General features: G+C 56.8%; 105 protein-coding genes, 1 pseudogene and 1 riboswitch (2 of these 107 running past the window's edge). Of the genes and pseudogenes, 41 read left to right on the top strand and 65 right to left on the bottom strand.

The window, feature by feature from the left end:
- Nucleotides 1–469, top strand: the final stretch of a protein-coding gene (rsmF, locus tag EC836_RS01330) for a 16S rRNA (cytosine(1407)-C(5))-methyltransferase RsmF (RefSeq protein ID WP_123329385.1). It extends 968 nt beyond the left edge of the window; the window shows 469 of its 1,437 coding nt (coding positions 969–1,437); its start codon lies off the left edge, out of view; the stop codon is at nt 467–469.
- A gap of 253 nt (nt 470–722) precedes the next feature.
- Here rsmF and EC836_RS01325 read toward each other — a convergent pair whose 3' ends face one another.
- Nucleotides 723–1,016 carry a hypothetical protein gene (locus EC836_RS01325; protein WP_123329383.1) on the bottom strand — a complete coding sequence of 98 codons (294 nt, stop codon included), beginning with the start codon at nt 1,014–1,016 and terminating at the stop codon, nt 723–725.
- A 236-nt stretch (nt 1,017–1,252) separates the two neighbouring features.
- Here EC836_RS01325 and EC836_RS01320 point away from each other — a divergent pair, with 236 nt between their 5' ends.
- A complete protein-coding gene (locus EC836_RS01320; protein WP_123329381.1) occupies nt 1,253–2,047 on the top strand; it encodes a spermidine synthase in 795 nt (264 codons plus the stop codon).
- Nucleotides 2,048–2,146: 99 nt separating this feature from the next.
- Complete coding sequence (locus EC836_RS01315) at nt 2,147–3,262, top strand: AI-2E family transporter (protein WP_123329379.1); 1,116 nt, start codon at nt 2,147–2,149, stop codon at nt 3,260–3,262.
- Nucleotides 3,263–3,491: 229 nt separating this feature from the next.
- Here the strand turns inward: EC836_RS01315 and EC836_RS01310 are convergent, their stop codons facing one another.
- The 3 genes from EC836_RS01310 to copD form a co-directional block, all read right to left on the bottom strand.
- Complete coding sequence (locus tag EC836_RS01310) at nt 3,492–3,875, bottom strand: bleomycin resistance protein (protein ID WP_123329377.1); 384 nt, start codon at nt 3,873–3,875, stop codon at nt 3,492–3,494.
- A gap of 718 nt (nt 3,876–4,593) precedes the next feature.
- Nucleotides 4,594–4,929, bottom strand: coding sequence for a YebY family protein (locus tag EC836_RS01300; protein WP_123329373.1), 336 nt, complete (start codon nt 4,927–4,929; stop codon nt 4,594–4,596).
- 67 nt (nt 4,930–4,996) lie between these two features.
- Nucleotides 4,997–5,875: a copper homeostasis membrane protein CopD gene (copD, locus tag EC836_RS01295; protein ID WP_123329371.1), complete on the bottom strand. Its 879-nt coding sequence runs from the start codon at nt 5,873–5,875 to the stop codon at nt 4,997–4,999.
- Nucleotides 5,876–6,065: 190 nt separating this feature from the next.
- On the opposite strand from copD, the gene EC836_RS01290 reads away from it, so the two are divergent.
- The 3 genes from EC836_RS01290 (at nt 6,066) to exoX (ending at nt 7,811) form a co-directional block, all read left to right on the top strand.
- Entirely contained in the window at nt 6,066–6,296 is a 231-nt protein-coding gene (locus EC836_RS01290; protein WP_123329369.1) for a DNA polymerase III subunit theta, read from the top strand.
- A 78-nt stretch (nt 6,297–6,374) separates the two neighbouring features.
- Nucleotides 6,375–7,133: a carbon-nitrogen hydrolase family protein gene (locus tag EC836_RS01285; RefSeq protein ID WP_123329367.1), complete on the top strand. Its 759-nt coding sequence runs from the start codon at nt 6,375–6,377 to the stop codon at nt 7,131–7,133.
- Nucleotides 7,134–7,145: 12 nt separating this feature from the next.
- Entirely contained in the window at nt 7,146–7,811 is a 666-nt protein-coding gene (exoX, locus tag EC836_RS01280; RefSeq protein WP_123329365.1) for an exodeoxyribonuclease X, read from the top strand.
- Here exoX and EC836_RS01275 read toward each other — a convergent pair.
- Entirely contained in the window at nt 7,808–9,871 is a 2,064-nt protein-coding gene (locus tag EC836_RS01275; protein WP_123329363.1) for a S9 family peptidase, read from the bottom strand. The genes exoX and EC836_RS01275 overlap by 4 nt on opposite strands.
- A 191-nt stretch (nt 9,872–10,062) precedes the next feature.
- Here EC836_RS01275 and EC836_RS01270 point away from each other — a divergent pair, with 191 nt between their 5' ends.
- Nucleotides 10,063–10,884 (top strand): sugar phosphate isomerase/epimerase, encoded by an 822-nt coding sequence (locus EC836_RS01270; protein WP_123329361.1) that lies wholly within the window; start codon nt 10,063–10,065, stop codon nt 10,882–10,884.
- A 122-nt stretch (nt 10,885–11,006) separates the two neighbouring features.
- On the opposite strand, the gene EC836_RS01265 is transcribed toward EC836_RS01270, so the two are convergent.
- Complete coding sequence (locus EC836_RS01265) at nt 11,007–11,303, bottom strand: YebG family protein (RefSeq protein ID WP_123329359.1); 297 nt, start codon at nt 11,301–11,303, stop codon at nt 11,007–11,009.
- Nucleotides 11,304–11,440: 137 nt separating this feature from the next.
- On the opposite strand from EC836_RS01265, the gene purT reads away from it, so the two are divergent.
- From purT to EC836_RS01250, 3 genes are all read left to right on the top strand, one after another.
- Nucleotides 11,441–12,619, top strand: coding sequence for a formate-dependent phosphoribosylglycinamide formyltransferase (purT, locus tag EC836_RS01260; RefSeq protein WP_123330708.1), 1,179 nt, complete (start codon nt 11,441–11,443; stop codon nt 12,617–12,619).
- 1,053 nt (nt 12,620–13,672) lie between these two features.
- Complete coding sequence (locus tag EC836_RS01255) at nt 13,673–14,656, top strand: DUF1852 domain-containing protein (protein ID WP_123329357.1); 984 nt, start codon at nt 13,673–13,675, stop codon at nt 14,654–14,656.
- Between the two features lie 27 nt (nt 14,657–14,683).
- Nucleotides 14,684–15,712 carry a methionine synthase gene (locus EC836_RS01250; RefSeq protein ID WP_123329355.1) on the top strand — a complete coding sequence of 343 codons (1,029 nt, stop codon included), beginning with the start codon at nt 14,684–14,686 and terminating at the stop codon, nt 15,710–15,712.
- A gap of 648 nt (nt 15,713–16,360) precedes the next feature.
- On the opposite strand, the gene EC836_RS01245 is transcribed toward EC836_RS01250, so the two are convergent.
- From EC836_RS01245 to EC836_RS01220, 6 genes are all read right to left on the bottom strand, one after another.
- Nucleotides 16,361–17,797: an ABC transporter ATP-binding protein gene (locus tag EC836_RS01245; RefSeq protein WP_123329354.1), complete on the bottom strand. Its 1,437-nt coding sequence runs from the start codon at nt 17,795–17,797 to the stop codon at nt 16,361–16,363.
- Nucleotides 17,794–18,594: an ABC transporter permease gene (locus EC836_RS01240; protein WP_123329352.1), complete on the bottom strand. Its 801-nt coding sequence runs from the start codon at nt 18,592–18,594 to the stop codon at nt 17,794–17,796. Before EC836_RS01240 ends, EC836_RS01245 begins: the two co-directional genes overlap by 4 nt.
- On the bottom strand, nt 18,591–19,526 hold the full coding sequence (locus EC836_RS01235; RefSeq protein ID WP_123329350.1) for an ABC transporter permease: 936 nt from the start codon (nt 19,524–19,526) through the stop codon (nt 18,591–18,593). The genes EC836_RS01240 and EC836_RS01235 overlap by 4 nt, the downstream gene beginning before the upstream one ends.
- Nucleotides 19,523–21,046: an ABC transporter substrate-binding protein gene (locus tag EC836_RS01230; RefSeq protein ID WP_123329348.1), complete on the bottom strand. Its 1,524-nt coding sequence runs from the start codon at nt 21,044–21,046 to the stop codon at nt 19,523–19,525. Before EC836_RS01230 ends, EC836_RS01235 begins: the two co-directional genes overlap by 4 nt.
- Nucleotides 21,047–21,168: 122 nt before the next feature.
- Nucleotides 21,169–22,644 carry a melibiose:sodium transporter MelB gene (melB, locus tag EC836_RS01225; protein ID WP_123330706.1) on the bottom strand — a complete coding sequence of 492 codons (1,476 nt, stop codon included), beginning with the start codon at nt 22,642–22,644 and terminating at the stop codon, nt 21,169–21,171.
- Between the two features lie 87 nt (nt 22,645–22,731).
- Complete coding sequence (locus tag EC836_RS01220) at nt 22,732–24,039, bottom strand: alpha-glucosidase/alpha-galactosidase (protein WP_123329346.1); 1,308 nt, start codon at nt 24,037–24,039, stop codon at nt 22,732–22,734.
- Between the two features lie 246 nt (nt 24,040–24,285).
- Between EC836_RS01220 and EC836_RS01215 the strand changes: the two genes are divergently transcribed.
- The 9 genes from EC836_RS01215 (at nt 24,286) to EC836_RS01170 (ending at nt 33,990) form a co-directional block, all read left to right on the top strand.
- Nucleotides 24,286–25,119 carry an AraC family transcriptional regulator gene (locus tag EC836_RS01215; RefSeq protein WP_123329344.1) on the top strand — a complete coding sequence of 278 codons (834 nt, stop codon included), beginning with the start codon at nt 24,286–24,288 and terminating at the stop codon, nt 25,117–25,119.
- A 74-nt stretch (nt 25,120–25,193) separates the two neighbouring features.
- Nucleotides 25,194–25,958, top strand: coding sequence for a hypothetical protein (locus tag EC836_RS01210; RefSeq protein ID WP_123329342.1), 765 nt, complete (start codon nt 25,194–25,196; stop codon nt 25,956–25,958).
- Between the two features lie 335 nt (nt 25,959–26,293).
- Entirely contained in the window at nt 26,294–27,568 is a 1,275-nt protein-coding gene (locus EC836_RS01205) for an SIR2 family protein (protein ID WP_123329341.1), read from the top strand.
- Nucleotides 27,565–29,553, top strand: coding sequence for an ATP-binding protein (locus EC836_RS01200; RefSeq protein WP_123329338.1), 1,989 nt, complete (start codon nt 27,565–27,567; stop codon nt 29,551–29,553). The genes EC836_RS01205 and EC836_RS01200 overlap by 4 nt, the downstream gene beginning before the upstream one ends.
- A gap of 718 nt (nt 29,554–30,271) precedes the next feature.
- On the top strand, nt 30,272–30,520 hold the full coding sequence (locus EC836_RS01190) for a type II toxin-antitoxin system Phd/YefM family antitoxin (protein WP_123329335.1): 249 nt from the start codon (nt 30,272–30,274) through the stop codon (nt 30,518–30,520).
- A complete protein-coding gene (locus EC836_RS01185) occupies nt 30,510–30,812 on the top strand; it encodes a type II toxin-antitoxin system RelE/ParE family toxin (protein ID WP_123329333.1) in 303 nt (100 codons plus the stop codon). Before EC836_RS01190 ends, EC836_RS01185 begins: the two co-directional genes overlap by 11 nt.
- Before the next feature lie 200 nt (nt 30,813–31,012).
- Nucleotides 31,013–31,654, top strand: a complete 642-nt coding sequence (locus EC836_RS01180) for a TetR family transcriptional regulator (RefSeq protein WP_123329331.1) — start codon at nt 31,013–31,015, stop codon at nt 31,652–31,654.
- 113 nt (nt 31,655–31,767) lie between these two features.
- A complete protein-coding gene (locus EC836_RS01175; RefSeq protein ID WP_123329329.1) occupies nt 31,768–33,150 on the top strand; it encodes a D-arabinono-1,4-lactone oxidase in 1,383 nt (460 codons plus the stop codon).
- Between the two features lie 12 nt (nt 33,151–33,162).
- Nucleotides 33,163–33,990: a glycosyltransferase family 8 protein gene (locus EC836_RS01170; protein WP_123329327.1), complete on the top strand. Its 828-nt coding sequence runs from the start codon at nt 33,163–33,165 to the stop codon at nt 33,988–33,990.
- Between the two features lie 253 nt (nt 33,991–34,243).
- Here the strand turns inward: EC836_RS01170 and phnE (EC836_RS01165) are convergent, their stop codons facing one another.
- The 6 genes from phnE (EC836_RS01165) to EC836_RS01140 form a co-directional block, all read right to left on the bottom strand.
- Complete coding sequence (gene phnE, locus EC836_RS01165; protein WP_123329325.1) at nt 34,244–35,128, bottom strand: phosphonate ABC transporter, permease protein PhnE; 885 nt, start codon at nt 35,126–35,128, stop codon at nt 34,244–34,246.
- The gene (phnE, locus tag EC836_RS01160) at nt 35,125–35,994 is read right to left on the bottom strand and encodes a phosphonate ABC transporter, permease protein PhnE (RefSeq protein ID WP_123329323.1); all 870 of its coding nucleotides are present in this window, start codon (nt 35,992–35,994) and stop codon (nt 35,125–35,127) included. The genes phnE (EC836_RS01165) and phnE (EC836_RS01160) overlap by 4 nt, the downstream gene beginning before the upstream one ends.
- Before the next feature lie 60 nt (nt 35,995–36,054).
- Nucleotides 36,055–36,981 carry a phosphonate ABC transporter substrate-binding protein gene (phnD, locus tag EC836_RS01155; protein WP_123329320.1) on the bottom strand — a complete coding sequence of 309 codons (927 nt, stop codon included), beginning with the start codon at nt 36,979–36,981 and terminating at the stop codon, nt 36,055–36,057.
- Nucleotides 36,982–37,006: 25 nt separating this feature from the next.
- Nucleotides 37,007–37,840 (bottom strand): phosphonate ABC transporter ATP-binding protein, encoded by an 834-nt coding sequence (phnC, locus tag EC836_RS01150; protein WP_123329317.1) that lies wholly within the window; start codon nt 37,838–37,840, stop codon nt 37,007–37,009.
- 121 nt (nt 37,841–37,961) lie between these two features.
- Nucleotides 37,962–38,651 (bottom strand): two-component response regulator DpiA, encoded by a 690-nt coding sequence (gene dpiA / locus EC836_RS01145; protein ID WP_123329315.1) that lies wholly within the window; start codon nt 38,649–38,651, stop codon nt 37,962–37,964.
- Nucleotides 38,620–39,900 (bottom strand): ATP-binding protein, encoded by a 1,281-nt coding sequence (locus EC836_RS01140; RefSeq protein WP_123329313.1) that lies wholly within the window; start codon nt 39,898–39,900, stop codon nt 38,620–38,622. The genes dpiA and EC836_RS01140 overlap by 32 nt, the downstream gene beginning before the upstream one ends.
- A 321-nt stretch (nt 39,901–40,221) precedes the next feature.
- On the opposite strand from EC836_RS01140, the gene citC reads away from it, so the two are divergent.
- The 6 genes from citC to EC836_RS01110 are packed head-to-tail and all read left to right on the top strand — an operon-like array spanning nt 40,222 to nt 46,045.
- Nucleotides 40,222–41,280, top strand: a complete 1,059-nt coding sequence (citC, locus tag EC836_RS01135; RefSeq protein ID WP_123329311.1) for a [citrate (pro-3S)-lyase] ligase — start codon at nt 40,222–40,224, stop codon at nt 41,278–41,280.
- Entirely contained in the window at nt 41,277–41,573 is a 297-nt protein-coding gene (gene citD, locus EC836_RS01130) for a citrate lyase acyl carrier protein (RefSeq protein ID WP_123329309.1), read from the top strand. The genes citC and citD overlap by 4 nt, the downstream gene beginning before the upstream one ends.
- Nucleotides 41,570–42,478, top strand: coding sequence for an aldolase/citrate lyase family protein (locus EC836_RS01125; RefSeq protein WP_123329307.1), 909 nt, complete (start codon nt 41,570–41,572; stop codon nt 42,476–42,478). Before citD ends, EC836_RS01125 begins: the two co-directional genes overlap by 4 nt.
- A 9-nt stretch (nt 42,479–42,487) precedes the next feature.
- The gene (gene citF / locus EC836_RS01120; RefSeq protein ID WP_123329304.1) at nt 42,488–44,005 is read left to right on the top strand and encodes a citrate lyase subunit alpha; all 1,518 of its coding nucleotides are present in this window, start codon (nt 42,488–42,490) and stop codon (nt 44,003–44,005) included.
- A 3-nt stretch (nt 44,006–44,008) separates the two neighbouring features.
- Nucleotides 44,009–44,560, top strand: a complete 552-nt coding sequence (gene citX, locus EC836_RS01115; RefSeq protein ID WP_123329302.1) for a citrate lyase holo-[acyl-carrier protein] synthase — start codon at nt 44,009–44,011, stop codon at nt 44,558–44,560.
- Between the two features lie 21 nt (nt 44,561–44,581).
- Nucleotides 44,582–46,045, top strand: a complete 1,464-nt coding sequence (locus EC836_RS01110) for an anion permease (RefSeq protein ID WP_123329300.1) — start codon at nt 44,582–44,584, stop codon at nt 46,043–46,045.
- 87 nt (nt 46,046–46,132) lie between these two features.
- On the opposite strand, the gene EC836_RS01105 is transcribed toward EC836_RS01110, so the two are convergent.
- Together EC836_RS01105 and EC836_RS01100 are read right to left on the bottom strand one after the other, a co-directional pair.
- The gene (locus EC836_RS01105; protein ID WP_123329298.1) at nt 46,133–46,792 is read right to left on the bottom strand and encodes a TenA family protein; all 660 of its coding nucleotides are present in this window, start codon (nt 46,790–46,792) and stop codon (nt 46,133–46,135) included.
- A gap of 76 nt (nt 46,793–46,868) precedes the next feature.
- Nucleotides 46,869–46,982, bottom strand: a riboswitch (TPP riboswitch).
- An 82-nt stretch (nt 46,983–47,064) separates the two neighbouring features.
- On the bottom strand, nt 47,065–47,526 hold the full coding sequence (locus EC836_RS01100; RefSeq protein WP_123329296.1) for an Rpn family recombination-promoting nuclease/putative transposase: 462 nt from the start codon (nt 47,524–47,526) through the stop codon (nt 47,065–47,067).
- Between the two features lie 226 nt (nt 47,527–47,752).
- Between EC836_RS01100 and EC836_RS01095 the strand changes: the two genes are divergently transcribed.
- Genes EC836_RS01095 through EC836_RS01085 form a run of 3 tightly spaced genes read left to right on the top strand, consistent with a single transcriptional unit; the run spans nt 47,753 to nt 51,046 of the window.
- On the top strand, nt 47,753–49,147 hold the full coding sequence (locus tag EC836_RS01095) for a cytochrome c (RefSeq protein ID WP_123329294.1): 1,395 nt from the start codon (nt 47,753–47,755) through the stop codon (nt 49,145–49,147).
- 19 nt (nt 49,148–49,166) lie between these two features.
- Entirely contained in the window at nt 49,167–49,523 is a 357-nt protein-coding gene (locus tag EC836_RS01090) for a cytochrome c (RefSeq protein ID WP_158612762.1), read from the top strand.
- A gap of 17 nt (nt 49,524–49,540) precedes the next feature.
- Nucleotides 49,541–51,046: an FAD-binding oxidoreductase gene (locus EC836_RS01085; RefSeq protein ID WP_123329290.1), complete on the top strand. Its 1,506-nt coding sequence runs from the start codon at nt 49,541–49,543 to the stop codon at nt 51,044–51,046.
- Between the two features lie 177 nt (nt 51,047–51,223).
- On the opposite strand, the gene phnN is transcribed toward EC836_RS01085, so the two are convergent.
- From phnN to phnF, 9 genes are read right to left on the bottom strand one after another with little or no spacing between them, the layout of a single operon-like run.
- On the bottom strand, nt 51,224–51,784 hold the full coding sequence (phnN, locus tag EC836_RS01080) for a ribose 1,5-bisphosphokinase (RefSeq protein ID WP_123329288.1): 561 nt from the start codon (nt 51,782–51,784) through the stop codon (nt 51,224–51,226).
- Complete coding sequence (gene phnM, locus EC836_RS01075) at nt 51,784–52,920, bottom strand: alpha-D-ribose 1-methylphosphonate 5-triphosphate diphosphatase (protein WP_123329286.1); 1,137 nt, start codon at nt 52,918–52,920, stop codon at nt 51,784–51,786. Before phnM ends, phnN begins: the two co-directional genes overlap by 1 nt.
- Nucleotides 52,917–53,621, bottom strand: coding sequence for a phosphonate C-P lyase system protein PhnL (gene phnL, locus EC836_RS01070; protein WP_123329284.1), 705 nt, complete (start codon nt 53,619–53,621; stop codon nt 52,917–52,919). The genes phnM and phnL overlap by 4 nt, the downstream gene beginning before the upstream one ends.
- 18 nt (nt 53,622–53,639) lie before the next feature.
- Nucleotides 53,640–54,398 carry a phosphonate C-P lyase system protein PhnK gene (gene phnK / locus EC836_RS01065; protein WP_123329282.1) on the bottom strand — a complete coding sequence of 253 codons (759 nt, stop codon included), beginning with the start codon at nt 54,396–54,398 and terminating at the stop codon, nt 53,640–53,642.
- Complete coding sequence (locus EC836_RS01060; RefSeq protein WP_123329280.1) at nt 54,395–55,237, bottom strand: alpha-D-ribose 1-methylphosphonate 5-phosphate C-P-lyase PhnJ; 843 nt, start codon at nt 55,235–55,237, stop codon at nt 54,395–54,397. Before EC836_RS01060 ends, phnK begins: the two co-directional genes overlap by 4 nt.
- Complete coding sequence (locus EC836_RS01055; RefSeq protein WP_123329278.1) at nt 55,230–56,306, bottom strand: carbon-phosphorus lyase complex subunit PhnI; 1,077 nt, start codon at nt 56,304–56,306, stop codon at nt 55,230–55,232. The genes EC836_RS01060 and EC836_RS01055 overlap by 8 nt, the downstream gene beginning before the upstream one ends.
- The gene (gene phnH / locus EC836_RS01050) at nt 56,306–56,881 is read right to left on the bottom strand and encodes a phosphonate C-P lyase system protein PhnH (protein ID WP_123329276.1); all 576 of its coding nucleotides are present in this window, start codon (nt 56,879–56,881) and stop codon (nt 56,306–56,308) included. Before phnH ends, EC836_RS01055 begins: the two co-directional genes overlap by 1 nt.
- Nucleotides 56,881–57,321, bottom strand: a complete 441-nt coding sequence (gene phnG / locus EC836_RS01045) for a phosphonate C-P lyase system protein PhnG (protein WP_123329274.1) — start codon at nt 57,319–57,321, stop codon at nt 56,881–56,883. Before phnG ends, phnH begins: the two co-directional genes overlap by 1 nt.
- On the bottom strand, nt 57,322–58,041 hold the full coding sequence (gene phnF, locus EC836_RS01040; RefSeq protein WP_123329272.1) for a phosphonate metabolism transcriptional regulator PhnF: 720 nt from the start codon (nt 58,039–58,041) through the stop codon (nt 57,322–57,324).
- 805 nt (nt 58,042–58,846) lie between these two features.
- Between phnF and EC836_RS01035 the strand changes: the two genes are divergently transcribed.
- Entirely contained in the window at nt 58,847–59,506 is a 660-nt protein-coding gene (locus tag EC836_RS01035; RefSeq protein WP_123329270.1) for an O-methyltransferase, read from the top strand.
- Between the two features lie 395 nt (nt 59,507–59,901).
- Here the strand turns inward: EC836_RS01035 and EC836_RS01030 are convergent, their stop codons facing one another.
- Nucleotides 59,902–61,104: an MFS transporter gene (locus EC836_RS01030; protein ID WP_123329268.1), complete on the bottom strand. Its 1,203-nt coding sequence runs from the start codon at nt 61,102–61,104 to the stop codon at nt 59,902–59,904.
- Between the two features lie 61 nt (nt 61,105–61,165).
- Between EC836_RS01030 and EC836_RS01025 the strand changes: the two genes are divergently transcribed.
- A complete protein-coding gene (locus EC836_RS01025; RefSeq protein ID WP_123329266.1) occupies nt 61,166–62,170 on the top strand; it encodes an AraC family transcriptional regulator in 1,005 nt (334 codons plus the stop codon).
- A gap of 110 nt (nt 62,171–62,280) precedes the next feature.
- Here EC836_RS01025 and EC836_RS01020 read toward each other — a convergent pair.
- Nucleotides 62,281–62,685, bottom strand: a pseudogene (locus EC836_RS01020) (hypothetical protein).
- Between the two features lie 199 nt (nt 62,686–62,884).
- Here EC836_RS01020 and EC836_RS01015 point away from each other — a divergent pair.
- Nucleotides 62,885–63,781, top strand: coding sequence for a LysR family transcriptional regulator (locus EC836_RS01015; RefSeq protein ID WP_123329264.1), 897 nt, complete (start codon nt 62,885–62,887; stop codon nt 63,779–63,781).
- Between the two features lie 16 nt (nt 63,782–63,797).
- Here the strand turns inward: EC836_RS01015 and EC836_RS01010 are convergent, their stop codons facing one another.
- The 7 genes from EC836_RS01010 to EC836_RS00980 all read right to left on the bottom strand — a co-directional run bounded on the left by EC836_RS01010 (nt 63,798) and on the right by EC836_RS00980 (nt 73,482).
- Nucleotides 63,798–64,994: an MFS transporter gene (locus tag EC836_RS01010; RefSeq protein WP_123329262.1), complete on the bottom strand. Its 1,197-nt coding sequence runs from the start codon at nt 64,992–64,994 to the stop codon at nt 63,798–63,800.
- Between the two features lie 115 nt (nt 64,995–65,109).
- Complete coding sequence (locus EC836_RS01005; protein ID WP_123329260.1) at nt 65,110–66,078, bottom strand: NAD(P)-dependent oxidoreductase; 969 nt, start codon at nt 66,076–66,078, stop codon at nt 65,110–65,112.
- Between the two features lie 526 nt (nt 66,079–66,604).
- A complete protein-coding gene (locus EC836_RS01000; RefSeq protein ID WP_123329257.1) occupies nt 66,605–68,584 on the bottom strand; it encodes a hydantoinase B/oxoprolinase family protein in 1,980 nt (659 codons plus the stop codon).
- Entirely contained in the window at nt 68,574–70,634 is a 2,061-nt protein-coding gene (locus EC836_RS00995; protein ID WP_123329255.1) for a hydantoinase/oxoprolinase family protein, read from the bottom strand. Before EC836_RS00995 ends, EC836_RS01000 begins: the two co-directional genes overlap by 11 nt.
- Nucleotides 70,631–71,101 (bottom strand): GNAT family N-acetyltransferase, encoded by a 471-nt coding sequence (locus EC836_RS00990; protein ID WP_123329253.1) that lies wholly within the window; start codon nt 71,099–71,101, stop codon nt 70,631–70,633. The genes EC836_RS00995 and EC836_RS00990 overlap by 4 nt, the downstream gene beginning before the upstream one ends.
- Before the next feature lie 631 nt (nt 71,102–71,732).
- The gene (locus EC836_RS00985; protein WP_123329252.1) at nt 71,733–72,128 is read right to left on the bottom strand and encodes a hypothetical protein; all 396 of its coding nucleotides are present in this window, start codon (nt 72,126–72,128) and stop codon (nt 71,733–71,735) included.
- A gap of 613 nt (nt 72,129–72,741) precedes the next feature.
- Complete coding sequence (locus EC836_RS00980) at nt 72,742–73,482, bottom strand: SDR family oxidoreductase (RefSeq protein WP_123329250.1); 741 nt, start codon at nt 73,480–73,482, stop codon at nt 72,742–72,744.
- A 294-nt stretch (nt 73,483–73,776) separates the two neighbouring features.
- Here EC836_RS00980 and yajD point away from each other — a divergent pair, with 294 nt between their 5' ends.
- Complete coding sequence (gene yajD / locus EC836_RS00975) at nt 73,777–74,124, top strand: HNH nuclease YajD (RefSeq protein WP_123329247.1); 348 nt, start codon at nt 73,777–73,779, stop codon at nt 74,122–74,124.
- 5 nt (nt 74,125–74,129) lie between these two features.
- Here yajD and EC836_RS00970 read toward each other — a convergent pair whose 3' ends face one another.
- The 17 genes from EC836_RS00970 to EC836_RS00890 all read right to left on the bottom strand — a co-directional run bounded on the left by EC836_RS00970 (nt 74,130) and on the right by EC836_RS00890 (nt 94,168).
- Nucleotides 74,130–74,483, bottom strand: a complete 354-nt coding sequence (locus EC836_RS00970; protein ID WP_199734984.1) for a type II toxin-antitoxin system YafO family toxin — start codon at nt 74,481–74,483, stop codon at nt 74,130–74,132.
- Nucleotides 74,484–74,552: 69 nt separating this feature from the next.
- Complete coding sequence (locus tag EC836_RS00965) at nt 74,553–75,149, bottom strand: hypothetical protein (RefSeq protein WP_199734983.1); 597 nt, start codon at nt 75,147–75,149, stop codon at nt 74,553–74,555.
- A 563-nt stretch (nt 75,150–75,712) separates the two neighbouring features.
- A complete protein-coding gene (locus tag EC836_RS00960; RefSeq protein WP_105594848.1) occupies nt 75,713–76,219 on the bottom strand; it encodes an Lrp/AsnC family transcriptional regulator in 507 nt (168 codons plus the stop codon).
- Between the two features lie 195 nt (nt 76,220–76,414).
- Nucleotides 76,415–77,731 carry a 4-aminobutyrate--2-oxoglutarate transaminase gene (gabT, locus tag EC836_RS00955; RefSeq protein WP_123329243.1) on the bottom strand — a complete coding sequence of 439 codons (1,317 nt, stop codon included), beginning with the start codon at nt 77,729–77,731 and terminating at the stop codon, nt 76,415–76,417.
- A 119-nt stretch (nt 77,732–77,850) separates the two neighbouring features.
- Nucleotides 77,851–78,984, bottom strand: coding sequence for a M20 aminoacylase family protein (locus EC836_RS00950; protein ID WP_123329241.1), 1,134 nt, complete (start codon nt 78,982–78,984; stop codon nt 77,851–77,853).
- Between the two features lies 1 nt (nt 78,985).
- The gene (locus tag EC836_RS00945) at nt 78,986–79,912 is read right to left on the bottom strand and encodes a glyoxylate/hydroxypyruvate reductase A (RefSeq protein ID WP_123329239.1); all 927 of its coding nucleotides are present in this window, start codon (nt 79,910–79,912) and stop codon (nt 78,986–78,988) included.
- Nucleotides 79,912–80,760 (bottom strand): GNAT family N-acetyltransferase, encoded by an 849-nt coding sequence (locus EC836_RS00940; RefSeq protein ID WP_123329237.1) that lies wholly within the window; start codon nt 80,758–80,760, stop codon nt 79,912–79,914. Before EC836_RS00940 ends, EC836_RS00945 begins: the two co-directional genes overlap by 1 nt.
- Before the next feature lie 9 nt (nt 80,761–80,769).
- Complete coding sequence (locus EC836_RS00935; RefSeq protein ID WP_123329235.1) at nt 80,770–82,101, bottom strand: FAD-binding oxidoreductase; 1,332 nt, start codon at nt 82,099–82,101, stop codon at nt 80,770–80,772.
- A gap of 135 nt (nt 82,102–82,236) precedes the next feature.
- A complete protein-coding gene (locus EC836_RS00930; protein WP_123329233.1) occupies nt 82,237–83,901 on the bottom strand; it encodes an ABC transporter ATP-binding protein in 1,665 nt (554 codons plus the stop codon).
- Nucleotides 83,898–84,749 carry an ABC transporter permease gene (locus EC836_RS00925; RefSeq protein WP_123329231.1) on the bottom strand — a complete coding sequence of 284 codons (852 nt, stop codon included), beginning with the start codon at nt 84,747–84,749 and terminating at the stop codon, nt 83,898–83,900. Before EC836_RS00925 ends, EC836_RS00930 begins: the two co-directional genes overlap by 4 nt.
- Nucleotides 84,749–85,702, bottom strand: a complete 954-nt coding sequence (locus tag EC836_RS00920) for an ABC transporter permease (protein ID WP_123329229.1) — start codon at nt 85,700–85,702, stop codon at nt 84,749–84,751. The genes EC836_RS00925 and EC836_RS00920 overlap by 1 nt, the downstream gene beginning before the upstream one ends.
- Before the next feature lie 14 nt (nt 85,703–85,716).
- Nucleotides 85,717–87,321, bottom strand: a complete 1,605-nt coding sequence (locus EC836_RS00915) for an ABC transporter substrate-binding protein (protein ID WP_123329227.1) — start codon at nt 87,319–87,321, stop codon at nt 85,717–85,719.
- Between the two features lie 83 nt (nt 87,322–87,404).
- A complete protein-coding gene (locus EC836_RS00910; RefSeq protein WP_123329225.1) occupies nt 87,405–88,682 on the bottom strand; it encodes an FAD-binding oxidoreductase in 1,278 nt (425 codons plus the stop codon).
- Nucleotides 88,683–88,701: 19 nt separating this feature from the next.
- A complete protein-coding gene (locus EC836_RS00905; RefSeq protein WP_123329223.1) occupies nt 88,702–89,370 on the bottom strand; it encodes a haloacid dehalogenase type II in 669 nt (222 codons plus the stop codon).
- A gap of 39 nt (nt 89,371–89,409) precedes the next feature.
- A complete protein-coding gene (locus EC836_RS00900; RefSeq protein WP_123329221.1) occupies nt 89,410–90,879 on the bottom strand; it encodes an aldehyde dehydrogenase in 1,470 nt (489 codons plus the stop codon).
- A 389-nt stretch (nt 90,880–91,268) separates the two neighbouring features.
- A complete protein-coding gene (locus EC836_RS00895) occupies nt 91,269–92,726 on the bottom strand; it encodes an NAD-dependent succinate-semialdehyde dehydrogenase (protein WP_123329219.1) in 1,458 nt (485 codons plus the stop codon).
- 122 nt (nt 92,727–92,848) lie between these two features.
- Nucleotides 92,849–94,168: an MFS transporter gene (locus tag EC836_RS00890; RefSeq protein WP_123329217.1), complete on the bottom strand. Its 1,320-nt coding sequence runs from the start codon at nt 94,166–94,168 to the stop codon at nt 92,849–92,851.
- 126 nt (nt 94,169–94,294) lie between these two features.
- Here EC836_RS00890 and EC836_RS00885 point away from each other — a divergent pair, with 126 nt between their 5' ends.
- The 3 genes from EC836_RS00885 (at nt 94,295) to EC836_RS00875 (ending at nt 98,140) form a co-directional block, all read left to right on the top strand.
- A complete protein-coding gene (locus tag EC836_RS00885) occupies nt 94,295–95,215 on the top strand; it encodes a LysR family transcriptional regulator (protein WP_123329215.1) in 921 nt (306 codons plus the stop codon).
- 207 nt (nt 95,216–95,422) lie between these two features.
- The gene (locus EC836_RS00880) at nt 95,423–96,100 is read left to right on the top strand and encodes an SDR family oxidoreductase (RefSeq protein WP_123329213.1); all 678 of its coding nucleotides are present in this window, start codon (nt 95,423–95,425) and stop codon (nt 96,098–96,100) included.
- A gap of 306 nt (nt 96,101–96,406) precedes the next feature.
- The gene (locus EC836_RS00875) at nt 96,407–98,140 is read left to right on the top strand and encodes an ABC-F family ATP-binding cassette domain-containing protein (protein ID WP_123329211.1); all 1,734 of its coding nucleotides are present in this window, start codon (nt 96,407–96,409) and stop codon (nt 98,138–98,140) included.
- A 145-nt stretch (nt 98,141–98,285) separates the two neighbouring features.
- On the opposite strand, the gene cbl is transcribed toward EC836_RS00875, so the two are convergent.
- The 4 genes from cbl to EC836_RS00855 all read right to left on the bottom strand — a co-directional run bounded on the left by cbl (nt 98,286) and on the right by EC836_RS00855 (nt 102,693).
- The gene (cbl, locus tag EC836_RS00870; RefSeq protein WP_123329208.1) at nt 98,286–99,245 is read right to left on the bottom strand and encodes an HTH-type transcriptional regulator Cbl; all 960 of its coding nucleotides are present in this window, start codon (nt 99,243–99,245) and stop codon (nt 98,286–98,288) included.
- Nucleotides 99,246–99,389: 144 nt separating this feature from the next.
- Nucleotides 99,390–100,307 carry a nitrogen assimilation transcriptional regulator NAC gene (gene nac, locus EC836_RS00865; protein ID WP_123329207.1) on the bottom strand — a complete coding sequence of 306 codons (918 nt, stop codon included), beginning with the start codon at nt 100,305–100,307 and terminating at the stop codon, nt 99,390–99,392.
- Nucleotides 100,308–100,705: 398 nt separating this feature from the next.
- Entirely contained in the window at nt 100,706–101,455 is a 750-nt protein-coding gene (locus EC836_RS00860) for an SDR family NAD(P)-dependent oxidoreductase (protein ID WP_123329205.1), read from the bottom strand.
- A 281-nt stretch (nt 101,456–101,736) separates the two neighbouring features.
- Nucleotides 101,737–102,693 carry a zinc-binding alcohol dehydrogenase family protein gene (locus EC836_RS00855; RefSeq protein WP_123329202.1) on the bottom strand — a complete coding sequence of 319 codons (957 nt, stop codon included), beginning with the start codon at nt 102,691–102,693 and terminating at the stop codon, nt 101,737–101,739.
- Nucleotides 102,694–102,766: 73 nt separating this feature from the next.
- Between EC836_RS00855 and EC836_RS00850 the strand changes: the two genes are divergently transcribed.
- Complete coding sequence (locus EC836_RS00850; RefSeq protein WP_123330702.1) at nt 102,767–103,246, top strand: MarR family winged helix-turn-helix transcriptional regulator; 480 nt, start codon at nt 102,767–102,769, stop codon at nt 103,244–103,246.
- 41 nt (nt 103,247–103,287) lie between these two features.
- Here the strand turns inward: EC836_RS00850 and EC836_RS00845 are convergent, their stop codons facing one another.
- From EC836_RS00845 to EC836_RS00835, 3 genes are all read right to left on the bottom strand, one after another.
- The gene (locus tag EC836_RS00845) at nt 103,288–104,529 is read right to left on the bottom strand and encodes a mechanosensitive ion channel family protein (protein ID WP_123329200.1); all 1,242 of its coding nucleotides are present in this window, start codon (nt 104,527–104,529) and stop codon (nt 103,288–103,290) included.
- Nucleotides 104,530–104,798: 269 nt separating this feature from the next.
- The gene (locus EC836_RS00840; protein WP_123329198.1) at nt 104,799–105,536 is read right to left on the bottom strand and encodes an alpha/beta fold hydrolase; all 738 of its coding nucleotides are present in this window, start codon (nt 105,534–105,536) and stop codon (nt 104,799–104,801) included.
- 104 nt (nt 105,537–105,640) lie between these two features.
- Nucleotides 105,641–107,068 (bottom strand): PLP-dependent aminotransferase family protein, encoded by a 1,428-nt coding sequence (locus EC836_RS00835; protein WP_123329196.1) that lies wholly within the window; start codon nt 107,066–107,068, stop codon nt 105,641–105,643.
- A gap of 96 nt (nt 107,069–107,164) precedes the next feature.
- Here EC836_RS00835 and EC836_RS00830 point away from each other — a divergent pair, with 96 nt between their 5' ends.
- Entirely contained in the window at nt 107,165–107,932 is a 768-nt protein-coding gene (locus EC836_RS00830; protein WP_123329194.1) for an arylamine N-acetyltransferase, read from the top strand.
- Nucleotides 107,933–108,075: 143 nt separating this feature from the next.
- Nucleotides 108,076–108,720: a Qnr family pentapeptide repeat protein gene (locus EC836_RS00825; RefSeq protein ID WP_123329192.1), complete on the top strand. Its 645-nt coding sequence runs from the start codon at nt 108,076–108,078 to the stop codon at nt 108,718–108,720.
- Between the two features lie 22 nt (nt 108,721–108,742).
- Here EC836_RS00825 and EC836_RS00820 read toward each other — a convergent pair whose 3' ends face one another.
- Complete coding sequence (locus EC836_RS00820; RefSeq protein ID WP_123329190.1) at nt 108,743–109,621, bottom strand: LysR family transcriptional regulator; 879 nt, start codon at nt 109,619–109,621, stop codon at nt 108,743–108,745.
- A 130-nt stretch (nt 109,622–109,751) separates the two neighbouring features.
- Between EC836_RS00820 and gstA the strand changes: the two genes are divergently transcribed.
- Complete coding sequence (gene gstA, locus EC836_RS00815; RefSeq protein WP_123329188.1) at nt 109,752–110,351, top strand: glutathione transferase GstA; 600 nt, start codon at nt 109,752–109,754, stop codon at nt 110,349–110,351.
- 275 nt (nt 110,352–110,626) lie between these two features.
- Here gstA and EC836_RS00810 read toward each other — a convergent pair whose 3' ends face one another.
- Together EC836_RS00810 and zwf are read right to left on the bottom strand one after the other, a co-directional pair.
- On the bottom strand, nt 110,627–111,265 hold the full coding sequence (locus EC836_RS00810) for a bifunctional 4-hydroxy-2-oxoglutarate aldolase/2-dehydro-3-deoxy-phosphogluconate aldolase (RefSeq protein ID WP_123329186.1): 639 nt from the start codon (nt 111,263–111,265) through the stop codon (nt 110,627–110,629).
- A gap of 272 nt (nt 111,266–111,537) precedes the next feature.
- Nucleotides 111,538–113,013, bottom strand: a complete 1,476-nt coding sequence (gene zwf, locus EC836_RS00805) for a glucose-6-phosphate dehydrogenase (protein ID WP_123329184.1) — start codon at nt 113,011–113,013, stop codon at nt 111,538–111,540.
- A 387-nt stretch (nt 113,014–113,400) separates the two neighbouring features.
- On the opposite strand from zwf, the gene EC836_RS00800 reads away from it, so the two are divergent.
- Both EC836_RS00800 and pyk read left to right on the top strand, forming a co-directional pair.
- The gene (locus EC836_RS00800; RefSeq protein WP_123329182.1) at nt 113,401–114,267 is read left to right on the top strand and encodes a MurR/RpiR family transcriptional regulator; all 867 of its coding nucleotides are present in this window, start codon (nt 113,401–113,403) and stop codon (nt 114,265–114,267) included.
- Between the two features lie 117 nt (nt 114,268–114,384).
- A protein-coding gene (pyk, locus tag EC836_RS00795; protein ID WP_123329180.1) for a pyruvate kinase crosses the window boundary here: on the top strand, nt 114,385–115,343 show its 5' portion. 484 nt of this gene lie beyond the right edge of the window; 959 of the gene's 1,443 nt are visible here — the first part of the coding sequence; the start codon lies at nt 114,385–114,387; the stop codon falls past the right edge of the window.

The raw sequence follows: 115,343 nt of genomic DNA, 5'->3' as shown, positions 1-115,343 counted from the left end.
CAAACTCGGCAAGCTGCCGTTCAGCCCGATGAGCCGTGCCCAGCAGCAGGACGTGATTGCTGCGGCGGCGAAGTGTGGACTGCGCTGGGATGAGCAGCACACGCTGTGGCAGCGCGACAAAGAAATCTGGCTGTTCCCGGTGGCGATTGAGCCACTGCTGGTACGGGTTCGCTTTTCGCGCATCGGCCTGAAGCTGGCGGAAACCTTCCCGAAAGGCTATCGCTGGCAGCATGAAGCGGCCGTTGCGCTGGCCGATCCACAGGCCGCCAATGCGGTTGAGCTGAGCAGTGCTGAAGCTGAAGAGTGGTATCGCGGGCGCGATATTTATCCGGAACGCGATCTGCCAGCCGGAGAGCTGATTATCTGCCACCAGCAGCAGCCGATCGGCTTCGCTAAAACCGTGGGGACGCGCATCAAGAATAACTACCCGCGCGATCTGGTGCGCGACGGTAAGCTGTTCAGCGTCTGAAATCATCTGGCCCGGTCGCGGGCCAGTTAACACACAAAATCATTAGTTTCGGCAAGTATTGAACTTCGGTTTAAGCGATCGGGTCTACATTGTTCCACAGACCTTATCGCTGCAGGGATTCAGCCTCCATGAATAACCGTTATCAGTTCTACTTTACGTTGGCCTTGATCACCATTGGCAGCCTGCTCATCATCGAAGTACTGGCGCGCCTGGTGCATCTGATCGTTGTTGGCTGATTATTTTAACGCCCGATCTACTTCATCGCCCGCGGATTTTTACGCAGGGAACCCGTCCAGCTAAAGTCTTTCACTTCGCTCTCTTTCGCTGCCGACGCTTTACGTGGTTTTTTCACTTTGACCAGTTTGGTGCTTTCGCGGATCACTCGCTCCTTCATTACCAGCCGCTTCGCCTCTTTCAGGATCTCTTTTTCTTCTTTCTTACTGGCGATATGACCGAGTTTCGTCGTCAGGGTTTTCACCCGTAGCTCAACCAGAACTTTCTCTTCTGCCGTAAACTGGTCGATCGAAATCTCTTTATCGTTTTTCATGTGTCGAGCTCCTTGCCGGCGGCACCGAACGGATATCCGCTGCGATGGGGCAGCTTTTATCGTAAAGTGCCGAGGGACGGCGCACAAGCAGCGATCGCGTAAATCGTTCGTCCACACCTCGCATGGCGGATTACGTGCCTGCGTTCATCCGCTGTGCTACCCTCGCGATGCCGCGTGCCGCTGAGCAAGCAGTCCCCGACGGGGCCATTTTCGTCAACCGTATAAAAGGAGTTCATATGACTGACGTGGAGCAGGCCAGCTCTGTTTCAATATTCCGTATTCGTGGCGATATTGTCGCCAGCGTGAGCGACGAGTACGGGCCGATTACGGTGATCGAGAATAAAATTTACCGCATCCTCACCTTCGACCGCATGTGCGAACAGAGCAAAATGCAGAAAAGCGATCCTGCACTGCCGGTACACAACTATATCCGCGCGATGCTGATAGCCGTCGCGCTGAAATCCCCGACCCGGGCGCTGGTTCTTGGGCTGGGCGGTGGCTGCCTGCCAAGGGCAATTGCGGCACGCGATGCCGATTGTGCAATGGATATCGTCGAACTGCGTCCTGCGGTTATCGACGTTGCCCGACAGCACTTTACCCTGCCGGAAGGCGAGCATATTCACTATCACGCCGTCGATGCCGACGACTTTATGGCCTCAGCAGCAAACGATCACTACGACCTGATTTTCTCCGATCTTTACGCCGCCGATAGCATGTCGCCGCTGCAGGAGATGGAAAACTTTCTGCAGCACGCTAACCGCACGCTGAGCGCGGAGGGCTGGCTGGTGCTCAACTATCCGCAGCGACCCGCCGCTAACGGCCCGCTGCTCCAGGCGCTACAGCGGCAGTTTTCCACCCTGCTGCGCTGCGTGGTGCCCAGCGGAAACGTGGTGATTTATGCCAGCAATATTCCATTTGACCTGCCGTTAAGTGAACTGCAGCACAGGGCAAAACGCGCGGGCAAAGCGTTCGGCAGTGATTTTTCCAGCCTTACGCCGAAGCTGGCGGTTTTAAGCGGCAGGCAGCCCTGAACCGGCCCGCTGTATATTTTTTGCAGTTTAGTTGCTGGTTTATCGATGCTGTGCCAGGTTTACCTCGCTAATCAGGACGTTAAACAAAGAGAACAAAGCATGATGATTAAAGGTATTGGTAAGGGATTCTTTATTTTGATCCTGGCGGTGACTACGCTGGGTTTCTTCCACATCCTGGGTCCGTATTTTTCCGCCATTCTGTGGGCCGCGATTCTGGCGGTTATTTTCCACCCGTTAAAAACGCGCATCAGGAAACAGCTTAACGATAAAAACGGCATTTCGGCGCTGATCACGCTGCTGATCATCTGCCTGATCGTCTTTATTCCGCTCGCCGTGGTCGCTTCCTCGCTGGCGGTGGAGTGCAACGCGCTTTACAACCGGCTGCAAAACAACCAGACCGAACTGGCAACGGTGGTCAGCGGCGTGGTCAATCACCTGCCGGAATGGGCGCGTCACTTCCTGGCCGAGAACGATCTGAATAATGCCGACCAGATCCAGCAGCAGCTGTCCGGTGCAGCCATGAAGGGCGGCCAGTTCTTCGCCGGCAGCATTATGCTGATCGGTAAGAGCACCTTCAGTTTTACCATCGGTTTCGGTGTGATGCTGTACCTGCTGTTCTTCCTGCTGAAGGATGGTGCCTACCTGGTTGGGCTTATTTTCGCCGCCGTGCCGCTGTCGGATCACGTTAAACACCATCTGTTTGTGAAATTTGCCGCGGTATCACGCGCTACGGTTAAAGGCACGGTGGTCGTTGCCGTCGTTCAGGGTGCGCTTGGCGGGATTGCCTTCTACTTCGCGGATATCCAGGGCAGTATTCTGTGGGGCTCGCTGATGGCATTCCTGTCGCTGATCCCGGCAGTCGGTTCCGCGATTATCTGGCTTCCGGTGGTGCTCTACTTCCTGTTCACCGGCGCATTAGTGAAAGGCCTGGTGCTGGCCTTCTTCTTCGTGGTGGTTATCGGGATGATTGATAACATCCTCCGCCCGCTGCTGGTGGGTAAAGACACTAAAATGCCGGACTACCTGATCCTGATCACCACGCTCGGCGGCATGGAAATCTACGGCATTAACGGCTTTGTCATCGGGCCACTGATTGCCGCACTGTTTATTGCCAGCTGGAACCTGTTCTCCGGTAAAGAACACCGGGGCAACACCGAAGAGATCGATCCGGAGTTTATTGAGGAAGGCCTGAATCACTCTGAAAAAAGTGAGTAATGGATGGCCAACCGATGGGTAAAACCACCAGTTGTTCGTTGCTGGATAAATCGTTCGGCATAAATTCCACGCGGATTATCGTTGGGCAAGTCGGTCGGTAAAATACCCTGTTAGCCATCATTGGGTAAGCCGAAAGGTAACAACGCTCTGCTATGAGTAGTTGGTTAAGTCGATCGATTAAGCACGCGGTTATTTATCGCCGGGTCATGTAAAAGTGGCCCGGCGTTTTTTATCCTTGGGGACTGCCCTTCTTCTCATTTTCAATCAGCCTGATCAGCGTGCCGTCGGGATCGACCAGCGCGCCCATCTTTAGTCCCCACGGCTGCATCTTCGGTGGATGGATACGCGGAAAATCGGTGCATTTCTCCGGGATCCCCGCCGCCTGCAGCAGGCGATAAAACGCATCGACATCATCCAGCCGCAGGCAGCAGCTGAACCAGCTGCCGTACGGATCGACCTCAGGATGGGGGAAAAACTCCAGCACCACGCTGCCGGAAACCATAATCATCCAGTGTTCATCCTGCCAGGTGGTGGTAAAACCTAACGCGCCGTAAAACTCCCGGGTGGCGCTGAAACTGCGGGAAGGCAGGTTCGGGGTGGCATAATCGGTCATGGTGGTTGATCCCAGTTCATCAGGGCACTTTCGCCCTGTATTATTTGCCTGATGGGTTAAGCTGCTGCCATTCACATGAGCTACGCGGCATTCTCAGAACGCTGGTATTTTCGATTGCAAACATACTGCACCGCCCCGCCCACCAGCAGCACAACAAACGCCAGGGAGACTTTACTCTCGTCCTCTGCACCCACGCCTCCCACTCCCAGGAAAAAGACAGCGGCCAGCAGAGATTTCGCGATCTTCCCTGACTGAGGAGTGTGTTTAATGCATATACTGCGCACGGACCATGCGCCAAGTATTAATCCTAACAGCGCCAACGCGGTTACCATCTACTGCCCCTTATCACATTACACATCAAGTAGAGATTATCTCATTCGGGGCTAGTAAGGCAGGAAACTCGCGCGCAACGGTAGGTTTTCGGAGATGGCGGGGCGTACAGCGTACAAAAAAAAGACCGAAGACGATTCCTGTCTTCGGTCCAGGGAAATGGCTCTTCTCAGAGCCGTGCGCTAAAAGTTGGCATTCATGCAGGCTTGTCGCCTGACTCTTAAAAGATAGACCAATCGCAGGGGATTGCCAGACGGTATGTTGCAAACTAGTTACGGATTGTTAGCATTGTGATCGGGGTGGCAGAAACGGCGACGTTCCGCAGAACGCGGGAGCTGTCGCGGGGGTGGATGGATGGGCCAGCGGTATCCGGCCCATCCATCAGATATCAGTTACAGAGCTTCTCGGCGCGGGCGATAATCGGTGCCAGGCTCTTTTTGTACCCAGGATTAGCCGGGTCGTCAGCCAGCATCTTATCGATAGGAAAACCCTTAATGCGTCCGGCTTTGACACTCTCTTCCGCCGCCGCGTTCAGCGGGTACTGCACCAGCGTGCCGTCATTAATCGCCAGCAGCACATTGCCTTTTTCGCAGCTGAGCATCATCTCTTCACGGGTGAACGGCCAGTTTTCTTTACCCATGTCAAAACGGCTGACGGTTTCAATAGCGGCCAGCGCGCTGGTGCTGACGCTCAGTACAGCAAACATTAATGCCAGTTTTTTCATTACGTTTTAACCCTTCAAACAGTGCTTTAAACAGTGCTTTATACAGTAAACCGGCGCAGGCCGTCGGTCAGCCTGGTTCCAGCGTGGCAAACAGACTCACGGAGAGCAGCGCCAGCGCCGCCAGCGCCACTTCCACCAGCGTAGCGATCGCGAAATAGTGCTGAGCGCCCTCTCCGCTGCGCTGAAACCGCGGCACCAGCCAGTAGCGGTTAAACAGCGCGATGGCGACCATCGCAGCGACCAGCAGCGTTTTCAGCAGCAGCAGCTGGCTGTAAAGCCGGAAGCTGACCAGCGGCCATCCCAGCAACAGCAGTGCGGCAACAACGCCGCTGATAATCGCCAGCGCCACGGCAAGATGGCCATAGCGCGAATAGCGCATCATGGTTTTAATCGCCTCGTATCGCCACGTGGCATCGCGAGCTTCCCGCATCAGCAACGCCACCGGCCACAGGCCCCCCGCCCAGAACGCTGCCGCCAGCAAATGGACGATCTGATTGCCGCGTTGCAGCACGCCCGGCCAGCCGTCGAGTATCGCCGCGTGGCCGACAAAGGCCAGGCCTGCCAACTGTAGCAGCGCGCAAAGCAAAACACTTTGTTGACGAAGTCTGCCCGGCAGCAACAGCATCAGGCAGCCGAGGAGCGCCAGCGCGCACTGCCACTGCCAGACGCGGCCAAATCCGGTTTGCAGCACGGCTGACCAGACGTCGGCGCTGAGCATATCCCGCCAGCCGTCGCCCATCAGCCCGGTTTGCGCACTCAGCAGCAATAGTGTGGTGAACAGCGTCAGCCAGCACGATATCTGCATGAGCGGGCGCAAGCGGTCGCCAAGACGCGCCCGGTAGCGTGCCGGGGCCAGCAGCGTGGTGAAAATCCCCGCCCCTGCCAGCGACATCAGCGCGCCAAAATGCAGCCAGCGACATAAAATATAAAAGCCGGTTAGCGACATATTACTTCAGGCTGTTGTTACGCATCGTGCTCAATCATCCTTGCGAATAGCGGTGCCGGGCGACCAGAGGCCGAAAGAATACCCCGCCTGAATAGGCGTGTCGAGGTGATAACGACTATCGATTAGCCAGTAAACTTGCTAATCCGTGCCTTCTGGATTATTTTTTGCGGCAAACTGTCTGGAGAACATGATGAGCAATAATCTGGCTACGCTGCCGCAGGAAGAAAAAGATAAAATTAATGTGGATCTGGCCGCTGCCGGCGTGGCGTTTAAAGAACGCTATAACATGCCGGTGATTGCAGAAATGGTTGAACGCGAACAGCCTGAATCTCTGCGCGACTGGTTTCGCCAGCGGCTGGCGCATTATCGCCAGCTCTCCCTTTCCCTTTCGCGCCTGCCGTACGAACCCAAGCAAAAATAATGGCTTGTCATTTCGCCGGGCATCGGGTGAGATAATCAGCAGAGCATCACTGCACCCAATATCAACCATGGAGTCACTATGTCCGGCTGGAATGTTGCTGCAGCACAGTCAGGGTCCCGCCCTGGCGATATCACCTGGAATATCCACCATCACCTTGAGTTTGTCCGCCTTGCCGCCTCCCGGCGTGTTGATTTACTGATGTTTCCCGAACTGTCTCTCACCGGTTACGAACTGCCGCTGATGGCCGACCTGGCCTTATCCCTCGACGACCCGCGTTTGCAGGTCTTCGCGGATGCGGCCGCTGAACACCGGATGGGGATCAGCATCGGGCTGCCGCTGATCGATGAAAACAATGTGCGGCTGTCGGCGGCAACATTCCTGCCCGACGGTACCCGCTTTGCCTACAGCAAACGCAATCTGTACGGTGAAGAAAAACAGATCTTCACTCAGGGCGCGGCCGTGCCGATGTTTGGCCATCAGCGCCACAACGTGGTGCTGGCAATCTGTGCCGATATCAGCGTGGCAAAATTTGCTCAGGATGCGGCGCGCCAGGGTGCCGATCTGTATGCGACCAGCGTGCTGGTGTCCGAACAGGGCTATCAGCAGGACTGTGATTACCTCGCGCGCTGGTCGCGGGAATGCAAAATGGCGGTGATGATGGCCAATCACGCCTGGCCGACCGGCGGGTATCAAAGCGCCGGCAAAAGCGCCTTCTGGGGTCCGGATGGCCGCCGGGTGGTGCAAGGCGGTAGCGGAGAGCAGCTGATTATCGCCCGCCGCAGCGGTAATCATTGGCAGGGCGAGGTTCATCCGTTACCCTGCACCTCGGTTTTGTAAACGGGAGAGATTATGTTACGTGTAATTGACACGGAAACCTGCGGCCTGCAGGGTGGTATTGTCGAAGTGGCATCGGTGGATGTGGTCGATGGACAGATTATCAACCCGATGAGTGACCTGATCTCCCCGGATCGCCCTATCAGCCGGCAGGCAATGGCCATCCACCGGATCACCGAAGACATGGTGCTGGGCAAGCCGACCATCGAACAGGCAGTGGGCCGTTATCAGGGCAGCGCATTCTACGTGGCGCACAATGCCAGTTTCGATCGCCGGATGCTGCCGGAAATGCACGGCGAATGGATTTGCACCATGACCCTGGCGCGCCGACTGTGGCCCGGCCTTAAATACGGCAATCAGGCGCTGCGCGATGCGCTGAATCTTGAAGTGATTACGCCTCCTGGCCTGCACGCGCACCGCGCGCTGTACGACTGCTACATTACTGCCGCCCTGCTGGTTCACATCATGAATTCCAGCGGTTGGGATGCGCCGGAGATGGTGCGCAGGATGCAGACTAAAGGGCTGGAAAGCACGTTTCCGTTCGGCAAGTATCGCGGGCAGGCGATTGACTCGGTCGCGAAGAAAGATCCGGGATATCTCCACTGGATGCTGAAAAACATCCCGGACCTCAAGCCCAATCTGCGTATTGCTATGCAGCGGGCGCTGGGGATTGATGATTAACGAGCAGCATTGCTGGTGAGCGTGCCGTTCGCCAGCCCAATCAGAAACGCATATTCCAGCGCCACCTCTTCCCACACTTTATAGCGACCTGATTTACCACCGTGACCAGCATCCATATCGGTATGCAGGACCAGCAGATTCGAGTCTGTTTTCAGCTCGCGCAGTTTAGCCACCCATTTTGCCGGTTCCCAGTATTGCACCTGTGAGTCGTGCAGGCCCGTCGTGACCAGCAGATGCGGGTAGTTCTGCGCGGTAACCTGGTCGTACGGGCTGTACTGTTTGATGTAGTGGTAATACTGCTCGTCGTTGGGATTGCCCCACTCGTCATATTCCCCGGTCGTCAGCGGAATACTCTCGTCCAGCATGGTGGTGACCACATCCACGAAAGGCACCTGCGCCACCACGCCGTGGAAGCGTTCCGGCACCTGATTGATCACCGCGCCCATCAGCAGGCCGCCGGCGCTGCCGCCCATGGCATAAAGCTTCGCCGGATCGCCATAGCCCTTTTCGACCAGCGCATCGGTAATATCGATAAAGTCGTTGAAGGTGTTCATCTTATTCAGCAGACGTCCATCGTCATACCACTGCTGACCCATTTCACCGCCGCCACGAATATGGGTCAACGCGAAGACAAAGCCGCGATCCAGCAGGCTGAGTCGGCTGGCGCTGAAATCGGGATCCATGCTGCTGCCGTAGGAGCCATAGCCGTAGACCAGCAGTGGGTTACTGCCGGGACGATAACTGTCCTTGCGATAAACCAGCGACACCGGCACCTCAACCCCGTCACGCACGGTGATCCAGTGACGTTCGCTGCGGTAATGAGCGGCATCAAAGCCCTTCACCGCCGTCTGTTTCAGCACCTGACGTTCACCGCTGTCCATATCCACTTCGTACAGCGTGTCCGGCGTGGTCATTGATGAATAGCCATAGCGCAGCTTGCTGGTTTCCGGCTCCGGGTTGTGGCCCAGCCAGGTGACGTAGGTCGGATCGTCAAAGGCAATGGCCCGTTCTTCCCCGCTCTGCCAGCTAATCTGACGCAGGCGGGTCAGGCCGCGCTGACGCTCTTCCACCACCAGCCAGTCGCGGAACAGCGAGTAGCCCTCCAGCACGATATCCGTACGCGGCGCGATAATCGCCTGCCAGTCGTTCTGCCCGATACTGTCGGTGCGATAGAGGCCGAAGTTCTTACCGTCGCGGTTAGATCGCAGGTAAAAATGATTCTGATAGTGGTCGACGCTGTACTCATGATCTTTGCGGCGCGGGCTGAACATCACCGGTTCGGCATCCGGTACGTTCGCATCCAGCAGCAGGATTTCACTGGTGGTGCTGCTGTTGAGTGAAATGGCAATAAACTGCTCGGAGGTGGTTTTATACAGGCCGACGTAAAAGGTATCGTCCAGTTCCTCGTAGACCAGCCGATCGCTTTCCTGCGCGGTACCCAGCGTATGCCGCCAGACCTGGTAAGGCAGTAGCGTCTTCGGATGCTTGCGCACGTAGTAGAGCGTCTGCGAGTCATTTGCCCAGGTCATCCCGGCCGTCACACCTTCCAGCACGTCGTCATAGCTGTTCTCATCCTGCAGGTGGCGGAAATGAATGCTGTAAATGCGGCGCGAAAGAAAATCTTCCGCCAGCGCCAGGATCCGGTTATCTCGGGTAATCGCCAGACTACCGAGCGCATAAAACTCGCTTTCCGCCGCTCGCTGGTTGGCATCGACCAGCGTTTCCCACTGCTCGGGTGTGGCGGTTTCCGCAGGCTGGCGGCTGTAGATGGCGTATTCATTGCCCTCTTCGTAGCGGCTCTGATAGCGATAACCATTTTTTACATAGGGAACCGACTGGTCACGCGGAGGGATGCGATCGACGATCTCCTGCAGCAGTTCCGCCTGCAGCGGTTTTTGCGGCGCCAGCAGGCTGTCGCCGTAAGCGTTTTCCGCCTTGAGCCAGGCGATAATTTCCGGGTCTTCCCGCTGGTCATCGCGCAGCCAGTAATAGTTGTCGCAGCGCGTGTCACCGTGCTGAGTCATCACATGAGGGACTTTCTTTGCTTTAGGTGGTGTCATGATATTTTCACGGTTGCTGTGCCTGACTGTAAGACTGGCAGCAAGATGCCGGATTGCCAATAGCAATGCGCGCGACAGGTTGAAAAACCGGCGGTTTAATATGCTATGCCAGTGTCTGAGATGGCTGCGGGTTGTGCCGATTGATTTTTGTTCCTACCCTTGACGGTATTGATCAATCATCAGGAGCAGTGATGGCGTTTGCAGAAAATCCATTATTTATTAATACGATCTTGCTGGGTGGAACGCCCCGTCAAAAACTTAAGGCGGCGCATGATGCCGGCTTCGATCAGATAGAACTCTGGCAGCAGGACGTAGCGGCAGCGGATTCAGACTGCGATGGTCTGCGTCGGCTGCTGACGGACCTTCCATTACAGTTAACCGACTATCAGGTTCTGCTGGACTTTGATGGTGCCCCGGATCCGCTGCGGCAGCAGAAATATGATGAAGCGCAGACGATGATTGAAACGGCCGTCAGGGTGGGTGCAACGACGCTGCTGGTTCCCGCTTCGACCGACAGCCGCTGCCAGTTCGAGCGTGTGGAGGAGGATCTCGGCTGGCTGGCTGAACGGGCGCGACATCATGGCCTGCGCATCGCCTATGAGGCCATGGCGTGGAGCAGCAAAATCAATACCACCCGCGATGCATGGCGCTTGATCAACGGCATCGGAGCACCCAATCTGGGTCTGGTTGTCGATGCGTTTCATATTTTTGTTCGTCAGCGCGATATTGCCGATTTGGGGGATATTCCGGCTGAAAAAATTTTCCTGGTCCAGCTTTCCGATCTGGCAAAACTTCCTGAGAATGGCAAGCTGGTAGAGACGGCACGTCACCACCGCCTGCTGCCCGGAGAAGGGAATTTCCCACTGACATCGTTACTCGATCATCTTCACGCGATTGATTACCGGGGACCGCTGGGACTTGAAGTCTTTAACGACAGCCTTCAACACGCCGAACCTGCGGATACGGCCAGAAAAGCAATGCGGGCGCTACGCCAGCAGCTCGCATCCATTTAACCGGGAAGGCTTTATCAGTACAGTCTGGCGAAATGACCGCCAGGACGGTACTTACAGTGACAACGGTAAACTCGGACCGATCTGAAATCAGATCGACCCGAGTTTACCGGCATAGCAGGAATTCAAACCGCGCGCAGTTTGCTGTCGCCTTCCGCTGATTCAGCCTCTTCGGCGTTAGGCTCTTCCGGCATTTTACCGGTGCGCAGAATGTGCTGCAGCGCATCTTTATTCTCGGCCAGATAAAGTCCCAATGCTTCGCCCTGTTGTTCATCAAGCGCCAGCGGGCTGGTGGTCAGCCATTCAGAAAACACTTCGGCCATATCGAGCATTTTGTCGTAGGCATCGGCTTCTTTTTTGCTGGCAAACGTCATCTTTTCCTCACCTTTTCTGACGACTACGTATTGTATTTCAACAGCCATGGTTCTCTCTCGCTATACTGTATTTATATACAGCATAACATTGAAGCTGATTTGACTCAAGTTCACCGTTCAGGATGAACACGCAAACGTTTTCGTTTATACTGCGCGCGTTTTTTCCATTCAATCAGGTAGAGATTATGACGACTCTTGGAACCGCGCTGCGCCCACAGGCGACCCGCGTAATGCTGTTAGGATCAGGTGAACTGGGCAAGGAAGTCGCGCTGGAATGTCAGCGTCTTGGCGTTGAAGTGATCGCCGTCGATCGCTATGCCGACGCCCCGGCCATGCACGTTGCCCACCGCAGCCATGTGATCAATATGCTTGACGGTGCCGCACTGGCTGCTTTGATCGCTCAGGAAAAGCCGGACTTCGTCGTCCCGGAAATTGAAGCCATCGCCACCGATATGCTGGTTGAACTGGAAAAACAGGGCCAGCACGTGGTTCCCACCGCGCGCGCGGCAAAACTGACCATGAACCGTGAAGGCATTCGTCGCCTCGCCGCTGAAGAACTTTCGCTGCCGACCTCCAGCTACCGCTTCGCCGACAGCCGCGAAGCGTTCTTCGTCGCCGCCGATGAAATTGGCTTCCCGTGCATCGTTAAGCCGGTGATGAGTTCTTCCGGTAAAGGCCAGAGCTTTATTCGCGAAGCCTCGCAGCTGGAAGCGGCCTGGGAGTATGCCCAACAGGGTGGCCGCGCCGGGGCGGGCCGGGTGATTGTTGAAGGCGTGGTGAAGTTCGATTTTGAGATTACGCTGCTGACGATTAGTGCCGTTGACGGCGTACATTTCTGTGCCCCGATCGGTCACCGTCAGGAAGATGGCGATTATCGTGAATCCTGGCAGCCGCAGCAGATGAGCGATCTGGCGTTGCAGCGTGCGCAGGATATCGCCCGTAATGTCGTGGAGGCCCTTGGCGGTCGCGGCCTGTTTGGCGTTGAGCTGTTTGTGTGCGGTGATGAGGTGGTATTCAGCGAGGTGTCCCCTCGCCCACACGATACCGGGATGGTGACGCTGATTTCGCAGGATGTGTCCGAGTTTGCCCTGCACGTGCGCGCGTTCCTCGGCCTGCCGGTGGGCGGTATTCGTCAGTACGGTCCTTCTGCGTCTGCCGTTATTCTGCCGCAGCTGGACAGTGATAACGTTCAGTTTGGTAATTTGCAGGCGGCGGTCGGTGCCGGTTTGCAGGTTCGTCTGTTCGGTAAGCCGGAGATTCGCGGGCAGCGTCGTCTGGGCGTGGCGTTGGCGACCGGGAGCGATATCGATGATGCGGTGCAGCGTGCAGTTGCTGCGGCGGCGAGCGTGAAGGTTAGCGGGTAATTACTTAGGTCATATTGCCTGAAGCGGAGGTGCTTTCACTGGCTGGGGCGGCAGTGCTTGCGCTGGCCAGGGAAACGGTGTCTCCGCTGGCTGAAGCAACGGTGCTTTCGCTGGCTGGTGGTTCCCCCGCTCGGGCGGGTCCTCGCGCCACGCTTTGCGTGGTACCATCACTTCGTTCCTCAGCCGGTCGGACCAGCACAGACGGGCGTCCTGCCCGGCTGTGCTTTTCGGTCGCGTCCGTGCGACCGAATCCTGGCTTCCTCTCTGCGTTCTGCGCTGCGGATTACCCGTTCGGGGGAACCACCAGCCCGCTTTTAGCTCTGGTGCCTTTAGCTGAAAAGAAAAATGCCTCAACGTAATTTGCAGAAATTTAATCACTTTTCGGCTTGAGAAACTCTCACTTTCCCAGGCCATTGCTTCCTTTCACCGCACAAAATTCGTTCGAATTAAATTGGCTCAGTTGGCTCAGTTGGCTCAGTTGGCGCAACGCTTAATTATCTTTAATCTCAGCCGCAGGCACTTTGCAGAAAGGGGCGCATCCTCTGCGCAAAACGGGCAATCCGCAGCGCTGAGGCGAAGGCAGCGTGACCGGGGACGCTAACAGGACGTTAGCGTCAGGGCTGGCGCGGGCAGGACGCCCGCTCCAGACCGGCCCGAAAGGCACGCTGCCGAAGCCGAAGGCATCACGCAAAGCGTGACGCGAGGACGCCAGACTTGCGCAGAGGATGCGCCCCGAACACCAAAGCTATAGCTACTGCGTTATAGTCGACGACATCTCACATCATTACGCCCCAAACGCAGAGACTGAAGCCACGAGGCCTGAACCGGCCAACCTGTCCAAAACCGCATCCGCCTCACCCGATCATGAGATTCCTTCATGTTCGGTGAAATTAAATCACTTTTCCTCACGCGAATAGTCTGGCATAAAATATGCATTAATTACTATAGACAAACATGAAGATTACTGAATAGAAAATCCAGAATAAAATTGCAGAACTGACAAGGCAATAAATCAATTCAGCTTCAATTCAGAAATCAAGACGGCAGGTTACCATGACTCAAGAATTCAATTTTTCGATTAAAAAAACGCGTTTCGATGAAGACTATAATCCATCTAAAAACACGCGCATCACCACCAACTTTGCTAACCTGGCCCGTGGTGAAACCCGCCAGCAGAACCTGCGCAACACCCTGGTGATGATGAACAACCGCCTTAACAATCTGGCGCACTGGGATAATCCCAAAAGCGATCGTTACGCCATTGAACTCGATATCATTTCGGTTGATTTGAATATTACTGACGAAAACCACAACAGTGCGTTCCCGGTAATTGAAATCTTAAAAACCAATATCATTGATAAAGAAACTAACGAACGTATTGAAGGTATTGTCGGCAATAACTTCTCCTCCTACGTCCGTGATTATGATTTCAGCGTACTGCTGTCAGAGCACAATAAAGATAAAGCCGGGTTCAGCACGCCGGATAATTTCGGCGATCTGCATGGCAACATCTTTAAATGCTTCGTGAAGTCAGAAACGTATAAAGCGCACTTCTCAAAGCAGCCGGTTATCTGCCTGAGCGTCTCCAGTAAAAACGTCTACAACCGCACGGGGAATGTCCATCCTGTGCTGGGTATCGAATATCAGCAGGACGAACCGTCCCTGACCGATCAATATTTCGCCAAGATGGGCCTGCGTGCGCGTTACTTCATGCCTGCCAACAGCGCTGCGCCGCTGGCCTTCTATTTCACCGGCGACCTGCTGAGCGATTACAGCAATATGGAGCTGGTTGCGACCATCAGCACCATGGAAACGTTCCAGAAGATTTACCGTCCTGAGATTTACAATGCGAACTCTGCGGCGGGTCAGTGCTATCAGCCAAGCCTGAATCATCAGGATCACTCATTAACTCTGATTGTTTACGATCGAGTAGAACGTAGCCAGCTGGCCGTTGAACAGGGCAAGTTCACCGAGCTGCACTTTATTAAACCTTATCAGGCCGTTCTTGAAGAATGGTCCGCTGATTACGCTATTTGATCCACCCAATACACAAGGTCATCTTTTATGAAAATTTTGTTACCGACGTCAACCGCTGGCAGCTTACCGAAACCAACATGGCTGGCACAGCCGGAGACGCTTTGGTCACCGTGGAAATTAGAAGGCGATGAGTTAATTGCGGGTAAACAGGATGCGTTACGCCTGACGCTGGATAATCAGGTTCGTGCCGGGATTGATATTGTCAGCGACGGTGAACAAACCCGTCAGCACTTCGTGACCACTTTTATTGAGCATCTGAGCGGCGTTGATTTTGAAAAGCGCGAAATCGTCCGTATCCGTAACCGTTACGATGCCAGCGTGCCGTCGGTGATTGGTGAAGTCGTACGTAAGAAGCCGGTTTTCGTGGAAGATGCGAAGTTCTTACGTAAGCTGACCGATAAACAAATCAAGTGGGCGCTGCCGGGTCCAATGACCATGATCGACACCCTGTATGATGGTCACTACAAAAGTCGTGAAAAGCTGGCGTGGGAATTCGCTAAGATCCTCAATCAGGAAGCGAAAGAGCTGGAAGCCGCCGGTGTGGATATCATTCAGTTCGATGAGCCAGCCTTCAACGTCTTCTTCGATGAAGTGAACGACTGGGGCATCGCTGCGCTGGAGCGCGCCGTTGAAGGGCTGAAATGCGAAACCGCCGTGCATATCTGCTACGGCTATGGCATCAAGGCGAACACCGACTGGAAAAAGACGCTGGGTACCGAGTGGCGCCAGTATGAAGAAGTGTTCCCGAAACTGCAGAAATCCAGCATCGATATCGTCTCACTGGAGTGCATGAACTCCCGCGTTCCGATGGATCTGATTGAGCTGATCCGCGGTAAAAAAGTGATGGTTGGCGCGATCGACGTGGCAACCAATGCCATTGAAACGCCGGAAGCCGTCGCCGATGTGCTGCGTAAAGCCCTGCAGTTCGTGGATGCCGATAAGCTGTACCCGTCAACCAACTGCGGTATGACGCCATTATCTCGTCAGGTTGCTACCGGTAAGCTGGAAGCCCTGAGTGCAGGCGCAGAGATCGTTCGTAAAGAGCTGTCTGCCTGATAACCGGATTGTTCAGGCACAGGGATGTGCCACGCTATTATCGCGGCAGGTTCTGTGGATAGGGCGACCGTTTCGGGCAGATCGCCGGGTCGCCGTGAATCCTCCCTGGAGGCTTGACTGCCGCATCCCTGCGGCAGACACCCGGCTAACCTGTCCCGTAACGTTCTCCCCTTTCAGACCATTGTATTGCTGCCAGAAGATGGGCATTAATCTGGTTCTTCTGAGTCTTTTCGCGGTGAAACCTGTGAATGGGTTGACCGTTTCGGGCAGATCGCCGGATCGCCGTGAATCCTCCCTGGAGGCTTGGCTGCCGCATCCGTGCGGCAGACACCCGGCTAACCGGCCCCGTAACGTTCTCCCCTTTCAGACCATCGCGTTGCTGCCGAAGAAGAAACGGTTGTTCAGGCAGCAACGCTGAAGCATGCAGGCAATCGGGGCTGTGCGGATAAGCGGACCGTCCGAGCACAGGGAAGTGCGAGGTCGAGCGGACAGGGACGTGACAGCGGGTCCGCGTTCCGACCAGCCCCGATACGCCAGACACAGGATCTTAAGCAACTCCCCGAGCACTGGAACGTGACAACAAACCCGCGTTCCGGCCAGCCCCGATAAGCCAGACGCGGAATCCGCAGCACCTTAATTTAACGACCGTCAAACGGGCTGCGCTACCGCCGACCGCACCATATCCTGAACCACTTCCTCACCGCCAAAACGAATCCGCCGATGGCTAATCCGATCGATTAACGCCTCATCGTGACTCACCACCAGCAGGGCACAGTTCTGCTCCGCCGCCACCTCGACCATCAGTTCCACCGTCTGCTGCTGCGTTAGCACATCCAGCCGCGAGGTCGGTTCATCGGCAAACAGGAACACCGGATCCAGCAGCAATACGCGCAGCAGGGCAAAGCGCTGCAGTTCACCGCCGGAAATCTCACCGGGTAAACGATCCAGCAGCGCAGGCTGCAGCTTCAGGCGCGCCATCAGCGGCGCAATACGCCCGAAATCCAGCTTATGCTGGCGTACCACGTCCGCCAGCGCCTGGCGCAGCGTCACCCGGGGCGCAAAGGCCGATGGCGGATCCTGGAAAATTTTCTGGTACTTCACCGCCGCCAGCTGGCGATCGCGCTGTACCTCACCGCTGTCGGCCGCCAGCAGCCCGAGCAGAATATCGCCGAAGCTGCTTTTACCGCAGCCGCTCGGGCCGGTAATGCCAATCACCTCCCCGGCATGCACTTTCAGCGACTGCCCGGAAAAAAGCTGCCGGCCGCCACGCGTCTTGCTGAGGTTTTTCGCTTCCAGCACCACCTGAACGCCGTGCGGCCGGTGTTCCCGCAGCGGCCAGCGGCTCGGATCGGCGGCCAGAAGCTGGCGGGTGTAGGGATGCTGTGGATCATTCAGCACCTGCTTAGCGCGACCGCGTTCGATAATCTTACCGTGCAGCATCACCGCCACTTCACCGCCAATTTGTCGCGCCAGTTCGATGTCGTGCGTGATGGTCAGCAGCCCACCGCCCGCACGGACCTCCTGCATCAGCAGCGCGATAACCTCATCGCGGCGCGCCACGTCCAGCCCCTTGGTCGGTTCGTCGGCAACGATAATCTGCGCCCCACCCGCCCGCGCGGCGGCGAACGCCACGCGCTGGGCCATGCCGCCGGACAGCGCCTGCGGCAGGCGTGAAGCGGCATGTCCCACGCCCAGTGCCTCAAGGTCGTCCCTTGCCGCCCTCAGCGCCAGGCTTTTTTCCATGCCGCGCACGTAGCGATACCCTTCCGCCACCTGCTGTTCGGCGCGCATGGTCGGGTCCAGCGCCAGCCACGGCTCCTGCGGCAAAATTCCCAGCCGGTGGCCCCACAGCGCCATCGCCGGGCGGCTGCCCAGATCGTATGCTTCCCCATCGATTTTCAGCGTGCCGCTGGCAGTCAGCCCCGCCGGTAGCGTGCCGATCACCGCCTGAGCCAGCAGGCTTTTCCCCGAGCCGGTTTCGCCCAGCAGGGTAAACGGTTCGCCGAGGTTCAGCACAAATGACAGCGGTTCAACCACCACGCCGTCACCGCTCACTGCGGCGTTTTCAATGTCCAGCAGGCTCATGCTTTCTCCTTCCCTGCCAGCAGCAGCAGGCTTAGTACCAGTAAAAATACCACCGCCACCGGCTGCAGCAGCGCGTACGGCGCTTCATCATAGTACGGCAGCATTTCGGTCATCATCAGGCCCAGTTCCGGGGTCGGCGGGCGCACGCCAACGCTGACAAAGCCCAGCGCGGCAATCGCCATAATCGCGCTGGCGGCACCGAAGGCACCGACGGTCAGCACCATCGGGGCCATTTCCGGCCACAGGTGGCGACGGAAGATCGTCCACGGACCGAAGCCCAGCAGGCGTGAAGCCTGCACCGCCGGTGAATTCAGTATCGGCCGGGCAATGGCGCGGCTCAGGCGGAAATACTCCACCCACAGCAGCAGCGAAATGCCGACATACAGCATCAGCGCCGAGTCCGGTACCAGCGCGGTGAGCAGCAGAACCAGCAGCAGCCCCGGCAGCGCAAGAAACGTATCCGACAGCAGACCGATGCCGCGATCGACTATTCCGCCCCGCCATGCCGCCAGCACGCCGAGCAGGATACCGGGGATCATCGCACTCAGCACGCTGACCAGCGCCAGGCCCAGCGACAGCCGAATGGCCGACGTCAGGCGGGCAAACAGCGAGCGGCCAAGATGATCGTAGCCAAACGGGGTCTGCCATTCCGGCCACTGTAGCGCCAGCATCAGTTGCTGACGCACCGGATCCTGCGGCCAGAATAATGGCAGTACAAAAGCAAAAATCAGCAGGAGTAACAGGATCGCCCCCCCTGCCAGCTGAGCGCGCGAGGCTTTGCGTAACAGCGTCATCATGCGGTTTTCCTCCGGGGATCCAGCAGGTAGCACAGGCCGTCGCTCAGTGCGTTAAGCAGCACAAACATCAGTCCCATAATCAGCGCGGTCCCCTGAATCATCGGCACGTCGCGGTGGAAAATGGCATGCACCAGCGCGTGGCCGATGCCCGGCCAGGCAAACAGGGTTTCCACCACGATCACCCCTTCCACCAGGTAGATAAACTGCACGCTCAGGTAGGTGACCACCGGCACGCTGACGTTGCGCAGGCCGTGACGCCAGAACAGCGTGCCCGGCTTCAGGCCTTTGGTGCGGCCAAACATATACCACGGTGATTCCGTCACCTGGCGCATGGCATTGCGCGCCACCCGGCTGGAAACCGCAGCCAGCCCCAGCGCCAGCGTCAGCGCGGGTAGCAGCACGTGTTCCGCATCGCCATAGCCGGCGGCGGGCAGCAGGCCAAGACCCAGCGCAAAGATCAGTACCAGGATCAGCCCCAGCACGAAGTGCGGCAGTGCCCGCAGCGTGGTGGAGATCGCCAGCAGCAGGCGGTCCAGCCTGCCGCCGGGGGAAAGCCCAGCAATAATGCCCAGCGGCGGCCCCAGCAGTAGCGACAGCAGCAGAGCGACCGCCGCCAGATGCATCGTCTGGCCCAGCTGATGGGTAATCTCGGCCATTACCGGCTCGCCGGAAACCAGCGAATTGCCGGGGTTAAAACGCAGCAGCTGCATAAACCAGTCGGCCAGCGCCTGCCAGGCCGGGCGATCCAGCCCCAGCTCCTGCTGCACGGCCTGAGCGGCAGCGGCATCAACGCGGTCATAACCGTAGCGCCCGGCGGCAATGCGGTAGGCAACATCACCCGGCAACATGCGCATCAGCACGAACGTCAGACCACCCACCAGCAGCGCCACCAGCCCGGCCTGCAGCAGACGGAAACTAAGCAGGCGGATCATTCACGCCACCCCATTTTCTCCAGCCCGAAGGTGCGCTCAAACGGATCGAGGGCGGCCCCGCTCACGCGCGACGACACCGCTGCCGTTTGCTGATACCAGGCCACCGGAATGATCGGCAGCTCGGTTTGCAGAATACGCGTCAGCTGCTGGCGTTCCGTCTCGCTGTCTGCCGGGCTGCTGCCGCGCACCAGCTGGGCGAGGGTCTGATTGAAGCCGGCATTGGACCAGTTCATTGCGCCCCAGTCGCCGCCCTGCGGCGGGTAGTCCTGCAGCAGCGTGCCGAGCGGATCCGGCGTCAGGGCAAAGTTACGCGCCACCAGTCCCAGCTCCATCGATCCATCGTGATGTTTTAAGGCAATTTCGCCGGAGTTGGTTGAGTTGATGGTCAACTGCACGCCGATTTCGCGCAGCTGCTGCTGGATCGCGGCGGCAATCAACGGCAGTTCGGGGCGATCGGGATAGGTGGTCAGCGTCAGCGAGAACGGTTTACCGTCGCGGGTCAGAATACCGTCAGCACCTGGCTGCCAGCCCAGCTGCGCCAGCAGTTCGCGCGCGCGGGCCGCGTCGGTGGTCAGCGGCGTCAGGCTGGCGTTATGCCACTGCGCTACCGAAGGCGGGAACAGCTGCCCGGCAGCGGCCGGGTAGCGCAGAATAGCGCGGGCAATCCCTTCGCGGTCAATAGCCAGGCTCAGCGCCTGACGCACTTGGACATCATTCAGTAGCGGATGTCCGGCGTTCACTTTTATCAGCACGGTGCGTGGAATGGACACCGCCAGCAGCGTCAGCTTAGGGTTTTTCTTCAGCCTGGCGCGGCTGGCGGGATCGAGGTTAAACACCATATCGGCATCGCCGCTTTCGGCCATCAGCGCGCGGGTTTCCGCGCGGCTCGCCGACATATAGCTGGCCTGTTCAATGGCCGGTTTATCACCCCAGTAGCCGTCATAGCGGCTGACCGTCAGCTTCTGTGGTGCCTGTAATGAGGTCAGTCGGTACGGACCGCTGCCGATCACCTGTACCACTTTATGTTCGGCGTTATAGGAGGCAGGCGCGAGGATCTGCGCGCGGTTCTCGGTCAGCAGACCCAGCAGTGGGGTAAACGGCTGGCTGAGGGCAATCACCACCTCTCCCGCCTCGGCGCGGATGGCGGTAATCGGTGCCTTATCCAGCAGGCCCGGCTGGCTGCGCGCCACTTCCAGCGCGTTGACCACGCTGTCGGCGGTCAGCGGGCTGCCGTCGTGAAAGGTCACGCCGGAACGTAGAGTGAAGCGCCACGTCAGACCGTCGTCGCTGACCTTCCAGCTGCTGGCCAGGCCCGGCAGCGGCTTTCCAGCGGCATCGGCGTTAATCAGCGTTTCGACGATCGACATTTTCAGAAAGATGTCGCCCGACAGGGTGGGATCGGTGCCTTTAATTTCAAACGGGGCGACCAGCTTCGCCACGCGCGGAGCATCCGCGTGGGCACCCGCCGCAACGGCGGTCAGCATCAGTGCCAGCAGCGGCGATAAAACAGTTTTGCGCATCAGAATATCAATCCTTAATCCAGAAAATGGAACAGCGCAGACAAACGCCTGCGCCGGGGATGATATCCGTTACTTTATAACATTACAATTGGAAATCAGCGGTTACATTTCGCCATGCGGGTTCAGCTGCGTGGTACCTCCACCGCCGTGACCGGAGGATACTTTTCGCTCGTCACTTCGGACAGCGTTGAAGCTACCGGATAATCGCCTGCTGACGCTTCAGGCGAGGTTGCGCCTGCGCCGCCGTCATATTTCAGCTGAAGCGCACGCTGCATGCGATGCAGCAGTTCGCCATCCAGCTTGTAGTGGCGCAGGTAGATCCACAGGGTAAGGATGAAGAACACTAGCGGCAGGCCGATCATAATGCCCTGCATGCCGAGCAGCGTGGTGGCCGACTGCTGCGCACCGGGCACGTAGCCCACCACGCCGAGCATCACGCCGATTAACAGCCCGGCAAATGCCGCTCCGGCTTTCACCACCATGGTCTGCACCGAGAAGGCGATACTCTCAATGCGTACGCCGAGCGCATAATCGCCGTAGTCGACGGTGTCGGCGACCATAATCACCAGCATCACCCAGAAGAACGCCCCGCCGACGTTGACCAGAATGCCGGACAGTGAAATCAGCGTGGCGCTGCCCGGTGCAAACATCCCTACCGCCAGTAGAAGCAGGCAGCTAAGCACCGGCAGGACCGAGGCGCTGATCCAGATAGCACGGCGCGAGAAGCGGGCGACCAGTTTCGGGAACAGCAGGATGGCAATCAGGTTGGCAATTCCGGCGTACATCATGTACCACGGGAACAGCTCGGCGCGGCCAACGACGTAGGTGAAGTAGTAGATGGCAAACGCGGTAATCACGTTATGCGCCAGGTTCCACGCCAGCGCCATCAGCAGCAGCGCAAATAGCGGACGGTTGCGGAAAATCATACTCAGCACGGCTTTAATCGTGGTGTGCTCGGCGGCATTCGGCGTGGCCGACGAGGAGTATTTTTCTTCGATATTGCACAGGGTAATAATCGCCGAGAGGATAAAGAACACCACCAGTATCAGCGAGAACAGCATAAAGCCCTGTCCCTTATCGCCGCCGCCGAGGTAGGCCACCAGCGGCAGACCTATCACCCCGGTGGTGTAGCCCGCCAGGCTGGCAAAGAAGCGCGGCCACGGGATCAGCGCTTCGCGTTCGCGCTTGTCGATGGTGATGCACGGCACCAGCGACCAGAACGGCACATCCATCAGCGTGTAGGTGAATCCCCACAGCAGATAGGTGGCCCAGATCCAGGCGATCAGCGCCGCGCCTTCAAAATAGTGCGCGCAGAACACCGACACCAGCACCACCGAGTTGGAGAGTGTGCCGACCAGGATCCACGGTTTAAATTTCCCCCAGCGGCTGCGGGTACGCTCCACGATCCAGCCCATCACCGGGTCGAAGAACGCATCCAGAATACGCGCCACCAGGAACAGTGAGGCCACCATGCTGACCGAAACGCCAACCACATCGGTGTAGTAGTACATCAGGTACATATAGATAATGCCAATAGCGAAATCTTTGCCAAAGGCACCCAGCCCGTAGCTGACCTTTGTTTTCAGCGAAACGCTCATCGTGATACCCCAGAGTTGGTATTCTCCGGCCGCGGCACCCTGCCCGGCCATATGGGCGAACCATCGCGGCTCGCCCGTCGATCGGAATTAATGCAGGGAGGGCAGCCAGTCGCCGTGCGCGGCGATCAGCTCATCGCACAGGCGAACGGTGTCATCAATCGACAGCTCGGCCGAGGTATGCGGGTCGAGCAGCGCGGCGTGATAAACGTGCTCTTTCTTGCCGGTGATAGCCGCCTCGATGGTCAGCAGCTGGGTGTTGATATTGGTCCGGTTCAGCGCGGCCAGCTGCGGCGGCAGGTCGCCCACGTAGCACGGCGTGATCCCCTGCCCGTCCACCAGGCACGGCACCTCAACGCAGGCTTCTTTCGGCAGATTGGTGATCAGGCCGTGGTTCAGCACGTTACCGCCAATCTTGTACGGCACGTTGGTTTCCATCGCCTCAATCATCCACGAGGCATATTCATGGCTGCGCGCATGGCTGAGATTTTCGTTCTGGGTCAGCTTTTCGCGCTGCTGGTGCCAGCGGTCAATCTGCTCGATGCAGCGGCGCGGATACTCATCCAGCGGGATATTAAAGCGCTCGATCAGCTCCGGGTAGTTGCGCTTGATCCAGTACGGCATGTACTCGGCGTTGTGCTCGGAGGATTCGGTCACGTAATAGCCAAACACCCGCATGATCTCGTGGCGCACCATGTCATCGTGCGTCGTCTGCTGCAGCGCGAGGGAGCGGCGTTTAATTTCCGGGTAGAGGTCTTCCCCGTCGCGGGTGATGTTCAGCAGCCAGGCCATATGGTTAATCCCGGCAATCTGCCATTTCACCCCGTCGGTAGACATATCCACGGACTTCAGCAGCGTCTCGGCGCAGACCTGCACGCTGTGGCACAGGCCAACGGTTTTGATGCCGGTGTGCTGCAGCATCGCGCCGGTCAGCGAGGCCATCGGGTTGGTGTAGTTCAGCAGCCACGCATCCGGGCAGACCGCTTCCATATCACGGGCGAAGTCCATCATCACCGGAATGGTGCGCAACGCGCGGAAGATGCCGCCGATGCCCAGCGTGTCGGCGATGGTCTGCCGCAGGCCGAATTTTTTGGCAACCTCAAAGTCTGTAATGGTGCAGGGATCGTAGCCGCCGACCTGGATGGCATTGATGACGTAGTTGGCACCGCGAAGGGCATTAAGACGCTGCTCCACGCCGGAATATTTCTCAATCCGCGCCTTTCCCTGACAAAGATTGGCGTTGAGGTTATTTAGCATTCTCCAGGAGTCGTCCAGCCGCTGCGCATCGATATCATAAAGGGCAATTTCCACCTGCTGCAGTGCCGGGGTGGCAAGAATATCCCCCAGCACATTTTTCGCAAATACCGTACTGCCCGCACCCAAAAAGGTAATTTTCATTGTCGATTCCTTGTTACGTCATGAGGAGAAGTCGACTCAACTCTAGGCAAGCCGGCGTCCGCTGCCTATGTCATTTTTTGACATTAATATGGTGAAAAATGACCGCCGCAGTGAAGTGTGATCCGGCTCGCTAATTGCGCAGTTTCCGGCTGAGGTTTATGTCGCCACGTCACATTTTTTTCAGATTTCCGGGAACAGCGTTCGGGATTGATGCTGTAATAAGCTGAATTAAAACGGGAAGACAGTATGCAGAAAGATATTAACCCCGATGACATCACGCAGTTTGGCCTGAACATTTATCAGTACGGCCATGAGGTTTGCGCCAAAAAACACAGCTATGGCCCTGCGGTACGGCAGCATTATCTTTTACATTATGTGATAACCGGCAGCGGCACGCTGTTTACGGAAAAGCAGCGCTGGCCGGTTAACAAAGGCGAAGCATTCCTGATCCACCCGCATGAAATCACCACCTACACGGCCGATAAACAGACGCCCTGGGAGTACATGTGGATCGAGCTTGACGGGCTGATTGCCGCCAGAAGTTTAGAAAAATGCGGATTACGGCGTGATATGCCGGTCTGGCGGCCAAAAGATCCACTTTCACCGGCTTTAGAGTCACAGCTGCTGCAACAGCTGATCGCCGAGGACCCACAGTATTCACTGCGCATTACCGGCCTGACCTGCCTGCTGCTTGATGCGCTGATCGCCAGGGCTGCCGCAGGCCGCCGCTTTGATGCGCAAAACGGCGGCAACCGCCATCTGGATGCAGCGGTAAACTATCTGGAGCGAAGCTATCACCGCGGCGTGACCATGAGCGAGGTGGCCGCCTTCTGTAACATCGACCGCAGCTACCTCAGTCGCCTGTTCCAGCAGCAGTTTGGCTACGGCCCTAAGCATTATCTGTTACAGCTGCGGATGAACGTTGCCACGTCGCTGCTTGAGGATCGTAACCTGCCAATAAAAATCATCGCTTATTCAATAGGCTACAGTAGCCAGATGCAGTTCGCCAAAGTGTTCCACCAGTACTATAACTGCACCCCCAGCGCCTGGCGTTTATCGAAGGCAGGTTCAGGCTGTTGAGCGGAGAATAATCTGCCATACTCTGTGGCACTATCCGGCCTGCGGGTCGCGGCTTCGTCTCTGCGAGGATTCTGATGAATACAGTTCTCAGCCTGTCTCCTGCTTACGATCGGCTTCATTCTTCCCTGCTGGTACAGCGCTCTCAGGTGCAGTCGGCGGAGGTGATTCAACTGGTGAACCGCGCCCTGCTGGCGGGTGAACGGGTCAGCGCGGCGTTTTACGATCTCAGCCAGCTCAGACTGTTGCAGCAGCGCAAAAGCCAGCCACTGCTGACGGCAAAGGCGGAAAAGGAGATCGCGAAGTTTCTGGATGAGTTGAGCGATATCACCCCGAAAACGGTGAGCGACAAGGCGCAGTTCAGCGCCTTGCAAAAGCAGGTTTCACGCCTAACCGATAAGTTTCACTGGAAGCACGCCAGCCCAATCCTGGTGCAGAATGCGCTGTTTAACCACACCTATCATCATTGGCAGCAGGCGCTGGAAACGCTGTTCAGCGAGGGTAACGGCGCTGACGTTTTCGGCGACCTGCAGCGTATTCTCAACGACTCCGCCAGAAAGATTCCGGTACTGGGCGACACGGTTAGCCTGTTTAAACTGCTGACGAAGCTGGCTGGCGAATGCCGTGAGAAATCGGCGCTGAACGGTCTGGAAGAGAACGTGATGGCGGGCTATATCGCCGCCGCCGATATTGCCACACGCGGCATTATTCTCTTCGGCTCCACCGCCGAAGCGGTGCTGCGCGGCAGCCCGCTCCCCGACGCCGAGCGGCAGGAGCGGCTGATTAAAGAGCACTATCAGCAGGTCGTTGAGCGCATGCATCCGTGGTTTACTGCGGTGTAATCTTTGATGGGGCGCGGCGGTTAAATACGCCGCGATTTTTGATGTGATGCTGGAAAAGAGGGTTTTACTGCGGGGCTGAGATGATTTGAAAGATTATGGCAGGTAAGCGCCAAGAGCGGACGGTTAGGAACGCTAATTCCACTGACAAACAAAGCGTAGTTTTTCTGGTGTAACATGCTGAGCAAAGTGTGGTGAATAAATGTTGCTCTTGTTTTTTTGTTAAACATGTTGCTTGATATATAATTGTTTGAAAAGCATCTATTTTAATATGGCGCATTCAGTTAGCGACTACATGACTAGCTAAGTGTGAGAATAAATTAAAAGGAGTTGATGCCATGAGTGAAGCTAAAAAATTAGCTAAAGAGCACTTCATATTCAAACAAGGTCAGGAAACCTTGTTTGGCGAGAATGATAGTATAGAAGATGGCATCGAGAAGATTAGGTCTAAGCTCTCTGACCTTACCAATATTAAAAACCTTCACTTTTTGTTGGGAGCTGGAGCGAGTTCTGACGCAATACCAGCAATGGCACCGCTTTTAGAAAAAGTAACTAAAGCCGTAGATAACGCAAAAAATTTTCCAGATTTTATTTCTCATCCTGAGAATCTTTCACACGAGGAGTTTAAAAAGCTTTATCAGTCAGTGAAACACAATGCTCCAAACAACCTTGAAAACATACTAGGTACACTGTACTCAAAACGTGAATACCAAAAAGGTGTAGGTGAAACAGATAGTCTCAATGATTGCCTAATTAAACTTATTGAGTCCGAAATCTATTCATCTATAAATATTGATTGTACTTCCGCGCCGGCCGAGCTTTCGCTCGACTTATATAAAAAGCTATATCAGAAATTGTCACTGAGAAACAAAGATTTAGCCAGGGTTAACGTATTTACTACCAACAACGATTTGCTGAGTGAGACAGCATTAGGATTTCTCAACATCAACTACAACAATGGATTTAGTAGCGGCCTCTCTCGAACATTTAACCCAGCAAGATTCTCTTATACCTTTTCCAGAAAGGTTGATCCCAGTGTTGAGAAGTATGAACCATTAGAAAACATGGTTTATCTATTCAAACTTCACGGTTCTATCAGTTGGGTAGAGTCTGACGAAAATTCATTTTTCAATATTAAAGAAATCGATGTTACGCCAAACGAACCACCACGCGACAAGAACGTGCTAATTTATCCAACGCCATTGAAACAAAACAAGAGCCTAGGATCACCCTATGCCGATTTAATCAGAGAGTTTCAGAACAAACTGCTGCTGCAACATAGTGTGTTAATCGTCATCGGATACAGCTTTAGCGATGAACATATTAACAATGCCATCTACTCAGCACTGGCATCTAATTCCAGTCTTAGCGTGATCATTTTTGGTAATTATTATCCTAAAGAAAACCTCACCAGACTAACCGACCGGCGAATCTATCAGATATCAGGAGAAGTAGAGGTCCCTACAGATAATGGGGTGACAAGAAAAAAGGAGAAAATCCACTATTTCAATTACATAGTGAACAATTTCATTCCTGATTTAGATCGCAGCAAGGATAGCGAAATACTTGAAGAATTTATCAAGTCCATGAAGTCGATAGGAGCTCAGAAATGAAGATTGGGAAAATCACTTCAGTTAACTTCAATCAGTTCAAAGTTAAGATTTCATCAGATATCAGAGGGAATTCCGTAAATCTTGCTGGTGTGGTCTATTATTTTGGCAACATTGGCAGCTACCTTAAAACTACAAACTCAGTGGGTGAGCAGTTAATCTGTGAAGTTGTGTCAATTTTTGATAGCGATATGCAATTAGACTCTGCGGCTTATGATATTGATAGTAAGAGAGAACTATTGCTGAAACCTGTTGGCACTATCACCAGAGGTGGAAAATTTAATCTTGGGGTCGGAATTTTTCCCGGAATTTACAGTGAAGTAACGGTTGTTACATTCGAAGATATGGAGCTTATTCTTCATACAAGCAAAGATAAAAAGTTGGAAAAATCAATTCATCAAAGCTTTTATTTAGGTGAGAGTAAAAATTTAATTAATTACCCCATTAATATATCAATCAATTCATTCTTCAACATCCATTCGGCTGTACTTGGTAATTCTGGGAGTGGTAAGTCAAATACAATCGCGCACATTATCCAAGACATTCACAAGAAGAATGATAACTCTGCCATTGGCTCGCGGATATTGATTTTCGATGTAAATGGAGAATACAAAAATTCTTTTACCAAGCACGAAACAGGTCAAAATTTAAAAATAAGATTTTTAAAACCCAACATTGATGCTCCTGAGGAAGGTTTTGAACCGTTTTATCTCCCCCACTTTCTTATGAATATTGATGAGTGGAGTGCATTCCTTATGGCGACGGATGCAACCCAACGCCCTTTCTGGGACAAAGTGCTTCAGGAAAGCTATAAATTTTATATGATCTCAACTCGTGATGGGAATCAGCGCCAAAAACTAATTAACTATCTTAGATTTAAGATATGCAACCTACTCCATACACTGCATGCTCAGGGTGATAGTGAAACAGCCATCATAACTGCTGCAAAAAGTATCATTTATGGAATTGTCAACCTCATCAGCCTTGATGCAAACCTAAATAGAGCCTGCACCGATGAAGGAATTCTGGCCGATTTAAAGAACCTTTATTCCAGTTGTACAATTAATTTTGGTGAAAATAAAGACAAGCTGAAGAACGCTTTGCAGGAAGTCAGAAATAAAGTTGACGACCCTACTCTTCGAGATATTATGGATTTTCGAGCGTCTGGTGAAGAATATTTTGATTATCGCTTTTTAAAGCAGGCGGCAAATTTAACATTGCTAGAGGAAGATGCCAGAGGCAATGGGCGCGTAAGGGAATACACATCTACGATGATGACAAGGTTAGATTTTTTCCTGGACAATCCAGATTGTGCTTTTATGCGACAAGCACCAGTTGAAACAACCAATATTAGTAGTTATCTCGAGTGGCTGTGGCAATCAAACCAAGCACTCCCCGACCAGACCAATATGGTTATTGTCGATACAAGTGAGCTTTCCAAAGATGCGCTGGAAACATTAACCGCGGTAACCTCAAGAATAAATTTTTCTTCAAGAAGAAAACTGAAAGGTAACGCAAGACGTGAGAAACCTATACATCTTGTGCTAGATGAGGCTCATCGTTACATCAAAAAAGATTCGAAATATCTTCTACGTGAGAATATTTTCGAGCAGATTGCCCGTGAAGGCAGGAAATACGCATTATATTTGCTGATATCTTCTCAGCGCCCCTCAGAACTATCTGAGACTGTTCTATCGCAATGCTCCAACTTCATTATCCACCGAATACAGAATGAAATAGACATGAAGTACGTCTATGCCATTCTCCCGTATTTTTCAGATGATTTCGCAAATAAGATCAAGCAATCGGTTCCAGGAGAGGCCTTGATATTTGGTAACTGTGTGTCCATGCCCCTTCACGTCCGAATAAAACAGGCTTTCCCTGAACCCAACAGTGAAAACTGTAAAGTTCATGAGGAATGGTTTAAACCGTCCCCACCACCACCTCCAGAACTTTCCGTTATTTCTGGAAGTGACCATGGCAATTAATACAGTAAATCCCATCAGGAACTCAATGCCAAAATACTAACTTTTTGTCTAAAGCCAACTTTAACAAGCTAACTCCTGAGAGGCAGCTATTTACTTATAGCTGCCTTAGGGTTTTCCTAAAAATAGATGATGTGCTCTGGATCATCAACGAAGCAGATACGGTTTCAGAGATTGTTGGGTTAGGTATTGCTGAACACTTTCCCTGGGATGCGATAAATCTGAAGAATATGCTAAACCAACTTCCTTTGCTGGGAAGTTAATTACCTAAGATTCAACTGGCGGATATATTAAAAATAACAAGTAAGAGATATGAATTTTTGCAAGACTAAGATGGCGATTAAACAAAATTTATTATTAATTTTATCTTGGTGAACCCGTTCGCTCCTCGCTCAAAGCAGACATGCCCCCTCCTCCGCAGATTTCCCATCCCCTAATCATGCACATCGCTAAATCAGCCCCAGCGCAATTCTGACTGGAACCGAGTAAAACAGGCACACTCAGAAACGCAGGGGATAACTTTCACTTCACTGCACACCAACGAAAAACGGTTCAACAATCTGATTATATTCAATTTATCTCCTCTCAACCCTGTTGCCGCTTCACGTTGCAAGTCATGCCACAAGGCTCAACATGGATACCTGTACGGTTACAGGAAAAGCACTTTTAAAGGCACCTTTAAATGAACTATAATTGACTCTCAACTTGAGGAGATAACATCATGGCATTTCAGGTTCTGACCACCACGGCCGCCAGTATTACCGAGCTTAAACGCGATCCTATGGGTACTTTCCGCGCTGGGGATGGCGCTCCGATAGCCATTCTGAATCGTAATGAGCCTGCATTCTACTGCGTGCCGCCTGCACTCTATGCCCGGTTGATGGAACTTTTAGAAGATGAGGAACTAGGCCGAATTGCCGATGAGCGAATCGGTGAAAAGGTTATCGAGGTCGATATTGATGACCTATAAACTTGCCTTTAATGAATCCGCTTTGAAGGAGTGGAAGAAATTAGGGCACACTATTCAGGAACAGTTCAAAAAGAAGCTCAGGGAGCGTCTGCAAAACCCCAGGGTTCCTGCATCACAGTTACACGGGCGTAAGGACCAGTATAAAATTAAGCTAAGTGGCGCAGGATACCGCCTTGTTTATCGTGTCGAGGATGACATTGTCACAGTCACAGTCACAGTCACAGTCACCGTCATCGGCGTAGGCAAACGCGAAAACGACGACATTTATAATGTAACCCGGACTCGCAGTTGACCTGATGCTGTAAGTCCTGCTCATAGATCGTACCCGAACCGCCCTTTTTTTTCCGGGTAACGGTGGCGGCTTCACATCTGTCTACTCATACGAAGTTCGCATCAGACCCCAAATCCAAATCTTTCTCTCTTTGTAAATCACCCCGCCAGACGTTACTCTGGGGGCGGTTTCCACGGAAAGATAATGGATATTTACAGGTTATGTCTGCCCCCGCCAAACGTAAGAACGATCCGGAAGGGTTAAAAAAACGCATTATTGCCAGTGCCCTCACCACCTTTGCCGAATTCGGCCTGCAGGGCGCGCGCATGGAACAAATTGCCGATAACGCCGGCACCACCAAACGCATGGTGGTTTACCACTTCAATAATAAAGAACAGCTTTATATTGCGGTGCTGCATCAGGTTTACCAGCAGATCCGCGAGCATGAAACCGGTCTGAACCTCGCCGAGATGTCACCCTCGCAGGCGATGGCCTGCCTGGCCGAAGCCAGCTTTGATTATCACATCAACCACCCTGATTTTATGCGGCTGATCTGCAGTGAAAACCTGATGCGCGGCCGCTACATCAGCCAGGCAGAGTCGATCCGCACGCTGAATCAGAGCGCGCTGAGCGTGCTGGACGGCGTGCTGAAACGCGGCCAGGAGAGCGGAGAGTTTGCCAGCGGCGTCTCAACGGTGGACGTGCACCGCTTAATCAGCAGTATCTGCTTCCACAATGTCTCCAACCGCTATACCTTCACCAGCCTGTTCGGCAGCGAAGAGTCTGAGAGCCAGAGCATTAAGCGTAACCGCAGGCTGGTTGTGGATGCCACCCTGCGCTATCTGCAGCCCGCCACCCGCTAAGCTGTACAAAAAATAAAAATTGTACAAATATCTCCCCCGTTATCCCCTGATAACGGGTTTTTTGTCTACGCTTAACAGTCAACTCTCTTGATTTAGCCTTACTGGAGCTGTCGATGACGCGTAACCCTTCCGACTTTCCGCCGCGCAATACCCGGCTGTCTGCACAGGAACCCCGCCTGTGGAACTGGGCGCAAAATGCACCGCTGGCCGATAAAAAACAGATCCTCCAGCCTGAAAATGAACATCAACTGTCAGAACTGATCGCCGCGACATCGGGTAAACTGCGGGTGATGGGCAGCCGGATGTCGCCGGGCCGCATGCTGGCACTCGGCTGCACGGAAGACCGGTTGATTGACACTTCCCGGCTGCGGGGACTGATCTCCCACGACCAGGACAGCGCCACGTTCTCCGGCGGCACGCCGCTGCATGAAGTGTATGAACTGCTGACGGCAATGGGCCGCATGCTGCCCGCCTCGCCCGGGGTGATCGACTCGCAGACGCTGGCCGGTGCGCTGGCTACCGGCACTCACGGCCAGGGGCTGTATCAAAGTTCCATTGGTGACGAAGCGCTGCGCATCCGCATGGTACTGGCCGATGGCAGCATAGAAGAATTCGATCGCCAGCATCCGTGGTTCCACGCGGTACAGCTTGGCCTTGGCTGTCTGGGCGTGGTGACCGCTGTGACGCTTCGTACCCGCCCTTCTGAGGTTTATACCTGCTTTAAAAATGCCGTCAGCGGCGACAGCCTGGCGGACGATCTTCTGGAGTGGAATCGCAGCTATGCGCTGAGCAAAGCCTGGTGGTTCCCCGATGAGAATCAGGTTCACGTCTGGGCGGCCCGGGAAGCAACCGAGGAAGAACGCAAGGAGTATCAGAATAATGACGGCGACCCGCTTATCCAGCAGGAAACCAGCGATGCGATGAATCAGACCATCGATCGGACACTGACGCATATGCGTAACGACACGCAAATCCGTGATGAAAACGGTAAGCCGTTCCGCACCGTCACCCGTTTCAAGGATTTTTCAGACGTCACCGGCGACGTGTATCAGGTGTTTTGTCGCGGCATCGCCACGCCGCAGATCAACGTGGAGATCGCCATTCCACTGGCCCGTGCGGGCGCGGTGATAGAGCGCATCAAGCGCTGGCACGCCGAGAATCAACCGCATCTGCACTACCCGGTGATCCTGCGCTGTACCGGCGCGTCGAAGAGCTGGCTCAGCCCGGCCTGGCAGCAGGAGAGCTGCTTCTTCGGCTTCGTGGTGTATTACGCCGAGGACGGTTCACTCTCTGAGGAAGGCGTGGCTTTCCTTCACGAAGTGGAAAAACTGCTGGCGAAGGAAGGCGGCCGCCCGCACTGGGGAAAATATTTCGATGCGGATCTGTACGACTGGTCCGCACTGTATCCGCAAATGGCCGCGTTTCGTGAAGTGCGCGAGGCGCTGGACCCGCAACATAAATTCAGCAACGCGTTCAGTGAACGCCTGTTGGGCTAAGGAGATATCGCCATGATGGCATGGACCACGTTACTAACTCAGCCCGGCTACCTGATCGGCGTGCGCGCGCTGGCAAAATCGCTACAGGTCAGCGGCAGTCGCTATCCGCTGGTGGTGATGGTGACCGGGAATATAACGCAAGAAGTGCGGGACACCCTCGACGCAGACGGCTGCCTGGTGCGGGAAGTGGCCCCCGTCAGCCCGAACCCGGCGCTGGAGAATCGCTACGCCAACGCGCGCTTTGCCGAGGTGTGGACCAAGCTGGCGGCCTGGACGCTGACCGAATTCGAACGGCTGGCCTTTCTTGATGCCGATATGCTGGTCACGCAGAATATGGACGAGCTGTTTGAGCTACCGCTGGCGGCGGGGACGATTGCGGCCTGCCACGCCTGCCGCTGCAACCCCAATCGCATTGAGAGCTATCCCGCCGACTGGACACCCGACAACTGTTTTTACAGCTGGTGCAAGGGAGAGGAGCACGTTGAGCAGCCCGACAAGGTGGATAACTATCTGAACGGTGGCTTCCTGCTGCTGACGCCGGATAAGTCGGTGTTTGAGGAGATGATGGCGCGGCTGGCGGCGCTGGATGACCTGTCCACCTATCTTTTCGCCGAGCAGGATTTCCTGAATCAGTTTTATCGCGACCGCTGGCAGCCGCTGCCGTGGGTTTATAACGCGCTGAAAACCCTGCCGCACCAGCACCCCCACGTGTGGAATGACCAGCGGGTGAAAAACATTCATTACATTATTGATAAACCCTGGGAACAATCGCCGGAGCCGGGCGACCGGTACTATGAGCTAAATCGGAAGTGGTGGCTGATTGCAGACCAGCTGAGCTGAACCGGCTGATAATCAGCAGGCTTATATTCCGCGTCACACTGGCGAGATTGTTTCATCCGGTGACTTCGTTTCCCGGATGTCTGATGTTAGTCATTGCTGACAGGTAAGCTGCCAAAATCTGAGCATGGAGCATTGATTCATGCGGACTTTAGCTTTCATTGCCAAAGTCCGCATCAGACTTAATCACAGCTGGCTGAAGTTCAACTCGTCAGTCGCGGTCCTGCCTGTTCTCACGCTTAACTACGAGCCTTCGTTACTTTTTCACCTCAAACAGCGGCACCGGCTGGCCCTGAATATAGCGTTTGCGCAATTTCGCCGAGAGGTAATCCATGGTCATCACGATCACCACCATGATCAGGGTGATAAACATCACCACGTCCCAGTTCCACAGGCGCATGTTTTCGGCATACACCAGCCCGACGCCACCGGCCCCGACGAAGCCGAGCACCGCCGCCGAACGGGTGTTGGATTCAATCTGATACAGGCTGAGCGCCAGGAACGCCGGGAAGGACTGGGTGAAAATCCCGAAGCGCTGCTTCTGCACCGCCGTGGCACCGAGCGCATTCAGCCCGCGTCCCGGCGAACGCTCCACCGCCTCATGCCCTTCGGCATACAGTTTCCCCAGCAGCCCGATGTCCTGCATGATAATCGCCAGCACCCCGGCCAGCGGCCCCATGCCGACGGCGCGTACGAAGATCAGCCCCCAGATCGCCATATCAATGCCGCGCAGCAGATCCAGCAGTCTGCGGACGATCAGCGAAACCGGGCGCAGCACCGGCGTGTTCATCACGTTGCGGGCGGCAAAGAACGACAGCGGCAGCGCGATCAGCGTGGCGGTCAGCGTCCCGGCGAAGACGATACCGATAGTGATACCGATCTGGCCGAAATAGTAGGCGAACGGCCAGTTGGCTACATCGTGCCAGACAAACATCCGCAGGAAGTAGTGCCCAAGCTGGCCCATGCCGATGGTCAGCTGCTGCCAGCTGATGCCAAAGCTGGTGAAGAAGAAAATGTAGTAGAGCAGAATGGCCCCGGCGATAATCCCGGTCTTCGTCAGATAGCGACGCTGCACGGCAAACAGCGCGCTATGCTGCTGCCGGATGCTGTTTTGCCGTTCGCTGTTGATGGATACGATCATGCGGCTTTCCCCTCTACCACGCGCTTGCGTATCCTGCCGGAGCAGGTATCCAGCAGCGATACCACCACGATAATCAGCAACAGCGTCATGCTGACCTGATCGTAGCGATCCAGTTTGATATTGGTCATCAGCTCCTGGCCGATGCCGCCCGCCCCCACCAGCCCGAGGATCGTCGACTGGCGGAAGTTGATTTCCAGGCGCATAAAGCCGTAGGAGAGAAACACCGGCTTCACCTGCGGCCACAGCGCGAAGCGCATACGCTGAAACGACGAAGCCCCCGCCGCCGCCAGGCCGCGCACCGGCTTGTCGGAGGCGCTTTCAATGGCTTCATAAAACAGCTTGGTCAGGCTGCCGATGGTGTGCAGCGCCAGGGCGAGGAAGCCGGGGATCACCCCGATACCAAAAGCCATCACGAACATCACCGCCCACGCCAGTTCAGGCATGGTGCGTAAGAAAGCCACCCCGGTACGGATAGCGAAACTGACGCCGCGCGGCGTCTGTGTATTGCCAGCGGCGAGGAAAGCCAGTACGCCGGCTACCATCACCGACAGCACCGTCGCCGCCAGCGCCAGCTGCAGCGTTTCCCAGATCAGCGGCAGCTGGATATGCAGGCGATAGCCCCACCACGCCAGCGAGCCGTCGGTTTTCACATCGTCAAACAGGGCATGAAAACGCAGCGCCGGTATCGTTTCACGAATGTAGTCAAAGAAGTGCGGCAGCGACACCCAGACGGTGTGCAGGTTAAATTCAGCCAGATGGGCCGAGCCAAGATACAGCCCCAGCAGCAACAATGACCACAGCAGCGTATCGCGCTTTTGCCTGCCGCGGATCTGCTGGTAGTAACGCTCAAAATCGGGATTTGTCATGCGGACACCTGAATTAAGGGCCGGAAGTCCGGCCCTTACAAACGGGGAGAAAGCGGCGGATTAAGAACGCTTGGAGGTCAGTTCACGTTTCATATCGATAATCGCCTGGTAATCTTTCACCGTGGCCGGGCCGATATGCTGTGCGCCACCGACGGCCTTGACGAAGCAGCTGTGCTGCTCGGTATCCAGCTTTTTGATGGCGGTAATCAGTTTGGCTTTGAAGTCCGCAGGCAGCTTGTTGCTGACCAGGATCGGGCCGTTAGGGATCAGCGGCGATTCCCAGATAATGCGGATTTTTTTCATCAGGTCAGGCTGACCGGCACGGATCATACGGGTGAATGCGCCGCTGGTGTAACCGGTATTGTAGTCACCGATCATTGAAGCCCAGGTCACCGCGCCTTCAAACTGACCGTTCAGCACGCCCAGCACATCCTGCTCGTGACCGCCGGAGAAGGTTACGCTGGAGAAGAAGCCGTTGTATTTGTCATCCACGCTGCCGCCAAACTCTTTCTTGAAGCTCTGGTTCGGGATCAGGAAGCCGGAAGTGGAATCCGGGTCGGCCATGCCGAAGGATTTACCTTTCAGGTCGGACAGCTTTTTGTACGGGCTGTCGGCTTTCACCACCACCACAGAATGGTAGCCGCGGGATTTATCCGCGTCGTCCACCACGATGCCGACCACGTCAACCGCCTGGGGATCGGCGATGTACACGGACGCATAAGAAGACGGCGACATGCTCAGTACCATATCCACTTTACCGCCCAGCAGACCCTGGATCACGCCAGAGTAGTCTGAGGAGTTACGCAGTTTGGTATCAACGCTCAGCTCTTTATCGAAGAAGTCTTTCACGCACTGGTTATCACCGATCTGCTGGGTGGCGTTCTGGCCGCCGAGAATGCCCAGGTTCAGTTCTTTTGGCGCGTCTGAAGCGAAGGCGTTGGCGGCCATAACACTGCTGATTACCGCTGCGAGTAGGTATTTTTTCATTGCTGTGTCCGTTTCCCAAAAAGTGTTAGTTAAGCTGCGACATCTCTTCGCCATACAGGGTATGAAGAAGGCTGTCGGTCAGCTGCGACGGATGTCCGTCAAAAACAATGCGCCCTTTGGCAATGCCAATAGCGCGCGTGCAGTACTCTTTCACCAGTTCCACCGAGTGCAGGTTGACCATCACGCTGATACCGTTTTCACTCACCTGGCGCAGAACGTCCATAATGCGGCGGGTGTTTTTCGGATCGAGCGAGGCCACCGGTTCGTCGGCGAGCAGAATTTTCGGGTTTTGCATCAGCGCACGGCAGATCGCCACGCGCTGCATCTGTCCACCGGAGAGGTTCTCGGCGCGCTGTAACGCCTGCGGCAGCATATTCAGCCACTCCAGCAGGCCGATAGCGCGGGCGCGATCCTCATCCGGGAAGATTTTGAACAGGGATTTCAGCGTCGAGGTCTGGCTCAGACGCCCCAGCAGGACATTGGTCAGCACGTCCAGACGCGGCACCAGGCAAAAGTCCTGGAAAATCATGCCGCATTCACTGCGCCACTGGCGCATCTGTCGGGCGTTCAGCTCAACGATATTCTGCTGTTTACCGTCGTCGGCGAAGTGGCGGATCTCACCCTCGCTGGCCGGTATCGTGCCGTTCAGCACGTGCAGCAGCGTGGATTTCCCCGCACCGGAGCGGCCAATCACCGCCACCAATTCCCCGGCGTGCAGGTCGAAGTTAATGTCGTCCAGCACGCGTGCCTGTGAGCCGTAGGATTTACCCAAACCATTAACCGCCAACACTCTGGCGTGGCTGGCCGGATGGGGAACATCCTGATGCTGTGGGGCAATTTTTAACTGTGCCTGTGCCATTGTCATTTACCGTTGTGGTTAAGCGCATTCGTCGTTGTGCGCTTATTAAGGGCGAGCACGATGACGCTCATATGACAGGCGGGTGATGAAACGGTGACAGGCGAAAAGAATTTTATCGGCGTTAATCCGGCGATGAGGACCGGTAGATGCGCTGCGGGCGCCCGACTTTGCCGTAAACAATGTCGGCGCGGATCCGCTGCTGCCCGGCGGCGAACTCCAGATAGCGCCGGGCGGTGGTCCGGCTCAGCTTCAGCGCCTGGGCCACCGTTTCGGCGGTATGGCGCGCGGCGCAATCGATAAACAGATCGCTGACCTTCGCCAGGGTCAGGGCATCGATCCCCGCCGGGAGCGGCACGTCCCCTGCATCGCGCGCATAGGCGTTAAACATCTCGTCAATCTGGCGCTGGCTGGCGCTTTCCGGGTTAGCCAGCATCGTTAACCGTTGCTGATAGCGATCCAGCGTCTGCTCCAGCCGTGACCAGGAAATCGGCTTAATCAGATAGTCAAAAACGCCGCAGCGGACGGCTTCCGCAACCGTGTCCATATCGCTGGCGGCGGTGGTGAAGACCACGCCGCACGGGCTGTGCGCGGCGGTCAGCTCATGCAGCAGCGTGATGCCGTTACCATCCGGCAAAAAGTTGTCCAGCAGGATCAGCGACGGCCTGAAGCGCGCAATCATCACGCGCGCCTGGGCTAAATTTCCTGCCAGCCACACCTGCCCGTAGCTGCAGCGCTGGCGAAGAAATTCGGCGTGCATTTCGGCCAGCGCGGTTTCATCTTCAACGATCAAAATGCTCAGAGGTTGTGCCATACGTCGGTTTCACTTTCGGTAAATAAATAGAAAACAGCGAGCCACAGGGCGGGTTATCTTCCAGCGTAATCACCCCGCCGCAGCGTGCCACGTAGCCGGCGATCAGATAAAGACCGATACCGTGCTCCTCGTCCTGATTCGTTTTGCTGCTGACTCCCCGGTTGAAGATCGCTTCTCGCCGGTCTACGGCGATACCGCAGCCCCGATCGGCCACTTCGATCAGCACCTCGGTTCCTTCGTCACTCAGATACAGTTCAACCGAGCGATGCTCCGGCGCACAGTCCCGGCTGGCTTCAAAGGCATTATCCAGCAGATTGCCAACGATGGAGGCAAATTCAGCGCTGTTCAGCCCCGTCGGCAGCTGCCGCAGCTGGCTGCCGTCGGCGACCGCCAGCGTTAAGCCCAGCTCCCGTGCCCGCTGCATCTTGCCAAACAGCAGCCCGACCAGCTGACGATCGGCAAAGGACGCCATTAGCCAATCGATCTGCGCCTGCTGCAGGTCGGATTCGCCGTGCACCATCTCCAGTACCCGATCGTACTCCTTCATCTGCAGCAGGCCGTTGATCGTCGACATCCAGTTAAGCTGCTCGTGGCGCTGGGTTCGCAGGCCGTCAACATACTGTTCCATACCGCGCATCCGGCGCTTAAGGTAGGCGGCAAACAGCCACCACAGCATCAGCAGCAGGAAAAGCATCGCCGCAAAAGCACCGGCGACCGGCAGAATAAAGTCCCGCCGCCAGCCCTCAATTTTGCTGGAGAGATAGCCGAGCGAGACTACACCAACCACCTGGCCGTGGCGGTCAAACACCGGGGTTTTCGCCCGCAGCGCCACGCCAATCGACCCTTCTCCGCTGATAAAGTAGCTTTCGCCCTTCTCCAGCGCGCCGGGTTTAGTCCACTGCATCGGATAGCCAATTTTGGCTGGATTCGGGTGATAGAGGCGGATTGAGCGGCGGTCGCCGATCACCAGGTAGTCGAAGTCCGAACCGCGCGCCAGACGGCGCACAATCGCTCCCAACTGAGCGGTATCCCGCGCTTCTACCGCGGCCACCACGCTGTCGTTGGAGGCGATAATCCGCGCCTGATTCATCGCCATATCGCACACCTGGTGGTTCAGGTAATCCTCAAATCGGGTCGAGAAATAGTGGCCCAGAGCGGCAATGAGCAGAACGGAGATCAGTAATAGAAACAGGAAAAATCGCAGAGGAAACATTCGACATTCAAACAGGCGCAAACAGTTTTTATTCATTTTATTGACCCTTTTCACTTCCCTGTTCCGCAACATCATATCCATTATTGTCGATAAAATTTAAATTCACTGCATTAAGTAAAATATAACCCTGCCAGTATCCGTCACAAAATTAATTAAGCAAATAAAAACCATTAAGCTCTTTTAAATCAGATCGCAGTTTATGAATCAAATCAAAAAATATCGTACTGCATGCACGTAATATCGCCGAATTAGTCAGTTAACGTCCGCATTCGTGCCATGAATGTTATTGATTTGAAGAAAATTATCATCCTCTACGTTGCCCATACGGAAACGTGAAGAGGTGGAAAAACGCCAGATATGTTATCTCAATGTGTATTTTCCCAGGTGAAACGCGCCGAAAACAGGAAGATGGCCGCCATTATTCAGTTTCTGCGCCACAACGATTTGAACATCGATACGTCGGTAGAGGTGTTTATTACCGTCACTCGCGATGAGCAGCTGATTGCCTGCGGCGGTATTGCCGGAAACATTATTAAATGCGTCGCCATCAGCGAGTCCGCCCGCGGGGAAGGCCTGGCACTCACGCTGGCGACGGAATTAATCCATCTGGCCTATGAAAGGCAGTGCACGCATTTATTTCTTTACACAAAAAGTGAAAACGAAACGCTGTTCGGGCAGTGCGGCTTTTATCCCCTCGCCCGCGTTCCCGGCATCATGGTGCTGATGGAGAACGACGCAACCCGCCTGGAGCGCTACGCCAGCTTCCTGACCACCCTGCGGCGCGGCGGCAGCAGGACGGGCTGCATTGTGATGAATGCCAATCCGTTTACCCTCGGCCACCGCTATCTGATCCAGCAGGCCGCCGCCCGGTGCGACTGGCTGCACGTGTTTCTGGTCAAGGAGGATACTTCACGCTTCCCGTATGAAGATCGTCTGGCGCTGGTGCGTGCCGGAACCGTAGACATTCCGGGCCTGACGGTGCATCGCGGCTCGGAATACCTGATCTCCCGCGCCACCTTCCCCTGTTACTTCATCAAAGAACAGGGCGTGATCGATCGCTGCTACACCGAAATCGATCTGCAGATTTTTCGCCAGCACATTGCTCCGGCGCTGGGAATTACTCACCGGTTTGTCGGCAGCGAGCCGTTCTGCCCCGTCACCGCAAACTACAACCGCGATATGCGCCGCTGCCTCAGCGATCCGACGATGGATGCACCGCCGGTTGAGCTCGTGGAAATTGAGCGCGTGCAGTACCAGGGCAAAGCCATTTCCGCCTCCTGGGTTCGCCAGCTGCTGGTGAAACAGCAGGCCGACCTTATCAGGCATCTGGTGCCCCCCACCACCTTTGACTACCTGCAGCAGATGTTCGCCGCAGGCAAACGCTCCCATTCTGAATCAGTAACAGGTGAAACATGAAAATAATCCATGCAGCCGTTGCCGGCACTCTGGAATCCGGTGATGTGATGATCCGCATCGCCCCTGCCGACGGGCAGGATATCGAACTGCAGATCAACAGCAGCGTTGAAAAGCAGTTTGGCGAGGCGATCCGCGCCACCCTTCTGCAGACGCTGCGCCACTACGACGTGCGGGGCGTGCAGCTGATCGTTGACGATAAAGGCGCGCTGGACTGCATCCTGCGCGCCCGGCTGGAAACCCTGCTGGCCCGCGCTGCGGGCCTCACCGCCCTGCCCTGGGAGAATGCAAAATGACCCTGTCGCTTAACGCCGATCGCCGATCGCGCATCCGCCGCAGCATGCTGTTTGTACCCGGTGCCAACGCCGCGATGGTCAGTAACGCGTTTATTTATCGCGCCGACGCGCTGATGTTTGACCTTGAGGACTCGGTGATCCTGCGCGAGAAAGACGCCGCGCGCCGCCTGGTGTATCACGCGCTCCAGCATCCCCTTTACCAGGACGTCGAAACCATTGTTCGCGTTAATGCCCTGGACTCAGCCTTCGGCCTGGACGATCTGCAAGCCGTGGTGCGCGGCGGTGCGGATATCGTGCGCCTGCCGAAAACGGACACCGCGCAGGACGTCATCGATATCGAGACCGAAATCAGCCGTATCGAAAAACAGTGCGGTCGTGAACCCGGCAGCACTGGCCTGCTGGCGGCGATCGAATCCGCGCAGGGGATTACCCAGGCGGTGGCGATTGCCCACGCGTCACCGCGCTTAATCGGTATCGCGCTGGGGGCGGAGGACTACGTGCGCGATCTGCGCACCGAGCGTTCGCCGGAAGGCGTCGAACTGCTGTTCGCCCGCTGTTCCATTCTACAGGCGGCACGCTCGGCGGGCATTCAGGCGTTCGATACCGTCTATTCCGACGCCAATAACGATGCCGGCTTCCTGCACGAAGCAGCACACATTCACCAGCTGGGTTTCGACGGTAAATCGCTGATTAACCCGCGCCAGATCGATCTGCTGCACAACCTCTTCGCCCCCACACGTAAAGCCTTTACCCAGGCTCAGCAGATTGTCGACGCCGCCGAAACCGCCGCCCTTGAAGGGCGCGGCGTGGTGTCACTCAACGGAAAAATGGTGGACAGCCCGGTGATTGAACGCGCCCGGCTGGTACTTTCCCGCGCGGCGCTTTCCGGGCTGCGTGATGAATAAGGACAGACTATGACTCAGTATCAATCCGATGAACACATGCGCGAACGTCGACAGCCCGCGTATGGCTACCCGGTATATCAATCCGTTTCCAAGCTGAATCAGCAGGCGCAAAAGCCGCGCGACGGCAAGATCTGCGCCACCCTCGAAGAGGCCATTCGCCGCTCGGGATTGAGAGACGGCATGACCGTCTCCTTCCACCACGCCTTTCGCGGCGGTGACCTGACGCTGAACGCGGTGATGGAGGCGATTGCCCGTCTGGGATTTAAAAACCTGACGCTGGCTTCCAGTTCGCTAAACGACTGCCACGCGCCGCTGATCGACCACATCCGCAATAACGTGGTCAGCCGTATTTACACCTCAGGCCTGCGCGGTCCGCTGGCGGAAGCGATTTCGCGCGGGCTGCTTGCCGAACCGGTTCAGATCCATTCGCACGGCGGCCGCGTCGAGCTGCTTGACCGTGGCGAACTGACTATCGATGTCGCTTTCCTCGGCGTGCCCGCCTGCGACCCGGCGGGCAACGCCAGTGGCCGCATCGGCCGCGCCTGCTGCGGCTCGCTGGGCTATGCCAAAGTCGATGCGCAATATGCCCATAAGGTGGTGCTGCTGACCGAGGAGATTGTCAGCTACCCGCATGCGCCGGCCAGCCTGGCGCAGGATCGGATAGATCTAATTGTTCAGGTCCCACAGGTGGGCGACGCCGACAAAATCGGTGCGGATACCACCCGCATGACCACCAATCCCCGCGAGCTGCTGATCGCCCGCAGCGCCGCCGAAGTGGTAGTTAACTCCGGCTACTTTAAGGAAGGATTTTCGCTGCAAACCGGCACCGGCGGGGCCTCGCTGGCGGTGAGCCGTTTCCTGGAGGACAGTATGCGCCGCCGCGATGTTCACGCCGCCTTTGCTCTCGGCGGTATTACCGCCGCTATGGTGGATCTGCACGAAAAGGGACTGATCGGTAAGCTGCTCGACGTGCAGAGCTTCGACCGCCACGCGGCGGAATCGCTGGCGCGCAACCCCAACCATATCGAGATCAGCGCCAATCAGTACGCTAACTGGCGTTCAAAAGGCGCCTCGGTCGATCGCCTCGATGTGGTGATCCTCAGCGCGCTGGAGGTGGATACCAGCTTTAACGTCAACGTACTGACCGGCTCCGATGGCGTGCTGCGCGGCGCGTCCGGCGGCCACTGCGATACGGCGGTGGCCGCCGCGCTGTCAATTATCGTCGCCCCGCTGGTTCGCGGCCGCATCCCAACCCTGGTGAATAAAGTCACCACCTGTGTGACGCCGGGCTCCAGCATCGACATTTTGGTTACCGATCACGGTATTGCCGTTAACCCGGCGCGCCCCGAGCTGGCGGACCGACTGCAAGAGGCCGGCATGAAAGTGGTGGCAATTGAATGGCTGCGCGAGCGGGCCGAACTGCTGACCGGAAAACCGCAGCCGATTGCCTTTACCGACCGGACGATTGCCGTAGTGCGCTATCGCGACGGTTCGGTGATTGATGTCGTTCGTCAGGTGAAGGAGTGAATCATGCCGCTTTATATCACCTCGGCCACCCGCGCCGTGATCACCGTGGAGCAGTTGCTGGCCAGCCGGGATGCCCGCCGCGCGCGTCAGCAGGAATGGCTGGCGCAGGATGCCAGCACACTAATCTCCTTTACCGTGCTGGTCCCGGGATCGGTGAAAGACAGCCCGCTCACGCGGCGCATTTTTAATCGCGGTGTGCGGGCGTTACGACCATTACTTGCGGCGTCCGGCTGGGAAATCACCCGCCAGCGCTGCGTTGCGCTACCCAGCGGTCCGGAAGGTCTGCTGGCGGTTAGTGTTCCCGCCGACCGGCTGAAGCGCGCACTGATCGATCTCGAGCAGGCTTCACCGCTGGGCAGGCTGTGGGATTTTGACGTGCTGACGCCGCAGGGAGCGATCCTGTCGCGCAAAGACTACAACCTGCCCGCCCGCACCTGCCTGCTGTGTCAGCAGGAGGCTTCGGTGTGCGCCCGCAACCGCGCGCATCCGCTGACCGATCTGCTTCGCCAGATGGATGCGCTGCTCCAGATGACCGACGCCGTTAACCCACATTAAATCCCTGACAGAGGATCGATTATGTCCATTGCGAAAGATAAGATATGGAAATCTCTGACCCCGCTGATAGTCCTCGCCGTGATGCTGCTGATCCCGGTCCCTGACGGCATGCCGCCGCAGGCCTGGCACTACTTCGCGGTCTTCGTGGCGATGATTGTTGGGATGATCCTTGAACCGATCCCGGCAACCGCCATCAGTTTTATTGCCGTGACGGTCTGCGTTATCGGCAGCCATTACGTCTTATTTGATGCCGCCGAGTTGGCGGACCCTACATTTAACGCCGGGAAACAGGCGCTGAAATGGGGACTGGCGGGCTTCTCCAGTTCAACGGTCTGGCTGGTGTTTGGCGCCTTTATCTTTGCGCTGGGCTATGAGGTTACCGGCCTGGGGCGCCGTATTGCGCTGTTCATGGTCAAGTTTATGGGCAAGCGCACGCTGACCCTGGGCTACGCTATCGTGATCATCGACGTGATGCTGGCACCGTTTACCCCGTCCAACACCGCGCGAACCGGCGGTACGGTATTCCCCGTCATCAAAAACCTGCCGCCGCTGTTTAAATCGTTCCCCAACGATCCCTCCTCAAAGCGGATCGGCGGCTACCTGATGTGGATGATGGTGATCGGCACCAGCCTCAGCTCGTCGATGTTTATTACCGGGTCTGCGCCAAACGTGCTGGGCCTGGAGTTCGTCGGTAAAATTGCCGGTATCCAGATCAGCTGGCTGCAGTGGTTCCTCAGCTTCCTGCCGGTGGGGATCATTCTGCTGGTAGTTGCGCCCTGGCTGTCCTACCTCCTCTATAAGCCTGAGATCACCCACAGCGAGGAGGTGTCGAACTGGGCGGGTGATGCGCTGAAGGAGATGGGTCGCCTGACGCGTAAAGAAATCACGCTGATCGGCCTGGTGCTGCTGAGCCTGGGGCTGTGGGTATTTGGCGGCAAAATCATCAACGCCACGGCGGTGGGGCTGCTGGCGGTTTCCCTGATGCTGGCGCTGCACGTGGTGCCGTGGAAAGCGATCACCCAATACCACAGCGCCTGGAATACGCTGGTTAACCTGGCGACGCTGGTGGTGATGGCAAATGGCCTGACCCGCTCCGGCTTTATCGACTGGTTTGCCCAAACCATGAGCCAACATCTGGAGGGTTTTTCCCCCAGCGGCACGGTGGTGGCGCTGGTGCTGGTGTTCTATTTTGCCCACTATCTGTTTGCCAGCCTGTCGGCGCATACCGCCACCATGCTGCCGATGATTCTGGCCGTGGGTAAAGGCATTCCCGGCGTGCCGATGGAGCACCTGTGCATCCTGCTGGTGCTGTCTATCGGCATCATGGGCTGCCTGACGCCGTATGCCACCGGTCCCGGCGTGATTATCTACGGCTGCGGCTACGTTAAATCGAAGGATTACTGGCGGCTGGGCGCGATATTCGGCGTAGTGTTTATTTCACTGCTGCTGCTGGTCGGCTGGCCAATTCTGGCGATGTGGAGCTGATGTTTCAGGGGCAGACCGCACTGGCTTTCTGCCTCCTTCTTCAAGACGGTTTGGATGCCCGAGTTTCTCGGGGATCCTGTATTGGCATTACCCGGCTTTCAGCGTGATTGGCTCATAAGCCGCATCAAAAAACGCTTTCTCCAGCCCCACCGCGCGGCGGAAAAGGTCCTCACACTGCGAAGCTTCTGCTGGCCCAACGCGATCCAGCTCCTCGCGGATAAACGCCACAAACGCATTGAAATCAGGGTTGTCGTGCAGCGTGACCCACTCGGCGTAAACGAAGTTTTCCGGCAGCGGTCGGGTAGCCTGAGATGCCCAGTCAAAGTACAGCCATTCAGCCACGTTCAGCACCGTCAGTACCGCCGCATAGCTGCGGGTGCCCGCCGCTTCGCGCATGATGGCTTTAAAGCCGGCCGTCGGTACGGTGTCCGGCTGCTCGCTGCGCTGCTGTTTGCTGACGCCCAGTGCGGTAAATGAACGCAGGAAATAGGTATTTTCTTCGGAGGAAACCATGCCGGCGAAGCGGCCAAAACGCAGTCGGGCATCGGTGGTATCCGCACTGGCCATCGCAGCACCCACCAGCACCAGGAAGCTGTCAAGGAAGCGGTGATCCTGAATCAGGTAATTGATCATCACGCGGTCATCAACGGTCCCGGTAACCAGCTCCTCAACGAAACGGTGATTAACGGCCGCCGACCATGTTGGCAGATTCTGGTTACGCAGGGTGTCGGTAAAACGTTCGGTCATCGTGTTGTCCTGTAAAGTAAAGACAGCGCGACTGAATGTGAATACTCAGGCCGCCTCGCTCAGAGGTTGGCAAAAGTCAGACAGGTTGCGCCATCCCTTCGCCGGCATTATCCGGATCAGGTATTAAGGGTCTTTGCACCGTTGCATGTGCAAACTCTCAGCCCGCTGGTGGGCTCCCCCTGGAAAGGTTCGGCAGGAAACATAACCCGTCAGTTCAGGTGTTGTAAACAAAAAATCCATAACTGAAAAGCAGTAAAGCGAACGGGGTAAAATCAGAGCGGAATCTCTGCCAGATCGTTTTCACTCAGGCCTGTCATCTTCATTACCGTGGCTGGGTCCAGCCCATTGTGCAGCATCATCCGCGCAATATTTAGCGTAGCTGTACGTTTGCCCCGCTGCTCCCCGAGCAGAATTCCTTTCTTCATTCCCTTCTTTTCAAGCTGCTCTGCAAGAGTCATCAGCTGCTCCTTATGCGGTGGCACTCGCTGTGCCAGTTTACGGATAAAAGCTTCTACATCGGACAATTCCGCCGTCTGCGCAAAATAGTTTACCAGCGTAACCAACTGCTGTCCCGTCATGTGTTTTGCTAAAATCAGGGTTGCCAGGCGGTCCAGCAGCCCGGCGAGATCGCGCTGGTGAATATGTTTTTGCATACCTGAAATATTACCGAATAAGACTCGACGGTGTAGATAAAAGTTTGCGTATCGCCTCGCATGAATAAATGTAAAAAACATGAAATAACCATGACCAACCTAATAAAATTGAATTTCAACTCCCTGGCATTTTTGGTTTAAAAAACCGAACTGTACTGGCACATACTCACTGCGTTTTTCAAGCTGAAATAGCCAACAGGATAATTCAGTGTTCGCCTTACTGGCTTATTCCAACAATAAAACTCGTCATATTTATTAACCATCATTGAACGGCAAAAGATAAACAACAGTCAGGGCATAAAAACCGATGAAAAATGGCCAGGGAAAGACAAAAAGTCACGTCAAATGTCCGACGGCACCCCGGTTATGCCGCTGGGCCAGCGGAGTCGTTGCCTGTGCGATTGTCGCGGTGGTTCTTGCCTGGCTTGCCACCCTTCTTCTGCCCACGCCGGGCGATCCCCTCGCTAAAATCTCGTTGCCGGTGAATGAGCAACAGATTAAACGCGGAGCGTATCTCGCCCGCGTGGGAGATTGCGTCGCCTGCCATACGGCACCCGGCAAAGCGCAATTCAGCGGTGGTGAAGCGATCGCCTCGCCGATTGGCGGGATGATCCCGCCCAACATCACGCCGGATAAAAATACCGGGATTGGCAGCTACACATACGGTGATTTTGAACGAGCGGTCAGATACGGTATCGCTCCGTCGGGTGATACACTTTACCCGGCGATGCCCTGGACCTCTTATTCTCGAATTACTCAGGACGACATGGCCGCGCTTTATGCCTACTTCATGCACGGCGTCACGCCGGTCGTTGCTCCCCACCAGCAGGACACGATCCCCTGGCCGTTCTCCCTGCGCTGGCCGATGACCTGGTGGCGCTGGCTCTTTGCCCCAAAACCGCTCGCTACCGCTAACCTGCCGACAGACCCGGTTGAGCTGGGTGCCTATTATGTTACCGGGCTGGGTCACTGCGGTGCCTGCCATACGCCACGAGCCATCACGCTGCAGGAAGTTGCTTTTGATAATCATCAAGGCAGCCAGTTTTTATCCGGTGGACAGGTTATTGATGGTTATTCCGTCCCTTCCATACGCGGTGAACAGCGCTCGGGACTGGGGCAAACGCGTGCTGATGAAATCGTCGCGTTACTGAAAACCGGGCGTTCGGAAAGAACCGCGACCTTTGGCCCGATGTCTGACGTCGTCACCCACTCCACGCAATATATGTCTGACGGCGACCTCTCTGCAATTGCCACTTATCTGCGATCGCTTTCGCCGAGCAAAAACCAGGATAAGCCTTATTATGATTTAACGACGTTCAACGTATTAACGCGTGGTGGAGCATTACCAACTGGAGCAAAACAGTATTTATCCCACTGCGAAGGCTGCCATTTATCAAACGGACTGGGCTACAAAAATAAATTCCCGGCGCTGGCGTTGAATACCATGGTTAATAACCCCGACCCCGGCAGTCTGATAAAAATCGTGCTAAATGGCGCAACGAATACTGGAACGCAGCACAATGAGACGGACTATTCCATGCCCGCCTTTGCTAATACGCTTAACGACGAGGATATCGCGGAGATATTAAGTTTCATTCGATCGTCATGGGGCAATCAGGCCAGTGAAGTCTCCGCTTCCGAGGTGTCTGAAGTCCGTCAGAACCAGGCAGCACCGAGCCCTGATGCCGCACACAACCCTTAAAAAAACTAACGGAGTGGGTATGAAAAAAAATCACCGCCGCGTACTAACATGGATGTTCCTCCTCGGCATTACGATTAGCGCTGCACCGCAGGCACTGGCGATACCGCAAGGCACGGATGATATGAGCCAGACTCTGGCGCAGCCCGAACAGGCCAGTCGCTGCATGAGTTGTCACGGTCCCGGAGGGATTAGCCAGAACCCGGAATGGCCCAATCTGGCCGGGCAAAAAGCCCCCTATCTGCGCAGCCAGCTGAACGCTTTTCGCGACGGCAGCCGAAAAAACGGCATGATGCAGAACGTTGTCACCGGCCTGACGGACAACGATACCCGCCAGCTTTCTCAATACTTCAGCCAGTTGCCACCCGCCAATCCGTAATCTGACAAGGAGCCTTTGTGCAGACGTTTTTACTGGCACGCAGACATTTTATCAAGGCCGCCGCGGCCGTTGGCATGCTGTTTTCCGGCCTGCTTCGCCCGGTCACCGCTTTCGCGGCTGGCAGCGATCCTGTCAGGCCGGAAGGCTTCAAGGGCGCATTTATCAGCCACGCCGACCCGCGCTATTTCCGCTGGTTCTGGGCGATGACCTGGTACGATAAAAAACCGATGCGTTTTCCGGATGTGATTGGGCAACCGCAGGACAGGGAAGATATACAAATCCTGTTGAGGTATGCGAAGCAAACGGGTCGCCGGGTCGCGCTGCGCAGCTCCGGGCATAACATCACCCTGGCGCCGCTGCGTAACGGTGCAGTGACGATTGATATGTCGCGTTTCAACAGCATTGAGCTGGATCCACAGACTAAAACCGTCTGGGCAGGGCCTGGCGTTCTTAGTCAGGAACTGAACGAAGCGACCTATGATAAAGGATTAGTGTTCCCGGGTGCCCATACCGGATTCGTCACTCTCGGCGGTTTTCTGCTGGGCGGCGGAATGGGCTGGAATATGCCCGCTTACGGAATGGCGTGTGGATCGGTTCTGGCCGCTGAAGTGATGCTGGCCGACGGTTCCATCGTTATGGCGTCGCCGGATGAAAACCCGGATTTGTACTGGGCCATTCGCGGCGTTGGCCCGGGGTTTTTCGCCGTGGTACTGCGCTACCGGCTTCAGCTGCACGATGCCCCCAGCGCGATCATGAACAGTTTTTACTTTCCCGTCTCGGACCTGCGACCCGCGCTGGATGAAATTATGACGCTGCTGCCGGCCAATGCGCAGCGCTCGGAGATCCTCGGCGCCCTGGGGAAATTTTCCCCTCCCGGTACACCGCCATCGGAGCAGCGCTGGCATCTGGTGCTTAACGTGATTTCATTTGGCAGTACGGAGGTGGAAGCGCGGGAGGTTGCCGACATCTTCAATAACAGCAAGTTACCGGAGCTTTGCACCCTGCAAAGCGTGCATAACCGGGCGCTGACCTACCTTGATTTATTCCAGGCGCTGGGCGCAACGGATGCCTACAGCACCAGCCGAACCAGCGAAACGGCCTTTTTCACGGATCGGCCTGAACTGGCGCTGCCGGTGGTGGCCGAACTGTTGGAAAACGAGGCAGTTGATTCGCGTTCTTTTGGTTTTTCAGTGATTGATACCAACCCCACGGTGCCGGAGCCTTGCAGTTTTACCTACTGGGCACCGCACTATATTTCCTGGTATCTGATCGGCACCACGGAGGCAGAAATCGAGGCGAACAGGCAGCTGATGCTAAAACTCAATGCTGCGATCAAACCGTACGCGAAAGGTTACTACATTAACGAAGTTGATTTAGACGTTGCTCCGGAGATGGTGAATCAGTGTTTTTCTGCCGAGAAATGGCAAAGGTTGAATGAGGTTCGCCAGGTCTACGATCCGGAAAAACGCTTTTACAGCTACATCAAACAGAAGAAGGACGGGGATGTTGTCTCCGACAGTTGAGGGACGATCCCAGCCTGCGGTAATTCTTAGCGTGTAACCCGCAGCATGAGTTTGCAGGTAGCAGGTAATCAGTAATCAGTAATCAGTAATCAGTAATCAGTAATCAGTAATCAGTAGTGAGTTTCAAATATGTGGCCATCGTGCAGGACGAAACACGATGGCTGTAACACTGTTTTATTAGTTGTTCTGCTCAACCGACCTGTACGGTACTTCCGCCAGCAGCAGCGAGAAATCCCTTAGCGTCCGTTCCAGCGCCCCGTCGTTGTTCAGGGTCATGCATCCCGCCGCAACCGGTTCCGCCGCCCGCTGCATCCGCCGGGCGATTTCGCTTTCATCCTCGCGCCCGCGCTGACGAAGTCGGTTCGCCAGCACTTCCGGCGAAACCTGCAGGCACACCGGCAGCAGGCGGTCGCCGTAGCGCTGCTGTGCTACCGCCAGATGGCGACGCGAACCGTTGACCACCACGTCCAGACCGCTGGCCAGCCACAGATCGATCTCGGTGCCCAGCGCGTAGTAAAACTGGTGCGCCTGCCACTCAATGGCAAACATACCGAACTCGCTGCGGCGCAGAAACTCATGCTCGCTCAGCGCAATATGGTTTTCCCCTCCGGCAGACGCACTGCGGGTAATATAGCGGTGCGCCACCACCACCCTATCCGGGGCGCTCTCACGCAGCGCCAGCAGCAGACTGTCCTTGCCGGAGCCGGAGGCACCCATCAGCCAGATTAGCCGCGCCATCAGAACACCATCCGGCCTTTCGCCCAGACGTTTTTGATATAGACCTGTTCCCTCGGCTGGTGAACCAGCACAAGGTCCGCGCGTTTTCCTTCGGCAATCACGCCGCGATCGGTCAGCCCGATGGCATGCGCCGGGTTGCGGGTAACCAGTGCAACGGCGCCCGGCAGATCCATGGCGATCTCGTCATCCGCAGCCAGGCGGAAGGCGGCATCCAGCAGGCTGGCCGGATAATAGTCAGAGGAGAGAATATCCAGCAGCCCCTTTGAGGCCAGGTCGCGAGCCGCCACGTTGCCGGAGTGCGATCCGCCGCGAACGATATTCGGCGCACCCATCAACACCTGTAGCCCCATCTCGCGGGAGGAGCGCGCGGCGTCTTCTGTCGTCGGGAACTCGGCGATGACGCTGCCGACGCCTTTCGACTCCAGCACGTGCTCGTGAGTCGCATCGTCATGGCTGGCCAGCGGAATGTGGTACTGGCGGCACCAGGCGGAGATCGCCTCACGGTTGGGCGTCGACCAGCGCGCGGCAAGGCGCAGCTGATCGGCCTGATAGGCATCCAGCTGCTCGTCGTTCATCTGGTATTTCCCACCGAAATAGGTACGCCACGCGTCCAGCGAAACGTACTGGCGCTGGCCCGGCGAGTGATCCATCAGCGACACCAGCGACAGCGCCGGGTTGCACATCAGCTGTTCAAACAGCGGCAGCGTGGAGTCGTGCGGCAGCTCGCAGCGCAAATGCAGACGATGCTCTGCGCGATTCAGTCCGTGCTTTTCACTGTGGCGGATGGCGTTAATCATCTTATTGAGATTCTCCATCCGGTGGCCGCCGTCGCGTACGTCGCCCACGCTAATCGCATCCAGTACCGTGGTGATCCCGCTGGCGATAATCAGCGCATCGTGGCTGCTCATTGCTGAATGGGCGGGCCAGTCCACCTTCGGACGCGGGGTGAAGAATTTGTCCAGGCTATCGGTATGTAGCTCCACCATGCCGGGCATCAGCCAGCCGCCCTCGCCGTCAATGGCCCCAGGCAGCTGGCTGGGGGTTTCCGCATAGGCAGTAATAATGCCGTTATCGCAGGCCAGCGAGCCGCTGACTACTTCCCGTTCGAGGATAAGCTTAACGTTGTTGATAATCATACGGCGTGCTCCGGGGTAACAGACTGCATCACATGCAGACGATCGGCGACGCGCTCGCGCACCGCGTTATCATGAAAAATTCCGACGATGGCGGCACCACGGGCGCGCGCCTGTTCAATCAGAGACACCACCGCCGCACAGTTCACGCTGTCGAGTGAGGCAGTCGGCTCATCCAGCAGCAGGATCGGCGATTCAGCGATAAATCCACGTGCGATATTGACTCGCTGCTGTTCACCGCCGGAGAAGGTCGACGGCGGCAGCGACCACAGCCGCGACGGCACATTCAGATGCCCAAGTAGCGCCTGCGCCCGCTCCTCGCTTTCGGCGCGATCCACGCCGCGCTCCAGCAGCGGCTGCATCACCACCTCCAGCGTGCTGATACGCGGGATCACGCGCAGAAACTGGCTGACCCAGCCCAGCGTATCGCGGCGCAGCGCCAGAATCTGCCGCGCCGGGGCGCTGACCAGATCCACCCACTGCTGCTGATGATCGACCCAGATATGGCCGCTGTCTGGCAAATAGTTACCGTACAGCGAACGCAGCAGCGTGGATTTACCGCTGCCGGAATGGCCGTGCAGCACCACGCATTCCCCGGCGGCCACCTGCAGCGACGCGTTATTCAGCACCGGAAGCCTTGCGCCATGCTGGTTATGCATGACGAAGGTTTTAGACAAATTTTCGATGCGCAATTTCAGATTCATGGCTGTTTCTCAACATGGTTACAGAATGGATGACACCAGCAGTTGGGTATACGGATGATGCGGATCGTCGAGCACCCTGTCCGTCAGCCCGCTTTCCACCACCTGCCCCTGCTTCATCACCAGCAGTCGATGGGCCAGCAGGCGCGCCACGCCGAGGTCGTGGGTAACAATCACCACCGCCAGGTTGAGATCGCGCACCAGGTTACGCAGCAGATCCAGCAGCCTCGCCTGCACCGACACGTCCAGCCCGCCGGTTGGTTCATCCATAAACACCAGCTTCGGCCCGGTGACCAGGTTGCGGGCGATCTGCAAACGCTGCTGCATGCCGCCGGAGAAGGTGCCCGGCAGATCGTCGATACGTGCCAGCGGGATCTCCACATCTTCCAGCCACTGTCCGGCCTTCTCGCGGATCTGCCCGTAGTGACGCTCGCCCACCGCCATCAGCCGCTCGCCGATATTGCCACCGGCCGATACCTGCGCCCGCAGCCCGTCCATCGGATACTGATGCACCACGCCCCACTGGGTGCGCAGCAGGCGGCGGCGTTCACTTTCGCTCATCGCGTAGAGGTCATTACCCTGATAGATAATTTCGCCGTGCTGCGGCGGCAGCCGGGCCGAAATCGCCTTCAGCAGCGTGGTCTTCCCGGAGCCGGATTCCCCGACGATCCCCAGCACTTCACCGGGATAAAGCTCAAATGACACATCGCTGAAACCCTTACCCGGTGCGTAAAGGTGGGTAAGCTGATTAACCGTCAGCAGCGGCGACTCATTGTTCATGACGGATTCTCTTGTTGCTGATGGCAGTAATCGGTATCGGAGCAGACAAACATCCTGGTGCCGCTGTCGTCCATCACTACCTCATCCAGGTAGCTTGTGCGCGATCCGCAGATGGCGCAGGGCTGTTCCCACTTCTGCACGGTGAACGGGTGATCGTCGAAGTCGAGGCTTTCCACTTTGGTATACGGCGGCAGCGCGTAGATGCGCTTTTCACGCCCGGCCCCAAACAGCTGTAGTGCGGGCATCATATGCATCTTCGGGTTGTCGAATTTCGGGATCGGCGACGGGTCCATCACGTAGCGATCGTTGACCTTCACCGGGTAGGCATAGGTGGTGGCGATATGGCCGTAGCGGGCAATATCCTCATACAGCTTCACCTGCATGATCCCGTACTCTTCCAGCGCGTGCATGGTGCGGGTTTCGGTTTCACGCGGTTCGATAAAACGCAGCGGTTCGGGGATCGGCACCTGATAAATCAGTACCTGGTCTTCGGTCAGCGGAGTCTCGGGAATGCGATGACGGGTCTGGATCAGCGTGGCATCCACGGTGCGTTCGGTCACCGCCGCGCCGCTAACGCGCTGGAAAAATCGGCGGATGGACACCGCGTTGGTCGTATCGTCGGCACCCTGATCGATCACCTTCAGCACATCGTGTTCGCCGATCATGCTGGCGGTCAGTTGAATACCGCCGGTTCCCCAGCCGTAGGGCATCGGCATTTCGCGTCCGCCAAACGGCACCTGATAGCCGGGGATCGCCACCGCCTTCAGAATAGCGCGACGGATGGTGCGCTTGCTTTGTTCGTCCAGATAGCCCGGATTGTAACCATGCAGTTCAGCCACGTTGCTTCTCCTGATACTCCGCGCGCAGGCGCTTTAACAGTTCCAACTCGGCCTGGAAATCGACGTAGTGCGGCAGCTTGAGGTGCGAGACAAAGCCCGCCGCCTCAACGTTATCGGCGTGCGACAGGACAAACTCTTCATCCTGCGCCGGGCTGGTGATGCGCTCGCCGTACTCGTCGGTTTGCAGGGCACGATCTACCAGTGCCATCGCCATCGCTTTACGCTCGGCGCGACCGAAGACCAGGCCATAGCCACGAGTGAAGTGCGGTGCGGCATCGACGGGGGTGGTAAAGCCGTTGACCATTTCGCACTCGGTCAGCAGGATTTCACCGATCTCCAGCGGGAAGCCCAGCTCCTCGGGCGCAATTTCCACCGTGACGTAGCCGGTACGAATTTCACCGGCAAACGGATGGGTGCGGCCGTAGCCGCGCTGGGTGGAATAGCCCAGCGCCAGCAGGAAACCTTCATCCCCGCGCACCAGCTGCTGCAATTTCGCCGAACGCGGTAGCGGGTAAGACGGCGGATCGCGGGTAATATCCAGCGGTTCGCTACCGTCATCCTCTTCGGCAATCGCCAGCCCTTCGCGGGTCATCAGGTCGAACATATGCGGACAGCGCTCGTCCAGCGGCTGTTCGGCACGCGGCGCGGGCGGCGTTTTCCCCTCGGCCAATAGGGTAAAATCCAACAGGCGGTGGGTGTAATCGTAGGTTGGCCCCAGCAGCTGTCCGCCGGGCAGATCTTTATAAACGGCGGAGATCCGCCGTTCCACGCGCATTTTTCCGCTATCCAGCGGCAGGCTGTCGGCGAGGCGCGGCAGCGTGGTGCGGTAGGCGCGCAGCAGGAAAATCGCCTCCACCAGATCGCCGCTGGCCTGCTTGATAGCCAGCGCGGCCAGCTCGCGGTCGTGAATGCCGCCCTCGGTCATCACCCTGTCCACCGCCAGGCCCAGCTGCTGGTCTATCTGTTCGCACTGCAACTCCGCCTCGCTGCGGTCGCCACGGCGCAGATCTTCCTGCAGCCGGTGGGCGGCGGCTATCGCCTTCTCGCCCCCTTTCACCGCAACGTACATCAGCACACCTCCACGTTGGTGGTGCGCGGCAGGGCCATCATGTTCTCGCCGCAGGTGAAGATCAGATCGATACCCTGGGGGAAGGTATGCGCGCGTTTGCGCAGGAATTTCAGCACGCTTTCCGGCAGCTGCGGCGCAATCGCCCGGGTTTCCATCAGGCCGGGGCCACGCAGGCGCAACGTCAGACCACCGCTCAGCCCGGCGACGTCAATAATCAGCGTGCTGCTTTTCTCCGGCGAAACGTTATCGCCCGGCGAGAAGCTGGCGATATCAACGACGGATTTGGCATGCAGCAGGGCAAACGGCGCGTCGGTACGATCCGTCACCGGCGCACCGGTGTGAAAACGCAGATTGTTCAGCAGCGCCTCATCGTGGAAGCGCTCGTCGATCCACAGCGGCGTTTCGCGATCCACCAGCGTCATCAGCACCGCCGTGGCGGCCACCGAAGTGCGCCCCCAGGCAGGCAGCGATGGCAGAGAAACCATCACACCCGGCTCGCTCATGGCTTTAAGAATACGGCGGAAGGCGTGCTGGGCATCGGCAACCGGATGGCTGAAACTGGCGAGTAAGGTCATTAATTGTCTCCCCTGACAAGGGTGAAGAAGTCAACGCGACTGCTGGCGACTTCGCGGGAACGCAGCAACAGCTGCTCCTGACGTACGGCGGCCAGCGGCGCAATAATCTGTTGGTGAAGTGCCTGTGCGCCGTCGCCCTGTAACAGGGCATCCAGCAGCGCGCAGCGTTCCGCATGGGCTTTATCGCGCCCGATGATATAGCTGTAGCCGCAGGTGCCATTTTCCAGCTGGACGACCGCACGGGTGACGGTGGTATCGCCGAGAATAAAGCGTCTCCCGGTGCCGCCCATTCGCGCCTGTAGCCGGGTCAGCCCGGTTTCCGGCGCGCGCAGCAGCTGGTACTGCGGTTGCAGCGTCGATGGCCAGTGTGCAAGCAGCTGCTGCGGGCTGCTGTGGGCCAGCACGGAGAGCCAGTGCTGGCGGGCCTTATGTGCTTCCATTTAATGCTCCAGCGTCAGTTCAATCATGTCGGCACGCGTCAGGCTGACGGAGTATTCCGCCATCGCGCCGCTGCCGTTACGGGTATTCAGGGTGCGCACGCAGAGCAGCGGCGCATGCAGTGTGACTTCCAGCAGACGGCTCTCTTTTGCCTGTGCGCGGCGGGCGGCGATGCGCGTTTGTTTGCGCGTCAGACCTTCGCCCAGCTGCTGGCTGATAAAATCGTGCAGCGATCCGCTGGTAAACGTTTGCAGCGGCGGCCACCAGCTCAAATCGGGCAGATAGTGGTTAATCACGCACACCGGCACGCCGTTAACCCGGCGCAGCGTGCGCAGGTGGATCACCGTGTCGCCCTCGTTGCAGGCCAGCGCGGCGGCCACCTCGGCGTTGCACGGGCGCAGCACCGCCAGCAGACGTTCACTGGTAGGATGGCTCCCCTGCTCCATCAGGTTCTGACTGAACCGCGCCTGAGCGTGCAGCGGGTAGTCGTACGGGCGCATCAGCACCAGAATACCAACGCCCTGGCGGCGCTGAACCAGCCCTTTATCAACCAGCTCATCCACCGCGCGACGCAGCGTATGGCGATTGACTTCATAGTGTGCGGCCAGCTGTTTTTCTGACGGCAGATACTCGCCGCAGCGATAGCGGCTGCGCAGTTCATCTTCCAGCCGGGCGGCAATGGCCTGATACAAAGTGGTCGGATGTCTGGATAAGTTGAGCATTACAAAAATCTCCGCAGCGTCATACCCGGCGGGAAGCTGCCTTCAAATTGCTGCTTCCTGCCACCGATGGGCGTTACTTTGCCGGGGATGTGTGACACTGCGGTTAAGGGGAGATGACGTTTGTGAAATGCTGCTAAAGCTGAATATTAGGGCATCGGATTCGCTGGCCGTCAGGTGCTCAGGCCGACCGTTACGGGCAGATCGCCGAGACGCCGTTAATCTCTCCCTGGAGGCTTGACTGCCGCATCCCTGCGGCAGACACTCGACTAACCTGTCCCGTAACGGTCACCCTTTCAAATACGGGTGTTGCTGCAAACAACGTTAGTTTTGACCAACAGCAACACCTTGGTTAGCAGGCAATCGGTGTGGGCCGGATTCGCTGGCCTTCAGGTGCTAAGGCTAACCGTTACGGGCAGATCGCCGAGACGCCGTTAATCCCTCCCTGGAGGCTTGGCTGCCGCATCCTTGCGGCAGACACTCGGCTAACCTGTCCCGTAGCGGTCATCCTTTCAAACACGGGTGTTGCTGCCATCTCATGTCAGATTATCCGGCAGCGATACTAAAGCATTGAGGCAATCGGGGCTGGACGGATTAGCGGACCGTCCGAGCACATGGATGTGCGAGGCCGAGCGGACAAGGACGTGACAGCGGGTCCGCGTTCCGGCCAGCCCCGATACGCCAGATGCGAAACAAGCAGCTACACCAAATCCCAAACTGATAAGCCAGCCTCTCAGCTTTCAGAGACCACACCTCTTCAAAACTGACTTATAGTTATTTCCTCTGACCCCAAAACAGGAAACGCACAATGGATCAACAACGCTGGGCCGCCGTCGACAATTACCTGATTGAACAACTCGTCCCGCAGGATGAGGCCCTGCTGGCCGCACTGGATGCCAATAAAAGTGCCGGACTGCCGCCGATAGATGTGGCACCCAATCAGGGAAAGTTACTCTATCTGTTCGCCAAAATGACCGGAGCCAGACGCATCCTGGAGATCGGCACGCTGGGCGGTTACAGCACCATCTGGCTGGCGCGCGCCCTGCCGGATGACGGCAAAGTGATCACCCTTGAGTATCAGCCGCGCCACGCCGAAATCGCCAGTCACAACATTCGCCGCGCCGGGCTCGAAAGCAAAGTGACCATCCTGGTCGGTGCGGCACTGGATTCGCTGCCCACCCTCGAAGGTTCCGCCCCGTTTGATATGATCTTTATCGATGCCGACAAGCAAAATAACCCGGCTTATCTGGAGTGGGCGCTGAAATACTCCCGCTCCGGCACGGTAATCATCGGTGATAACGTGGTGCGCAGCGGCAAAATCATCGATGCCGAAGACGCCGACGTGAATCTGCAAGGGCTGCGGGAATTTCTCAGCCTGGTGGGCAACGACGATCGGCTGGAAGCCACGGCGGTACAAACCGTCGGGGCCAAAGGCTGGGATGGGCTGTCGATAGCGCGGGTGAAATAAGATACATTTTAGCCCGGCGGCTGTTATCTGACCCATCTATGACGTTCCGTTCCAGCTTTTCTGGCTTCTGTGTCGGTGTTTTTAAAACCGTGCTGTGGTTGCCGGGGTAGGTCCCAGCATTACGAAGATCGATGCTAGCCATGAGGACATCCCCGTATGGGTATTTGCACTCACTTGACCATACATGTGCTTTTAACCTGCCTGCCTGTTTGCATTTCATTTGGGCATCTGCAACAACAAAATGAAAACAAGTCATCTACTGAACTGACAGACGACTTTGAGCGAGGAGCAGACCTATAATTGAGCGGCAAGAAGTAGTAAATCTTAAGACATCTGTTCCGACCGTCCATCGGATTCTGCTGGCCATTTTAAAGCGGAGGTCATATTCGAAATGATCAGGCCATCGCGACCTTCACTTTTAGCCCAATAACGAGTGTGGCGAGAAACATGATGCAACCAGCAGTAATAAAAACGCCTGTTACGCCATTTAGATTAAAAAGTATCCCCCCCAACGCAGCTCCAGCAGCAATTGAAGACTGTACTGCTGCCACTACCATACCCCCTGCGGTTTCAGCCTGATCGGGAACGGAACGTGCTACCCAGTTTGACCACGCTACAGGTACACCACCAAAGGCCATCCCCCACAACGCAACGAATAATATCAATCCGTTTTCTTCAAGTGGCAGTAAAATCATGCCCAGGGCTGACAGACCGACAAGTGCCGGCATGAGTATCAGGGTAAAACGCAGGCTTCTTTCCATCAGCCAACCGGCCAGCAGCGTCCCGATAAAATTAGCCACGCCGAATATAAGCAGTATTAAAGACAAATGGTCTACATCAAGATGAGTAATATTTTCAAGAGCCGGACGAATATAGGTAAACAGCGCATATTGACCAGTATGCGCAATAACACATCCTGCCATTCCGAGCGCAATGCCTGGGCGGCGAAGCACATCCATGACAGTCGCCGTTAGCATCATTCTGCGCGGAGCCATTCGAGGAAGTGTAAACAGCTGAAAAATAAGTGTCAGCACCCCTACTGCAGTTGCAGCGATAAAAGCACTGCGCCAGCCATAAAGCCCACCTAAGTAGCTCCCCAGCGGAATCGAAACGACGGTGCCGACGGCGATACCGCTAAAAATAATGGACAGAGCACGCGGGATGCTCTTTGCAGGGACCAGTCGCATAGCTACGGCTGCCGCCATACTCCAGAAACCTCCCAGGGCGATGCCCAATAGAATGCGCATCACCAACAGGATTGACAGGCTTGATGAAAGTGCCACAAGCAGGTTGGAAGCAATCATCAGCACGGTAAAACCAAGCAAGACATTTCGGCGATCATAATTACGCGTGAGGCGAGGAACCATCAGACCAGCAAACAGGGCTATCACTGCTGTTACCGTCACAGCCTGACCAGCAAGGGCTTCGGTCACACCAAGATCGGCGGCCATAGGTGTCAGCAGACTGGCGGGAAGATATTCTGCTGTCAGCAAGCCAAACACACCCATGGTCAGTGAAAAAACTGCCATCCATGCGGATTCTTTGGGCTCTGAACAATTCATACTAGCGGATACAGCTTCAGTTGCTTCATTTCTCATAACACACTCTTTTCAGGAAAAATTCAGGTTCCAAGTCTAGAGATGAGAAGCAGGACGATCTATGATGCCACATCCTGATTTTTTACCCGAAACTCCGGAAGTACATGTGAATAAACATTTTGCTCTGTCATCCGAACTCATCAGTGAACTGCTACTTGAAATGCGCCTGCGTGGCGTGCAGTACCGCCGTTTACAGACTGGCACTGAGTTTGGTGTCAGTTTTAGCAATAGACCGGGCCATGCCTATTTTCATTACATCGCTGTGGGAACTGCTCTGCTTCGTACAAACGATGGTGCGCTTCATGAGCTGAGAGCAGGAAGCATGGTATTTATGCCCCAGGGTGAGGAGCATCAGCTTATATCGGATGTCGGCTGTGCAATTCAACATATCGATACGCTAGGTTCTGCGCCTTTGGGTGAGGCAGTCAGCGGAATCAATACATGCCCCAGTACGCATCCGACTCCCAGCACAGTTCTGTTTTATGGCTGTATGGAGTTCGATCTCGGTGGAATGCAGGGCCTGGGTAAACTGATGCCGCAAGCCATAATGGTTGAGGCAAACGAAAAGATATATCCGGGGCTGGTTCCCATTCTGGGCGCCATGAAATTTGAAATCTGTTCCGGACGCGCTGGCTTCGCGGGCATTCTGGCACGCCTGGCAGAAGTGGCTGCTGCGATGATCGTGCGCGGATGGATTGAAAACGGCAGCGAAAATGCCGCTGGCCTTATCGCTGCGCTGCGGGATCCGCGGCTTGCCCGTGCGATTCTGAGCATCCATCGCGATATAAGTCGGGAGTGGTCTGTTGCTGAGCTTGCAGCCCAGTCTCATGTGTCACGTTCTGTTTTCGCTGAACGCTTTACATCAGTCATTGGGATACCTCCCCTGCGCTATGCAAGGGAAGTGCGAATGCGCCTCGCAGGTCAGTGGATCATTCACGATAAGATCTCTATCGACACCGTAGCCTCACGTCTCGGCTATGCCTCCCAGGCAGCATTTAGCAGAGCTTTTAAGCGCATCAATGGATATTCGCCGGGCGCCATGCGCAAACAACCAAAAGTGATTTAGAATTAACGTGATGAAATTATAGGTTATTTATTACATTTAGCCTTGGAGCAATTCGCAACACTAAGAGCAGTGCGTAAAATAATCTTCACTAATTAACGTATCGTATTTTCTCAAGAGTCCGCTTCTGGCAAAGGGCTGCTGTTGCAGCCCTGACAACATTGGACTTTAATCGATTCAGAGATCTCTAACGCATCATCGACTTCAATACCCAAATAACGGACCGTGCTTTTCAGTTTCTTATGGCCCAACAGAAGTTAAATCACTCGAAAATTCTTGGTTTGCTGTTGCAACACCGTTGCTCTGCTTAAAACCGAGCTACCATATGCCACATCAAATACTTTGAGTTTGACCAGATCGCAGCCTCGAAGCTTACTGTCCAGGGCCATATTGAACAAAGCTAAATCGCGCGTTTTTCCTTCCAGTTCAAGCCGGATTCGGATCCCCCAGATATGAGATATCTGAAGTGGTCTTTCTTGGCCGATAATACGGTCTTTGTTCCACAGTGACGTGTTCATACTCAAATCTCCTGCAATGTGGGAGATTTGAGTATGGTTGTCGCTTATGAGCGAAAAGGGGATATCGACTTTCGCTGATGAATGCATGTCAAAGAACTTAGCAACATTCATTCGATTGTTATGGCGAAGTTGCTGCATGCTTCTTCGGAAGCCTCCCAGCGGCTAGAATAAGGTTATTTTTACGTTACATGGAACATTCATGCGCGAAGATTTTAATGATTACCTCGCATTCCTGGCTGTTGCGCAGGAGCGGAGCTTTACAAGGGCCGCAGCCAGATTAAATATCTCTCAGTCAACTCTGTCTCATATCATCAGGAGACTTGAGGAAAGACTGGGAATGCGGCTGCTGATGCGCACTACACGGAAGGTAGCGCCGACTGAGATTGGTGAAAAGCTTATGGCCGCGCTTGAGCCGCGTCTTGACGCTATTGAAACAGACATATCGGCCCTGCTTCGTTTTCGTGACACTCCTGCTGGCACGGTGAGGCTGACGGTTTCAGATCATATTCTTCATGAATATGTCTGGCCAGCTCTGGCCCCGGTACTTAAAAAGTATCCGGACATTCAGGTCGAATTGTCTCAGGAAAACGGCTTCATTGATATCGTTGAAGGCCGCTTTGACGCAGGCGTTAGGTTAGGCGATGACGTGGTTAAAGATATGATTGCTGTCAGGATCGGCGCTGACTGGCAGCCTGCCGTCATTGGTTCCGCAGACTATCTGGATAAAGCGGGTATGCCTTCTCATCCATCTGAACTTGTACGCCACAGCTGTATCAATATCAGACACTCGGGGGCCGGACCGCTTTATGCCTGGGAGTTTGAAAAAGGCGCAGAAAAACTAAATCTGAAAGTGCTGGGCCAGCTTATTTACAACAGCGTTTACCCCATGCTTGCATCCGTTGAAGCCGGGTATGGTCTGGCATACGTTCCGGATAATCTGGCCGAGCCGGGCATAAGGCAGGGACGCTGGGTGAGAATACTGAAAGAGTGGAGCCCCGTATTTAAAGGCTATCATCTCTATTACCCCAGCCGGCGACAGATGTCACCGGCCTTGAGGGTGATTATTGATGCCTTACGCTACCGCTCTGCAGGGTGAGCTGTGCACAGCACTTTTATTTTTCTGAAAGTGAGCGCAGCCCCGGCAATACAGCGATTAACGCAGATGCCACCAGTAACGCGGTGGCAAGCAAGAAGGTGCTGACCCAGCCCTGATGATCGAAAAGTTCGCCGCCCGTAAACGCCCCCATGGTTATTGCAAACTGTATGAGTGCTACCATTAATGCTCCGCCAGCTTCGAGTTCGTCAGGAATTATCCGCGTCATCCATGTATTCCAGACCACAGGAATCGGAGTGACGAGGATGCCCCAGACCAGAAGCAGTGCCCCTGTCGCAGCGGGAATATGCCCAAGGGCGGTAAGCAGGCCAGCGACAATTGCCAGTCCTGCCGGCAAGCCCGTAAGCGCAGGCAGCAGATTGTCCCTGACAAAAAATCCTGAAATAAGCGTGCCCGTCAGTCCCGCCACGCCCACGCCTAGCAGAAAGAGGGAGATCATGTTTATGCCCAGCCCGGTCACACCTTCAAGGAAAGGCCGCAGATAGGTGGAAAGTGAAAACTGCCCCATGAAAGCAAGTGTCACGGCGATCATCCCGAGCGCAAATGTCCGGCTGCGGAGCAGCGATGCTATCTGCCGTATGCTTGTATCACGCTGCGGCGGAAGCTTCGGAATAACAACCATCTGCCAAATCAGGCATATCACTCCTGCAGGCACAACCGTAAGAAAAGCGCCGCGCCAGCCGATCAGGCTGCCCAGAAAACTTCCCAGCGGGGGAGCCACCACAAACGCCAGCGCCGTCCCTCCCTGCAGAATAGCAATTGCTTTGGGAACGCTGACCGGGCGAACGATCCGTACTAGTATTGCTGTTGACAGAGACCAGAAGCCGCCGATTGAAATGCCGATCAGTGCACGGCCAAACATAAACATGCCGTAACCGTGAGCAGAAGTTACGATTAGTCCGGATAAAACCATCACAAGAGTATAGAAAATTACTGCGGTACGCCGGTCAAAGCGGGCAAGCAAAGTATTTCCGAAAAGGCTCGTAATGACCGCGAACAGGCCGGAAAAGGCAATGGCCTGACCGGCTTGGCCTTCTGTGACCGACAGATCATTTGCAATAGGGGTCAGCAGGCTGACCGGCATAAATTCTGACGAAACCAGTACGAAGCACAAAAGTGCCATACTGATCACCGCGCTCCAGGCAGACGTATTTTCGGGCGCACGAAAGCCACCCATATTTTCAGGTTTATTCATTAGTTTCACTATTACAGGTAGTTCTGCCGGCAAATACCGGCAGATGGATTAGCTTGTTCCTGCCCTGCTAACCACTGAACAGGAGATTGAGAGGGTTAAAGCAAAATGAAAAATGTCAGGACTTTGGCTTTTCAACCTGACCTGAAGCGATTAAAGCCTGAATAGATTCATGGATAGCTTCAAGGCTGCCATAGCGGGGTTGATAGCCCAGACGGATTTTAGCTTTTTCAATTGAATGTGAAGAACTCCTTACCACATGGCCTTTTGAGATTCGTGCATGCTCGCCCGGTTCAATGGTTTGTAACCATTCTTCGAAGGGCAGAAAAGTCAGGGAAGGCTCTTTTCCGAACCAGCGGAATACAGCTTCAGCATAGCCGCGCAAGGTGATGGCCTGCTCAGAAACGACGTTAAAGACTTCCCCTACAGATGCTCCCCTGTTATCAATCGCACGAACAATAAACTGTGCCACGTCTACGGCATGCACATGATGTAGCATCTCATGGCCGAGATTTGGCAATGTAAGTGTTTCTCCGCGAATAATTCGGGAGTAAACCTCGGGGTTCGAGTTACCCTGCGGAGTTGTTGGCACCCATCCTTCGCCAACAATATGGCCGGGGCGGAACGATGTAGCCGGAAATCCGGTCAGTCGGGCTTCGCACTGGAGCCATGCCTCACTTTCAGCCTTACCCTTACCATAAGCGTCGATAGGACTCACAGGGTCGGTCTCACGAGACGGTACGGCTATATAACGGCCGTAAACCCAGATTGAACTGCAGAAAAGATAGTGCTCAACCTTGCCGCGCAGCGCTTCGACGACCTGCTGCGTGCTGTTGAGATCAAATGCAATCATATCAACGACAATATCTGCGTTAAGATCCGCGATAAGTTGACCAAAAGTCCCTTTCTTTTCTTCTTCCAGACGGTCAACCACGACATTTTCAATTACTGACCATGCATAATGAGGACGATAAGGCTTTGCTGATCCGCGGCTGACGTTTACCACCTGGTGGCCCAGCTCAACCAGCATTGGTACGAGATAAGATCCGACGTGGCCGCTGCCACCAATCACAACGATACGAGACATAACTTTCCCCTTTATGAGTTTCCGGCGCGGCTGATAAAGCCGGCTCTACAGAAAACGGCAGTATCAGGGAGGCACAACCTGAATGCTCATTTCACTGAAAGAGGGAGTTTAAAGCGTACTGGCGCTTTTGACTTTGACTCAATATCGAATGCATTTATGGCAAAATCGACATAATTACGATTTATTGATTTGCTGTTGAAACAATCATGCCTCCGTACGCAGTTGATGCTTAAGGACGTAACGTCCGCTCCTGGCACACAGCAGACGTTCGAATATTCACAATGTGTACGACCAGACTTTGTTGGCGATGGCCAAGAGAAATGCAGATGGGTAGTAAGCCTGGATGCAGTTACTCACCCGCGGCTGAACCGCGCCTGATGTTTTTCAGGCAACACCGGAGAAAACAGCAGGCTGGCCGTGCACCCGGACGGGACATCCGCAGCGCTGAACGCAGAAAGGAAGCCAGGATTCCCCCGCACGGACGCGGGGGAAAGGCGTTCAGTTCACAGGCAAAACGGTCCCCCCGCTACGCCGCACTCAGCGCCGGAAACTGCGCCATCAGCCGTGCAAACAGCCCCGCCATCTGCTCATCCAGCGGAAGACCGCTCCCCTCGCCCTTCTGTACCGCCGCAAACACCTGATGCTTAAGGAAATGCCGCCACACCACAGGACGTTCGGCCAGGAACGCGGTCAGCAGACGATAGCGATCCTCCGTCCACAGCGCCTCAAAGCTTTCGCGCGCCGCCCCCACATCAAAATGCTTATCGCCAGCACCGGGCATCGCCGCCCGCAATGCTTCAGTAGCAGACAGATCGATTTCACCGCGCTGCACCACCACGCCGTACTGATCGCGTGCCGCCTGCTCGCTGAGGAAGCCACACTGCACGTCGCGCAGTACCGCCTGCGCATCACGATCTTTTGCCGCGCCGTAACCGCCCGCGCCCGGCCCTTTCACCGTCACCACGTCTCCAGGCCCGCAGTGGATCACATCGGTATTACCGTGCTCGGTTACGCTGCCGTCGGAATGCGTGGTACGGAACCAGGAAGTGCTGCCCGCACGACCACCCGCCGCGCCCGCAGAGGAGAACACCGAGCGGTTGCGGTTGCGGGCGGTAATCGTGGTATTTGGCGCGAAGACCTCAAAGGCCATCTCCGTGGCCAGCCCGCCGCGATACTTCCCGGCACCGGCGCTGTCCGCCGCCAGCCCGTAGCGATGGAACCGCACCGGGACTTCGGCTTCGTTGATTTCGATCGGCGTGTTTTTCAGGAATGCCGACAGCCCGCCGGAACCGTCCGGCCCGTCGTGTTTCGGCGTGCCGCCCGCGCCGCCGCCGACCGGCCCCAGCGAAGCCACCACGGTCCGGTTCTGCGCATCCACCGTGCGAATGTTAATAATCGAATTACCGCCCGGCGAGTTGGCGGGCAGCCTGTCCGGCATCGCCAGCGAGAAGGCGCCGACGGTGGCGATCTGCGACATCGCGCAGGTCAGGGAACGCATCCCCACCGCCGCCGGTGCCTCGCAGTTCATAATCGTGCCCGGCGGCAGGATCGCGCGGGTTGGCCGCAGGGTTCCGGCGTTCAGCAGCAGCGAACGATCGAGGGTCGAAAGGACGTAGGTCACGCCGACCAATGCCAGCGGGTGCCGCTCGCGGCCGCCGGTGGGCATATTCAGCGATGACGCCAGCTGCGGATCGCTGCCGGTGTAGTCCAGCTCCAGACTGTCGCCCTTAATCCTCAGCGTAATGGCGATGCGGCACGGATAGCCGCCCTCGCCGTCTTCATCGGCGTAATCGGCATAGAAGTATTCGCCGTCGGGAATGGTGCTGATAATCGACCGCGCCTGCTGCTCGGCGTAGTCGAGGATCCCTTCCACCCCGGTCAGGAAGTCATTGATGCCAAAGCGGGCAATGATCTCCTGCACTTTGCGCTCGCCGATATTCACCGAGGCGATCTGCGCGTTGAAGTCGCCCCAGTTCTGGTCCGGCGCGCGCACGTTAAGCCGCATAATCTGCGCCACCGCCTCATTCATCTTCCCGCCGCTGATGATTTTCAGTGGCGGAATGCGGATCCCCTCCTGTACGATCTCTGTCAGCGATCGCGACAGCGAAGCGGGTACCGCGCCGCCCACGTCGGTGTTATGGATATGGCCAACCACGAAGCAGACGATCTCGCCCTGATGGAACACCGGCTTCCAGATATGAATATCCGGCGAGTGCGTCGCCACGTTCCCGGCGTAGGAATCGTTGGTGATGCAAATATCCCCTTCCTGGTAGCCGTCGATCAGCTCAAGCACCGGGCCGTAGTCTATGCCGCTGTACCAGGGCGCGCCAAAGCTGCGCGGTGAGGCAAACGCCAGCCCGTCACGGCTGACGATCTGGCAGGAAAAATCTTCCGTCTCTTTAACAAAAGTGGAATGCGCGGTGCGCATCAGCGTAAACGCCATCGCATCGGCCGCGGCCGCGCAGTAGTTGGCGAGGATCTGCAGATTACGGCCATCAATTGCCATGATGTTCTCCGAAAACGGGGGTGATAATCAGGTTGCCAAAACGGTCAACGTCGACCTGCATCTGCGGCGGCACGCAGGTGGTACAGTCGTCCTGCGCCACGATCACCGGGCCGGTGAGCTGGTGCCCGGCGGCCAGCGCGGAGCGGGAAACCACATCCACCTGCCACCAGCGCCCGTCGATCCAGGCTTCCACCTGGCGCAGGACCTGTACCGGACCCTCGGCGGCCGCCAGCAGGTTCATCTGCGGTTTTGGCGTTGGCGAGGTCAGCACCAGCCGCAGATTAATCAGCTGCACTGCCGCATGTTCATCATGGTGCCCGAACAGGCGGGTATGATGCGCATCGAAAGCCTGATGGATTGCGGCCAGATTGCCTGCCCGCAGCCACTCTTCTTCCAGCGCCACGTCGATTTCAAACGACTGCCCGCGATAGCGCATATCGGCGGAGAAGCTCAGCCGGTACGGCAGATCGCCGCCGTACTCGCGCTGCAGCCAGCCTTCGGCTTCGTCACGCAGCTGACCGCTTGCATCATTCAGGTCGGCAATCACTGCCGGCGTCAAATCGCAGTACAGCGTGTTGATAAAATCGTTTTTAATATCGGCGACCAGCCCGCCCAGCGCCGACAGCACGCCCGGAGTTGGTGGCACTACCACACCTTTCAGTTTCAGCTCGCGCGCCAGGAAGCAGCCCATCATCGGCCCGGCACCGCCAAATGCGAGGAAGTAGAACTCGCGCGGATCGAGCCCGAAGCGGGAAATCAGACCGCTGGTGTCGCTGTACATGCTGGAAATCGCCAGCGCGATAATGTTCTCCGCCGTCTCTTCAATGCTGATGCCCAGCGGCTCCGCCAGTTTTTGCACCGCCGCCCGCGCGCCGGCCACATCGACCTGCACCGCGTTGTAGCCGAGATCGCCGTGGCCGATCATGCCGCAGGCGGCAAAGGCATCGGTAGCGGTGGCTTCGGTGCCGCCACGGCGGAAGCAGACCGGGCCAGGCAGTGAACCGGCGCTGTCCGGACCCACCTGTAACACACCCAGGCTGTCGATCCAGGCGATCGACCCGCCGCCCTGTCCTACCGAGGTGACGGAAACAGACGGAATGTAGATCGGGAAATCGCCGATAATTTCACCGCTGCCGTATTCCGGGCGACCGTCGATAATCACCGCCACATCGGCGCTGGTGCCGCCAATGTCCAGGCTCAGCAGACGGTCAAAGCCGCAGTTTTCCGCAATATAGCTGGCCCCGATCACCCCGGAAGCGGTGCCGGAAAGCACCATCTGTACGCACTCCGCTTTGGCCTGCGCCAGCCCCATCACCCCGCCGTTGGACTTGGTAATACGCGGCGGCACCGGCACGCCCATCTCTTTCAGCGCCCGTTCGAACGAGTCGAGATAGTGAATCACCTTTGGCTGCACATAGGCGTTAATCACCGCCGTAATTGTGCGTTCGTACTCGCGAATGATCGGCCAGATCTCCGCCGAGCAGGAGGTCAGCAGATCCGGTGCCAGTTCAGCCACCAGCTCCCGCACGCGCGCTTCGTTGCCGCCGTTGCGATAGCTATGCAGAAGCGAAACCACGATCCCCTCGCAGCCTGCCGCCCGCGCGCCGTCAATCGCCTCCACCACGCTTTGCCTGTCGACCTCCTGCAAAACCCGGCCGTCACGATCGGTGCGTTCACGAATGGCGAAAACCCGATCGCGGGAAATCAGCGGGGCCGGACGGCGCGAGAACAGATCGTGGATATGGGGGATCTTCAGGCGGGCCAGTTCCAGCACGTCGCAGAAACCGTCGGTGGCAAACAGCGCCAGCCGCACGCCTTTGCGCTGGATCACCGCGTTAACGCCGACGGTGGTGCCGTGGGTAAACGCGCTGATTTCCTGCGGCTGGATGCCGTCGCGTTCGCGGAACTGGGCCAGGCCGGTGGTAATTTCGCTGCCGGGGCTGTCGGGTCGCGACAGAACTTTTAGCGTTCGAATGCTGTTATCTCGCTCGTCCAGCACGGCAAAATCGGTGAACGAGCCGCCAATATCGACGCCAACGCGGTAACTCATGCGGTGTGATCCTCTGGGTGGGTGGGAATAAATTCCATCAATCGCTGTGGTTTTTCCACCGGCTGCCATCCCGCGCGGCGATAGACCTCATGGGCATCGTCGGTGGCCAGCATCCAGCGTTTTACGGTTTTAAGTTCGGGGTGCTGCAGAATGCTGGCGGCAAACCAGCCGCCGAGCCCGTGGCCGCGCTGCGACGGGTCAATCATCACGTCGCTGAGGTAGGCAAAGCGGCTGTAGTCGGTGATCAGGCGGCCAAATCCCACCTGCTGGCCCCGATGGTAAATGCCGAAGCAGAGCGATCCGGCCAGGGCGCGCAGGGTTTGCGCCAGCGGCTGTCCTTTGGCCCAATAGCTGTTTTCAGAGAGCTGATGGTGGACCCATGCCACATCCAGCCGATTCGGGTCGCTGCTGAGCAGATAGTCTTCGCGCTGCCATTCGGCAATCTTAGGCACAAGCGGCTGTAGCATGGTGGCTCCTGACCTGTTTTTTGTGGGGATAAAATGAGTGTACGGTTTTTGGGGGTGTGATTTTTTTGTAACGGGGGGTGACTACGGCGTTTTGTGGGGAATTAGGGGTGAGTGGGGAAATTTTCTGCGTCGCCGGTAAGCCCGGCGATGACGCTGACGGGTGGTAGCCCCAAACGGGGCGGTCCTCGCGTCGCTTCGCGATGCCTTCTCTTCAGTCGTCAGCCTGCCGGAACAGCACAGACGTGGCGTCCTGCCCCGGCTGTGCTTTTTGACCGCGTCCCTGCGGCCAAATCCTGGCTTCCTCTTTCCGTTCAGCGCTGTGGATTGCCCCGTTTGGGGCCACCACCCGTCTGCTGTTCGATTTCTACGTTGTCTGTGTAAAACCAATTGTTCATGGATGGACTTCTTAGTTGTCGGCCCAGAAACCGATTCCTGAGGGTTGGGTCGTTCGGTTCCGGGCTTTGTAGCCGCTCGTTTATGGCATGGTGTTCAGTTGGCTGCGTGGAAGCAGAAGCAGAAGCAGAAGCAGAAGCAGAAGCAGAAGCACAAATTATCAGGGTGAACGGCTGGAAAGTAAATCATCTTACAAGGGGCAGGAATATCGCCCCTTGTTATCAAACCCGAGGCAATATTATGTCGGCATAGAGAACGTGGTTACTTTATTGGTCTGCGGATCGATGGAGATGATGCAGATGGCGAAGTTACCGCCAAAACGGTCCTTGCGATCGGAGATCTGAAGATTGTAGGTTTCTGAGAACGACGTGTAGCCAGAAGAATTGGATTCATTCAGCTTAAAGCCGACGATCTGTTCAAAATAGGTGCGTGTTTTACCAATGCTGGTCTTGCATTGCTCATTGGTGATTTTACCGGACTGTTTTACCGAGGCAGTGGTTTGCGTACCGGTGGTGCTGGTGCTATTGGTATTGAGAGCGGCATTTACCGCTTTCATTTTTTCGCCCACGGTCTGCTGGAAATCAGCGCAGGATGTGGAAAGTAAAACCATGCCGCAGAGGAGTAACTTCTTCATTGTATTCCTTACAATATTTAACGTTATTTTTCAGCATGACAGTATAATTTTTACAAAATCCTTACTCCAGAATAAACATTCCTGAAAAATCTGAAAATCAATTTATAATCATCATTTAATAACTATGCGCGACTTTTTCAATTGAAATTTTCACCATGGTAAATTTAAAATCTTTTCTCGATCGCCTTATGTGCACTGGACGAGGATTTATGGGTAAAGCTTTATTGTAATAGCGGTCGAAGCGGCATTCTCCGCTACGGCGTTATTAAGATGAAACTCTTTAAATATTCCCGCGGGCAGAACGATGAAACGAGTTCCAGCCTGTTAAACCTCAGAGAAGGTTTACGCAAGGGCGTTGGTATCTGTCTTTGGGAGAATGGGAGAGTAAATGTATTTCATCCAATGAGGGAATAACGCGGTCGGTAAATAATCTCCAAAGATGATTCAGGGTTCTACCTGCTATGGCAGCGAACATCATTCATAAATACTCGCCACCAGCCGCAGCCAGGTGAGATCCCCCGTAAGGGATCCCGTTCAGGGTCTGCTTGTTTTTATCTCGTATAACGGGGATATAACGCTATCACTCAGAAACAACCTGCCATCAGATTGTTCTTCAGTAATGCACCAGCCCGCCGTCCACCGCGTACTGGCTTCCCGTCACGTACGAAGCGTCGTCGGATAGCAGGAAAAGCGCCACAGCAGCGGCCTCTTCTGCTGTCCCCGCTCGCCGCAGCGGTACCTGGCTGACCACGAAATCCTCGAACTGCTGGCGGGACTCCTCCGGCATAAAGTGCCTGAAATTGGTCTCGATTGGTCCGGGAACCAGCGTATTCGCCCGGATGTTGCGCGCGGCTAGCGCGGCCGCCCAACTTTTGACCATCGCCACGGTCGCGCCTTTAGTCGCGGCATACAGACTGGTCATCGCCGCGCCTTCGTAAACCGAAGACGACGAGGTAACCAGTACGGATGCGCCAGGATTCAGCAGGGTCGACAGTGCGGCTAGCTGCAGCATTGGGCCGCGAACATTAGCGTTCATCATTCGGTTAAAGCCCTCGGCCGTCACGGATTCCGGTGCGCCCACCTCCGCGTAACCGGCATTCAGCCATAATCCATCCAGCGTGCCCCACCCGCTGACGGCCGACGCCAGTGTGGCAATATCCTCTTCAACGGCGGCATCGCTTTTCAGGATAAGCGCGCTGTCCGGTAACAGGCTGCGGGCTTTCGCCAGGCGCTCTTCATTCAGACCGGTGATAGCAACCTGTCCACCTTCTCTGGCAATACGCAGCGCACCGGCCAGTCCCATCCCGCTCGTCCCGCCGGTAATCAATACCCGTTTGCCCTGAAATCTGCTCATGATGGCCTCCTGTTTTTAGTTCATATCAATAGCAACCTTACGAAAAGCGGACTCAACCGTCATCTGTTTCACCAGGTTACCGTCCCGCTCGTCATGCTGACTTCTATCCTGCGATCCGGTATCGGGCTCATCGCTTTGCGGGATTATCAAAACTGAAATTCAGACGATGCAGCCAGGGGAAGGTGGTTGACATCAACGTCCACGCGGCGTACTTCGCTTATCCTTACTTTCAATAATGCGGTATATTGACAGCACTATTCTGAATTCATCGTTCTATCACAGGTAACAACGGCAATGGCTTTTATCCCTAAAAACTACGCGCGGCTGGAAAGCGGCTACCGTGAGAAAGCACTCAAAATCTATCCGTGGGTATGCGGGCGTTGTTCGCGTGAGTTTGTCTATTCCAACCTGCGCGAGTTAACGGTTCACCATATCGACCACGATCACACCAATAACCCGGAAGACGGCAGCAACTGGGAGCTGTTATGCCTGTACTGCCACGATCACGAACACTCGAAATACACCGAAGCTGACCAGTACGGCACCACCGTCGTGGCGGGTGAAGACGCGCAGAAAGACGTCGGTGAAGCCACCTACAATCCGTTTGCCGATCTGAAATCGATGCTGAATAAGAAGAAATAGGGTATTTACGGATTTTCAAGCGTTTGAAACGCCTGAGCATGGAGTGCTATGTCAGCCATAATTTTCGGGTCTGTGGCCAGCGCGTGAGCATTCTGAGGGAAGATAGCCAACAGGCTGTAAATATCCTGAAATTTCGCGTGCTGGGTATAAATCAGTGCGCGATCGCTCGTGCGGTTGTAGCGATAGCGGGAACGTGTTCTTTCCTCTTTGGTGAACAGAAGATGAACGTGGTAAACGCGCGATGAAACGATGGCATCCGGCGCAGTGTAAGGTCCATCTTTGCCTAAAACATCGGGAAATGTACCTAACCCTTTGAAGGCGAAGAAATCGCGTAGTAAGGAGTCTTTCAGATCTGGCATTATCCCAAATACCGGCTCCAGGAACCTGGCGTAGCTGTCACAGTTCCATGTGACCTTCATTGAGTGACCTCAGTTGAATGTGGTGAAATTGGCGAACAGATTCGCGTCAATTAATCCCGTTTGTGAGTCAGAAATGTCAACATTGCTAAAACACTGATCCAGAATCATTATCAAATCAGAAATGGCTATCCGGTATTCGGTGATCGAATCGCTCAGGCGTTTCAGATAGGGATGCGGTCGACTGGCGTCACGAATAAGTTTGTCAACATAGCCTTCTAAACCACGGACGGTGAGATCAACGTTTTTCAGGTCCTCGTAGCGACTTTTACCAAAATTCTCACGTATTTTTTCCGCACTCCAGTCATGAACGGAGTGAGCTAACCTGACATGTCTGGCCGTCAGTACCGCAAGTTCATTTTCGATCACGGCCAGTTGAGCAGCAACCACGTTCTTGTGAACGGAAAATGCGTTCAGACCTGAATGATCCTGAACCCTGAAACCAGTATATTGAGTTGTTAACGTACCGTGTAACCGAGGGAAAGCATGATTTTTTACAATATGTTTAGGTCCAGATGCTACCAGCTGAACACGAGAAAAACCCGAGGTTACCGTAGCAAGGGCATTGCTAATAACACTCATATCTTCCTGGCAATGTTCTAAACGCATAAAAACCTCAACTTAAAATCCATACGTTATTCAGTTTACGCCGTGTAGATGAAAGCGACAAACGCCAGCAGCGACAAAAGCGCTATGCCTCGCAACACCGCCACCAGATATCACAAAAAAGATGCAGAATTATATTCATCAGTTTAACGCGAGATAAAACAAATCAGGGTGGCCAATCTGACTGGAAAATGCTGACTGCTTTTATTACTTTCACAGCAGTGAGGTGAAGGCAGCGGGACCGGAGAGGCCAGCTTTCTACGGTTGCCAGCCAGGCTTCCTAGTAAAGACCATCAACAAACGCAGCAAGCACAGGCTTTGTGGGGGGGCGGCCTCTGCGGCTGCCGGGCAATCCGCAGCGCTGAGGTGAAGGCAGCTGGCCAGGAGCCGCCAACAGGGATGTTGGCGGCAGGCGAAGTCGGGTCAGGGATGACACGTCTTCGCCGATCCGTGCGGCCGGATGCCGTAACCGAAGGCACCGCAAAGCGGCGCGAGGACCGCCCGGCAGCCGCAGAGGCCGAACCCCGGGCACCCATGCCGCAGCGACCCCCAGCTAACCCGCTAACTCAAAACTCAACCTGGGTATGACGCGTTATTAACGAACGCAAAGGTACACTGCTTTTCATTATCGGTGACTTAATCACAATGTAACTAAAGTACTTATCAATCCCCACCTTCGCATCCAGCAACCCCTCAATCACTTCCTGATAGTGCTCAATACTCCGGGTGATAAACCGTAACAGATAGTCATAACCGCCGGTGATCAGATGGCACTCCATCAGCTCGTCAACCTCGCGGATGGCATTCTCAAACTTCATAAAATCTTCGCGACGATGGCCGGAAAGGGTTACCTCGGTAAACACCGTCACAGAATCGGTAATCTTGGTCAGATTAATGTGGGCTTCATAGCCGGTGATAAACCCGGCGGTTTCCAGGCGCTTGACGCGCTGCAGACAGGGGCTGGGCGACAGCCCAACGGCATCGGCAAGGTTCACATTGCTGATACGGCCATCTTTTTGCAGCTGTACCAGAATGTTGATGTCGATACGGTCCAGTTTCATTAAGCCGTTCATAACCGCCCTCATTGTTACTACATTGTCACAACCCTTCCCTATCCGCCGCACAGTGGGATATTCTGCGCGCCGGATATTTCAGGTAATTTCCAATGGTATAGCACGCTTTCTGCAATTTACGCCAGCGATTTACCGTGCCATACCATTCAGCCGTTATTATCAATAAATACAATAATATCAATGAGGAACTGTCGTTCAGCCCAGTCGTCCCGTTGCGCGAGCCAGTGCAATATCAAAGATATGCAGCGCTTCTTCCAGCTGTGAATCACTGGTCACCAGCGGCGCAAGGAAACGCACGGTATTGCGATGCAGGCCGCACTTGATTAACAGCAGACCTTCCTGACAGGCGCAATCCAGAATTTTCTGCGTCAGCGCCGCATCCGGCTGTCCGGTTTCAAAGTCGATAATCTCCACGGCCTGCATAAAGCCGATGCCGCGAACTTCACCGATGCAGGCGTATTTATCCGCCATCTGACGCAGGCGCGCATTAAGCTGTTCGCCGAGCTGATTCGAACGCTCCAGCAGATTGCCGTGCTCCAGCAGATCCAGCACCGCCAGCGAGGCCGCGCAGGCCAGCGCGTTACCGCCGTAGGTGCCGCCCAGGCCGCCCGGGGTCGGGGCATCCATGATCGCCGCTTTACCGACCACGCCGGAAATCGGCAGGCCGCCGCCGAGGCTTTTCGCCACGGTCACCAGGTCCGGTACAATACCGGTGTGCTGGAAGCCAAACATCTTGCCAGTGCGGCCAAAGCCGGTCTGCACTTCATCACAAATCAGCAAAATACCGTGGCGTTGGGTGATTTCGCGCAGCGCCTGCATAAAGCCTGGAGAGGCCGCCAGGAAGCCACCGTCGCCCTGCACCGGTTCAATAATAATCGCCGCCACGCGCTCCGGCAGGATCTGCACGGCGAACAGGGTATCCAGCGCTTTTAAGCAATCTTCTTCCGAAATATTGTGGAAAGCATTCGGGAACGGCACGCGATAAACATCGCCCGGGAACGGACCGAAATTCTGTTTATACGGCTGGCTCATCCCGGTTAAAGTTACGCCTAATAACGTACGACCGTGGAACGCACCGTCAAAGGCAATCACGCCGGGACGGTTAGTGTGCGCGCGGGCGATCTTCACCGCATTTTCTACCGCTTCTGCGCCGCTGGTGAAAAATACGCTTTTGAATTCTTCACCCGCACCGACTAATTTATTCAGACGCTTTGCCAGCTCGATATAACCCGGATAAGCCGCCACCTGGAAACAGGCGTGGGATACCAGCTGCAGCTGTTCGGTAACGGCATTCACCACCGCAGGGTGATTGTGGCCCACGTTTAATACGCCGATGCCACCCACGAAATCTAAATAACGATTTCCTTCCACATCCCACACTTCCGATCCTTTGCCCTTGGCAATCACAATCGGGTGTGCGGTTACCACGCCGCGCGGAACGTTCTCTGCGCGGGTATCCAGTAACAGTGCGTTATCAGAAAATGTCTGCTGCTCAGCCAGTAAATTATGCATTTCTTTGCCTCTTTGACGTGAAATTGTATTTGCCAAGTATCGCAATAAGCCGTGGGGGTAAGCTGCCGTTGATGGCGCGGCAGCAGCATTAACTTTCGTAATTCGGGCTAATCTTTCGGTTATATTTTTACGCCGAGCGTTTCCTGAACGACGGCACGGAACCAGCGAATGCCATAAGGGATCAGCGCATCGTTAAAATCATATTCCGAATGGTGCAGCGGACGGCTGTCGGCGGATCCAAGCCACAGATAAGCCCCCGGTTTTGCCTCCAGCATAAAGGAGAAGTCTTCCGAGGTGAGCGCCGGTTTTGGCGCTTCGCCGTGCTCCAGCCCCGCACGACGCGCGGCGCGTAATGCCACCGCCGCCTCTTCAGCGCTGTTAATGGTTGCCGGATAGTAGCGCTCGTATTTCACCGTCGCCGTCAGGCCGTGGGCGGCGGTAATGCTGGTGGCCAGCTCGCGCATGCGGCGTTCAATGGTGTCCTGCACCGCACCGTCAAAGGCGCGCACCGTGCCGCTTAACGTGGCTTCCGCCGGGATCATATTGTGCGAGAAACCGCCGTTGATGCGCGTCACGGTCAACACGGCCGGATCGCAGGGATCGAGGTTGCGGCTGACAATCGTATGCAGCGCCACCACCAGCTCGCTGGTCGCCAGCAGGGTATCAGGCGTCAGCTGCGGCTGTGCGGCATGCCCGCCGCCGCCGTGAACGGTAATACTGAAGGCATCGCCCGCCGCCATGATCGGCCCGGGGCGGGTTTGCACCACGCCGAGCGGCAGCTGTGGCCAGTTATGAATGGCGTACACGGCATCGCAGGGGAAGCGGGTAAACAGACCGTCTTCGATCATCGCCTTCGCGCCCGCCTGCCCTTCTTCGGCAGGCTGGAAGATAAAATTCACCGTGCCGTCAAAATCAGGATTCGAGGCCAACTGCGCGGCAGCGCCCAGCAGCATCACCGTGTGGCCGTCGTGGCCGCAGGCGTGGCAGACGCCCGCCGTCTGGCTTTTCCACGGCTGGCTGCCGAGGTCGTTCATCGGCAGCGCATCCATATCGGCACGCAGACCGATCGCGCGCTCGCTGCTGCCGCGCTTCAGTACGCCCACCACGCCGGTTTTACCGATGCCGCGGTGCACCTCAATACCCAGGTCCTGGAGGAATTCGGCGACGATCGCGGCAGTGCGGTGCTCGTTGTACGCCAGCTCGGGGTGAATATGCAGATCGCGACGCAGCGCTACCAGCTGAGAAAACTCCATATCAGTATCCTTTTTCCCGATCGACCAGGCCGACCATGGTTTCTCCGCGCTCAAAGCGGCGGATGTTTTCCAGCAGCGCCACTACCGCACTTTCCGGCTGAGTCTGGCTGGCGATATGTGGCGTCAGCCAGATCTGCGGATGCTGCCAGAAGCGGTGCCCGGCGGGCAGCGGCTCGGGCACGGTGACGTCGATCACCGCCGCGGCCAGATGCTTTTCATCCAGCGCGCCAAGCAGCGCGTCGTGATCGAGCTGTGGACCGCGCCCTACCTGAACCAGCGAAGCGCCACGCGGCAGCTGGCGGAACAGTTCGGCGTTCAGAATACCTTCGGTGCTGGCGGTCAGCGGCAGCAGGCAAATCAGGATATCGGTGCGCGCCAGAAACTCGCCGAGCTGGTCTTCCCCGGTCCAGCAGCGCACGCCGTGCAGATCGCGCGGGCTGCGATTCCAGCCGCCGCAGTCAAAGCCCATCGCCACCAGCGGTTTCAGCACCGCCTCGCCGAGGTTGCCCAGCCCCATAACGCCGATGCGGCAGTCGGCGGCGGAACGCATGCTGTGCGCCTGCCAGACTTCCTCACGCTGCTGTTGCAGGTAGCGCGGCATATCGCGGTGCAGGCCGAGCACGGCGAAGGTCACGTACTCGACCATCCCCTGCGTCAGCCCCGGCTCGATCATCCGCACTACCGGCAGAGACGGCGGCAGGCTGGCGTAGTTAAACTGGTCCGCCCCGGCACCGACCGAAAACAGCACCTTCAGGTTAGGAAACTGCTGCATGATGTTTTCCGGCGGTTGCCAGGCCACCAGGTACTCCACCTCTTCGGCGTTGCCCACCTCCGGCCACTGGCGGAAGCTGGCTCCGGGAGCCAGTTCGTCCAGCAGGGAGGCCCACTTACGCCCGCGTTCGGGTTCCGATTTATAAACAATATTCATCACGCCATCGCCTGCGTCATCAGCGCGAACGCCTGCATGCCGCCGCTTTCGGGCTGCCAGACGTCGCCTTTATACATGGTGACCGGGGCGTCCACTTCCACCAGGCCCTGCTCGTTGAGCCACGGACCCAGGCCCGTTGCCCGGTCGGTATCGATGCGCACAAACTGACCGCTCACGCCGCTCAGCAGTTCACCGATCAGCACTTTTGCACTCTGTGCGTTGCGGGCCACCACCGGTCCGATGGCGTAGCCGTGGCCGAAGCGGCGCAGGCTGGCGAAACCGGCAGGCGCGCCGTTCTCTTCCAGCACCAGGAAACGCTCGGCGCTGTCCAGCAGGTTAGCGATCAGCAGCGGACGGTGCTGGCCCAGCGCCTGGCGATCCAGCGCGGTCAGCAGTGCGGCATCCTGAGGTGCCGCTGCGCGCAGCCGCTGGCCGGGCGCGCAGGCCGGGGCGCTGACCGGCGGCAGTTCGCGGCACTGGTGCTGCTCAATGTGGCCGGTGGCGACAAAGCCGAGTTTTTCATACAGCGGCTTGCCCGCCTCGGTGGCGTGCAGGCGAATGTTGCTGCCCGCCAGTTTCTCCAGGCCCATCTGCATCAGCTGGCGGCCAATGCCGCGCCCCTGCTGGGCGTCATGGACAATCACCAGCCCGAGGGTGGAATAGTCACGTCCCCAGCGCCAGCAGAGAATGGTGCCGATCACTTCGCCGTTTTCCTGCGCTACGATCCCTTCACCCAGCAGCAGCGCCTGCTGCCAGTCGGCGCGGCGGTGCGGCCACTTGAGCCTCTGAGTCAGCGCGAAGGCGGCATCCAGATGGGTTTCATTCATCGCTACGAATTCAATTGTCATCGTCATTCCTTACATCATGCCCGGCGCGTTAAGGCCGGAACCGTCAACCAGTCGCTCATAGCGATACGGAGTAGGATCCACCACCGGCGCGTCGCCGTTGGCGAGATCGGCAGCCAGGCGGCCCGCGCCGGGACCAATGCCAAAGCCGTGCGCGCTGTAGCCCGCAGAAATAATCAGCCCCGGCAGCTTGCCGACGTGGGAAATCACCGGCACCGCGTCCGGCGTGCTGTCGATCATCCCGCCCCACGCCTGTTCCAGCTGGATTTTGCCCATCGCCGGGTACTCTTTGCGCATGGCGTCGATGCCTTCCTGCACCATCGCCATATCCGGGCGCGGGTCGAGAATGCGGATCTTTTCAAACGGCGAGGTGCCGTCCATCTGCCAGCGACCAAAGGCTTCCGGGCCGTTGAAGAACGGGCTGAGGCCCAGATTAAGCGTCAGGTTTTTACGCCGCGCCTTGAAGGTGGGATAGAACTGGCGGGCATAGCGCAGCCCCTGCGCGCCCGGTTCCAGGCGACCACGGCCGGATACCGACATGGTGTAGCTGCCGTCCATCTGCGGGCGGCAGGCGAAGCCCGGGGTATACAGCGGCAGCGCAATCGCCTGCTCGATCGGTTTGGTGCGGAACGCGGTGCCGATCACGTTGCCCAACGGCAGATCGATGCCGTGGCGGCGGCAGAACATCGAGGTCCAGGCCCCGCCCGCGCAGATCACCCGACCGGTTTTAATCAACCCGCGCTCGGTCCACACGCCGCTGACGCGCCCGCCGGAGATATCCAGCCCGCGCACCGCGCACTGTTGAAAGACCTTCGCGCCCAGCTTCTGCGCGGCAATCGCCAGGCCGGGTGCCGCCAGCGACGGTTCGGCATGGCCGTCGGTCGGCGAATGCACGCCGCCCAGCCAGGCGGTGGTGCTGCCCGGCGTCATCTCTTTAGCGCGCGCGGCGGTGAGAATTTCGCTGCTGAAACCGTAGGTTTTCGCCATCTGGTTCCATTTTTCCCACGCGTTGATATCGTCCTGATTACGGGAAGCGTAAACCAGCCCGCTGCGGCGGAAGCCCAGCTCTTCGCCGGTTTCGCCAGCCAGCTCATCCCAGCGCTGCAGGGCATAAATAATCAGCGGCAGCTCGCGCTCGTCGCGGTTCTGCTGACGGCACCAGCCCCAGTTGCGGCTGGACTGTTCGCCGCCGACCAGGCCTTTTTCAATCAGCACCACGCTGACGCCTTTTTTCGCCAGCTCGTAGGCGGCGGCCGCTCCGGCAATACCGGCGCCGATCACCACCACATCCACTTCCAGCGGGAAGTAAGGACTGTCCTGTACGTATCGTATCGGTGCGGGCATGTTCTCTGTTACCTCTGAAAAAGTGGTTTAGCGGGCGGCCTCAACGGTGGACTCTCCCCGCAATCAATCAGTCACGTTAGCGGCGATGGCCTGATGCAGGTTTTGCCTGTTCAGACCACCGCTGTCTGCCAATATTTAGAGCGCGATATCGCTCTCTTCGTGTTCATCCAGCCAGCCCTGGCGCAGTTCCGGCACCGCGCGCTTCAGCCGCTCGTAGTACAGCTCGGTCGACGGCTTGTCGTAGTCTTCGCGCGCCACCTGGGTGACCATGCGGCCATTTTTCACCACGATAATCTCGTCGCACACCGAGCGCACGGCGTGAAGATCGTGGCTGATAAACAGCACCGACAGGCCCAGCTCGCGGCGCAGCTCGGTGATCAGGTCCAGCACCGCCGCCGCAACCACGGTATCCAGCGCCGAGGTCACTTCGTCGCAGAGGATCAGATCCGGCTCGGCCGCCAGCGCACGCGCCAGGTTAACACGCTGCTTCTGCCCGCCGGAGAGCGACCACGGCCGACGCCACAGCACACTGCGCGGCAGGCGGACGATGTCCAGCAGCTCCAGCATTCTTCGCTCCAGCGCCGGGCCGCGCAGGCCGTGAAACAGCTTCAGCGGCCGCTTGAGGATGGTTTCAATACTGTGCGCCGGGTTCAGCGCGGTATCGGCCATCTGGAACACGTACTGAATGCGGCGCAGCTCGTTTTCCGGCCGCTTGTACATATCGCCTTCGATATAGTGGCCGTTGAACAGAATATGGCCGCCGCAGGGCTTGTTCATCCCGGCAATCGCATGCGCCAGGGTGGTTTTTCCCGATCCGGACTCACCGATAATACCGATGGCCTGGCCGCGGTACAGGCTGAAGTTGATATCCTGCAGAATTTTCACTTTCGGCTGGCCTTCGGCGTCCAGCGGACCGTAGCCCGCCGACAGCTCGCGTACCTGCAGCAGCGGCTGCTCGGATTCGCTGGCGGTTATCCATGGGCTCTGGCGTGGCTTCTGGCGGGCGGCTTCCAGCAGCTGATGGCTGTACTCGGCCTGCGGTGCGCGCAGCAGCTGTTCGGTGGTGCCGTATTCGGCGATATTGCCCTTCAGCAGCACCAGAATTTTATCGGCCATCTGCGCCACTACCGCCAGATCGTGACTGACGTAGATGGCGGTGGTGCCGCGCTGGCGCACCACGCGACGGAAGGTTTTCAACACTTCCACCTGGGTGGTCACATCCAGCGCGGTGGTCGGTTCATCGAGGATCACCACGTCCGGGTCGCTAATCAGCGCCATGGCGGTCATCAGGCGCTGCAGCTGGCCGCCCGAGACCTGGTGCGGATAGCGCTCGCCGATGGTTTCCGGGTTCGGCAGCGCCAGCTCGCGGAACAGCTCCACTGCTTTTGTCTCGGCCTCGGCGCGCTTCATCACCCCGTGGATCACCACCGGCTCCACCACCTGGTCCATAATTTTCATTGCCGGGTTAAACGAGGCCGCCGCGCTCTGGGCGATATAGGCGACTTTATTACCGCGGAACTGGCAAAGCTGCGATGGCGTCAACGAAGTGACGTCGGTTCCTGCAACATGCACGGTGCCGCCGGCAATCTGGCAGCCGTGGCGGGCATAGCCCATCAGCGCCAGCGCGATGGTGGTTTTGCCCGAGCCGGACTCCCCGATCAGCGCCAGCACTTCCCCTTTCTGCACGGTGAAACGAATATCGGAAACCAGAGTGATTTCCCGGCCGTCGTCGCTGTTGGCCGTCACCTTCAGATTTTCGACGGACACCATCGGCGTGGCGCTGTGTGGCGTAATATTCATGCGGTCCCCTTAGCCAGCGTCAGCGGGCGCATCGCCTGCAGGCTGTCGATAAACAGATTGGCACCGATGGTCAGGCTGGCAATCGCCACCGCTGGCATCAGCACCGCCGGGGAGCCATCAAACAGCCCCTGAAGATTTTCACGTACCAGCGTGCCCCAGTCGGCATACGGCGGCTGCACGCCCAGGCCGAGGAAACTCAGGCCGCTGAGCATCAGCACGATGTAGACGAAACGCAGGCCGAAGTCGGTCAGCATCGGGTGCAGCATGTTGGGTAAAATATCGTGGATCGCTACGTACAGACGGCTTTCGCCGCGCAGCCTGGAGGCCTGCACGTAATCCATTGAACGCAGGCTGGAGGCCATGGCGTAGGCAATACGGTAGGCGCCCGGCCAGTAGGTGATCACCGCGGTGAGGATCAGCATCGGCAGCGACGAACCAAACACTGCAACGATCATCAGCGCGAGGATTTTACCCGGCAGTACCAGCATCGCATCGTTGATACGGCCCAGTACCTCTTCCAGCCAGCGACCGGCGACCGCCGCCAGCAGCGCCAGCAGCGTACCTACCAGGCTGGCGAGGATCGCCGCGGTCAGCGCCAGGCCAATCGAGTAGCGCGCCCCGACCAGCACGCGGCTGAAGATATCGCGGCCCAGATAGTCGGTACCAAACCAGAATTCCCGGCTGATATCACCGAACAGCGGACCGGCACCGATATCCTCGACGTTATGCGGGGCCAGCATGCCGCCGAAAATCGCCATGAAGATCCAGAACAGGGCGATCAGCAGGCCGATGCGGCCGCTGATGTTGAGAGATTGAAAGAAGCGCCACGGCAGCGTGAGTGTGTTCATCAGCCCCTCCACTTAGGATTAAACGCAATGGTCAGAATATCCGCGGCCAGCAGCAGTACCAGGTAACAGCAGGCGAAGAACATCACGCACAGCTGGACCACCGGCAGATCGCGGTTGCTTACCGCATCTACCAGCTGGCTGGCAACGCCAGGATAGCTGAAGATGCTTTCGATAATAATCACCCCGCCGAACAGATACGACAGGCTCAGCGAGATGGCGTTGGCAATCGGCCCCACCGCATTAGGCAGCGCGTGGCGCAGCATGGCGCGCACCGGCGAAACGCCTTTCAGCAGGGTCATTTCCAGGTACGGACTGTCCATCTGGTTGACGATGGCGGCGCGCGTCATACGCGCCATCTGTGCCACCACTACGCAGCACAGCGTCACCACCGGCAGCGCGAAAGTGCGCAGGAAACCGAGGAAATCCTGGTGGGTGGAACCCAGCGACATCGCCGGGACCCACTGTAACTTCACCGCAAAAATCAGCACGGCAACGGTCGCCACCAGAAACTCCGGCACCGCCACCACCGACATGGTGCCGACCACCAGCGCGCGGTCCAGCATCGAACCGCGCTTCATGGCGGCGGTGATGCCGATAAACAGCGCCACCGGCACCGACACCACCGTGGTGGTGGCCGCCAGTTGGAAGGTCGCCGGAATACGCTGCGACACCAGCTGGCTGACCGGCAGATTACTGGCGAACGAGGTACCAAAATCGCCCTGAAGCATTCCGGCCAGCCAGCCCAGGTAACGCATAATTAGCGGCTGATCCAGACCCAGCTGTTGGCGCAGCGCCGCCACCGTTTCCGGGGTGGCTGACTGCCCAAGGATCATTTGTGCTGCATCGCCCGGCAGCATGCTGGTGATAAAGAACACCAGCATTGAGACGATCAGCAGCGTAAGTAAACCCGACCCTACGCGCCGGAATATCAGTTTGAAAATGTACCGATTCATCGCCGTTCTCCTTATCAGGAAGCGAGCCAGGCAAACTCGTGGAAGCGATAGCCCATCATCATTCCTGACGGCCAGGCCTCAACCCCTTTCACTTTGTTACTGCAGCCGTCCATCGAACTGATAAAGGCCGGGATCAGCGTGCCGCATCCGTCGTAAATCAGCTTCTGCATATCGCCATACATCTGCTTGCGCTTGCCGAGATCGCTTTCGCCACGGGCGGCGGTGACCAGCTGATCGAACTGCGGGTTCTTCCAGCCGGATTCGTTCCACGGTGCGCTAGAGAGGTAGAACTGGGAGAACAGCATATCCAGCGTCGGGCGTGGGTTAACCGATCCGTAGCCAACGGGATCTTTCATCCAGTGGGATGACCAGTAACCGTCATACGGCACGCGACGTACGGAGACGTTCAGGCCGGCCGAGCGGGCAATCTGCTGGATCAGCTGGCCACCTTCAACGGCTCCTTCGATGTTCGGCGTGGTGATAATTTCCACTTTCGCACCGACCATATTGGCTTTTTTCAGGTGGAACTTCGCCTTGTCGATATCCAGCGGACGCTGCGGCAGCTCTTTGTTGTACATCGGATGCCACGGCGGAACCGGGGTATCGTTACCGACATCGCCGAAGCCCTGCAGCACGGTTTTCACGATCATTTCGCGCGGCTGCAGATACTTCATCGCCAGCACGAAGTCCGGGTTGCTGCCGGGCGTGGCGTCGGTACGAATGATCAGGTCGCTGTACATGCCGGATTTGCTTTCCAGCACGTTGAACTTGCCGTTCTGCTTCAGGCGCTTCACGTCGTTGGCCGACAGGGTCGACACCATCTGCAGGTCGCCGGACATCAGGGCGTTAACGCGCGCGGCCGGATCGGTCACGCCCATCAGCTCCACTTCTTCGAGACGCGGCAGGCCCGGCTTGTAGTAGTTTTTATTTTTACTGCCGACAGTGCGCACGCCCGGCTGGAACTCTTTCAGGGTGAACGGTCCGGTGCCGATGGCTTTGGTGAAGTCTTTGGTGCCGTCCGGCACAATCAGGAAGGAGCTGGTCGCCAGAATCGACGGCAGGTCGAAGTTGGCCTGCTCCAGTACGATCTGCAGTTCAGACGGGCTGACCGCTTTGAATTCTTTCATCTGTCCGGCCAGGGTGATGGCCGTTGAGGCCACCGCCGGATCTTTATGGCGGCTCAGGGAGTAAATTACGTCTTCTGCGGTCAGCGCCTTGCCGTTGTGGAAGGTCACGCCCTGGCGCAGTTTCACCTGCCAGGTCAGGCCGTCGCTGCTTTCAATGCTTTCCGCCAGCGCAGGCTGCGCCTTCAGGTCTTTATCCAGTTCGGTCAGGCCGCTGTAGAACATAAACAGACGGCAGTAGTCGCCGCTGTTGCTGCCTTTGGCGGGATCCAGCGTATCGCTGGCCGAGGCGTTGGCAACCGCCGCACGCAGCTTGCCGCCCATGACGGGGGTTTCGGCCGCATAGCTGAACTCCGGGAAGCCAATCAGGCCGGTGCTCATCACCGCGCCTGCCGACAGCAGCTTCATCATGCTGCGACGGGAGATCGACACATCCGTAATGGCCTGGGTTAAGGACGGGTTAGCACGGCTAAATTCTTTACGAAATTTACTCATCAGTACACCCCTAAAGCGTTGTTAATCTACGATAACCTGTCTATTTCGGGTGGCGGCACTGCGCGGCCCGAAGCGGACGGTCATCAGGAGAGCCGATCCTTAGCCTTGTAATACAGGCCCGCTACCGGCAGGAACCACGGTTTCCCAAAGTAGCCGGGAACCGCGGGCCAGCTGCTGCGCTGCCACGGATTGTTGTTGGCCTTTTCTGCGACCAGGTCGGCCATCACCCGCCCCATCCACACCGACATTTGCGTACCGTGACCGCTGTAGCCCAGCGAGTAGAACACCCCTTCGTGCTCTCCCGCGTGCGGCAGGCGGTCGGCGGTCATATCCACCAGCCCACCCCAGCAGTAGTCGATCGGCACATGACCGAGGGAAGGAAACATTTTCTGCATGCTGGCCTTCAGCACGTCACCGCTGCGGGCATCGGAGGTCGGACTGCTGATGGCGAAGCGTGCCCGGCCACCGAACACCAGGCGACGATCGGCGGTGGTGCGCATGTAGTTGCCCAGGTTCAGTGAGGTCACATAGGTACGATCGCCCGGCAGCAGACGGTTCAGTACGCGTTCTTCCAGTGGGGCAGTCACCACGACGAAACTGCCCACCGGAATAATGCGGCGCTGGAACCACTCAAACGGGCCGATATTGGAACAGCCGGTCGCCATCAGCACTTTTTCCGCCACAATGTCGCCTTTTGCGGTGCTGACACGGTGGCGATAGCCGTTAAGACGGGTCAGTCCGGTGACCGCGGTATGCGAATAAATCGCTGCCCCGGCGCGCGCGGCGGCTTCCGCCAGGCCGACGCCGAATTTACCCATATGCATCTGACCGCCGTGCTGCTGGAGCAGGCCGCCGTGAAAGTTCGGTGAATCGATCTCGCGCTGTACATCTTCGCGGCTGAGAATTTCCACATCCGGGTCAACATGGCGCTTCATCATCTCGCAGGCGGCCACCAGCGACGGCAAATGCGACGCTTTACTCGCCAGCTTCAGCTTGCCGCAGCGGCGGAAGTCGCAGTCGATCTGCTCGTCGGCCACCACGCGCTGCACATAGTCCACCGCGTCGGCAAAGGCACGATAATAGCGGGTTGCCTGCTCAACGCCCTGGCTTGCCACCAGCGCAGAGAAGTTCTGCGCTACGCCGGTATTGCAGTGGCCGCCGTTGCGGCCCGAGGCCTGGCTCATCACCTGCCCCGCTTCCAGCACCACCACGTTGACACCGCTGCGTGCCAGATTCAGCGCAGCGGAGATGCCGGTAAAGCCGCCACCGATCACCACCACATCGGCCGTGGCCGGTAAATCGCCGGTTGCAGCACCGGTAAACTCGGGTGCCGTTGCCTGCCAGAATGATTCCAGTTTCATCGCCTGTTCCTCTGTGCCCTTACAGCCCTACAACGCCCGGAAGACCGTCAATACCGCTAATTTCGGTGTATTCATAGGCCGGGTTGCCCGGGCCGTGCCCGCGGTTCACATACACTTTATGTTTGATGCCCAGGTCATACGCGGTCATCAGGTCATAGCGCAGGCTGCTGGAGACGTGCAGGATCTCTTCCGGCCCGCAGTTCAGCTTGTTAAGCATGTACTCGAAGCCCTTCATCTGCGGCTTATAGGCACCGGCTTCTTCCGCCGTGATGGTCATATGGATCGGTGCACCCAGGCGCGGGATGTGGTTTTTAATCAGTTCATTGGTGGAGTTAGTCAGCAGTACCAGCGGGAATTCTTCCGCCACTTTCGCCAGACCGGCCGGGACGTCCGGATGCGGCCCCCACGTGGCACAGGCTTTCATCACTGCGTCGCAGTCGGCCTGCGTACATTCCACGCTCCATTTGTTTGCGGTGCGGTACAGTGCGTTGGCCACCACCAGCGGATAGAGCTTAAACGCGCCCAGCACTTCATCCTGACGGTAGGATGAGAAGTCGTCGGTAAACGCCCTCATCCGCTCAGGACTGATGCGATCCGCGAAGATGGCGGCAGCAGCACCGGCCATATCGAAGTTGATCAGCGTGCCGTAGCAGTCGAAGGTGATAAATTTCGGTTTGAACACAGCCATTACGCTACCTCTTCAGAGTTCGGTGTTGAGTTAAGGGTTTCAGAAGTCGATCAGCACGCTTTTGTAGCGCTGGCAGGCTTCAAACGCCTGGCGACCTAAATCCTTGCCGATGCCGGAGCCGTGGAAGCCCCCGGTTGGGATAATAAAATCGCCGGAGCGACCGTAGCGGTTGATCCACACCGTTCCGGCGGCGATACCGCGCATCGCGCGCAGGGCGCGGTCGAGATTTTTGGTATGTACCCCGGCACAGAGTCCGTAGGTGGCATGCGACGCCAGCGCCAGGCCTTCGGCTTCGTCGTCGAAGATCTGCACGGTCAGCACCGGTCCGAAGATCTCTTCCTGCACCGCCGGGTTGTCGTTGCTGACGACACTGAGCAGCGTCGGCTGCCAGAAATAGCCTTCACCGGTGTCGGCAAAACGCTCGCCGCCCACCAGCACCTCCGCGCCCTGCTGCCGCGCGCTGCTGACCACCGAGGCCACTTTCGCCGCCTGGCGCGCATCAATCATCGGCGCATATCGGCTGTTCTCATCCCAGGTCACGCCCGGACGGAAGCACTGGCACAGCTCGATCAGCTTGGCGATCAGTGCATCAGCGATGCCGCGCTGGACGATAAGACGGGTGCCGGCGACGCAGGCCTGGCCGCCGTTGGCGGTAAAGCCGCGTAGAATGCGTCCGGCCACTTCTTCAATATCGCCCGCGTCATCAAACACCAGCTGCGGGCTTTTACCGCCCAGCTCGAGGGTCACCGGCTTCATGCCGTTAAACGCGGCGTCGCTCATAATGCGTGCGCCAGTGGCGGTCGAGCCGGTAAAGGAGACTTTGCGCACCAGCGGATGGGCCACCAGTGCGCTGCCGGTGACGGCGCCACCGCCCTGCACGATATTCAGCACACCGGCGGGCAGACCGGCCTGGATGGCCAGCTCGGCCATACGTACGGTCGAGAACGGCGTCAGCTCGGAAGGCTTCAGCACCACGGCATTTCCTGCTGCCAGCGCGGGACCACATTTCCAGGAGGCCATCGACAGCGGGAAGTTCCACGGGGTGATCGCGCCGATCACGCCGTAAGGCTCCGGCACCAGCATGCCGAGGCTGGCATCACGGGTCGGCAGCACATCGCCGCTGTATTTATCCGCGCACTCGGCGTAGAAGCGGATAGCTTCGGCGGTAAACGGAATTTCATGATTAACCACGTCGCTAATCGGGCGGGTCGATCCCAGCGACTCCAGCTGCGCCAGCTGGGTATCATTAGCAATCAGGTCAGCCCAGCGGCGCAGTACCGCACCGCGCTGGCGCGGCGGGCAGCTGGCCCAGCCGCTTTCGCGTACCGAGCGATCCGCAATGCTGACCGCTTCGTCCACCTTCTGCGCGTCGGCTTCAAACAGCTGCCCGGCAGGCAGGCCGTCGGAAGGACGATTCACCTGCAGCGCAGTGCCTTCTCCGGCCTGATGCTGGCCGTTAATGTAGTGCCCTGCGGGTAATGCTATTTTTTCCGGGTCAAAACTGAGCATGTTGGATCCTTATTCAGACCGGGCCGGACGATTATTTATCGGCGCCTTATCTGGCTGGCTGACTAACAACGTTTTCGGCTTTGGTTATTCGCCTTTGTATTAAGTAATGCAGAAAGTATGCCAGTCAGCTAAAAAATAAAAATGCGTAAAACAGACGTCAGAAAAATTTTGTGCCGTAATAGGGGGGTATTTTTTACAGTTAAACCGACTATTTAAATAGATGATTTTCATCACAAAATGAACGCACCACGATGGTGATTCTGGTACTAAAACTGCACCAGGGAAGAGCAATGCCAATATTGATTTTGATTAAGTGATAGCCATCACAAATAAAAAAGCCCGCACCATTTTGGGGTGCGGGCTTCGTCGAAGAATTAAAAAAAAAGTATTTACAAGCTGCCGAAATGGAATGCCTTGGACTCCAGATATTCTTCAATACCGTAGCGGGAGCCTTCGCGGCCTATTCCTGAGAGTTTAATGCCGCCGAACGGCGCGACCTCCAGCGAGACTGAACCTGTATTAAATCCGACCATACCGAATTCCAGCGCTTCGCCGACTCGCCACGCACGGCGTATATTTTCGGTGAAGAAGTAAGCACCCAGACCAAATGGCGTATCGTTCGCCATATTAATTGCTTCCTCTTCCGTATCAAAAATAAACAGCGGCGCGACCGGACCAAATGTTTCCTCATGGGCAATGCGCATTTCGCTGGTCACATCGCCAAGCACCGTTGGCGCAACGAAGGTGCCCTCACCGCTGCTGACGCCGCCGGTCAGCACCGTCGCGCCGAGGCGTTCGGCATCGGAAATATGGGCATTCACTTTAGCCACCGCCGCCGCATTGATAAGCGGACCGATGGTACTACCGTCGGCAAAGCCGTCGCCGACCTTCAGCTTCGCCACCTCGGCCAGCAGGCGCTCGACCACCTGCGGATAGATGCCGCGCTGCACCAGAATGCGGTTGGCACAGACGCAGGTCTGACCGGCGTTGCGGAATTTGCTGATCATAATGCCGCTGATGGCGATATCGAGGTCGGCATCGTCAAAGACAATCAGCGGCGCGTTGCCGCCCAGCTCCAGGCTGAGGCGCTTGATGCTGTCGGCGCTTTGCTGCATCAGCAGCTGGCCCACGCGGGTGGAGCCGGTAAAGGAGATTTTGCGCACCGTGCGGCTGCCGGTCAGGGTTTCACCGATCTCTTTCGGCAGGCCGGTGACCACCTGCAGCACGCCCGCCGGAATACCGGCACGCTGCGCCAGTTCAATCAGCGCCAGCGCGGACAGCGGCGTCAGTTCGGAAGGCTTAACGATAATCGGGCAGCCCGCCGCCAGCGCCGGAGCGACCTTGCGGGTGATCATCGCAATCGGGAAGTTCCACGGGGTGATGGCCGCCGCCACGCCTACCGGCTGCTTAAGCACCAGGATGCGGCGATCTTCGCTCGGTGCCGGAATGGTGTCGCCATAAATGCGGCGCGCCTCTTCGGCAAACCATTTCACGAAGCCGGCACCGTACAGCACTTCACCTTTGGCTTCCGCCAGCGGCTTACCCTGCTCTGCGGTCATGATCGCCGCCAGGTCGTCGGCGTTATCGAGGATCAGCTGGTGCCATTTTTCCAGCAGCAGCGCGCGGGAGGCGTTGGTCGTTTTTCCCCAGCTTTTGCGGGCCGCTTCCGCATAATCAATCGCCTGCTGCGTTTCTTCGGCACCCAGTGCCGGAATGGTACACAGCACTTCGCCGCTGGACGGGTTAATGACCGGCAGCGTTTCACCGTTGATGGCACCCTGCCAGGCTCCGGCATAAAACGCCTGCTGGCGCAGCAGGGTGGCGTCCCGTAAACGTGATGCAAACATAGCAACTCCTGAATAGGTTATCGATCCTCTGTATCCAATGTAGCGGAGAGCAGACGATGCATGCTGCGCTATGCGGCGGGGGGATGCGCCAGGAAAAGGGTTTTCCGGGGCGAAACGAAATTTTATGCCGTAGGGGGATTTCGCCATGGCCGGACAGCGATCAACGCCAGCACTATCATCCCGGCAGCCAGACCAAAAGTGATGCTCAGGCCGTGTGATGCCGCGTGCATGGGCGAAAGGTCCCGCCCCGCTGCGGAATAAATGGCTGCCATCAACCCCGCTCCGCTGATAAAACCCAGGTTACGGCTGAAGTTCAGCATGCCGGAAATCCGCCCGCGCCGCGCCGGATCGGCCCGTTTCAGCAGCGCGGTGTTATTTGCCGCCTGAAATAAAGCATATCCTGCGGTCAGCAGCATTAATCCGATGGCATAGCCACTGCGCCCCAGCGCCTGCGGTAGCTCTGACAGCAATCCGCATCCCAGTGCCATCACCAGCAGGCTGAATAACGTTGCACGGGAGGAGCCGATGCGATCGACCCACTGCCCGGCGGGAAACCCGGTGATGGCAGCCACCAGCGGACCCAATGCCATCAGCATACCGCTCTGACGCGGGCTGAGATGCAGGCCGCCGGCAAGATAAAACGGCCCGACCACCAGCGTGGTCATCATCACCGCCGCCACAACCAGACTGAGCAGCAGCCCACCCATCAGCGCCCGCTGACGGAGGAGGTCGCTTACCTTAGCGCGTAACGCATTCGCGGGTGAGGCTGATGCAGCGTTGGTCCTTGCGGTGGATACGGTTTCCGCTCGCTCTGCGGTAACGGGCGCTGCCTGTGACTTCGCCGAGTGCACTGATGAAGCCGGGTGCGTCGACAGCAGACTGTGCCGTATCAACAGCCACAGCAGCAGGCCGGGAAGCAGATTAATGAAAAACAGCGCCCGCCAGCCCATCGCCGTCACCAGCAGGCCGCCAAGCGCGGGCCCCATCGCCGTGCCGAGCGCTGAGAGTGAACCCATCACGCCCATCGCCCGCCCACTGCGATCGGGCGGAACCACCTGCACCACCAGCGCCAGACTGTTGACCAGCATTATCGCCCCGCCCAGCCCCTGGACCACGCGCGCGGCGATCAGCCAGCCGATATGGTTCGCCAGCCCGCAGCCAAGCGAGGCAAAAGTGAATAACAGTACGCCGGCGGCCAATAATCTCTCGCGGCCAAAGCGATCCCCCAACCAGCCCATTACCAGCACCGAACCGGTAACCGCCAGCAAGTACGCCAGCACCACCCACTGGATTTGGGGAAAAGAGGCATGAAAAAACGCGGCAAGAGTGGGCAGCCCGATATTGGCAATGCTGCTGCTCATGGAAGAGAGCATGGTGGTGAACGCCAGTGCGCAAAGCGCGGCGGATGACGGTTGCGAAGCGTGATAAGTGGTTTGGCTCATGGTTGCAGCTCCCTGGTGATTTACCCGCAGCCTACGCCCATGAGTGACAAGGCGGAAGATGCACGAATTGCAGGATATTAGTGCATCTGGCGCCACCTCACTCATTCACTGTGCTAACATCAGGGGATGAGCAAACCCGATCTGAACCTCCTCTTTACCCTTAACGCGCTGCTGAGCGAAGGCAGCGTGGCTGGCGCCGCACGCCGTTTACAGCTCAGCCCCTCGGCCATGAGCCGCTCGCTGGCACGTCTGCGGCAGGTGACCGGCGATCCGCTGCTGGTGCGCGCCGGACGCGGGCTGGTGCCAACGCCGCGCGCGCTGGAACTGAACCAGCCCGTCGCCCGACTGGTCGATGAGGCGGAAGCGGCGCTGAGCCCGGCGGCGGCGCTGGATCTGGCGAAGTTGGATCGCATTTTCACCCTGCAAACCCGTGATGGCTTCGTGGAAAACTTTGGCCCGGCGCTGGTTGCCCGCGTGCGGCGGGATGCGCCCGGGGTACGTTTGCGTTTCGTGCCCAAACTGACCCGCAGCAGCCAGACGCTGCGTGACGGCAGCGTGGATCTGGTCACCGGCGTAGTAGACGCCGAAGCCGGGCCGGAACTGCGCACGCGCCTGCTGTTTGAGGATCGGTTAATTGCGGTGGTGCGTGAAGGACATCCCCTGGCGGACGGTCCGCTGACCGTGGCGCGCTATGCCGCAGGCGAACACATCCTGACAGGGCGCAGCGGTGAGCTGAAAGGAAGAGCGGATGAGGCGCTGGCGGCGCTGGGCCTTGAACGGGATATTATCGCTATTGTTGACGGTTTTTCCGCCGCGATTGCGCTGGCGCGAGGAACGGATTTGATTGCCACCGTACCGTCTCGTTATACGCAGAATCTACGCCAGGGCACTGTCACCCGGCCTCTTCCACTCACGCCGCTGACCATGAAAATATCGATGATCTGGCATCCGCGAATGGACGGCGATCGTGCACACTATTGGCTGCGCGACTGCCTGCGGGAAGTGTGTTGTGCCGAAGACGGCACAATCAAATCTGAACGTCGGTAGCCGGTTCTTCTTCCGCGCTGAGCGACAGCGTCTGATGCGCGATCGATCACCGCAGCCTGCCAATACACAACCCTGCCTGGCAAATCGCACAACTGTCCATTGTTGCCAGCGGCGGGCTGTTTCATACTGCCCTTTCGCGCTAAGGCGCGTTTTACCGGTTATTGAAAACGATATATTACCAGTAATGCATTGTATAAAAGGATGAATATGACTGACTCAAAAAAAGCATTGATCGTCGGCGCTTCACGCGGCATTGGTCTGGGCGTGGTGGACGTACTGGCAAAACGTGGCTGGCAGGTGACGGCGACCACGCGAGGTGACGCTCCGGCAAAAAGCCCCGCGTCGGTCGAATGGATTAAACTGGATATCAATCAATCCGCCGCGCGGGAAGCGGCTAAAGACGCCCTGTCCGCACAGCGTTTTGACCTGATTTTTGTCAATGCGGGCGTTTTCGGTCCCGACCATCAGGACATCGATCGGGCGACCGATGATGAGATCGTCCAGCTGCTGCTCACCAATGCCGTTTCCCCCGTGCGCACCGCGGCGAAATTCCTTCCGCTGCTGAATCACCGCTCCGGCGTGCTGGCTTTGATGACCTCCGAGCTTTCCAGCCTCAATGAAAATGAGGTCGCCACCTATCCGCTGTATTCCGCCAGTAAAGCCACGCTGAATATGCTGGCCCGCGGATTGCTGGAGGCCACTGAAAAACAGGAACTGACGCTGTTATCCATCCATCCGGGTTGGGTGAAAACCGATATGGGCGGCGAAAATGCCACGCTGACCGTTGAGGAAAGTGCCACCGGAATCGTTGACCAGTTCGACGCGTATCGCGGCAAAGGCGGCCACCATTTTGTGGACTATGCCGGCCGTAAACTGCGCTGGTAACCCTGCGCTTCCTCACTCGCTGCCTGCCGGGATTTTCGACACTGGAACCCTTCGGAAATCCCGAATATAATTAGCGCATTCTTTCACCTGCAGAATGCATAAGGAGGATTGCCATGCTGACCCGTGAAGTTTTTTTAATTTCACTCGTCCTTAGCGATCGTTACGGCTCAAGCGTTACCGGTATCGTGCTGCGATAACCTGCTTGAGCGAAGCTGAATGACAATCTGAGAACTTCCCTCCGGCTTACCGGTTATCGTCGGCTTTATTGACGAGAGGCATTTTTTTGCCTGTAAAACTTGAGTAAGCATCATGACATTATTATCTGCGCAATCCTTATCCTTCGATAATGCCTTCGGCCCTCTGCTGACGGAAATCTCTTTCGGCCTGAAAAAAGGCGACCGCATTGGACTTATCGGCCACAACGGCTGCGGGAAAAGTACCCTGCTGAAAATCCTTAACGGGGAACGGGCGGCCTCCTCCGGGACGATCACACTGGCGAACCACTGCATCATGGCAACGGTAGAACAGCATCTTCCTGCGGCATTACAGGATGTGACACTGATTGATGCGGTGCAGAACGCTTTGCCCGGCAGCCTGCATCAGCCGGAACGCTGGCAGGCCGAAGTGCTGCTGGCAACGCTCGGCTTTGAGGAAACGAGCTGGGGTCTGGCCGCCGGCACGCTCAGCGGCGGGCAACATACGCGGCTGATGCTTGCGCGTGCGCTGATCCGCCAGCCGGATTTACTGCTGCTGGATGAGCCGAGTAACCATCTGGACCTGCCCACCCTGCTGTGGTTAGAACGGTTTCTGCAAAACTGGGGCGGCAGTTTTGTGCTGGTTTCCCACGATCGCAGCCTGCTGGACGCCGTCACCAACTGCACCTGGATCCTGCGCGATAACCGGCTGCAGTTTATCCGTCTTCCCTGCTCTCAGGCACGCCGGGCGCTGGCGGAAAAAGATGCGGCGGACGCGTTACGCCGTCAATCCGAACAAAAGGAGATCGACCGTGTCACCCGAAGCGCCAAACGGCTGGCCGTCTGGGGCAGCGTTTACGACAACGAAGGGCTGGCGCGAAAAGCCAAACAGATGGAAAAGCAGGTCGATCGGATGAAGGAAGATCAAACCGAGGTGACCGCAGGCAATCAGTGGCAGCTGCGGCTGCGCGGTGATGCCCTGGCGGCAGATCGCGTGCTGGCGCTTTCTGGCTTCCAGGTGCGGCCTGCACCGGACGCGCAGGTGCTGTTTGAACTGGGCGAACTACGAGTAAAAAGCGGTGACCGTATCGCGCTGGTTGGCCGCAACGGCTGCGGTAAATCCTCGCTGCTGCACCTTCTGTGGCAGGCATATTGCCAAATGGAAACCGCGACTGATGGGGTGATTTTCCATGCCAAGGCGCGCACGGGGTACTACGACCAGAGCCTGCGGCAGCTTCAGGACGAGGACACGCTGCCGGATGCGCTGGCGAACTTTGCGTCGCTGACCGAGGAGCAGCGGAAAATGGCACTGATCGGTGCCGGTTTTCCGTATCTTCGCCATCAGCAAAAAGTCAGTACGCTGAGCGGCGGCGAACGTTCGCGGCTGCTGTTTATCGGGCTGACGCTGGCGAACTATTCCCTGCTGCTGCTTGATGAGCCAACCAACCATCTGGATATGGAAGGGAAAGAAGAGCTGGCGGAAACGCTGAAAACCTTCAGCGGCGCGGTGCTGCTGGTTTCTCATGACCGGGCGCTGATTGAGCAAAGCTGTAACCGTTTCTGGCTTATCCATCAGCGGCGGCTGGAGGAGTGGCACAGTATCGAACCGGTTTACGCCAGACTGGCCGATACGGCAGTGCCGGACTCTCCGACGGGGGAAAAAACACAGATGGCTACGTCTGTCGTTTCGGGCAACGAAGAGGAACACTGGCTGAGGGCACTTCTGGATCTGGAAAGTAAGCTGGCAGACGATCGGGCGCGCAGGCCCCGTCATCAGAAACCGGAATTACAGCGCCAGTGGCAGCAGCAAATCGCCGAACTGAACGCCCTGCTGGGACTGGATTAGCGGGTGAGCTGGCGGTCGCCCTGCTCTGGCATTCGCCAGATGGAGGGCGATCGTCCGTTCCGGCATCGACGAATGGAGCGAGATCGCGCACACCTGTGGCTGCGCGATGCTCTTTGGGCAGTCCGTGCCGCTGAAGCGTTGACGGTCAAATCTGAAAGTCGATAGCCGGTTCTTCTTCGTTGCTCAGTGCCAGCGCCTGGCGCTTGATCTCTTCCAGGGAGAGATTCGCGTTGCACAGTTCCAGGAACTGCCAGACGTAGTTGCGCTGCAGCTGTCCGCGCTTCAGACCCAGCCAGACGGTGTTGGACTCGAACAGATGACGCGCCTCAAGGCGAACCAGATCCGAGTTTTCATCCAGCTGGCAGGCCTGGTCGGCCAGGATACCCACGCCCAGACCCAGCTCAACGTAGGTTTTCACCACGTCGGAATCCTGGGCGCTGAGGACGATATCCGGCTTCAGGCTGGCGGCATGGAATGCGCGATCCACACGCGAGCGGCCGGTGATCCCCTGACGATAGGTGATCAGCGGATAGCGGCTGAGCGTGGACAGCGTCAGCGGCTGCTGCTGGATCAACTCGTGGCCTTTTGGCACCAGCAGCGCATGATGCCAGCTGAACCACGGGAACGCCGCCAGCGCCGGGTTATTCACCACCTGCTCGCTGGCGATGCCGATATCGGCCTCACCGGCAACCAGCATGGAGGCGATCTCCTGCGGCGAACCCTGATTCAGCTCCAGCCGCACGTGCGGATAGAGTGCACGGAAGGCCTTAATCACTTTCGGCAGGCTGTAACGCGCCTGGGTATGGGTGGTGGCAATGGTCAGAACGCCGCTGGATTCGTTGGTAAATACGTCGGCCAGGCGGCGAACTTTACCTGCCTCATCGAGGATACGCTCGGCGATGGTCAACAGCGCTTTGCCCGGTTCTGTCATTCCCAGCAGGCGTTTTCCCCGGCGGATAAAAATCTCAACCCCCAGTTCATCTTCCAAATCGCGTATATGGCGACTGACTCCTGACTGAGAGGTGAACAGCGCGTTAGCCACTTCGGTGAGATTAAACTCGCAGCGTGCCGCTTCCTTGATGATTTTAAGTTGCTGAAAATTCACGCGCTTCCCTCTCTCTGTTATTTGTTGGTTTCCTTCATGTTAAGGATGCAAATTGATAGCAACAAATAATAAAAAGAGGTTTTATATGCTTTTTAGCGATAAGGCGGGAGTGAGGCGCGCGGCTGCGCGCCCGGCACAGAGGGATTAACCAACCAGCATCAGTTCACGATCTTCAACGACCGGCCTGTTGAGCAGCGACAGTAAAATATTCTTTACCGCCTGAGCAGATGGGGAGAGCGGCAGTCGGGAAGAGACATTCAGCGACAGCGGCAGGTTCAGCGTTGGACTGCTGATCCGCGACATCCAGGCATTGGTTGAGCTGACCAGCGCACGCGCGGCGGACTCCGGCAGAACGGTAACGCCCATGCCGCTGGAAACGGCGGCGGTCAGCGTGGCAATCGACTCGATTTCACCGATGATTCGGGCGCTGAGGCGACGCAGGGAGAACGCTTCATCCACGCGTTTACGCACGGCGCTGTAGTCGCGCGGCAGGAACAGATTCATTTCGGCCACGGCGGCGAGGTCAACGTGCTGGCCGGGACAGGCGGTGGTGCCAACCAGATATAATTCTTCTTTCAGCAGCGGGATGCTGGTGATGCCTGCGGTGGGGGAACGATCGTAAAGTACCGCCATGTCAAGCTGTCCATTCATCACTTTTTCGTTTAATGAAGAACCGCTGTTTTCATGCAGATAGACCAGCACTTCCGGGAACTGCTCGCGTACCGTTTGCAGCAGCGGCATGGTCAGCGACGAGGCGGCGGTGCCCGGTGCCAGTCCGATAGAGACCTGACCCGACAGAACCTGCCCTGCGTTGACCACGGCCAGCTGCGCCTGTTCGCACTGGCGTAAAATGGTGCGGGCGTGGGAATACAGGATCTTACCCGCTTCGGTCGGCGTAACGCCGCGCTTGGTGCGGATCAGCAGCTGCTGGTCGAGTTCATTTTCCAGCGTGGCAACCTGCTGGCTGAGCGCTGGCTGTGCAATATGCAGGACTTCAGCGGCCTGAGTCAGGCTGCCGATATCGACGATTTTCACAAAATATTTCAGTCGTCTTAAGTTCATGTTGCCTCCGTCTCGTATCCCCGAGTGCCAGGTTTAGCTGGCGTTTGTAATAAGTTTTCACTCTGACGCAGATATCTTTGCAATTGACGTGCCAGAAATTGACAAACTATCGAGTGGCTTATTACTGACCGTCTAACAGGCGGTAAAATAAGAGAATCTGATTACCCACTAAGGGGTATTGTTCTTCGCGGGCGTTCAGGAGGGGTTGCCAGGCAGAGTTGGGCGCACGGTGATGGTGCAGGAGATGCGTTGGTGAGGTGCGGGTTGGAACTGGACGTGCAGCGTTTTAATTTAACGCCGACACGTCGCTTAAGCGCCTCAGTCAGTTATCTTAAAACGGCATTTCGAGTCCAAATGCCGTGATGACTTGAATTTAAGGCAGTGGCTCCAACAGTGAATTAAATCTGCGCTAATCCACCATCAACATAAATTTCCGCGGCGTTGATGAAACTCGCCTCCCCGGAGGCAAGAAACGCCACGGTTTTACCGATCTCTTCCGGTTCGCCTAAGCGCCCCAGCGGTACCCCTTCCGCCAGCGCGTCAAACAGCCCCTGCCGATGCTCTTCGAGTACCAGACCGCCCAGGCCCGGCGTGCGGATTGGCCCAGGGCTGACCACATTGACACGGATACCACGGTCCTTCAGGTCAAGCGCCCACGAGCGGACCAGGCTGCGGACGGCGGCCTTACTCGCGCTGTAAACGCTGAAGCTGGCGGTGCCTTTCGCCGCCGCCGTTGAGCCGGTCAGAATGATGGAAGCCCCTTTGGCCATCAACGGCAGCGCTTTCTGCACGGTGAACAGCACGCCCCGCACGTTGGTGCCGAAAATGCGGTCAAAGTGCTCTTCGGTAATCGCGCCCAGTGGCATCATGTCGCCGCCGCCCGCGTTGGCGAACAGCACGTCAAGCCTGCCGGATTCGCTCAGGATAGTAGAAAACACCGTATCGAGGTCGCTCAGAACAGAGGCGTCTGCCCGGATAGCTTTGGCCGATGGTCCGATTAAGGCCACGGCGGTTTCCAGTTCTTCCTGACGACGGCCGGTGATATAAACGGTGGCGCCCTGCGCTGCCAGTTCCTGTGCTGATGCCAGCCCAATACCAGTGCTGCCGCCGGTCACTAACGCAATTTTATCTGCAAGTTTTTTACTCATGATGTCATTCCTTAAATTAGGTGTGGATAGATTTATTGGGTCATCTGTCGTTGGCGACGACGGGTGTTGTCGCGATGAGAGAAGCATATCTGCGAGCGGGAATTTTCAAAATAGAAGGGTTTGCAACTCATCGTTGCAGATTTGAAATGATGGTAAAGTGAGTCCGAGCGGGCATGGATGAGACAGCGGGTCCGCGTTACGGCCAGTCCCGATACGCCAGACACCCAATCTGAAACGCCTGAATTAATCTTGATGCCAGGCGTTGATCCTGTTGGTGAGAGTTATTTACTGACAGCTTCGTTGAAGGGAATAAGAACGGTCCGGCAACGACTGTCGTCTTCGGACCAGGCTTCTCCCACCTCTTCCAGAGGACGCTGTATATATGGAACAGACAAGCCATGGTTTGATACTGCCTTAAAAAGCTCACCTATTGCGGCGATCAATTCTGCATCTGAAACGCTACCCAGCCCGCTGCCCATCAGCGTCAGCCCTGATGAGCGCAGCAATTTACTGTGCAGGGTGATTTCCTGACCGCTGAGAGAACCAATCTGAACGAAGCGTACGGTTTTTGCGCCACCGGCAACTGCCGCAGTCATAATATCCAGCGCGCTTTGCCCCCAGAGATAATCAAGCACCACGTCAATACCTTCAGCCATCAGGGCCGGTAATACGGATGGCAGGGAATCCAGCGTGAAAACAACATCAGCGCCCTCTTCGCGTAATTTTGTCAGGACATCTTTATTTCGCCCCGTTGCAATAATCTTCCCGGCACCCAGACTGCGAGCGATTCGGACGGCCAGACCACCCGACGTGCCGGTTGCGCCATTGATGAGAACCGTTTCGCCTGGTTGTAAACATGCCCGTCGCGTTAACGCAGCCCAGGATGACATCCCGGGATTGGCGATCGCCGCTGCAAGTACAGGATCCAGACCTGCGGGTAAGTGCACAACCTTGTCGAGTGAAACCCGTGTCTTCTCCGCCATGCTTCCCCAGGGAGCGTTGAATGACAGGAAGTACACCGGATCGCCGTTGCTGAGGTAACCCGTGCCGTCAATGCCGGGAATGAAGGGAGCGGAGGTCATCGCGCTGTAATGCTTGCCCGCCGCGCGTGATTTTGCCAGCTGGCTAATCGCGGCGGCTGTGACGGTAATAACGGCCTGACGATCGCTGGCCTGGGGATCGAGATACTCACCGTACACCGGCTGTGCGCCCTGCTGGTTGATAATCGCTGCTTTCATCTGAATGTTCACCTGTAGCTAATATGGTTTATGTGTATAATGCACACATTAAATTCAGCTACAGACGGTGTCAATAAAAAGCGTGCAAAATACACATAAACCCCAAGATTTTTCTGACCTGCATGATGCATTACTCACTATCGTTGGCGTGTTTAACCGTCCCCAACGTGATGAATTAATGATTAAAGCGTCGACAATTAATCTCGATCGCGCGCTGTTTCCTCTTTTGGTACAAATCAGCCGATTTGGACCTATTGGTGTCGTCGAACTGGCTGACAGAGTCGGCCGCGACTACACCACGGTCAGCCGTCAGGTCGCAAAGCTGGAAGAAGCGGGTCTGGCACAGCGGCAGAAGAACGCGAAAGATAAGAGGATCAATGAGGCCGTTATCACTGCAGTGGGTAAAGCGATGACCGATAAGATTGACGCAGCGCGCGAAGAAATTTACCAGAAGGTCTTTCAGCACTGGCAGCAGGACGATCGTCTGCAGCTTGAATGCCTGCTTAAACAGTTCGTTATTGATTTTTCTTCGTTAGAGGAAAGGGAGAAATAAGGAGTGGCAGGGCCTGCCTGACAGGCAGGCCCGCAGGAAATTTATCGCGCGCCATCACGGCCGCTGCTCTCCTGCGATAAACGCCAGAAGTCGTGCCCCGCCGGGTACTGGTACAGACGCAGGGAGAATTTCCCCGCCACGGCGGTTATGTATTCGAAGATCGCGGACTGCGTATTCTCGTAATCCATCCAATAAATCGATGAGGTAAAGCAATATATTTCCAGCGGCATGCCGGACGGAGACGGTTTCAACGTTCTTACCACGATGTACATATCTTTAATGATATCCGGCCGCTCGGCGAGATACGTCATTAAATAATGGCGGAACAGCGTTAAGTTAGTCAGCCCGTTATCGATAAACCAGCTATCCGCCACGCCGGTGGGATCGCGGCCATCAAGCAGTTTCGCCAGCGGTTCGTTGACCCCGCGAATGGACAACATCGGGGCCAGCATCTCCTGCGACAGGAAGTTAACCGAATGCTGATCGATACTGGTGCTGCGCATAATCCGCCGCGCACCGGACGAAAACATCGCCTGCCAGTTGGTGTAGGTTTCAGTCAGGAAGTTTTTGGTCGGGATACGTGAGATCGTATTATCCCAGTTGCGGATGGTAATGGTGTGCAGCGCGATGTCGGTCACCTCGCCGCTGAGATTCTTGTCGGGCATCTCAATCCAGTCGCCCAGTTGCAGAACGTCATTGGATGAAAGCTGGACGTTGGCGACCAGCGACAGCAGCGTATGCTGAAACACCAGCATCAGCACCGCCGCCACGGCACCCAGGCTGGAAATAATAATAGCGGGTGATTTATTCGACATCACCGCGAGGATCATAATCGCCGCAATAACGTGAATTAATATCTTCCCTATCTGGATGTAACCTTTAATCGAATGGTTTTTACGCTTGCTCTTACGCAAATAAGAGCTGTTAACGATATCCAGCATTTCATTAAAGAACACCGACAGGAAAATAAAGAACAAAATGCCGCAGAAGGTATTAATCGCCGTGACCAGCGATGCCGGCATATTCGGCATAAGCTGCAGGAGGTAATAGACGATAATCACCGGCATAAAGTTGGACAGCTTTTCGGCGATGCGGCGATCTTTCTCCAGCGGCACATCGTGTTTATGGCTGGCGAAGAAGACCCTGCGCACCACTTTGATCAACAGGAATTTGCACAAAATGTGGGTAAACATGCCTGAAACGATCAGCAGGATGATATTAAACCCCACGGCCAGCGCCGGATTCCCTTCCATAAACTTAAATAAATAGTCCAAGTACGCCATTTTCTTCACCTGAATACATGTGCCATTTGTATCTGCTATAGCCTGCGGCTACGTATACAAAAATTTAACCAATGCACATGATGACATGTCAGGGATATTCAAGTCCACGCTCGAGGGGTGAGGCAAAAGACCCGTTGCAGAGTGAAGGTAACGGGCACGGCGCTTTGTGCCCATCACGCATACAGAACGATCGGCCCGGCGATGAGAACATTTATTAATTGCATGCACCCGTGCCAGGGGCTGACCGAAACTGCGCCATTAGCCGTAGGCTAAACAGACATTCGCGGGTCGAGAATAAATCTGAGTAGCTTATCGATCGTGCTCTTATCAGGATGATTCGCTTCGCTCAGGTGATCCCCTGCCCCGGAAATCAGCGGGATGCCCTGCTTCTCGGCCAATTCGGCCATGGCTGCGTAATACGGGTCGCGCGTTCCTGCCCACAGCAATTTAGGCGTGCTGCGCGTAAACAGCGGCTCCACATTTTCAGGTGGCCGACTCAGCGCATTGAAAAAGTGCTCCACACCCTTTTCATCCTGCGCTGAAAGCGAGCGGGTCAATTCCGGTGCGGTTTCGCGAGCGAAGGATATAAACATATCAAACGTGAGTTTGCCGTAAGGGGTTTCAGGCAGTCCTTTCAGGCAGTCCCATCCCCCTAAAACCACGGAACTCAGGCGCTGTGGGTATAAATCTAACAGTCCCAAAGTCAGCCAGGCTCCGGCTGAATAGCCGACGACGTGCGCTTTTTCATAGCCCAGCTCATCCATCAGATTCACAATGGAGAGTGCCTGATTCTCTCTGCTGTACAACGCCGGGTTATCTGGCTTATCGCTTGCGCCATGGCCGATTAAATCGGGGCATACGACGTGAAAAGACGAGCTGAGCGCGGAGATAACGCCGTTATTTCTCCAACACTGCCCATCCATTAACAGGCCGTGGATCATGATGACTAAGGGGCCTTTTCCTTCGCTACGGTAATACAACGGCGGGGTTGCTACTCTGTCTGGCATAAACACTCCTGCGGGTTAATACGAAGATAAATCCATCGACTTCTGTCGTCATCATGCGCAAAAGATTAATTGATGGACAGGTTTTTCTTCGCCAGTGCTGCGCCCTACCCGGCCAGTTCGCGGCAAATCTCGCCGATCCGATCCACCGCACTCAGCAGTTGCGGGGTGGGTTCGTTGGCGCAGTTCAACCGCAGATAGTTCTGCAGTTCCGCACCGGGGGAAAACAGCGGACCGGGGCTGACGCCGATGCCCAGCGCCAGCGCGCGGCGATGCACTTCCAGCGCGTTGACCTGCGGGGGAAGCGCGACCCACAGCAGAAAACCGGCAGCGGGCATGGTCACGCGCGTACCAGGCGGAAAGTTCGCCTCAACCCGGGCGATGACCGCTTTTATCCCCTTTGCCACCCGTGACTTCAGGCGGCGCAGATGTCGCTCGTAGTCGCCGCTGGCAAGGATCTCGCTGCTTGCGGCTTCCAGCAGCGGCGCACCGGCCCACTCCCCGGCCATCCGCGCCTGCATCACCTTCTCATGGTAGCGCCCGGCAGTAATCCAGCCGATTCGCCAGCCCGGTGCCAGAGTTTTGGACAATGAGCTGCAGTAAATCACATTACCGCTCCGATCGAACGCCTTGCAGGCCGGAGGCCGTTGCCCCTCGCCGACCAGATCGCCATAGACATCATCCTCAATCAGCGGGATGCCTGCACGTTCCATCAGCGCAACCAGCGCCTGCTTTTTTGCGACCGGCATACTGGCGCCGAGCGGATTTTGCACCGTCGGCGAGGCCAGTACGGCCGCAGGACGATGCCGCAGAATGGCGTCTTCCAGCGGTGCCAGCAGCAGGCCCTCCATGGTATCGGTGGGAATTTGCAATGCCTTGAGGCCAAGGTCTTCCAGCAGCAGAAGCGTGCCGAAGTAGGCGGGCTGCTCAATCGCCACGACATCGCCAGGCTGGCAGACCGCATGCAGCGCCAGGCGCAGCGCCTGGGTGGCACCGGCGGTGATGATCACATCGTCCGCACTAAACCGGGCTCCCCACTGCGCGGCGCGTGCGGCGATATTATTGCGCAGATCGGCCCTGCCCGGCGGCAGGCTGTAGCTCTGCCCGTGCGCATCCAGTCGACGGCTTGCCGCATGTAACGCGCGCTGAAGCGTCGCCCCGGGTAGCCAGGCGGGATCGGGCAGCGCCGCACCAAGCGGGACCAGCCGGGTTTCAGCGCTACTGAATATTGAACGGGCCACGGCTGACAGGGTCACCGGTACCGGACCGGATGCAGGAGGAAAGTGTTGTTTGCCACAGGCCGTGGTTACCCGGCTAACGAAGTAGCCCGATCGCGGGCGCGCAACGATCAGCCCTTCGGCCTCCAGACAGCGGAGCGCTTCCAGCGCCGTGGGCAGGCTGACCTGTTCGCGTTCGGCCAGTTTACGTGCGGAGATCATCCGGTCACCGACCCGCAGAGCTCCTGAAGCCAGGGTCTGGCGCAGCATTTCAGCAATCCGGCGGTAATGTGGGGCAGAAAGGGATGGGGCGGACATGGCGATCTGTACAGTCTGATTTTCGATAAATCTGACTATACAGCCAATGCGTGATGCCTTCTATAGTGTCGACCACCAGCCAGTTAAGGAGGCATTATGCACAGTAACAACTTTGATCTGTTGAGCTATTTCCACCGTATCAACTACACCGGCCCCGCCGCCGCCGATACCGTCACGCTGCATGCGCTGATGCGCCATCAGCTTTTTGCGGTGCCGTTTGAGAATCTGGATGTGCAGGCAGGAAGAATCGTCTCGCTGGACCCCGACGAGATTGCCGATAAGGTGCTGAAGCAGCATCGCGGCGGCTACTGTTATGAGGTTAACGGGCTGTTTGCCATGGCGCTGGAGGCGCTGAGCATTCCTTACCGTTTCGTCGCCGCCCGCCCAATGTTCTACCCGGTGCGGCGGCCGAAAACCCATATGGCGGTGATTGCCGAGGTTGATGGCCGTCAGTGGCTTTGCGATCTGGGATTCGGCAGCTACGGTATCCGCGCACCAATGGCGCTGGACGACCTTGATAGCGATATTATTCAGGATTTCGATACCTTTCGGCTGTCCCGCGACGCCAGCGGCGAGTATCTGTTACAGGCGAAGGTTGAGGGCGAATGGTGCAATCAGTACGGCTTCGATCTGACGCCGCAGGAGTGGATTGATTTTGCCCCGGCCAACTATCTTAACTCTACCCATCCCGATGCTATCTTCGTGCATAAACGGGTGATCGTGCAGCATAAACCTGAAGGACGGCTGATTTTGCTCGGCGACAGACTGAAAACGGTTACCGCGAACGGTGTTGAAAACAGGCAGCTGACGGATGATGAGATTACCGAACTGCTGAAGCATCAATTTGGCCTGTCGGCAGTTTAATTTCGGCAACCCATAACGACTATTCACAAAAGCCGTTTTGACGTTTGTGCGCTTCCCGCCCCTGAACTCATCGGGGCGGTTTCCTTGCCCTTGCAGCCCGATTAGAATGCGCTGAACAACGGTGCAGATAAACAGGCTTTTAGATGGCATTGATACTGAACGATGAAATGATCGCCGCAGGCAGATTCACCGGCGAGAAAATTGAGAATGCGTCCTTTCTGAACTGTGATTTCTCGGGTGCCGACCTGACCGGCACCGTCTTCACCGGATGCGCGTTTTATGACAAAGAGACGCAGCAGGGAGCGAACTTCCGCCGCGCAATCCTCAAGGATGCCTGCTTCAAAAGCTGTGACTTGACCATGGCCGATTTCAGAAGTGCCAGCGCGCTGGGCATAGAAATCCGCGACTGTCGGTTACAGGGCGCTGACTTTCGTGAAGCCAGCTTTATGAATATGATCACCACCCGCAGCTGGTTTTGCAGCGCGATCATCACCGGCAGCAACCTCAGCTATGCCAACCTATCGAAAGCCGTGCTCGAGAAATGTGAGCTGAAGGACAACCGCTGGCTCGGCGTGGTTGCACGCGGCGCCACGTTCAGCGGCTCCGACCTGTCCGGCGGAGAATTTGCCTCATTTGACTGGGCCAGCGTCAACGTCACCTACTGCGATTTGAGCGGTGCCGAGCTGGGCGATCTTGACCTCCGTGGAATGAACCTTGAAGGGGTGACGCTCGACAGCGTTCAGGCGCTGGTGCTGCTGGACAGGATGGGGATTACGGTTAACCGCTAGGTAAAGTGCCGGGGCGATCGCGTCAACGACAGCGTTTTTTTAATCCCGCCAGCAGCGCCTGCGTTGCCCGGGAAGACCGGCCTGCCGGTGAGCACACCAGACCAAACTCGCGGTGGATGGTCGGCGTCAGCGGCAGCACGCGCAGGCCCCGCTGCTCTTCTGGCAGGGCCGATTGAGGTATAATCGCCACGCCCATGGCTTCGCGCACCAGCATGCAGGCGCTGATCCAGTCGCGCACCGTTACCCTCACGTCGGACAGGTGCAGCCCGGCCTGCTCCACCAGACTTTTTCCGTTCACCGTACATCCCCCGGTCGCCAGTATAAATGGTTGGGCGGCCAGCTCATCAAGCGTGACGCCACCGTGACTTGCGCGCCGGGCAAGCGCGTGGCCCGCTGGCAGCACGGCGACCCATTCATCACGCCCCAGCACCACCTCCGCCCGACCTGATGCCGGGTTGAGCACCACTCCCAGCTCGACGGTATCCGTTTCCAGCCATGCCTCAACTTCCTCATCGCTACCTTCCAGCGCGACCAGATCGATACCCGGATGCAGGCGGTGAAAATCGCGCAGCAGTGCCGGTAGCAGCGTGGATATCACCGAGGGAAAGCTGCCAAGCCGGATGCGTCCGTTGCTTAGTCCCCGGCTGTCGTTGGCCAGGTCGCGGATCGCGTCCAGCTCCGCGATCATGTTACGCGCATGGGCGACAACCCGTTCGCCCAGCGCGGTGACGGAAAAATGTCGCCGTTCGCGGATAAAGACCGGGAAGCCCAGTGAGGCTTCCAGCTGAGCAATCGCCTGGCTGGCACCGGACTGGGTAATGCCAACACGCTCTGCGGCACGCGAGATGCTGCTCGCCTCAGCCGCAGCCACCAGCAGGCGCCAGTGAAGAAGGTTCATCATAATGTTCAGTAGCTCAGCTAATGCTTATCGATTTGAAGATTAATTTTACAGAAATACTCGCGATAAACATAGTGTCCCCAGCGCCTGATGACAGCGCGCATCGCTGATGATTAACGTTCCAGGAGTCACTATGAAGCTCTATTACGCACCTGATACCTGCTCGCTTTCACCGCATATCGTTCTGCGCGAGCTTGGCCTGCCGTTCGAACTGATTAAGGTGGACAATAAAACCAAGAAAACCGCGGACGGGCGGGATTTTCTCGCCATTAATCCCAAAGGTTATGTGGCTGCGCTTGAACTTACAGAGGGTCAGATTCTGACCGAGGGGCCGGTTATCGTGCAGTATCTGGCCGAACTGAAACCGGAATGCGGGCTGGTGCCTAAAGCAGGCAGCTGGGACCGGCTGCGTTTGCAGGAGTGGCTGAATTTCATCACCAGCGAAATCCATGCCGGCTCAGCGCCGTTGTTTAACACTACGTTGCCCGAGGAAGCCCGGTCGACCATTTGCGAAAAGCTGCTCCGGCGGTTCGATTACCTCCAGCGTCGCCTTTCAGAGAGTGACTATCTGGCGGGAGCGACGTTTAGCGTTGCCGATGCCTATCTGTTTACCGTATTGCGCTGGTGCCGGTTCTTCGCCATCGACCTCAATCGCTGGCCTGCGCTGTCGACTTATATGACGCGCATTGAGGCACGACCGGCGGTGCAGGCTGCTCTGCTTGCTGAGCGATAAAAATCAGACTGGTCAGGTCTGGCGCGGGCAGGATGCCCGCCCAGGACCGGCCCGAAAGGCACGCTGCCGAAGCCGAAGGCATCACACTCGGCGTGACGCGAGGACGCCCGACTACGCAGAGGATGCGCCCCGAACACCACAGCCACAGCCACAGCCACAGCCAAATAACATTTTTCCAACCCATAAAAAAACCGCCATCCCAAAAAGATAGCGGCCTTAAATTCTTAAACCGTGGTCAGATAAACGACGCGACTACCGCCACAATCCGTCACGCATTAACGCGCACCAGCCACCGCTTCCTGCGCCAGACGGGTGATCCGATCATAATCGCCCGCTTCCAGCGCATCGGCTGGCACCAGCCATGAACCGCCGATGCACAGCACGCTTTTCAGCGCCAGATAGTCACGATAGTTCGCAGGAGAAATCCCCCCGGTCGGGCAGAAACGCACCTGCGGGAACGGTCCGCCAATCGCCTGCAGCGCCTTGACGCCGCCGTTGGCTTCCGCCGGGAAGAACTTGAACTCGCGCAGGCCGTAATCCAGACCGGTCATCAGTTCAGAAACGGTGCTGATACCCGGGATCAACGGCACCGGACCGTCGACGGCGGCACGCAGCAGCGGCTCGGTCAGGCCCGGGCTGATAACAAACTGTGCACCGGCATCGGTCACTTCTTTCAGCTGCTGTGCGTTCAGTACCGTACCGGCACCGACGATCGCTTCCGGGACTTCTTTCACCATCGCTTTCAACGCATCAAGCGCGCACGGGGTACGCAGGGTCACTTCCAGCACGCGCACACCACCGGCGACCAGCGCTTTGGCCATTGGCACCGCATGTTCCAGTTTGTTAACGACAATCACCGGGACAACCGGGCCGGTGGTCAGGATCTGTTCTGCGCTTGTTTTCCAGTTACTCATTAACAACTTTCTCCTGTCTGGCGTGCTTTCTCTGTTTGAGATAGCAGGCAAATATCATGCGGTGGTTCTGAAACGGTGACTTACCTTACAACAGTGCACGAGGATCGTCTATCGCTCTCGCAAATTTTTAAAACACAGGTTCAAAAATATTTTTTACAGTGGGATGTTTTCGAAATATGACCGAGGTGAGCTGCCCGCCGCGGCTCAGGCATAAAAAAAACGGCCCGCACTGTGCAGTGGGGCCGCTGATTGCCTGAAGACGTCAGAACGCCTTACTCGATTTCATTCCATGAACGACCATCACGCGTGATCATCGCGACGGAAGCCACCGGGCCCCAGGTTCCCGCCTGATACGGCTTAGGTGCGTCTTTGTCGGCAGCCCACGCGTCCATGATGGAGTCGACCCACTTCCAGGCTTCTTCCACTTCGTCACGACGCACGAACAGCGCCTGAATACCGCGCATGGTTTCCAGCAGCAGGCGCTCATAGGCATCCGCCAGGTGCGACTGGTTGAAGGTTTCGGAGAAGCTCAGATCCAGCTTGGTTTTCTGCAGGTTGTGCTTGTGGTCCAGGCCCGGAACCTTGTTCAGGATCTCGATTTCCACGCCTTCGTCCGGCTGCAGGCGAATGGTCAGTTTGTTCTGCGGCAGCTCCGGCCAGGTATCCTTAAACAGGTTCAGCGCGGGATTTTTGAAGTACACCACCACTTCAGAGCATTTGGTCGGCAGGCGCTTACCGGTACGCAGGTAGAACGGCACGCCAGCCCAGCGCCAGTCGTCGATATCCACGCGGATTGACACGAAGGTTTCAGTGCTGCTCTGCTTATTCGCACCCTCTTCTTCCAGGTAACCGGGGACTTTTTTACCCTGTACGAAACCGGAGGTGTACTGACCGCGTACGGTTTTCTCACGCACGTTGGTCTGATCGATGCGGCGCAGGGAGCGCAGCACTTTGACTTTTTCATCGCGGATGCGGTCAGCGGAGAGATCGGCCGGCGGCGACATGGCGATCATCGTCAGCACCTGCAGCAGGTGGTTCTGGATCATATCGCGCATCTGGCCCGCTTTATCGAAGTAGCCCCAGCGGCCTTCGATACCTACTTCTTCCGACACGGTGATCTGCACGCTGTCGATGGTGCGGTTATCCCAGTTGGACGCAAACAGTGAGTTAGCGAAGCGCAGCGCCAGCAGGTTAAGAACGGTTTCTTTACCCAGATAGTGGTCGATGCGGAAGACCTGCCTTTCTTCGAAGTATTCGCCAACCTGATCGTTGATCTCCTGAGAGGTCAGCAACGAGGTGCCTAACGGTTTTTCCATCACCACGCGCGCCGGTTGGGCGTTCAGCTTCGCCTGGCCCAGACCCTGACAGATCGCGCCGAAAGTGCTTGGCGGCATGGCGAAATAGTTGATGGTCACGCGTTTTTTCTGGTCAAGCATTTTGCCCAGACGCGGGAAATGGCTGCTGTCATTCACATCCAGGTTGCAGAAATCGAGTCGGCTGCTGAGTTTATCCCACAGCGCTTCGTCAATTTTTTCCTTCATGAAGGTTTCCAGCGCTTCGCGCACCACTTTGGTATAGGCCGCTTTGTCCCATTCCGCACGGCCTACGCCGATGATGCGTGATTCTTCATGGATCTGGCCCGCTTTTTCTAACTGGTACAGAGAGGGCAACAGTTTCCGGCGCGCAAGATCGCCTTTGGCGCCGAAAATCACCAGATCGCACGCCTGGGCTGTTTGTGTAACCGCCATTTCATTCTCCTCGTTGCAGGATTAGACTGTCCATGTAGGTTCCGTAGTTGGACAGATCTTATTGTAATTTTATTTCAGCACACTGTACTTCGTTTGCCCGGCCCGCGTAAACCAGGCGAGGCGACTCTGGCACAATGTATTCAATTCGATGCTTAAATAACTGGCAATAATTGCAGATCTGCGTCTAGACTTTGCGTAATAAACCATCAGTTCTGATGATGTTATTACCGTTCTGAAAATCTGACGCAGCTCAAACTATGGTAAAAAATGTAAAGTTTTATCATCATGCTACTGCCGTCTTTGCCGTAGCGCATTGTATATTCTCTACAAAATGACATCGATTTCTCCTTTGATTGAAATCGTCAGAATGTATGAGTGGTTATACCTATGAATATGCTGGAAAAAATTCAATCCTGTCTGGAAAATTTAAGCAAATCCGAGCGCAAAGTTGCCGTCGTTATCCTCGACTCCCCCGCTACCGCGATGCATTCCAGCATTGCCCTGCTGGCAAAAGCAGCAGGCGTCAGTGAACCTACCGTGAACCGCTTCTGCCATCGACTGAATACCAAAGGCTTCCCTGACTTTAAGCTACAGCTGGCGCAAAGCCTGGCCAACGGCACGCCCTACGTCAGCCGTAATGTCGAACAGGAAGACAGCGTAGAATCCTATTCCGGTAAAATTTTCGAGTCGGCGATGGCCGGGCTGGACCGGGTAAAACAGAGTCTGGATACCAGCGCCGTCAATCGTGCCGTTGATTTACTGACGCAGTCAAAGAAAATTGCTTTTTTTGGTTTGGGTGCGTCGGCCGCCGTGGCGCATGATGCGATGAATAAATTTTTTCGCTTCAATGTGCCAGTGATCTATTCCGATGATATTGTGATGCAGCGCATGAGCTGTATGAACAGCAATGAGGGAGATGTGATGGTGCTGATCTCCCATACCGGGCGCACCAAATCCATGGTCGAACTGGCAAGGCTGGCGCGGGAAAATGATGCCACGGTGGTGGCGATTACCTCGCCCGACTCGCCGCTGGCGCGCGAGGCCACCCTGGCGCTGACCCTTGATGTCCCGGAAGATACCGATATTTACATGCCGATGGTTTCGCGCCTTGCTCAGCTGACGCTGATCGACGTGCTGGCCACCGGTTTTACCCTGCGGCGCGGCGCGAAGTTTCGCGATAATCTGAAACGGGTAAAGGATGCACTGAAAGAGTCGCGTCTGGAAAAGGAAGGCCAGGTTAACAGCAGTCATTAGTTTTCATTAGTAACGACGATGAAGGTTCGGGTTTGTCCGTACCTTCCCTGTACCCAGAGATAAAACCTGGTAGTGCTTGCACTTGCAACACCACACTAAAAGTCAACGGAGTTATACATGTCAAGACGTCTCAGAAGAACCAAGATTGTAACCACACTGGGGCCTGCCACCGATCGCGATAATAACCTTGAAAAAATCATCGCAGCAGGCGCCAATGTCGTTCGTCTGAACTTCTCACATGGCACAGCGGAAGACCATCAGAAACGCGCCGACAACGTTCGCGTGATTGCCGCTAAACTGGGCCGCCATGTTGCCATTCTGGGTGACCTCCAGGGGCCGAAAATCCGCGTTTCCACCTTTAAAGAAGGCAAAGTCTTCCTGAATATCGGGGAACGCTTCCTGCTGGATGCCAGCCTGGGCAAAGGCGAAGGCGATAAAGAGAAAGTCGGTATCGATTATAAAGGCCTGCCCGCTGACGTGGTGCCCGGCGATATCCTGCTGCTGGACGACGGCCGCGTACAGCTAAAAGTGCTGGAAGTTCAGGGGATGAAGGTCTTCACCGAGGTGACCGTCGGTGGCCCACTCTCCAACAACAAAGGTATTAACAAACTGGGCGGCGGCCTGTCAGCCGAAGCGCTGACCGAAAAAGATAAAGCCGACATCCTGACCGCCGCGAAGATCGGCGTGGACTATCTGGCCGTTTCCTTCCCTCGCTGTGGCGAAGATTTGAACTACGCACGCCGTCTGGCGCGCGAGGCGGGCTGTGAGGCGAAGATCGTCTCTAAAGTTGAGCGTGCTGAAGCGGTTGCCACTCAGGAAGCTATGGATGACATCATCCTCGCCTCCGACGTGGTGATGGTTGCCCGCGGCGATCTGGGCGTTGAGATTGGCGATCCGGAACTGGTCGGTATTCAGAAAGCGCTGATCAGCCGCGCGCGTCAGCTGAACCGTTCAGTGATCACCGCCACCCAGATGATGGAATCAATGATCACCAACCCGATGCCGACCCGTGCAGAGGTGATGGACGTGGCCAACGCCGTACTGGACGGTACCGATGCAGTGATGCTGTCAGCGGA

Origin of the sequence: Erwinia sp. JUb26, from assembly GCF_003751505.1 — a bacterium.
Classification (GTDB): Bacteria; Pseudomonadota; Gammaproteobacteria; order Enterobacterales; family Enterobacteriaceae; genus Erwinia.
Note: the sequence above shows the minus strand (reverse complement) of the source record. Positions and strands in the feature narration are given on the sequence as shown.

Bases quoted from the DNA above. Each gene is read 5' to 3' on its own strand.
- EC836_RS01325 (WP_123329383.1), bottom strand. From the start codon at position 1,016: ATGAAAAACGATAAAGAGATTTCGATCGACCAGTTTACGGCAGAAGAG.
- EC836_RS01320 (WP_123329381.1), top strand. From the start codon at position 1,253: ATGACTGACGTGGAGCAGGCCAGCTCTGTTTCAATATTCCGTATTCGT.
- EC836_RS01315 (WP_123329379.1), top strand. From the start codon at position 2,147: ATGATGATTAAAGGTATTGGTAAGGGATTCTTTATTTTGATCCTGGCG.
- EC836_RS01310 (WP_123329377.1), bottom strand. From the start codon at position 3,875: ATGACCGATTATGCCACCCCGAACCTGCCTTCCCGCAGTTTCAGCGCC.
- EC836_RS01300 (WP_123329373.1), bottom strand. From the start codon at position 4,929: ATGAAAAAACTGGCATTAATGTTTGCTGTACTGAGCGTCAGCACCAGC.
- copD (WP_123329371.1), bottom strand. From the start codon at position 5,875: ATGTCGCTAACCGGCTTTTATATTTTATGTCGCTGGCTGCATTTTGGC.
- EC836_RS01290 (WP_123329369.1), top strand. From the start codon at position 6,066: ATGAGCAATAATCTGGCTACGCTGCCGCAGGAAGAAAAAGATAAAATT.
- EC836_RS01285 (WP_123329367.1), top strand. From the start codon at position 6,375: ATGTCCGGCTGGAATGTTGCTGCAGCACAGTCAGGGTCCCGCCCTGGC.
- exoX (WP_123329365.1), top strand. From the start codon at position 7,146: ATGTTACGTGTAATTGACACGGAAACCTGCGGCCTGCAGGGTGGTATT.
- EC836_RS01275 (WP_123329363.1), bottom strand. From the start codon at position 9,871: ATGACACCACCTAAAGCAAAGAAAGTCCCTCATGTGATGACTCAGCAC.
- EC836_RS01270 (WP_123329361.1), top strand. From the start codon at position 10,063: ATGGCGTTTGCAGAAAATCCATTATTTATTAATACGATCTTGCTGGGT.
- EC836_RS01265 (WP_123329359.1), bottom strand. From the start codon at position 11,303: ATGGCTGTTGAAATACAATACGTAGTCGTCAGAAAAGGTGAGGAAAAG.
- purT (WP_123330708.1), top strand. From the start codon at position 11,441: ATGACGACTCTTGGAACCGCGCTGCGCCCACAGGCGACCCGCGTAATG.
- EC836_RS01255 (WP_123329357.1), top strand. From the start codon at position 13,673: ATGACTCAAGAATTCAATTTTTCGATTAAAAAAACGCGTTTCGATGAA.
- EC836_RS01250 (WP_123329355.1), top strand. From the start codon at position 14,684: ATGAAAATTTTGTTACCGACGTCAACCGCTGGCAGCTTACCGAAACCA.
- EC836_RS01245 (WP_123329354.1), bottom strand. From the start codon at position 17,797: ATGAGCCTGCTGGACATTGAAAACGCCGCAGTGAGCGGTGACGGCGTG.
- EC836_RS01240 (WP_123329352.1), bottom strand. From the start codon at position 18,594: ATGATGACGCTGTTACGCAAAGCCTCGCGCGCTCAGCTGGCAGGGGGG.
- EC836_RS01235 (WP_123329350.1), bottom strand. From the start codon at position 19,526: ATGATCCGCCTGCTTAGTTTCCGTCTGCTGCAGGCCGGGCTGGTGGCG.
- EC836_RS01230 (WP_123329348.1), bottom strand. From the start codon at position 21,046: ATGCGCAAAACTGTTTTATCGCCGCTGCTGGCACTGATGCTGACCGCC.
- melB (WP_123330706.1), bottom strand. From the start codon at position 22,644: ATGAGCGTTTCGCTGAAAACAAAGGTCAGCTACGGGCTGGGTGCCTTT.
- EC836_RS01220 (WP_123329346.1), bottom strand. From the start codon at position 24,039: ATGAAAATTACCTTTTTGGGTGCGGGCAGTACGGTATTTGCGAAAAAT.
- EC836_RS01215 (WP_123329344.1), top strand. From the start codon at position 24,286: ATGCAGAAAGATATTAACCCCGATGACATCACGCAGTTTGGCCTGAAC.
- EC836_RS01210 (WP_123329342.1), top strand. From the start codon at position 25,194: ATGAATACAGTTCTCAGCCTGTCTCCTGCTTACGATCGGCTTCATTCT.
- EC836_RS01205 (WP_123329341.1), top strand. From the start codon at position 26,294: ATGAGTGAAGCTAAAAAATTAGCTAAAGAGCACTTCATATTCAAACAA.
- EC836_RS01200 (WP_123329338.1), top strand. From the start codon at position 27,565: ATGAAGATTGGGAAAATCACTTCAGTTAACTTCAATCAGTTCAAAGTT.
- EC836_RS01190 (WP_123329335.1), top strand. From the start codon at position 30,272: ATGGCATTTCAGGTTCTGACCACCACGGCCGCCAGTATTACCGAGCTT.
- EC836_RS01185 (WP_123329333.1), top strand. From the start codon at position 30,510: ATGACCTATAAACTTGCCTTTAATGAATCCGCTTTGAAGGAGTGGAAG.
- EC836_RS01180 (WP_123329331.1), top strand. From the start codon at position 31,013: ATGTCTGCCCCCGCCAAACGTAAGAACGATCCGGAAGGGTTAAAAAAA.
- EC836_RS01175 (WP_123329329.1), top strand. From the start codon at position 31,768: ATGACGCGTAACCCTTCCGACTTTCCGCCGCGCAATACCCGGCTGTCT.
- EC836_RS01170 (WP_123329327.1), top strand. From the start codon at position 33,163: ATGATGGCATGGACCACGTTACTAACTCAGCCCGGCTACCTGATCGGC.
- phnE (WP_123329325.1), bottom strand. From the start codon at position 35,128: ATGATCGTATCCATCAACAGCGAACGGCAAAACAGCATCCGGCAGCAG.
- phnE (WP_123329323.1), bottom strand. From the start codon at position 35,994: ATGACAAATCCCGATTTTGAGCGTTACTACCAGCAGATCCGCGGCAGG.
- phnD (WP_123329320.1), bottom strand. From the start codon at position 36,981: ATGAAAAAATACCTACTCGCAGCGGTAATCAGCAGTGTTATGGCCGCC.
- phnC (WP_123329317.1), bottom strand. From the start codon at position 37,840: ATGGCACAGGCACAGTTAAAAATTGCCCCACAGCATCAGGATGTTCCC.
- dpiA (WP_123329315.1), bottom strand. From the start codon at position 38,651: ATGGCACAACCTCTGAGCATTTTGATCGTTGAAGATGAAACCGCGCTG.
- EC836_RS01140 (WP_123329313.1), bottom strand. From the start codon at position 39,900: ATGAATAAAAACTGTTTGCGCCTGTTTGAATGTCGAATGTTTCCTCTG.
- citC (WP_123329311.1), top strand. From the start codon at position 40,222: ATGTTATCTCAATGTGTATTTTCCCAGGTGAAACGCGCCGAAAACAGG.
- citD (WP_123329309.1), top strand. From the start codon at position 41,277: ATGAAAATAATCCATGCAGCCGTTGCCGGCACTCTGGAATCCGGTGAT.
- EC836_RS01125 (WP_123329307.1), top strand. From the start codon at position 41,570: ATGACCCTGTCGCTTAACGCCGATCGCCGATCGCGCATCCGCCGCAGC.
- citF (WP_123329304.1), top strand. From the start codon at position 42,488: ATGACTCAGTATCAATCCGATGAACACATGCGCGAACGTCGACAGCCC.
- citX (WP_123329302.1), top strand. From the start codon at position 44,009: ATGCCGCTTTATATCACCTCGGCCACCCGCGCCGTGATCACCGTGGAG.
- EC836_RS01110 (WP_123329300.1), top strand. From the start codon at position 44,582: ATGTCCATTGCGAAAGATAAGATATGGAAATCTCTGACCCCGCTGATA.
- EC836_RS01105 (WP_123329298.1), bottom strand. From the start codon at position 46,792: ATGACCGAACGTTTTACCGACACCCTGCGTAACCAGAATCTGCCAACA.
- EC836_RS01100 (WP_123329296.1), bottom strand. From the start codon at position 47,526: ATGTTTTTTACATTTATTCATGCGAGGCGATACGCAAACTTTTATCTA.
- EC836_RS01095 (WP_123329294.1), top strand. From the start codon at position 47,753: ATGAAAAATGGCCAGGGAAAGACAAAAAGTCACGTCAAATGTCCGACG.
- EC836_RS01090 (WP_158612762.1), top strand. From the start codon at position 49,167: ATGAAAAAAAATCACCGCCGCGTACTAACATGGATGTTCCTCCTCGGC.
- phnN (WP_123329288.1), bottom strand. From the start codon at position 51,784: ATGGCGCGGCTAATCTGGCTGATGGGTGCCTCCGGCTCCGGCAAGGAC.
- phnM (WP_123329286.1), bottom strand. From the start codon at position 52,920: ATGATTATCAACAACGTTAAGCTTATCCTCGAACGGGAAGTAGTCAGC.
- phnL (WP_123329284.1), bottom strand. From the start codon at position 53,621: ATGAATCTGAAATTGCGCATCGAAAATTTGTCTAAAACCTTCGTCATG.
- phnK (WP_123329282.1), bottom strand. From the start codon at position 54,398: ATGAACAATGAGTCGCCGCTGCTGACGGTTAATCAGCTTACCCACCTT.
- EC836_RS01055 (WP_123329278.1), bottom strand. From the start codon at position 56,306: ATGTACGTTGCGGTGAAAGGGGGCGAGAAGGCGATAGCCGCCGCCCAC.
- phnH (WP_123329276.1), bottom strand. From the start codon at position 56,881: ATGACCTTACTCGCCAGTTTCAGCCATCCGGTTGCCGATGCCCAGCAC.
- phnG (WP_123329274.1), bottom strand. From the start codon at position 57,321: ATGGAAGCACATAAGGCCCGCCAGCACTGGCTCTCCGTGCTGGCCCAC.
- phnF (WP_123329272.1), bottom strand. From the start codon at position 58,041: ATGCTCAACTTATCCAGACATCCGACCACTTTGTATCAGGCCATTGCC.
- EC836_RS01035 (WP_123329270.1), top strand. From the start codon at position 58,847: ATGGATCAACAACGCTGGGCCGCCGTCGACAATTACCTGATTGAACAA.
- EC836_RS01030 (WP_123329268.1), bottom strand. From the start codon at position 61,104: ATGAGAAATGAAGCAACTGAAGCTGTATCCGCTAGTATGAATTGTTCA.
- EC836_RS01025 (WP_123329266.1), top strand. From the start codon at position 61,166: ATGATGCCACATCCTGATTTTTTACCCGAAACTCCGGAAGTACATGTG.
- EC836_RS01015 (WP_123329264.1), top strand. From the start codon at position 62,885: ATGCGCGAAGATTTTAATGATTACCTCGCATTCCTGGCTGTTGCGCAG.
- EC836_RS01010 (WP_123329262.1), bottom strand. From the start codon at position 64,994: ATGAATAAACCTGAAAATATGGGTGGCTTTCGTGCGCCCGAAAATACG.
- EC836_RS01005 (WP_123329260.1), bottom strand. From the start codon at position 66,078: ATGTCTCGTATCGTTGTGATTGGTGGCAGCGGCCACGTCGGATCTTAT.
- EC836_RS01000 (WP_123329257.1), bottom strand. From the start codon at position 68,584: ATGGCAATTGATGGCCGTAATCTGCAGATCCTCGCCAACTACTGCGCG.
- EC836_RS00995 (WP_123329255.1), bottom strand. From the start codon at position 70,634: ATGAGTTACCGCGTTGGCGTCGATATTGGCGGCTCGTTCACCGATTTT.
- EC836_RS00990 (WP_123329253.1), bottom strand. From the start codon at position 71,101: ATGCTACAGCCGCTTGTGCCTAAGATTGCCGAATGGCAGCGCGAAGAC.
- EC836_RS00985 (WP_123329252.1), bottom strand. From the start codon at position 72,128: ATGAAGAAGTTACTCCTCTGCGGCATGGTTTTACTTTCCACATCCTGC.
- EC836_RS00980 (WP_123329250.1), bottom strand. From the start codon at position 73,482: ATGAGCAGATTTCAGGGCAAACGGGTATTGATTACCGGCGGGACGAGC.
- yajD (WP_123329247.1), top strand. From the start codon at position 73,777: ATGGCTTTTATCCCTAAAAACTACGCGCGGCTGGAAAGCGGCTACCGT.
- EC836_RS00970 (WP_199734984.1), bottom strand. From the start codon at position 74,483: ATGCCAGATCTGAAAGACTCCTTACTACGCGATTTCTTCGCCTTCAAA.
- EC836_RS00965 (WP_199734983.1), bottom strand. From the start codon at position 75,149: ATGCGTTTAGAACATTGCCAGGAAGATATGAGTGTTATTAGCAATGCC.
- EC836_RS00960 (WP_105594848.1), bottom strand. From the start codon at position 76,219: ATGAACGGCTTAATGAAACTGGACCGTATCGACATCAACATTCTGGTA.
- gabT (WP_123329243.1), bottom strand. From the start codon at position 77,731: ATGCATAATTTACTGGCTGAGCAGCAGACATTTTCTGATAACGCACTG.
- EC836_RS00950 (WP_123329241.1), bottom strand. From the start codon at position 78,984: ATGGAGTTTTCTCAGCTGGTAGCGCTGCGTCGCGATCTGCATATTCAC.
- EC836_RS00945 (WP_123329239.1), bottom strand. From the start codon at position 79,912: ATGAATATTGTTTATAAATCGGAACCCGAACGCGGGCGTAAGTGGGCC.
- EC836_RS00940 (WP_123329237.1), bottom strand. From the start codon at position 80,760: ATGACAATTGAATTCGTAGCGATGAATGAAACCCATCTGGATGCCGCC.
- EC836_RS00935 (WP_123329235.1), bottom strand. From the start codon at position 82,101: ATGCCCGCACCGATACGATACGTACAGGACAGTCCTTACTTCCCGCTG.
- EC836_RS00930 (WP_123329233.1), bottom strand. From the start codon at position 83,901: ATGAATATTACGCCACACAGCGCCACGCCGATGGTGTCCGTCGAAAAT.
- EC836_RS00925 (WP_123329231.1), bottom strand. From the start codon at position 84,749: ATGAACACACTCACGCTGCCGTGGCGCTTCTTTCAATCTCTCAACATC.
- EC836_RS00920 (WP_123329229.1), bottom strand. From the start codon at position 85,702: ATGAATCGGTACATTTTCAAACTGATATTCCGGCGCGTAGGGTCGGGT.
- EC836_RS00915 (WP_123329227.1), bottom strand. From the start codon at position 87,321: ATGAGTAAATTTCGTAAAGAATTTAGCCGTGCTAACCCGTCCTTAACC.
- EC836_RS00910 (WP_123329225.1), bottom strand. From the start codon at position 88,682: ATGAAACTGGAATCATTCTGGCAGGCAACGGCACCCGAGTTTACCGGT.
- EC836_RS00905 (WP_123329223.1), bottom strand. From the start codon at position 89,370: ATGGCTGTGTTCAAACCGAAATTTATCACCTTCGACTGCTACGGCACG.
- EC836_RS00900 (WP_123329221.1), bottom strand. From the start codon at position 90,879: ATGCTCAGTTTTGACCCGGAAAAAATAGCATTACCCGCAGGGCACTAC.
- EC836_RS00895 (WP_123329219.1), bottom strand. From the start codon at position 92,726: ATGTTTGCATCACGTTTACGGGACGCCACCCTGCTGCGCCAGCAGGCG.
- EC836_RS00890 (WP_123329217.1), bottom strand. From the start codon at position 94,168: ATGAGCCAAACCACTTATCACGCTTCGCAACCGTCATCCGCCGCGCTT.
- EC836_RS00885 (WP_123329215.1), top strand. From the start codon at position 94,295: ATGAGCAAACCCGATCTGAACCTCCTCTTTACCCTTAACGCGCTGCTG.
- EC836_RS00880 (WP_123329213.1), top strand. From the start codon at position 95,423: ATGACTGACTCAAAAAAAGCATTGATCGTCGGCGCTTCACGCGGCATT.
- nac (WP_123329207.1), bottom strand. From the start codon at position 100,307: ATGAACTTAAGACGACTGAAATATTTTGTGAAAATCGTCGATATCGGC.
- EC836_RS00860 (WP_123329205.1), bottom strand. From the start codon at position 101,455: ATGAGTAAAAAACTTGCAGATAAAATTGCGTTAGTGACCGGCGGCAGC.
- EC836_RS00855 (WP_123329202.1), bottom strand. From the start codon at position 102,693: ATGAAAGCAGCGATTATCAACCAGCAGGGCGCACAGCCGGTGTACGGT.
- EC836_RS00845 (WP_123329200.1), bottom strand. From the start codon at position 104,529: ATGGCGTACTTGGACTATTTATTTAAGTTTATGGAAGGGAATCCGGCG.
- EC836_RS00840 (WP_123329198.1), bottom strand. From the start codon at position 105,536: ATGCCAGACAGAGTAGCAACCCCGCCGTTGTATTACCGTAGCGAAGGA.
- EC836_RS00835 (WP_123329196.1), bottom strand. From the start codon at position 107,068: ATGTCCGCCCCATCCCTTTCTGCCCCACATTACCGCCGGATTGCTGAA.
- EC836_RS00830 (WP_123329194.1), top strand. From the start codon at position 107,165: ATGCACAGTAACAACTTTGATCTGTTGAGCTATTTCCACCGTATCAAC.
- EC836_RS00825 (WP_123329192.1), top strand. From the start codon at position 108,076: ATGGCATTGATACTGAACGATGAAATGATCGCCGCAGGCAGATTCACC.
- EC836_RS00820 (WP_123329190.1), bottom strand. From the start codon at position 109,621: ATGATGAACCTTCTTCACTGGCGCCTGCTGGTGGCTGCGGCTGAGGCG.
- gstA (WP_123329188.1), top strand. From the start codon at position 109,752: ATGAAGCTCTATTACGCACCTGATACCTGCTCGCTTTCACCGCATATC.
- EC836_RS00810 (WP_123329186.1), bottom strand. From the start codon at position 111,265: ATGAGTAACTGGAAAACAAGCGCAGAACAGATCCTGACCACCGGCCCG.
- zwf (WP_123329184.1), bottom strand. From the start codon at position 113,013: ATGGCGGTTACACAAACAGCCCAGGCGTGCGATCTGGTGATTTTCGGC.
- EC836_RS00800 (WP_123329182.1), top strand. From the start codon at position 113,401: ATGAATATGCTGGAAAAAATTCAATCCTGTCTGGAAAATTTAAGCAAA.